Source organism: Ensifer sp. Root127 (assembly GCF_001425225.1).
Classification (GTDB): Bacteria; Pseudomonadota; Alphaproteobacteria; order Rhizobiales; family Rhizobiaceae; genus Ensifer; species Ensifer canadensis.
This window is the reverse complement of sequence record NZ_LMDX01000034.1, coordinates 55,075-169,762: the sequence shown is the minus strand read 5'-3', so window position 1 is coordinate 169,762 and position 114,688 is coordinate 55,075. Positions and strand designations below refer to the sequence as shown.

At 63.2% G+C, this 114,688-nt stretch carries 101 protein-coding genes, 1 other RNA gene and 1 riboswitch (2 of these 103 running past the window's edge); of the genes, 48 read left to right on the top strand and 54 right to left on the bottom strand.

Going from position 1 to position 114,688, the window contains the following annotated elements; translation table 11 throughout:
* The 7 genes from rsmH to ASD03_RS28270 all read right to left on the bottom strand — a co-directional run.
* Window positions 1–823 carry the 5' portion of a 16S rRNA (cytosine(1402)-N(4))-methyltransferase RsmH gene (gene rsmH, locus ASD03_RS28295; protein WP_025427735.1) on the bottom strand. The gene continues 203 nt to the left of window position 1, outside the view, so 823 of the gene's 1,026 nt are visible here — the first part of the coding sequence; its start codon is at window positions 821–823; the stop codon falls past the left edge of the window.
* Between the two features lie 14 nt (window positions 824–837).
* Complete coding sequence (gene mraZ, locus ASD03_RS28290) at window positions 838–1,278, bottom strand: division/cell wall cluster transcriptional repressor MraZ (RefSeq protein WP_025427736.1); 441 nt, start codon at window positions 1,276–1,278, stop codon at window positions 838–840.
* 588 nt (window positions 1,279–1,866) lie between these two features.
* Window positions 1,867–2,266, bottom strand: an RNA gene (gene rnpB / locus ASD03_RS29075) — RNase P RNA component class A.
* 97 nt (window positions 2,267–2,363) lie between these two features.
* Window positions 2,364–3,554 (bottom strand): FAD-binding oxidoreductase, encoded by a 1,191-nt coding sequence (locus ASD03_RS28285; RefSeq protein ID WP_057217691.1) that lies wholly within the window; start codon window positions 3,552–3,554, stop codon window positions 2,364–2,366.
* A gap of 330 nt (window positions 3,555–3,884) precedes the next feature.
* Window positions 3,885–4,412 carry a transglycosylase SLT domain-containing protein gene (locus tag ASD03_RS28280; protein ID WP_025427738.1) on the bottom strand — a complete coding sequence of 176 codons (528 nt, stop codon included), beginning with the start codon at window positions 4,410–4,412 and terminating at the stop codon, window positions 3,885–3,887.
* 228 nt (window positions 4,413–4,640) lie between these two features.
* Window positions 4,641–5,405 (bottom strand): N-acetylmuramoyl-L-alanine amidase, encoded by a 765-nt coding sequence (locus ASD03_RS28275; protein WP_025427739.1) that lies wholly within the window; start codon window positions 5,403–5,405, stop codon window positions 4,641–4,643.
* Window positions 5,402–6,109, bottom strand: coding sequence for a DnaJ family molecular chaperone (locus ASD03_RS28270; protein WP_025427740.1), 708 nt, complete (start codon window positions 6,107–6,109; stop codon window positions 5,402–5,404). The genes ASD03_RS28275 and ASD03_RS28270 overlap by 4 nt, the downstream gene beginning before the upstream one ends.
* Window positions 6,110–6,515: 406 nt before the next feature.
* Here ASD03_RS28270 and ASD03_RS28265 point away from each other — a divergent pair, with 406 nt between their 5' ends.
* The 3 genes from ASD03_RS28265 to ASD03_RS28255 all read left to right on the top strand — a co-directional run bounded on the left by ASD03_RS28265 (window position 6,516) and on the right by ASD03_RS28255 (window position 9,569).
* Window positions 6,516–7,730: a pyrophosphate--fructose-6-phosphate 1-phosphotransferase gene (locus tag ASD03_RS28265; RefSeq protein ID WP_025427741.1), complete on the top strand. Its 1,215-nt coding sequence runs from the start codon at window positions 6,516–6,518 to the stop codon at window positions 7,728–7,730.
* Window positions 7,731–7,824: 94 nt separating this feature from the next.
* Window positions 7,825–8,460 carry a LysE family translocator gene (locus ASD03_RS28260; RefSeq protein WP_057217689.1) on the top strand — a complete coding sequence of 212 codons (636 nt, stop codon included), beginning with the start codon at window positions 7,825–7,827 and terminating at the stop codon, window positions 8,458–8,460.
* A gap of 116 nt (window positions 8,461–8,576) precedes the next feature.
* Window positions 8,577–9,569: a lytic transglycosylase domain-containing protein gene (locus ASD03_RS28255; protein WP_057217687.1), complete on the top strand. Its 993-nt coding sequence runs from the start codon at window positions 8,577–8,579 to the stop codon at window positions 9,567–9,569.
* 38 nt (window positions 9,570–9,607) lie between these two features.
* Here ASD03_RS28255 and ASD03_RS28250 read toward each other — a convergent pair whose 3' ends face one another.
* Window positions 9,608–10,963: a serine hydrolase gene (locus ASD03_RS28250; RefSeq protein WP_057211116.1), complete on the bottom strand. Its 1,356-nt coding sequence runs from the start codon at window positions 10,961–10,963 to the stop codon at window positions 9,608–9,610.
* A 64-nt stretch (window positions 10,964–11,027) separates the two neighbouring features.
* The gene (locus tag ASD03_RS28245) at window positions 11,028–12,590 is read right to left on the bottom strand and encodes an EAL domain-containing protein (RefSeq protein WP_057211114.1); all 1,563 of its coding nucleotides are present in this window, start codon (window positions 12,588–12,590) and stop codon (window positions 11,028–11,030) included.
* Window positions 12,591–12,767: 177 nt separating this feature from the next.
* Here ASD03_RS28245 and ASD03_RS28240 point away from each other — a divergent pair, with 177 nt between their 5' ends.
* The 5 genes from ASD03_RS28240 (at window position 12,768) to ASD03_RS28220 (ending at window position 18,353) form a co-directional block, all read left to right on the top strand.
* Window positions 12,768–14,018, top strand: coding sequence for a DUF3419 family protein (locus ASD03_RS28240; RefSeq protein WP_025427745.1), 1,251 nt, complete (start codon window positions 12,768–12,770; stop codon window positions 14,016–14,018).
* Complete coding sequence (locus tag ASD03_RS28235; protein ID WP_082557428.1) at window positions 14,015–14,749, top strand: class I SAM-dependent methyltransferase; 735 nt, start codon at window positions 14,015–14,017, stop codon at window positions 14,747–14,749. The genes ASD03_RS28240 and ASD03_RS28235 overlap by 4 nt, the downstream gene beginning before the upstream one ends.
* Before the next feature lie 120 nt (window positions 14,750–14,869).
* Window positions 14,870–15,655, top strand: coding sequence for a glycoside hydrolase family 25 protein (locus ASD03_RS28230; protein WP_025427747.1), 786 nt, complete (start codon window positions 14,870–14,872; stop codon window positions 15,653–15,655).
* 153 nt (window positions 15,656–15,808) lie between these two features.
* Window positions 15,809–17,002: a lytic murein transglycosylase gene (locus ASD03_RS28225; RefSeq protein ID WP_025427748.1), complete on the top strand. Its 1,194-nt coding sequence runs from the start codon at window positions 15,809–15,811 to the stop codon at window positions 17,000–17,002.
* Between the two features lie 412 nt (window positions 17,003–17,414).
* Complete coding sequence (locus ASD03_RS28220; RefSeq protein WP_057217685.1) at window positions 17,415–18,353, top strand: DMT family transporter; 939 nt, start codon at window positions 17,415–17,417, stop codon at window positions 18,351–18,353.
* Between the two features lie 512 nt (window positions 18,354–18,865).
* Here the strand turns inward: ASD03_RS28220 and metF are convergent.
* The 4 genes from metF to ASD03_RS28200 all read right to left on the bottom strand — a co-directional run bounded on the left by metF (window position 18,866) and on the right by ASD03_RS28200 (window position 24,004).
* The gene (gene metF, locus ASD03_RS28215; RefSeq protein WP_025427750.1) at window positions 18,866–19,807 is read right to left on the bottom strand and encodes a methylenetetrahydrofolate reductase [NAD(P)H]; all 942 of its coding nucleotides are present in this window, start codon (window positions 19,805–19,807) and stop codon (window positions 18,866–18,868) included.
* A 2-nt stretch (window positions 19,808–19,809) separates the two neighbouring features.
* The gene (locus ASD03_RS28210; RefSeq protein ID WP_057211113.1) at window positions 19,810–20,829 is read right to left on the bottom strand and encodes a metalloregulator ArsR/SmtB family transcription factor; all 1,020 of its coding nucleotides are present in this window, start codon (window positions 20,827–20,829) and stop codon (window positions 19,810–19,812) included.
* Window positions 20,830–21,489: 660 nt separating this feature from the next.
* Window positions 21,490–23,139 (bottom strand): energy-dependent translational throttle protein EttA, encoded by a 1,650-nt coding sequence (ettA, locus tag ASD03_RS28205; RefSeq protein WP_025427752.1) that lies wholly within the window; start codon window positions 23,137–23,139, stop codon window positions 21,490–21,492.
* Between the two features lie 118 nt (window positions 23,140–23,257).
* Window positions 23,258–24,004 carry a ribonuclease gene (locus ASD03_RS28200; RefSeq protein WP_081788876.1) on the bottom strand — a complete coding sequence of 249 codons (747 nt, stop codon included), beginning with the start codon at window positions 24,002–24,004 and terminating at the stop codon, window positions 23,258–23,260.
* A gap of 217 nt (window positions 24,005–24,221) precedes the next feature.
* Between ASD03_RS28200 and ASD03_RS28195 the strand changes: the two genes are divergently transcribed.
* The 3 genes from ASD03_RS28195 to ASD03_RS28185 are packed head-to-tail and all read left to right on the top strand — an operon-like array spanning window position 24,222 to window position 27,863.
* Window positions 24,222–25,205 (top strand): alpha/beta hydrolase, encoded by a 984-nt coding sequence (locus ASD03_RS28195; protein ID WP_025427754.1) that lies wholly within the window; start codon window positions 24,222–24,224, stop codon window positions 25,203–25,205.
* A 12-nt stretch (window positions 25,206–25,217) separates the two neighbouring features.
* A complete protein-coding gene (locus tag ASD03_RS28190; RefSeq protein ID WP_025427755.1) occupies window positions 25,218–26,171 on the top strand; it encodes a DMT family transporter in 954 nt (317 codons plus the stop codon).
* Between the two features lie 45 nt (window positions 26,172–26,216).
* Window positions 26,217–27,863 (top strand): thiamine pyrophosphate-binding protein, encoded by a 1,647-nt coding sequence (locus ASD03_RS28185; RefSeq protein ID WP_025427756.1) that lies wholly within the window; start codon window positions 26,217–26,219, stop codon window positions 27,861–27,863.
* A 276-nt stretch (window positions 27,864–28,139) separates the two neighbouring features.
* Here ASD03_RS28185 and ASD03_RS28180 read toward each other — a convergent pair whose 3' ends face one another.
* The 3 genes from ASD03_RS28180 to ASD03_RS28170 form a co-directional block, all read right to left on the bottom strand.
* A complete protein-coding gene (locus tag ASD03_RS28180) occupies window positions 28,140–28,490 on the bottom strand; it encodes a cupin domain-containing protein (protein ID WP_025427757.1) in 351 nt (116 codons plus the stop codon).
* A 157-nt stretch (window positions 28,491–28,647) separates the two neighbouring features.
* Window positions 28,648–28,986 carry a TIGR01244 family sulfur transferase gene (locus ASD03_RS28175; protein ID WP_025427758.1) on the bottom strand — a complete coding sequence of 113 codons (339 nt, stop codon included), beginning with the start codon at window positions 28,984–28,986 and terminating at the stop codon, window positions 28,648–28,650.
* Between the two features lie 77 nt (window positions 28,987–29,063).
* Window positions 29,064–29,909, bottom strand: coding sequence for a DUF4432 family protein (locus tag ASD03_RS28170; RefSeq protein WP_025427759.1), 846 nt, complete (start codon window positions 29,907–29,909; stop codon window positions 29,064–29,066).
* A gap of 166 nt (window positions 29,910–30,075) precedes the next feature.
* Here ASD03_RS28170 and ASD03_RS28165 point away from each other — a divergent pair, with 166 nt between their 5' ends.
* Window positions 30,076–31,503, top strand: a complete 1,428-nt coding sequence (locus ASD03_RS28165) for a L,D-transpeptidase (RefSeq protein ID WP_025427760.1) — start codon at window positions 30,076–30,078, stop codon at window positions 31,501–31,503.
* A gap of 490 nt (window positions 31,504–31,993) precedes the next feature.
* The gene (locus ASD03_RS28160; protein ID WP_057217683.1) at window positions 31,994–33,283 is read left to right on the top strand and encodes an FAD-binding oxidoreductase; all 1,290 of its coding nucleotides are present in this window, start codon (window positions 31,994–31,996) and stop codon (window positions 33,281–33,283) included.
* 430 nt (window positions 33,284–33,713) lie between these two features.
* On the opposite strand, the gene ASD03_RS28155 is transcribed toward ASD03_RS28160, so the two are convergent.
* The 7 genes from ASD03_RS28155 to ASD03_RS28125 all read right to left on the bottom strand — a co-directional run bounded on the left by ASD03_RS28155 (window position 33,714) and on the right by ASD03_RS28125 (window position 42,987).
* Window positions 33,714–35,234, bottom strand: a complete 1,521-nt coding sequence (locus ASD03_RS28155) for a globin-coupled sensor protein (protein WP_025427762.1) — start codon at window positions 35,232–35,234, stop codon at window positions 33,714–33,716.
* A 289-nt stretch (window positions 35,235–35,523) separates the two neighbouring features.
* Entirely contained in the window at window positions 35,524–36,243 is a 720-nt protein-coding gene (locus ASD03_RS28150) for a ParA family protein (protein ID WP_025427763.1), read from the bottom strand.
* Window positions 36,244–36,477: 234 nt separating this feature from the next.
* On the bottom strand, window positions 36,478–37,626 hold the full coding sequence (locus tag ASD03_RS28145) for an iron-containing alcohol dehydrogenase (RefSeq protein WP_025427764.1): 1,149 nt from the start codon (window positions 37,624–37,626) through the stop codon (window positions 36,478–36,480).
* On the bottom strand, window positions 37,623–39,008 hold the full coding sequence (locus ASD03_RS28140) for an aldehyde dehydrogenase family protein (RefSeq protein WP_025427765.1): 1,386 nt from the start codon (window positions 39,006–39,008) through the stop codon (window positions 37,623–37,625). Before ASD03_RS28140 ends, ASD03_RS28145 begins: the two co-directional genes overlap by 4 nt.
* 86 nt (window positions 39,009–39,094) lie before the next feature.
* Window positions 39,095–40,459 carry a glutamine synthetase family protein gene (locus ASD03_RS28135; RefSeq protein WP_025427766.1) on the bottom strand — a complete coding sequence of 455 codons (1,365 nt, stop codon included), beginning with the start codon at window positions 40,457–40,459 and terminating at the stop codon, window positions 39,095–39,097.
* 95 nt (window positions 40,460–40,554) lie between these two features.
* Window positions 40,555–42,102 (bottom strand): amino acid permease, encoded by a 1,548-nt coding sequence (locus ASD03_RS28130; protein ID WP_025427767.1) that lies wholly within the window; start codon window positions 42,100–42,102, stop codon window positions 40,555–40,557.
* 111 nt (window positions 42,103–42,213) lie between these two features.
* Window positions 42,214–42,987 carry an N-formylglutamate amidohydrolase gene (locus ASD03_RS28125; protein WP_025427768.1) on the bottom strand — a complete coding sequence of 258 codons (774 nt, stop codon included), beginning with the start codon at window positions 42,985–42,987 and terminating at the stop codon, window positions 42,214–42,216.
* Between the two features lie 173 nt (window positions 42,988–43,160).
* Here ASD03_RS28125 and ASD03_RS28120 point away from each other — a divergent pair, with 173 nt between their 5' ends.
* From ASD03_RS28120 to ASD03_RS28090, 7 genes are all read left to right on the top strand, one after another.
* A complete protein-coding gene (locus tag ASD03_RS28120; RefSeq protein ID WP_025427769.1) occupies window positions 43,161–44,039 on the top strand; it encodes a MurR/RpiR family transcriptional regulator in 879 nt (292 codons plus the stop codon).
* Between the two features lie 187 nt (window positions 44,040–44,226).
* Window positions 44,227–45,330, top strand: a complete 1,104-nt coding sequence (locus ASD03_RS28115) for an ABC transporter substrate-binding protein (RefSeq protein WP_025427770.1) — start codon at window positions 44,227–44,229, stop codon at window positions 45,328–45,330.
* Between the two features lie 282 nt (window positions 45,331–45,612).
* The gene (locus tag ASD03_RS28110) at window positions 45,613–46,488 is read left to right on the top strand and encodes an ABC transporter permease subunit (RefSeq protein WP_025427771.1); all 876 of its coding nucleotides are present in this window, start codon (window positions 45,613–45,615) and stop codon (window positions 46,486–46,488) included.
* Entirely contained in the window at window positions 46,485–47,273 is a 789-nt protein-coding gene (locus ASD03_RS28105; RefSeq protein ID WP_025427772.1) for an ABC transporter permease, read from the top strand. Before ASD03_RS28110 ends, ASD03_RS28105 begins: the two co-directional genes overlap by 4 nt.
* Window positions 47,274–47,277: 4 nt before the next feature.
* Window positions 47,278–48,339, top strand: coding sequence for an ABC transporter ATP-binding protein (locus tag ASD03_RS28100; protein ID WP_025427773.1), 1,062 nt, complete (start codon window positions 47,278–47,280; stop codon window positions 48,337–48,339).
* 194 nt (window positions 48,340–48,533) lie between these two features.
* A complete protein-coding gene (locus ASD03_RS28095; protein ID WP_057217681.1) occupies window positions 48,534–48,887 on the top strand; it encodes a TfoX/Sxy family protein in 354 nt (117 codons plus the stop codon).
* A 166-nt stretch (window positions 48,888–49,053) separates the two neighbouring features.
* Window positions 49,054–49,203: riboswitch (FMN riboswitch) on the top strand.
* 91 nt (window positions 49,204–49,294) lie between these two features.
* Window positions 49,295–49,768: a 6,7-dimethyl-8-ribityllumazine synthase gene (locus ASD03_RS28090; RefSeq protein WP_025427775.1), complete on the top strand. Its 474-nt coding sequence runs from the start codon at window positions 49,295–49,297 to the stop codon at window positions 49,766–49,768.
* A gap of 240 nt (window positions 49,769–50,008) precedes the next feature.
* Here ASD03_RS28090 and ASD03_RS28085 read toward each other — a convergent pair whose 3' ends face one another.
* The 17 genes from ASD03_RS28085 to ASD03_RS28005 form a co-directional block, all read right to left on the bottom strand.
* A complete protein-coding gene (locus ASD03_RS28085) occupies window positions 50,009–51,286 on the bottom strand; it encodes a low temperature requirement protein A (protein ID WP_025427776.1) in 1,278 nt (425 codons plus the stop codon).
* Between the two features lie 357 nt (window positions 51,287–51,643).
* On the bottom strand, window positions 51,644–52,081 hold the full coding sequence (locus ASD03_RS28080) for an RpiB/LacA/LacB family sugar-phosphate isomerase (protein WP_025427777.1): 438 nt from the start codon (window positions 52,079–52,081) through the stop codon (window positions 51,644–51,646).
* 42 nt (window positions 52,082–52,123) lie between these two features.
* Window positions 52,124–52,891 (bottom strand): triose-phosphate isomerase, encoded by a 768-nt coding sequence (locus ASD03_RS28075; protein ID WP_025427778.1) that lies wholly within the window; start codon window positions 52,889–52,891, stop codon window positions 52,124–52,126.
* A complete protein-coding gene (locus ASD03_RS28070) occupies window positions 52,888–53,673 on the bottom strand; it encodes a DeoR/GlpR family DNA-binding transcription regulator (protein ID WP_025427779.1) in 786 nt (261 codons plus the stop codon). Before ASD03_RS28070 ends, ASD03_RS28075 begins: the two co-directional genes overlap by 4 nt.
* 104 nt (window positions 53,674–53,777) lie before the next feature.
* A complete protein-coding gene (locus ASD03_RS28065; RefSeq protein ID WP_025427780.1) occupies window positions 53,778–54,716 on the bottom strand; it encodes a TIM barrel protein in 939 nt (312 codons plus the stop codon).
* A gap of 14 nt (window positions 54,717–54,730) precedes the next feature.
* Window positions 54,731–55,570, bottom strand: coding sequence for a TIGR01459 family HAD-type hydrolase (locus ASD03_RS28060; protein WP_025427781.1), 840 nt, complete (start codon window positions 55,568–55,570; stop codon window positions 54,731–54,733).
* Window positions 55,567–56,853: an FGGY-family carbohydrate kinase gene (locus ASD03_RS28055; protein WP_025427782.1), complete on the bottom strand. Its 1,287-nt coding sequence runs from the start codon at window positions 56,851–56,853 to the stop codon at window positions 55,567–55,569. The genes ASD03_RS28060 and ASD03_RS28055 overlap by 4 nt, the downstream gene beginning before the upstream one ends.
* A complete protein-coding gene (locus ASD03_RS28050; RefSeq protein WP_025427783.1) occupies window positions 56,850–57,902 on the bottom strand; it encodes a class II aldolase/adducin family protein in 1,053 nt (350 codons plus the stop codon). The genes ASD03_RS28055 and ASD03_RS28050 overlap by 4 nt, the downstream gene beginning before the upstream one ends.
* Window positions 57,903–57,914: 12 nt before the next feature.
* Window positions 57,915–59,447, bottom strand: a complete 1,533-nt coding sequence (locus ASD03_RS28045) for a glycerol-3-phosphate dehydrogenase (protein ID WP_038576262.1) — start codon at window positions 59,445–59,447, stop codon at window positions 57,915–57,917.
* Window positions 59,447–60,484: a 2-hydroxyacid dehydrogenase gene (locus ASD03_RS28040; RefSeq protein ID WP_025427785.1), complete on the bottom strand. Its 1,038-nt coding sequence runs from the start codon at window positions 60,482–60,484 to the stop codon at window positions 59,447–59,449. The genes ASD03_RS28045 and ASD03_RS28040 overlap by 1 nt, the downstream gene beginning before the upstream one ends.
* Window positions 60,481–62,058 carry an FGGY-family carbohydrate kinase gene (locus ASD03_RS28035; RefSeq protein ID WP_025427786.1) on the bottom strand — a complete coding sequence of 526 codons (1,578 nt, stop codon included), beginning with the start codon at window positions 62,056–62,058 and terminating at the stop codon, window positions 60,481–60,483. Before ASD03_RS28035 ends, ASD03_RS28040 begins: the two co-directional genes overlap by 4 nt.
* On the bottom strand, window positions 62,058–63,182 hold the full coding sequence (locus ASD03_RS28030) for an ABC transporter ATP-binding protein (protein ID WP_057211106.1): 1,125 nt from the start codon (window positions 63,180–63,182) through the stop codon (window positions 62,058–62,060). Before ASD03_RS28030 ends, ASD03_RS28035 begins: the two co-directional genes overlap by 1 nt.
* Complete coding sequence (locus ASD03_RS28025; RefSeq protein WP_057211104.1) at window positions 63,179–64,297, bottom strand: ABC transporter ATP-binding protein; 1,119 nt, start codon at window positions 64,295–64,297, stop codon at window positions 63,179–63,181. Before ASD03_RS28025 ends, ASD03_RS28030 begins: the two co-directional genes overlap by 4 nt.
* 3 nt (window positions 64,298–64,300) lie before the next feature.
* Entirely contained in the window at window positions 64,301–65,158 is an 858-nt protein-coding gene (locus ASD03_RS28020) for a carbohydrate ABC transporter permease (protein ID WP_025427789.1), read from the bottom strand.
* A gap of 10 nt (window positions 65,159–65,168) precedes the next feature.
* Entirely contained in the window at window positions 65,169–66,092 is a 924-nt protein-coding gene (locus ASD03_RS28015) for a sugar ABC transporter permease (RefSeq protein WP_025427790.1), read from the bottom strand.
* A gap of 157 nt (window positions 66,093–66,249) precedes the next feature.
* A complete protein-coding gene (locus tag ASD03_RS28010; RefSeq protein ID WP_025427791.1) occupies window positions 66,250–67,692 on the bottom strand; it encodes an extracellular solute-binding protein in 1,443 nt (480 codons plus the stop codon).
* Between the two features lie 126 nt (window positions 67,693–67,818).
* Window positions 67,819–68,787, bottom strand: coding sequence for a sugar-binding transcriptional regulator (locus ASD03_RS28005; protein ID WP_025427792.1), 969 nt, complete (start codon window positions 68,785–68,787; stop codon window positions 67,819–67,821).
* A 32-nt stretch (window positions 68,788–68,819) separates the two neighbouring features.
* On the opposite strand from ASD03_RS28005, the gene ASD03_RS28000 reads away from it, so the two are divergent.
* Window positions 68,820–69,116: a hypothetical protein gene (locus tag ASD03_RS28000; protein WP_057211102.1), complete on the top strand. Its 297-nt coding sequence runs from the start codon at window positions 68,820–68,822 to the stop codon at window positions 69,114–69,116.
* Window positions 69,117–69,455: 339 nt separating this feature from the next.
* Here the strand turns inward: ASD03_RS28000 and ASD03_RS27995 are convergent, their stop codons facing one another.
* On the bottom strand, window positions 69,456–70,259 hold the full coding sequence (locus ASD03_RS27995) for a LuxR C-terminal-related transcriptional regulator (protein ID WP_025427794.1): 804 nt from the start codon (window positions 70,257–70,259) through the stop codon (window positions 69,456–69,458).
* A 186-nt stretch (window positions 70,260–70,445) separates the two neighbouring features.
* Between ASD03_RS27995 and ASD03_RS27990 the strand changes: the two genes are divergently transcribed.
* From ASD03_RS27990 to ASD03_RS27970, 5 genes are all read left to right on the top strand, one after another.
* Window positions 70,446–71,534 (top strand): ABC transporter ATP-binding protein, encoded by a 1,089-nt coding sequence (locus ASD03_RS27990; protein ID WP_025427795.1) that lies wholly within the window; start codon window positions 70,446–70,448, stop codon window positions 71,532–71,534.
* A gap of 71 nt (window positions 71,535–71,605) precedes the next feature.
* Window positions 71,606–72,766: a spermidine/putrescine ABC transporter substrate-binding protein gene (locus tag ASD03_RS27985; RefSeq protein WP_057211169.1), complete on the top strand. Its 1,161-nt coding sequence runs from the start codon at window positions 71,606–71,608 to the stop codon at window positions 72,764–72,766.
* A gap of 78 nt (window positions 72,767–72,844) precedes the next feature.
* A complete protein-coding gene (locus tag ASD03_RS27980) occupies window positions 72,845–73,711 on the top strand; it encodes an ABC transporter permease (protein WP_025427797.1) in 867 nt (288 codons plus the stop codon).
* The gene (locus ASD03_RS27975) at window positions 73,711–74,529 is read left to right on the top strand and encodes an ABC transporter permease (RefSeq protein WP_057217679.1); all 819 of its coding nucleotides are present in this window, start codon (window positions 73,711–73,713) and stop codon (window positions 74,527–74,529) included. The genes ASD03_RS27980 and ASD03_RS27975 overlap by 1 nt, the downstream gene beginning before the upstream one ends.
* Before the next feature lie 4 nt (window positions 74,530–74,533).
* Window positions 74,534–75,295 (top strand): SDR family oxidoreductase, encoded by a 762-nt coding sequence (locus ASD03_RS27970; RefSeq protein WP_025427799.1) that lies wholly within the window; start codon window positions 74,534–74,536, stop codon window positions 75,293–75,295.
* A gap of 296 nt (window positions 75,296–75,591) precedes the next feature.
* Here the strand turns inward: ASD03_RS27970 and ASD03_RS27965 are convergent, their stop codons facing one another.
* From ASD03_RS27965 to ASD03_RS27935, 7 genes are all read right to left on the bottom strand, one after another.
* On the bottom strand, window positions 75,592–76,398 hold the full coding sequence (locus ASD03_RS27965; protein WP_057217720.1) for a class I SAM-dependent methyltransferase: 807 nt from the start codon (window positions 76,396–76,398) through the stop codon (window positions 75,592–75,594).
* Window positions 76,399–76,591: 193 nt separating this feature from the next.
* Window positions 76,592–78,253 (bottom strand): urocanate hydratase, encoded by a 1,662-nt coding sequence (locus ASD03_RS27960; protein WP_025427801.1) that lies wholly within the window; start codon window positions 78,251–78,253, stop codon window positions 76,592–76,594.
* Between the two features lie 311 nt (window positions 78,254–78,564).
* On the bottom strand, window positions 78,565–78,894 hold the full coding sequence (locus ASD03_RS27955; protein WP_025427802.1) for a TfoX/Sxy family protein: 330 nt from the start codon (window positions 78,892–78,894) through the stop codon (window positions 78,565–78,567).
* A 111-nt stretch (window positions 78,895–79,005) separates the two neighbouring features.
* Entirely contained in the window at window positions 79,006–80,103 is a 1,098-nt protein-coding gene (locus tag ASD03_RS27950; RefSeq protein ID WP_025427803.1) for a DUF917 domain-containing protein, read from the bottom strand.
* Window position 80,104: 1 nt separating this feature from the next.
* Window positions 80,105–81,364 (bottom strand): Zn-dependent hydrolase, encoded by a 1,260-nt coding sequence (locus tag ASD03_RS27945; RefSeq protein WP_025427804.1) that lies wholly within the window; start codon window positions 81,362–81,364, stop codon window positions 80,105–80,107.
* Between the two features lie 8 nt (window positions 81,365–81,372).
* Complete coding sequence (locus ASD03_RS27940) at window positions 81,373–82,752, bottom strand: amidohydrolase family protein (RefSeq protein WP_057211100.1); 1,380 nt, start codon at window positions 82,750–82,752, stop codon at window positions 81,373–81,375.
* A 42-nt stretch (window positions 82,753–82,794) separates the two neighbouring features.
* The gene (locus ASD03_RS27935) at window positions 82,795–84,333 is read right to left on the bottom strand and encodes an aromatic amino acid lyase (protein WP_025427806.1); all 1,539 of its coding nucleotides are present in this window, start codon (window positions 84,331–84,333) and stop codon (window positions 82,795–82,797) included.
* 209 nt (window positions 84,334–84,542) lie between these two features.
* Here ASD03_RS27935 and ASD03_RS27930 point away from each other — a divergent pair, with 209 nt between their 5' ends.
* Complete coding sequence (locus tag ASD03_RS27930; RefSeq protein ID WP_025427807.1) at window positions 84,543–85,739, top strand: LysR family transcriptional regulator; 1,197 nt, start codon at window positions 84,543–84,545, stop codon at window positions 85,737–85,739.
* Between the two features lie 232 nt (window positions 85,740–85,971).
* On the opposite strand, the gene ASD03_RS27925 is transcribed toward ASD03_RS27930, so the two are convergent.
* Window positions 85,972–87,009, bottom strand: a complete 1,038-nt coding sequence (locus ASD03_RS27925) for a GlxA family transcriptional regulator (protein WP_025427808.1) — start codon at window positions 87,007–87,009, stop codon at window positions 85,972–85,974.
* A gap of 108 nt (window positions 87,010–87,117) precedes the next feature.
* On the opposite strand from ASD03_RS27925, the gene ASD03_RS27920 reads away from it, so the two are divergent.
* From ASD03_RS27920 to ASD03_RS27880, 9 genes are all read left to right on the top strand, one after another.
* Window positions 87,118–88,020 (top strand): 3-keto-5-aminohexanoate cleavage protein, encoded by a 903-nt coding sequence (locus ASD03_RS27920; RefSeq protein ID WP_025427809.1) that lies wholly within the window; start codon window positions 87,118–87,120, stop codon window positions 88,018–88,020.
* Window positions 88,021–88,031: 11 nt separating this feature from the next.
* Entirely contained in the window at window positions 88,032–89,522 is a 1,491-nt protein-coding gene (locus ASD03_RS27915; protein WP_025427810.1) for a carnitine 3-dehydrogenase, read from the top strand.
* 277 nt (window positions 89,523–89,799) lie between these two features.
* The gene (locus ASD03_RS27910) at window positions 89,800–90,960 is read left to right on the top strand and encodes an acyl-CoA dehydrogenase family protein (RefSeq protein WP_025427811.1); all 1,161 of its coding nucleotides are present in this window, start codon (window positions 89,800–89,802) and stop codon (window positions 90,958–90,960) included.
* A 230-nt stretch (window positions 90,961–91,190) separates the two neighbouring features.
* Window positions 91,191–93,257 carry an acetate--CoA ligase family protein gene (locus ASD03_RS27905; RefSeq protein WP_025427812.1) on the top strand — a complete coding sequence of 689 codons (2,067 nt, stop codon included), beginning with the start codon at window positions 91,191–91,193 and terminating at the stop codon, window positions 93,255–93,257.
* A gap of 4 nt (window positions 93,258–93,261) precedes the next feature.
* Complete coding sequence (locus tag ASD03_RS27900) at window positions 93,262–94,044, top strand: carnitinyl-CoA dehydratase (RefSeq protein ID WP_025427813.1); 783 nt, start codon at window positions 93,262–93,264, stop codon at window positions 94,042–94,044.
* Window positions 94,045–94,384: 340 nt separating this feature from the next.
* Window positions 94,385–95,974 carry an ABC transporter substrate-binding protein gene (locus tag ASD03_RS27895; RefSeq protein ID WP_025427814.1) on the top strand — a complete coding sequence of 530 codons (1,590 nt, stop codon included), beginning with the start codon at window positions 94,385–94,387 and terminating at the stop codon, window positions 95,972–95,974.
* Window positions 95,974–97,089 (top strand): ABC transporter permease, encoded by a 1,116-nt coding sequence (locus ASD03_RS27890; protein WP_025427815.1) that lies wholly within the window; start codon window positions 95,974–95,976, stop codon window positions 97,087–97,089. The genes ASD03_RS27895 and ASD03_RS27890 overlap by 1 nt, the downstream gene beginning before the upstream one ends.
* The gene (locus ASD03_RS27885; RefSeq protein ID WP_025427816.1) at window positions 97,086–97,913 is read left to right on the top strand and encodes an ABC transporter permease; all 828 of its coding nucleotides are present in this window, start codon (window positions 97,086–97,088) and stop codon (window positions 97,911–97,913) included. The genes ASD03_RS27890 and ASD03_RS27885 overlap by 4 nt, the downstream gene beginning before the upstream one ends.
* Complete coding sequence (locus ASD03_RS27880; RefSeq protein WP_025427817.1) at window positions 97,906–99,558, top strand: ABC transporter ATP-binding protein; 1,653 nt, start codon at window positions 97,906–97,908, stop codon at window positions 99,556–99,558. Before ASD03_RS27885 ends, ASD03_RS27880 begins: the two co-directional genes overlap by 8 nt.
* 81 nt (window positions 99,559–99,639) lie before the next feature.
* Here the strand turns inward: ASD03_RS27880 and ASD03_RS27875 are convergent, their stop codons facing one another.
* Together ASD03_RS27875 and ASD03_RS27870 are read right to left on the bottom strand one after the other, a co-directional pair.
* Window positions 99,640–99,981 (bottom strand): PAAR domain-containing protein, encoded by a 342-nt coding sequence (locus ASD03_RS27875; protein ID WP_057211096.1) that lies wholly within the window; start codon window positions 99,979–99,981, stop codon window positions 99,640–99,642.
* A 173-nt stretch (window positions 99,982–100,154) separates the two neighbouring features.
* Window positions 100,155–100,949, bottom strand: coding sequence for a helix-turn-helix transcriptional regulator (locus ASD03_RS27870; RefSeq protein WP_057211094.1), 795 nt, complete (start codon window positions 100,947–100,949; stop codon window positions 100,155–100,157).
* Window positions 100,950–101,077: 128 nt separating this feature from the next.
* Between ASD03_RS27870 and ASD03_RS27865 the strand changes: the two genes are divergently transcribed.
* The 4 genes from ASD03_RS27865 (at window position 101,078) to ASD03_RS41375 (ending at window position 105,683) form a co-directional block, all read left to right on the top strand.
* Window positions 101,078–102,667 (top strand): ABC transporter substrate-binding protein, encoded by a 1,590-nt coding sequence (locus ASD03_RS27865; protein WP_025427820.1) that lies wholly within the window; start codon window positions 101,078–101,080, stop codon window positions 102,665–102,667.
* Window positions 102,668–102,789: 122 nt separating this feature from the next.
* A complete protein-coding gene (locus ASD03_RS27860) occupies window positions 102,790–104,784 on the top strand; it encodes a CocE/NonD family hydrolase (protein WP_057211091.1) in 1,995 nt (664 codons plus the stop codon).
* A 66-nt stretch (window positions 104,785–104,850) separates the two neighbouring features.
* The gene (locus ASD03_RS27855; RefSeq protein WP_057211088.1) at window positions 104,851–105,345 is read left to right on the top strand and encodes an HPP family protein; all 495 of its coding nucleotides are present in this window, start codon (window positions 104,851–104,853) and stop codon (window positions 105,343–105,345) included.
* Window positions 105,342–105,683: a helix-turn-helix domain-containing protein gene (locus ASD03_RS41375; protein WP_348523285.1), complete on the top strand. Its 342-nt coding sequence runs from the start codon at window positions 105,342–105,344 to the stop codon at window positions 105,681–105,683. The genes ASD03_RS27855 and ASD03_RS41375 overlap by 4 nt, the downstream gene beginning before the upstream one ends.
* Here ASD03_RS41375 and ASD03_RS41370 read toward each other — a convergent pair.
* A complete protein-coding gene (locus ASD03_RS41370; RefSeq protein WP_348523284.1) occupies window positions 105,658–105,912 on the bottom strand; it encodes a hypothetical protein in 255 nt (84 codons plus the stop codon). The two genes, ASD03_RS41375 and ASD03_RS41370, sit on opposite strands and share 26 nt — an antisense overlap.
* 136 nt (window positions 105,913–106,048) lie before the next feature.
* Between ASD03_RS41370 and ASD03_RS27845 the strand changes: the two genes are divergently transcribed.
* The 3 genes from ASD03_RS27845 (at window position 106,049) to ASD03_RS27835 (ending at window position 108,642) form a co-directional block, all read left to right on the top strand.
* Window positions 106,049–106,510: an SRPBCC domain-containing protein gene (locus ASD03_RS27845; RefSeq protein ID WP_025427823.1), complete on the top strand. Its 462-nt coding sequence runs from the start codon at window positions 106,049–106,051 to the stop codon at window positions 106,508–106,510.
* On the top strand, window positions 106,503–108,098 hold the full coding sequence (locus tag ASD03_RS27840; RefSeq protein WP_234907748.1) for an MFS transporter: 1,596 nt from the start codon (window positions 106,503–106,505) through the stop codon (window positions 108,096–108,098). Before ASD03_RS27845 ends, ASD03_RS27840 begins: the two co-directional genes overlap by 8 nt.
* A gap of 124 nt (window positions 108,099–108,222) precedes the next feature.
* A complete protein-coding gene (locus tag ASD03_RS27835) occupies window positions 108,223–108,642 on the top strand; it encodes a GFA family protein (protein WP_025427825.1) in 420 nt (139 codons plus the stop codon).
* Window positions 108,643–108,654: 12 nt separating this feature from the next.
* On the opposite strand, the gene ASD03_RS27830 is transcribed toward ASD03_RS27835, so the two are convergent.
* A complete protein-coding gene (locus ASD03_RS27830) occupies window positions 108,655–109,056 on the bottom strand; it encodes an ACT domain-containing protein (RefSeq protein WP_025427826.1) in 402 nt (133 codons plus the stop codon).
* A 231-nt stretch (window positions 109,057–109,287) separates the two neighbouring features.
* On the opposite strand from ASD03_RS27830, the gene msrA reads away from it, so the two are divergent.
* Window positions 109,288–109,965: a peptide-methionine (S)-S-oxide reductase MsrA gene (gene msrA / locus ASD03_RS27825; RefSeq protein WP_038577286.1), complete on the top strand. Its 678-nt coding sequence runs from the start codon at window positions 109,288–109,290 to the stop codon at window positions 109,963–109,965.
* Window positions 109,966–110,008: 43 nt separating this feature from the next.
* Here msrA and ASD03_RS27820 read toward each other — a convergent pair whose 3' ends face one another.
* Entirely contained in the window at window positions 110,009–110,932 is a 924-nt protein-coding gene (locus tag ASD03_RS27820) for an alpha/beta hydrolase (protein WP_025427828.1), read from the bottom strand.
* A gap of 160 nt (window positions 110,933–111,092) precedes the next feature.
* Here ASD03_RS27820 and ASD03_RS27815 point away from each other — a divergent pair, with 160 nt between their 5' ends.
* From ASD03_RS27815 to ASD03_RS27800, 4 genes are all read left to right on the top strand, one after another.
* Window positions 111,093–112,001, top strand: a complete 909-nt coding sequence (locus ASD03_RS27815) for a LysR family transcriptional regulator (protein ID WP_025427829.1) — start codon at window positions 111,093–111,095, stop codon at window positions 111,999–112,001.
* A 205-nt stretch (window positions 112,002–112,206) separates the two neighbouring features.
* Window positions 112,207–113,367 carry an ABC transporter substrate-binding protein gene (locus tag ASD03_RS27810; RefSeq protein WP_025427830.1) on the top strand — a complete coding sequence of 387 codons (1,161 nt, stop codon included), beginning with the start codon at window positions 112,207–112,209 and terminating at the stop codon, window positions 113,365–113,367.
* A 190-nt stretch (window positions 113,368–113,557) separates the two neighbouring features.
* Window positions 113,558–114,556 carry an ABC transporter ATP-binding protein gene (locus tag ASD03_RS27805; RefSeq protein ID WP_025427831.1) on the top strand — a complete coding sequence of 333 codons (999 nt, stop codon included), beginning with the start codon at window positions 113,558–113,560 and terminating at the stop codon, window positions 114,554–114,556.
* On the top strand, window positions 114,553–114,688 hold the 5' end (the start) of the coding sequence (locus tag ASD03_RS27800) for an ABC transporter permease (protein ID WP_025427832.1). 815 nt of this gene lie beyond the right edge of the window; the window shows 136 of its 951 coding nt (coding positions 1–136); it begins with the start codon at window positions 114,553–114,555; its stop codon lies off the right edge, out of view. Before ASD03_RS27805 ends, ASD03_RS27800 begins: the two co-directional genes overlap by 4 nt.

Here is a 114,688-nt window from a genome sequence, read left to right as displayed (position 1 = left end):
GCAGATGGCGCGAACCCGCAGCCTTGCCCGAGCGATCCTGGAAGAAAGCCTTGACGATCCGGTCTTCGAGCGAATGGAAGGTGACGACCACGAGACGGCCGCCCGGCTTCAGCGCCCGCTCGGCGGCAAAAAGCGCCTGGGCGAGTTCGCCGAGTTCATCGTTGACGAAGATGCGCAGCGCCTGGAAGACGCGGGTTGCCGGATGGATCTTGTCCTTGGCCTTGCGCGGAGTGACGATTTCGATCAACCCGGCGAGATCGCGGGTGGTTTCGAACGGCGTTTCGGCCCGGCGCTTTTCGATGGCGCGGGCGATGCGGCCCGACTGCTTTTCCTCGCCGAGGAAACCGAAGATGCGGATGAGATCGGAAACCTTGGCCCGGTTGACGACGTCGGCGGCAGAAACGCCGGCTGCCGACATGCGCATGTCGAGCGGGCCCTTCTTCTGGAAGGAGAAGCCGCGCTCGGCCTCGTCGATCTGCATCGACGACACGCCGATATCGAGCACCACGCCGTCGAGACTGCCGGCGGGCGCATGCTCGGCGAGCTGCGAAAAACGGGAGTGAATGAGCTTGAGCTTACCACCCGCGGCCGCAGCCATCGACTGGCCCGCGGCGATCGCCGTCGGATCGCGATCGAGCGCGATCACATCGGCGCCAGCATCGAGGATGGCGGATGCATAACCGCCGGCACCAAACGTGCCGTCGAGAATGACCTTGCCGGGGGCCGGATCGAGCGCCGCGAGAACCTCGCTCAGGAGGACGGGAATGTGACGGACCGGTCCGCCATCGGCTTCAGAAGTTCCTCCGCCTTGTTCCGTCACCATTCCGCCTCTCCATTCTATTCCGGACGCAACCCCCGTGATTTGCGCCCTTCCCGGGCCGCCGCTTGCGCCTTTGCAAAGGCCTGCGGCTCCCAGAGCTGAAAATAATCGCCCCGCCCGACGAACATCACGTCGGTCGAGATACCGGTGAAGTCGCGGATGAAATCCGTCACCATCAACCGACCTTCCGGATCGAGCTTGACGAAGACCCCGCCCCCGTGAACGAGCAGCGACATCTCGTTGGCCGCCGGAGAAAAAGGATCCTCGGCCGCCATCTGCCTCTCGAACCGATCCAGGAGCTCCGGCCCACCGACGCTGATCGCCGGAAAGACGAAATCCTGGAAGCAGTATAGCTCTCGAACGCCTCCATCCGACAGCACGGAACGAAACGCCGAAGGCACGGACACCCGCCCCTTTGCATCGATCCGATTGGTAGCATTTGACAAGAAGCGGTTCATGACGCGAAACGGCCGCCCAAGACTGACGGGCCATTATCATCGACCCGCGGGAACACTCGACCACACCCACAAAACGCCCCCGCCGGACACCAACATGTCCGCCCATCTCCCGAAGCCGGGAGACACTGGAATTTTGCGATGACGGGCCACGACGCGGCCCTTGCGCAGTACCATTATGGGATATCATGGGACCATATGGGCGTCAATGGGATTGGCTCTTGAACAGCTGGGTAGCTGATCAAATATTGATAGGTTGTTAAGTTTAACGAAGGGTTACGAAAGCACCCCCGATGCCTCGCAATGCGACGGCCAAACGGCTTCAAATCGTTGGGAAATCGGAATATCAGCAAGATTGCAGCCAAGCGGGCGGACGGCGCTGCGGCCATGGTTTTCGCGTCCTAGCTGGCACAAAGAGCAAAGGACGTCAGCCGAACTTGCGCTGCCCAAAGCCTCGCTGCTGCTAAGAGCATCGCCGTCTACTGCATGTATCCTTAAATCGTATTCGATTTAAGGATACATGCAGCAATTCGAAGTGCTACCGCGACCTTTGCGCGTCTAACAAGACGCGCGGCGCTATAGAAGGAAGAAATCGCCAGTTGGCCTGTAAGCCGGGTTCTGTATGGCCCCATTGCCCGAAGACAACGGAACGTGGCAGCCATTCATCTGGGACTACGTTTGCACGCAGCCTCTTGCAACCCACCCGGATGACTGGCCCGGAAACAGGCTGGACGCTTGCGCGCCCGCGTCATCCCTATTCGGTCTTGCTCCCGGTGGGGTTTGCCGTGCCGTCCATGTCGCCATGTCCGCGGTGGGCTCTTACCCCACCCTTTCACCCTTACTCCGCAAGCGGAGCGGTTTGCTTTCTGTGGCACTTTCCCTGAGGTCGCCCTCGCCGGACGTTATCCGGCACCGTATTTCCGTGGAGCCCGGACTTTCCTCCCCCCGCGGCCTTTCGGCACTTGCGGAGCGCGGCTGCCCGGCCAACTGGCAGGCGGTCCTTAACCGACCGGGAAGCCGAGCGCCAGAGAAAAACGGCGATCTCGACGTTTCGGCTTTGGCACGCCGCCACACTTTTACTTCAGTGCTTAGCGGAACGAGACGGCGAAATCCGTTTCATAGGCCGGATCGTCGATCCGACCATCCATCACCAGCTTGGCGCCAAGCCGACCGATCTCGTCGGAGCTTTTCGCCGCCTGGCCGTTACCACCCGTGACGACGGCAATACGATCGCCGCCGGCAAAGCCGATATAGGGAAAGCCGTGGCGGGTGAACGACGTCACGCAGGGGCGGAAATGCGTCGAAGCGGGCTTGAAGCCGGGCATCACCTCGGCGAGCAATCCGCCCATGTGTTCCGCTGCTCCGGCGCCGGCGCTGCCCCGGAACCACGCCCGCACCTCGGGCTCGCTCTTGAGAATGCGGTCGGTCGGATCGCCGCCGATCTTGATGTAATGCTTGCCGTCGGCATAGGCGACCGGCGGCAGCAGGTAGTAGCTCTTCGCCTGCTCCGGCGACGCACCGATCAGCGATGGCATATGGTCATAGGTTGGCAGATCGTCAGCCGCGACCTCCGCGAAGAACACGGTGCGCGCCTTGACGACGAGGTCGATCGGTCGGTGAAGAAGCGTGTCGGAAAGGGAAAACCCGCCGGCGGCAACGATCACGCGTCCCGCAGTGAGTGTTGCGCCCTCTGTCGTCGTGACGACGACGCGGTCGCCGGCCTCGGATACGGACGCCACTTCGCTGCGGACAATCCGGGCGCCGGCCTTTTCCGCACAGATCGTCTGCGCCAGAACGAGCGCACGTGGATTGATGTAGCCGGCCCCTTGCGCCTCGTGGATGCCGGCAAAGCCCTGGGGGAAACGGAACCAGGCAAAGCGTTCGGACAGTGCATCTTCGTCCAGAAGCGGCGCCTCGACGCCGAGCGCGTCGCGAGCCTTGGCGACCTTCTCGATATAGTCGTAGCTTCCGCCCGGCGCCGGGCCGGCGATCAGGCAGCCGACTTCCGCATAGAAATCGATGCCGCTTTGCCCGGCGATCTCTCTGTAACGGTCGATGGAACGCTTGGCGAGACGCGCCCAGACGGGATCGTCGTCGATCGTGCGGGTGATTCGGGCATTGTCGTAATGGCTGGAAAAGACGCCGCCGTGATTGGCCCAGTCGCTGGGCTCGTCCGGCCCGACCAAGGCCACCCGTGCGCCGGAAAGCGCCAGGTACCGTGCTGCGGCCGCCCCCATCATGCCCTTGCCGACAATGATGAAATCAAAGCTTTCCGACATGTCCGTCCCCATCATCTCGATCAGGCGGAGATAGCATGTCAGTGCAGTTATGACACTGCGGGGGCATCACATTTCGAAGATCGCCGGAACGCGAGACCTGTCCGGCTGGAGCATCTGCCACCGCTCAAGGACGGTCAGCGGATGATGCTCGGTATTCGATAGAAACAATGCCCCTTACTGCATAATTCCTTAAATCGGATCCGATTAAGGACGAAATTATGCAGCAAGTTTAAAGTGCTACAGCGACCTTTGCGCGTCTAATAAGACGCGCGGCGCTGTAAAACATGCTTTGCGCGCACGACCTGGTGCGCGCCATACGGACGGCATCACTTAGTCGATGATGCTCTGGACCTTGCCGCAGTAACGCTTGGAGACCGGGTTCATGCGCTTGGCAGCGTGGCCGGCATTGTACTTCAGGATGGTGCCGCAGGTGGTGCCGCCGGAAAGCTCATGCGCCACAGCAAGATACTTCATGCCGAACTTGATGTTCGTTTCGGGATCGTAGAGACCCTTGGAGGAGCCGGAATAGCCCATCATGCGCGCCGTCGCCGGCTTGATCTGCATCAGGCCGATTTCGCCGGCACTGCCGCGCGCCATGGCATTGAAATTGCTTTCGACCTTGACCACCGCATGGGCCAGGTCCGCCGGAACGCCGTACTGCTTGGCGTAGGACTGGATCAGGATTGTGTACTGCGTGCCTTCTAAGATTTCCGGTTTCGGGTAACCTGTCGTCCGTGTAACTGACTTGAGGGATGAGGTCTTGATGGTCTTGTCGATATTCCCCGCATACGACGTACCAATCCCGGCGAAGAACATGCCAAAGCATGCCGCCACCGCAGCAACAGACGATATTCTCATGTAGTTTGAAGTCTCCGGTCTGGGGAATGGGCGGCACGGCGCACCCCGCCGTTCAAGCCTCACTTCCCGATCGTTTCATTGACAGGAAATGAGCGTTGCGCCCTGACGTTCCCTGCAGTTCCAATGAGCGGCAAATGAATGCCGCATCATGGTAAACATGTGGCAACGCAGCAAATTTGTGCGACAAAAGACCGGGAAAGCTAATTTAGCACGCAAAAATTTTGCGCGTCAGGCACCAAACTGCGGTAGTCCCGCAAGCAGACGGTGCAACGTATCGAGGGTCGAGATATCGGCGATGCCGTCGACCCTTTCCTGGCGAAAATGCCGTTGGAAGGCGGCGACGGCGCCCTCGGTTTTTTCGCAGAATTCGCCAGTGACTTCAATGCCGTAACCATAGAGCGACAGCATGGACTGGATCGCCTCGACCGGTTGGCCGTGATCGCCGCGCTGAAAAAAGCGACCGCCGCCGATCGGCGCCGGCTCCACCCAGTGCCCGACGCCCTCGCGATGCAGGCGATCCCACGGAAATTTTTCACCCGGATCGACCTTGCGAATTGGCGCAATATCGCTGTGTGCGAGGACCCGTTCCGGGGCAATCGACCACCGTTCGCCACAGTCCCGACACAATTCGACGACCGCAGCGATCTGTTTTTCGGGAAAATCCGGTAGCCCGCCGGGGTGACCGGCGTTGGCGATCTCGATGCCGATCGAGCAGGAATTGATGTCCGTCTCGCCCTTCCAGAAGCTTTTGCCCGCATGCCAGGCCCGCAGCGTCTCCGGCACGAGCTGGTCGACGCGACCGTCCTCGTGGACGAAATAGTGGCTCGAAACCTGGCTTTCCTGGCGGCACAGCCATTCGAGCGCAGATTTCGCCGTCGGCATCCCAGTGTAGTGAAGCACGATCATATCGGGCACCCGCGCATCCGCACGGTCGCCGAAGTTGGGCGACGGCATGAAACGTGCACCCGAGTAGTCGCAGTATTTCGACGTCATGCGGCGCGGCGTTCTCTCTCGATCGCCTCATAGGCGGCGTTCAGCGCGGCCATGCGGTCATTGGCGATCGCATGGAACTCTTGCGGCACGCCACGCGCAACCAGCATGTCCGGATGGTTCTCGGACACCAGCACGCGGTAGTGCTTGCGGATCTTAGCAAAGTCGTCCTTGGGCGAAACGCCGAGCACCTGATAGGGATCGCGGCCGTCGCTGTGCACGTGGCGCGCCATGATCCGTTCGAAATGCGCTTCGTCCATGTGGAAGATCTCGGCGACCCGCATCAGGAAGGCCAGTTCCTTTTCATGCACCGCGCCGTCGGACTTGGCGATGTGGAACAACCCGTCGATGATGTCTTCCAGGATCGGGCAATTGCTCTCGCAGGACGAGCAGAGCGACGCCATCTTCTCGGCATAGGCTTCGAAACCGGCGACGTCCTGGCGCGCGAGGTTATAGAGACGGGCAACATTCTGGGCCTGATCGGCGGGAAACTCGAAGATATCGCGAAAGGCCGAGACCTCCGCCTCGGTCACGACGCCGTCGGCCTTCGCCATCTTGGCCGAAAGCGCGATCATCGCCACGGAGAAAGCCACCTTGCGCCGGGTTTCCGGGTCGCCTTCGAACAGTGTGCGCACGGCCTCGACCACACCGGCAAGTGCGTTGCCGGTGGCGGTGACGATTTTGAGGAGGCTATCCCAGAATGACATGCACGATTTTCCTGTCTCTCCAGCCTATAGCATGGACTATTGTGGTGGCAAATTGCAAGCGGTGGCCTGCGGCGAACCACGGGAATGACGAATTTGTGATGGCCCCTCACTATTGTCAATCCGTTGCGGTAACGTTGCGCCAGCGCGAGGGTTCCCACCTGTTCCCTGGGGAACAGGTCAGCACCTTCGGGAAGAGGCTCAACCCCCTGCCCCACAGCGGGTTGGCGCCGAGCCTGCCTCTTGCCGCCGCGGTTTGCGCGGCATCATGTCCACGGTCGTTTTCGAGACCGAGGCGACAAAACCCAAGCACTTGCCGACCGGACATCCACAGACCTGTCATTTAACTTCCATCGGATTTACGCTAGAGAGGCCCCACCAATTGCATGCCGAATCCCGAGGAGGAAACATGGCCAAGAAGAAAGTCGCAATGCTGACGGCCGGCGGGCTGGCGCCTTGCCTGTCATCCGCCGTTGGTGGCCTGATCGAACGCTACACCGACATCGCGCCCGACTACGAGCTGGTGGCCTACCGCTCCGGCTACCAGGGCGTGCTGCTTGGCGACCGCATCGAGATCACCAGGGACATGCGCGAAAATGCGCATATCCTGCACCGCCACGGCGGCTCACCGATCGGCAACAGCCGCGTCAAGCTCACCAACGCTGCCGACTGCGTCAAGCGCGGCCTGGTCAAGGAGGGTGAAAACCCGCTGCGCGTCGCTGCCGAGCGCCTCGCCTCCGACGGCATCGGCATCCTGCACACGATCGGTGGCGACGACACCAACACCACCGCCGCCGACCTTGCCGCCTATCTCGGCGCCAATGGCTACGACCTGACGGTCGTCGGCCTGCCGAAGACGGTCGACAACGACGTGGTGCCGATCCGCCAGTCACTCGGCGCCTGGACGGCCGCCGAACATGGCGCCCGCTTCTTCGATCATGTCAGCAACGAACAGAGCGCTGCCCCGCGCACGCTCGTCGTCCATGAAGTCATGGGCCGTCACTGCGGCTGGCTGACGGCGGCAACCGCCCGCTCCTATGTCCAGATGACTGAGGACAAGCAGTTCGTCGACGGCTTCATGATGAACAAGCAGCTGAAGAACATCGACGGCCTCTACCTGCCCGAGATCAAGTTCGACCTCGAGGCCGAGGCCGAGCGGCTGCGCGCCGTCATGAACCACTCGGGCTTCGTCACGCTGTTCGTCAGCGAAGGCGCCTGCCTCGACGCGATCGTCGCTGAGCGGGAAGCTGCCGGCGAAACCGTCAAGCGCGACGCCTTCGGCCACGTGAAGATCGACACCATCAATGTCGGCAACTGGTTCTCCAAGCAGTTCGCGGCCCTTCTCGGCGCCGAGCGGTCGATGGTGCAGAAGTCGGGCTACTACGCCCGCTCCGCGCCGGCAAACGTCGACGATCTCCGCCTGATCCAGAGCATGGTCGACCTGGCGGTCGAAAGCGCGCTTAACAAGGTCTCCGGCGTCACCGGCCACGACGAGGATCAGGGCGGCAAGCTGCGCACCATCGAGTTCCCGCGCATCAAGGGCGGCAAGCACTTCGACACCTCGACGAAGTGGTTCGGCAACGTCATGGACGTCATTGGCCAGAAGTGGCAGGCGGAAGACTGATCAGAGATCTCTGATTAACAGTTGACGGCTCCGCGCCTTGGTGGCTCCCTCCCGAGATCAGTCTCGGAAAGCCCTCAAGCGCGGAGCCTTTTTCATGTCGTTCGAACACTGGTTTGCCTTTGCCGCTGCCTCTGCAGTGCTGCTCGCCATTCCCGGCCCGACCATATTGCTCGTCATTTCCTATGCGCTCGGCCATGGCCGCAAGACGGCGGGCGCGACGGTTGCCGGCGTGGCGCTCGGTGATTTCACCGCCATGACCGCATCGATGCTCGGGCTCGGCGCACTGCTCGCCACCTCCGCTGCGGTCTTCACCGTGTTGAAATGGGTGGGGGCCGCCTATCTCGTCTGGCTCGGCATCCAGCTCTGGCGGGCACCGGTTGCCGGAAGCGAAGGTACCGGTGAGCATGCGCCCGCCAAGGAACGGCCGCTGCGCATCTTTTTCCATGCCTATGCCGTCACCGCACTCAACCCGAAGAGCATCGTCTTCTTCGTCGCCTTCCTGCCGCAGTTCCTCGATCTGTCGCAGCCGCTCTTTACCCAGATGGCGATTTTCGAGGTAACGTTCCTGACGCTCGCCATCCTCAACGCAAGCCTCTATGCAGCGCTTGCGACCGCCGCCAAAAGCACGATTTCGAAGCCGAATATCAGGCGGATCGTCAACCGCACGGGCGGCTCGCTGCTCATCGGCGCCGGGCTTCTGACGGCAACCATGAAGCGGGCGTCGGCCTGAAATTCGCTCGTGCGCTTGCTGCGCGACGCCCCATGGGTTAATGGAGATTCACGCATGGCGGCTAATCGCCGTTGATTTGCCGGGGCTGCGGGGCCCAGAAGCACGAAAGTGACAGCATGCCGAAATTCCGTATTTCCCTTTCAAAACAGACGTTTGGCGTGGCAGCTATTCTGTCGGCGACACTCGTCTCCGGGTGCTCGACTGTCGAGCATACCTCGGTGGAAGAGCTTACGGCCGTGCAGACGGTCACCCCGCTTGCAAAACCCGGCACCGAAATGACGGCCTATGCCCTTCCGACACCGGATGGCGCGGCAACCGCGGCATCCGCTGCCCTGTCGGCACAAACGGCCGGCATGGCAACCACCTTTCCCGTCGGCACTGATCTCGCGCAGGCCGCCGGTCCGGCACCGACGGTCGTCGCCGTTCCCGGCGGCAAGCCGGGCGCAGCGCAGGCCGTCGCCATGGCGACGCCGGTAGCAGCTTCTGCCAATGCCGCTGCCCTGCCGGAAACCGCATCCGCCCTCGTCTCGCCGAAGACGAGCCGCGTCCAGGATCTTCCCGTTTCGACGCTTGCCGTTGCTGCCGCGATGGAATCGGACTTCGACACCGGCGAGCCCGTCGGCCTCGAAACGCTCGTCGCCAACCGCATGATCGTGCCCACCGAAAAGCCGACGATGGGCGTGATCGGTTCGAGCGTCGCCGCCGTTGCCAGCGTCATTCCCGATTCGATGAAGCTGACCAAGGCGCCGACCAGCTCGCGCCCGGAACTCGACAAGCTCATCAAGCATTACGCCGACCTCAACGGCATTCCCGTCGAGCTCGTGCACCGCGTCGTCAAGCGCGAGAGCAACTACAACCCGCGCGCCTACAGCAAGGGCAATTACGGTCTGATGCAGATCCGCTACAACACCGCCAAGGGGCTCGGCTACGAAGGCCCGGCCGAAGGCCTGTTCGATGCGGAAACCAACCTGATGTATGCGACCAAGTACCTGCACGGCGCCTGGATGGTTGCCGACAACAAGCACGACGGCGCGGTCAAGCTCTATGCCAGCGGCTATTACTACCACGCCAAGCGCAAGGGCCTGCTCGAAGAACTCGGCATGAAATAACGACGCCGGATCGTTTTGGTGAACGTTTCAGGAGGCGCTCAATCGAGCGCCTCTATTATTTTGGCGTTGAGCTGCTGCACGTCGTAACCACCGCGTGACGGCGTCAGCCCCAGGCGCACGACCGCAAGGCGAAGCGAAGGCACCAGCAAGATCGCCTGCCCGTCATGCCCGAGCATCCAGAAGGCATCGGCAGGAAAGACGCCTGTGCCGGCGCGAACCCCATTCTCCTGCAGCCACACCTGGCCCGCGCCATATTCGCCGCCGGATGCCTTGGTCGGCGTCCGCATGAAAGCGACATAATCCCTAGGCAACAGCCCCCTACCCTTCCAGTTGCCGTCCTGAAGCAGGAATTGCGCAAAACGCGCCCAGTCGCGCGCCGTTGCATACATGTAGGACGATCCGACAAAGGTGCCGCTGGCATCGGTCTCGAGCACCGCACTCGTCATCCCGAGCGGCAGGAACAGGGCATCGCGCGGATAGGCAAGCGCTGCGGCGGGGTCGTCGAAGCTTTGCATCCAGAGCCGCGACAACAGCGTGCTCGTGCCGCTGGAATAGCTGAAGGTCGAGCCCGGCTTCGATGTCGCCGGCTTGGCTGCGGCGAAGCCCGCCATGTCCCTTTCGAGATAGAGCATGCGCGTCACATCGCTGACATTGCCATAGCCCTCGTTGAACTCGAGGCCGCTCTCCATGCCCATGAGGTCGGCAAGCCTGATCTTGGCGCGCGCGTCGCCGCTCCATTCCGGCAGCAGGCCGGCGCGCGTCACGTCCATGTGCCCTTCGGCGACGCGCATGCCGATCAGCGCTGATGTCACCGATTTGGTCATCGACCAGCCGAGAAGCGGCGTCGAGCGATTAAAGCCCGCGCCGTAGGTCTCGGCAATCAGATGTCCGTCGCGCACCACCGAGATCGCGCGCATGCCAGGACCGGCAAGGTTGCCATCCTCGATCAATGCCTGAACGGCCGGATCGATATCCGCCTTGTCGCCGTCCGGCCAGGAGACATCGGCCGATCGGGCGATGTCAGGCGTCGACGGCTCCACCGCTGGAGCCAGGGCAGCGAGATCGTCGTCGGAAACGTTGGCGCAGCCGAGCCCTGGGCGATAGACCGCATGGGCCGGGGCGGCAAAGCCGAAGATGCGGGCAGACACCAGCCGCTTCTCCCGGTCGACCGAGACGCTGATGAATTTCAACAACGGATGGCCCGGCGCCTGGACGTCGTCGGCAAGCACCGCCTGCCCGTCACGCCCGGCGATGAAGACATTCGAGCAGACGATCTTGGCGGCGTAGCCATCGCCGACCTTCAGCAGCCCCGGCGGCGCCACGGCCAGCCACCCACCGACGCAGGCAATGGCCACGACAACAGCAGCCCCGACAGTTTTCAATACGCGTGCCATCGCATTCTCCCGTCTGACGCGAGAGAGAGAAGCAGCATTTGAACGAAAGGAAAAGCCCTTGCCTTTATGCGAGCCGACGGGCGTCTTCGCCGTCCCTATCGCGCAACAGGGCTGAGAGGTCGCGCGCGGGCAATGCCGGGGATATCCATGGCCCCCAGGCTTCTACAGCGCCTGCGGTGCGGGCGCAGTCCATTTCGCTTTCCCTGGCGATGCCGCGCACCGCCATCGGCAGCCGCAGCACCTGCCCTGTCTTGACGAGGCAGGCGAGCAGCGCGACGCTGCGCTCGCTGCCATGCGACCTGCGGATCGCCGGCAAATCCACAGTCAGTTGGTCCGGCTTAAGCTCCCCGACAAGGTTGAGCGGCAGCGAGGCAGCAGCGCCACCGCTCAGCGCGATGCGCACGCCGAGCGCACGCAGACCGTGCAGATTTTCACTGATCAGCCCCATATCGCCGGTCGAGGACGCTTCTGCCACCTCGATCGTCAGCCGGCCGGGCGCCAGTCCCGCCTCGTCCAGGCACGCCTTGATATGGCCGAGGAAATCGCGATCCCGCAGTTGCAGCGCGAGGGGTGCCACCGTCAGGCCGACCGGCGATGGCCAGCTCGCCGCCTGCCTGCAGGCCTGCCGAAGGGCCCAGTTGCCGACCGAGAGTGCCAGTGCTCCCTGTTCGAGCGGCTCAACAAAAGCCTCCATGTCGATGACGCCGCGGACCGGGTGCAGCCAGCGCAGCAATGCTTCGAAGCCGCGGATGGCGCCGCTCGCTGCACCGGCGATCGGCATGTATTCCAGAAAGAATTCCCGCTGGGCGACCGCGCGGGCAAGGTCGCGCTCGGCCTCGGCGCGCATTTCCGCGGCTCGCGCAAGGTGCGGCGCGTAGATGACATGGCTGTTACCGCGCATTTCCTTGGCTTCGTAGAGCGCCAGGTCCGCCCGCTTCAACACGGAGCCGGTCGACAGGTCGCCTGGTTCCAGGAACGTAACGCCGATGCTGCAGCCGGATGCCACTTGGCCGTCCGAAAGATCGAACGGCGCGTCGAACAGCGCCTTCACCCGGCCGGCAAGCGCCGCGACCTCGGCATCCGACGGAGAACCCGGACCAAGCAGCACGAATTCGTCGCCACCGAGCCGATAGACCGTCGCCTCGCCGGAAAACGCCCGCCGCAGCCGAGTGCCGATGCCGCTCAGCAACCGGTCACCGGCATCATGGCCCATCGTGTCGTTGACCGCCTTGAACCGGTCGAGGTCGATGAGCAGCAGCGGCCTGCGCTCGAATGCCGTGCCATCGGAGCGAAGCGCGCGAAGCACATCGGCCTCCAGCGCCGAGCGGTTTTCAAGCCCGGTCAACCGGTCGCGGTGAACCTCGTTGCGCAGCCGCCGCTCGGCGCGGCGCGCGGCGCGCAACTCGCGCTCCAGCCGTCGTGAATAGGACCAGCGGTAGAAAGAGGCACCGGCGACGAAGGGCATGACGCCCGCCGCAAGTGCTCCGGAAAAATTCCAATGTGTAAAGGATCCATCCGTGAACAACGTTTCCGTGGTCAGCCAGATCGCTGGAAACAGTGCCCCCAGTGCCGTGCCGGCAGCTGCAAATCGCTGCTCGGGCTTCGGCAGAAACGTTCTTAACATCATGTCGACGCCCCCCGAATATAGGGAGGAGCTAGCACGCCAGGGTTTAATGAATTCTTATGGGTGAAAAATCGTAGTCGGCATTTTTTGTGCGGCGCAGCAGCTGTGAAAAAACCCGTCATCAAAGTGTAGCCGAGTCACTTTAGAAGCGGCTAAGTTTCAACTGGATGAGCGGCAGAGATGACCGAACTTGCCCCTGACGTCGGCTTTGGCAGAAAAAATCCCAAGCTAAAAAACGCCCTCCTGCAACACAAGACCCTTTCGCTTGCCGGCCTGTCCGAGCGCCTGTTTGGCCTGCTCTTCTCCGGCCTCGTCTATCCGCAGATCTGGGAAGACCCAATCGTCGACATGGAAGCAATGCAGCTTCGCCCTGGACACCGCATCGTCACCATCGGTTCCGGCGGCTGCAACATGCTGACCTACCTGTCCGCCGGCCCTGGTCGCATCGACGTGGTCGATCTCAATCCGCACCACATCGCGCTCAACCGGCTGAAGCTTGCCGCCTTCCGCCATCTGCCTGCTCACAAGGACGTTATCCGGTTCCTGGCAACGCAGGGCACGCCATCGAACGTGCAGGCCTTCGACCTGTTCATCGCCCCGAAGGTCGATCAGGCCACCCGCAGCTACTGGAACGGCCGCAGCGTCACCGGGCGCCGGCGCATCGGCGTCTTCGGCCGCAACATCTATCGCACCGGCCTGCTTGGCCGCTTCATCGCCGCAAGCCACATCCTGGCGCGACTGCATGGCGTCAATCCGGAAGAGTTCGTCCAGGCCAGCTCCATGCGCGAGCAGCGCCAGTTCTTCGACACGCGACTGGCGCCGCTGTTCGAGCGCCCGTTCATTCGCTGGATCACCAGCCAGAAGAGCTCGCTGTTCGGCCTCGGCATCCCGCCGCAGCAGTTCGACGAGCTGGCGAGCCTGAGCAACGACAAGTCGCTTGCCTCCGTGCTTCGCCACCGCCTGGAAAAGCTGACCTGTCATTTCCCGCTCAAGGAAAACTACTTCGCCTGGCAGGCCTTCGCACGCCGCTATCCCCTGCCGCACGAAGGCGAGCTTCCGGCCTACCTGCATGCCGGCAACTACGAGACGGTCCGCGATCGTGCCGAATGCGTCGAGGTCCACCACGCCAATTTCACCGAGCTTCTGGCGAAGAAGCCGGCAGGATCGGTCGACCGCTACGTGCTGCTCGACGCCCAGGACTGGATGAACGACCAGCAGTTGAACGATCTCTGGACCGAGATCACCCGCACCGCAGACGCAGCCGCGACAGTGATCTTCCGCACGGCCGCTGAAGAGAGCATCCTTCCCGGCCGCCTCTCCACGGCTTTGATGGAGCAGTGGCACTATGATGCCGAGACATCGCTGAAGCTCGGCAACGCCGATCGCTCGGCCATCTATGGCGGCTTCCACATCTACCGGAAGAAAGCATGAGCGGGGTGGAGCACGCCGAGATCAGCCACCAGCGGCGCATGGACCAAATGTATCGCTATCAAAGGCACGTCTACGATCTGACGCGGAAGTATTATCTCTTCGGCCGCGACACGCTGATCCGCGAGCTGAACGCGGGCGCGGGCGCCTCCGTGCTCGAAGTCGGGTGCGGCACGGGGCGCAACCTCGCGCTCATCGGAACGTGCTTTCCCAAGGCCCGGCTCTTCGGCCTCGACATCTCCGCGGAGATGCTGGCCTCGGCGGAAACCAAGCTCAGCCGCCGCGGCAGTTCGGCGGCCACGCTGCGCATCGCCGACGCCACCAGCTTCCAGCCCCAGCTTTTCGGCGAAACCGGTTTCGACCGGATTGTCATCTCCTACTCCCTGTCAATGATACCGAACTGGCAGGGCGCGATCGAAGCGGCGATCGACGCGCTGAACCCCGGCGGCTCGCTGCATATTGCCGATTTCGGCCAGCAGGAGCGGCTGCCGGCAAGCTTCCGCCGCCTGCTGCGCGGCTGGCTGACGCGCTTCCATGTGACCCCGCGCGAAACACTGTTCGAGGTGCTGGGAGAGCGGGCAAGACGCGACGGCGCACAGCTCGAGCGCCGGGCCATCGGCCGGGGTTATGCCTGGCTTGCGGTCTACCACCGCCCGGCCGTAACAGCGGCGTCAGTGACAAATCCGGCCGCTGCACGGCTTGGCGACCGAAGTGCTGCCGCAATTCCCGCTTGAGCTAACTCAATTTTTACGATGATATGGTGAAAATGAGGTTCACGCCTCACTGGGGGACATCACCATCATGAAAGCCATCGTGTGAGGCAGGATCGTCGTTCGTTTCGAAACAGGACCTCCATGCGCCGGCTTCTTCTGGCACTGCTGCCCATTGCCACTCTCCTTTCCGCCTGTTCGTCGACCGACTACGATCTGTTGCAGACCGCATCGATCCCGCCGCGCTTCAGCGATACCGACCCGCAGGATTTCGGTGGCCGCACGCCGCACCACCACAACATCCACGGCATCGACATCTCCAAATGGAACGGCGATATCGACTGGATGAAGGTGAAGAATTCCGGCGTCTCGTTCGCCTTCATCAAGGCGACGGAAGGCAAGGACAGGGTGGATACGCGCTTCAACGAATATTGGCAGCGCGCTCGCGCCGCCGGCATTCCCTATGCGCCCTATCACTTCTACTATTTCTGCTCGACCGCGGATGCCCAGGCCAACTGGTTCATCGCCAATGTGCCGAAGAGCGCCGTCTACCTGCCACCGGTCCTCGACGTCGAGTGGAACGGCGAATCCAAGACCTGCCGCCACCGCCCATCGCCGGACGAGGTCCGCGTCGAGATGAAGCGCTTCATGGACCGGCTGGAGGCCCATTACGGCAAGCGGCCGATCATCTATACCTCTGTGGATTTCCACCGCGACAATCTCGTCGACCAGTTCAAGGAGCACCACTTCTGGGTTCGCTCCGTCGCCAAGCATCCGGGCGAAGTCTATGTCGAGCGCCGCTGGGCATTCTGGCAATATACCAGCACCGGTGTGATACCGGGCATTGACGGCACCACCGATATCAACGTCTTTGCCGGCTCGGCCAAGAACTGGAAGAATTGGGTCGCCGCCGTTTCCAAGCCGGGATGACGACAGCCACGGTTCTGTGCAGAAGCGCGGCAAACCGACCCATTTTCTTCTTTCCGTCATAATGCTCTGAGAGAGCAGCAGCAGATTGCATCTTTGGTACATTGACCGCCAGCGGCGGCGCTTCGCGCCCTGCGGCGACAGAAAGGAATTATGATGATCCTCAAAGCCCGGCATGCTCTTGCATCCGTCGCGCTCCTCGCGCTGACAGCCTCCCCCGTTCTCGCGCAAGCGCCGGCATGCGGCGGCGATCTTGGCGCCTTCCTGCAAGGCGTCAAGGCGGAGGCGGTCGCCAAGGGCGTTCCGGCCGACGTCGTCGACCGTGCGCTCGCCGGTGCCGCCATCGACCAGAAAGTGCTGAGCCGCGACCGCGCCCAGGGCGTGTTCAAGCAGACCTTCACCGAATTCTCCAAACGCACCGTCAGCAAGTCGCGGCTCGATATCGGCGCGCAGAAGATGAAGGAATATGCCGACGTCTTCGCCCGTGCCGAAAAGGAATACGGCGTGCCGGCCCCCGTCATCACCGCCTTCTGGGCGATGGAGACGGACTTCGGCGCCGTTCAGGGCGACTTTAACACCCGCAATGCGCTGGTGACCCTTGCCCATGACTGCCGCCGGCCGGAAATGTTCCGCCCGCAGCTCATCGCCGCCATCGAGATGGTTCAGCACGGCGACCTCGACCCGGCAACGACGACAGGCGCCTGGGCCGGCGAAATCGGCCAGGTGCAGATGCTGCCCGAAGATATCATCGCCTATGGCGTCGATGGCGATCGCGACGGCCACGTCAATCTCAAGAAGAGCTCGCCGGACGCAATCCTGACCGCCGCAAAGTTCATCCAGAGCCTTGGCTTCAAGGCCGGCCAGCCGGCGATCCAGGAAGTCAGCGTTCCCGAGCAGTTGCCTTGGGAAAAGACCGGCCTGCAGCCGGGCATGAAGGCGAGCGACTGGTTCGCGCTCGGCGTCAAGCCGCGCAACGGTGACACCGCCTTCGGCAATCTCGAAGCCTCTCTGGTGCTGCCGCAGGGCCGCAAGGGCGTCGCCTTCCTCACCTACCCCAACTTCAACGTCTATCTCGAGTGGAACCAGTCGTTCATCTACACGACTTCGGCTGCCTATTTCGCGACCCGCCTTGGCGGCGCCCCGACCTATGAGGGCGGCAATCCGGAACCGGGCCTCGACGACACCGGCATGAAGGCGCTGCAGGCCAAGCTGCAGACCCTTGGCCACGACGTCGGCAAGGTCGACGGCATCCTCGGCTCGGGCACCCGCGCAGCATTGCAGAAGGAACAGCTGCGTCTCGGCCGTCCCGCCGACGGCTGGGCAACCCTGGAACTGCTGAACTCGCTGTAAACGCGATCTTCCGGCCGGATTTTGGCCGGGCGACCATTCGTCTGTCCGCTTCGATCGAAACCGGCCGAAGTGGACAGACGTTCTCCCTTATCGAACGATCCTACAGCGCCGCGCGTCTTATTGGACGCGCAAAGGTCGCTGTAGCACTTTGAATGGCTGCATGTCTTTATCCTTAAATCGAATAGGATTTAAGGAAACATGCAGTAGACATCGATGCTTGGCGCTTTCGCGCACCGCGGATGGCAAGAAGTGGGTGGTGCACTTCAACGCGCCGCGCTAGATCTGTGTGACGCCTTTTCATGCAGCCTTTCAGACGCCGGAGGCATGCAGCGGAGAAAGCGCCCAATTCGATTGCGCATCCCGACTGGTCGATTTGACCGACAGCGGCCGCGCAGAAAGCGCGAGCAGACCCATGAACGCACTAGGACAGACCGGCAGCCAGCAGATGACGATGCGGACCTGGGCGCTTCTCGCCCTGCTTGGGCTCATCTGGGGCGGATCGTTCTTCTTTGCCCGTGTCGCCGTCGCGCACGTGCCGCCGTTCACCCTGGTGTTCCTGAGGCTCGGCCTCGCCGCCCTGGCGCTGCATCTCTACATCCGCAGGCGTTTCGGCATCTATCAGGCGCTCGCCAACCGCTGGCGCGAATTCCTGCTGATGGGCCTGATCAACAACGCCATCCCACATGCCTTCATCTTTCTCGGGCAAACCCAGATCGGCGCCGGCTTGGCGGCGATCCTGAATGCAACCACGCCGGTCTGGACCGTGATCATCGCCAACATGGCGACCGACGACGAGAAACTCAGCTCCGCCAAGATCGGCGGCTGTTTGCTCGGCCTCGCCGGCACCATCGTGCTCATCGGGCCAAGCGCCATCGCCGGGCTTTTCGGCAACGCCAGCAGCGTGCCGCTCTGGGCGCTGATGCTGCCGGTGCTTGCCGCCGTCAGCTATGGCCTGGCGGCAACCTATGGCAAGCGCTTTCGCGGCCTTGCCCCGCCGGTCACCGCGGCCGGCCAGTTGACCGCCTCGACGCTGATGATGCTGCCGGTCGCAGCCCTCGTCGATACGCCCTGGGCCCTGCCGATGCCGCCGCTTGACGCGACGCTTGCCATCCTGGCGCTGGCGCTCGTCTCCACCGCCTATGGCTACATCCTGTTCTTCCGCATCATGGGCGAAGCCGGCGCCACCAACGCCTCGCTGGTCACGCTTCTCGTCCCGCCAAGCGCAATCCTGCTCGGCTATCTCTTTCTGGGTGAGACGCTGCAGCCAGCGGATGTGGGCGGTATGGCGCTGATTGCCGCCGGCCTTGCCGTTTTGGACGGCAGGATCTTGCGGATGAAGCGCGCCGCATAAGAGGAATCGAACAAGCCGGATACGGCAGAAAGCGTGCCCTTTAGAAGCACTCACGCACGGTTACAAGCGTTTACATTAACCTTCCGGCAGTGATTGTGAAAAAAATGTGGCGGCATAAAATGCGATTTAATTTCAAAACATTAGCCCTGTTGACAAGGCAATTGTGATCACGCGTTTTCGCACTGCAGCACAAGTTTCCCTTTCAAGCGCCGTTAATTCGCCCTATGTTTTAACCGTCAGCGCAAGGAGGGTCTTCGATGGGACTTACACATTCGTTGAATGTCCTCATGATTAGTGCAGCGTTCGTATTCGTGGCCACAATGCTCTTCATCTGAAGTCAGGCCGCTGAGAGTCCAAACCGAAATAGGGACTTTAATTTTCCGGAAATCCAATTTGCGGCAGAAATTTTTGGGCTAGATCGACAAGAGCAATCTGCCCCGACGCTGCAGGAAAAAAGAAAGCGCATGAAGGACACCTTCATGCGCTTTCGCTTTTTCGGATTGTTTTGCGTTCTACGCCGCCGCACCGGCAAACGCCTTCAGCGAGATATCCTCGCCCCGCGACGCCTCGTCCGCACGCTCGAACCCGACGAGATCGCAGACGGCCGTGATCAGCGGCGAACGGTTCATCGTATAGAGGTGGAAGTCCCTGACGCCGCGGCGGGCAAGATCGACGATCTGCTCGGCAGCAATATGCGTCGCCTCCTTGAAGCGCTCGGCCGGCTGGCCTTCCAGATGCGAAAGGCGGGTGACGATCACCTCCGGCACGCTGGCGCCGCAAAGACCGGCGAACTTCTGCACCTGACCGAGATTGTTGATCGGCAGGATGCCGGGCACGATCGGGATCTCGATGCCGGTCCGGCGGACGCGCTCGAGGTAGCGCTCGAAATCGTCGTTGTCGAAGAAGAACTGGGTAAGCGCCCGCGTCGCGCCCGCATCCACCTTGCGCTTCAGCATGTCGATGTCAGCCGCCACATCAGGGCTTTCCGGGTGCTTTTCCGGATAGGACGACACAGAGATTTCGACGTCACCACGATCGCGAAGCGCCCGCACGAGGTCGGAGCTGCTCTCGTAACCACCGGGAAAGGGCTGATAGGTGCTGCCGATGCCGCCCTGCGGATCGCCGCGCAATGCGACGAAGTGCCGAACGCCGAAAGCGAGAAATTCGTCGATAACAGTGTCCACCTCGGCCTTCGGCGCGCCGACGCAGGTCAGGTGCGCGGCCGTGTTGGCAAAGCCCTTCTCCTCGATCATCCGTCTGACTGTTGTCAGAGACCGCGCCTTGGTCGAACCGCCGGCCCCATAGGTGACAGTGACGAAGGCGGGACAAAAGACCGAGAGATCTTCCGCAGTCTGAAAGAGCTGTGCTTCCATCTCGTCGGTCTTGGGGGGGAAATATTCGAAGGAAAGCCGCAGATTGCCGCGCTCGGCGGGATAAAGCGTCTGTGCCGTCATTCTCAAATTCCCCCTGCTTGCATGCGCTGATGTGGCGCTTCGCTCTCCTCGACGGCCCGCTGATCGCGCGCAAGCCAGATCGTCACCGTCAGTTTTCCTCCGTCCGTGCCTTCCGGCGACAGATCGGTCGTCTTTTCCAGGGCGAGCCCGGCCTTTGCCAGCCAGTCGGTCATCGCCTGATGCGAGAAGCCAAGCCGCGCATGGGCATGCTCGTCGCGTAAGTGCTCCAGCCCGTGCGGCGCAAAATCGATGATCACCAACCGCCCGCCCGGCGTCAGCATGCGTGCCGCCTCAGCGATCGCCGCTTCCGGCTGATCGAGGAAATGCAGCACCTGGTGGATGGTGACGAGATCGAAGAACTGGCCATCAAGCGGCAAGTTGAAGATATCGCCGTGGCGGATCGACGCCTTGGTGATGCCGGCGCGGTCGAGATTGGAGCGGGCAACGGCCAGCATGTCGCGACTGGCATCGATGCCGATGCCGCGCCGATAGAGCCCTTCGAACAGTTGCAGGATGCGCCCTGTGCCGGTGCCAAGATCCAGCAGGCTCTCGACCGGCTCGTCGCCAACCATGTCGCGCAGTGCCGTCTCCACATCCCGCTCGCTGACATGCAGGCGCCGAAGCTCGTCCCAGCCGGCCGCGTTGCGGCTGAAATAGGCCTGCGCCTTTTCGGCCCGCGCTTTCTTCAAGGTGACGAGCCGGGATGCATCGCGCGACAGAACTGCGTCGTCTCCGGTGGCGGATGCAAGCATCGCCCTGACCAGCGACACGCGGGCGCCCTCCTGGCGAAGGCGGAAATAGGCCCAGGCGCCTTCCTGATAGCGGTCGACGAGTTCGACCTCGGCCAGGAGCTTCAGGTGCCTCGAAATGCGGGGCTGCGATTGTCCGAGAATTTCGGTAAGATCAGTGACGGTGAGATCCCCAGCGGCAAGCAGCGCGAGAAGGCGCATGCGGGTCGGCTCACCCGCAGCCTTCAGCACATCCACCAGCGCGTCGAGACCAAGCTCTCTCTGATCCGCCATATCATTCCCCATCAACACATAAAGATATGTTTATGTGATTTGCGGATGTAGCGCAAGCGGATTTGCGCGAAGAGACCAAACTATGCCGCTCCAGGAACAGGATTTTCCACCGTTTCGACACGCAAACGGGCGAAGCTTGCGCTCCGCCCGTTGACGATGCCTTTGCGGCGTGGCGTGCCACTGACCCTGCCCTGCGCTCTCCGCCTCGCGGCCCGCTCCCGCCCTTGACCGCGGATGCCCACAGTCTCAACGCAGCGCAATGTGGACGACGCATCCAAAGAAGCGGTTTCAACGAGAGGGCCAGCGGCAAGGGTCACGCACCGCAGCGTCCATGACGCATTCTATGGAATGGTTGGCGGGAGAGCGTATCGCCCGAACCAGCCATCGGTTCGGGATACGACATATGCAAGCAGGCGGCTGAGACTGGCGCGAAACGAGACGGGGCAGGATGCCGCAACGTCAAAGCTGTGGCATGCCTTCTCCCTTAAATCGTTTCCGAGCCAGGGCTGAAAGCACGTCACCCAAAGGTGCGCTGCGGTTTTGCGATAACGAAATGTGCAAAACCAGAGCTTACGGCGCAGCAAGCGAATCCTGGAAATCGCTACGCTTTGAGCGGGGCGCACGTCGCGCAAGCCGAGGCTCACGCGACGTGCCAGAGTGTTAGCGCGTCAGGCGCTTGTAGGTGACGCGCTTCGGGTTGACCGAATCCGGGCCGAGGCGACGGATCTTGTCCTTCTCGTAGTCTTCGAAGTTGCCTTCGAACCATTCGACCTGGCTGTCTCCTTCGAAGGAGAGGATGTGGGTCGCCAGACGGTCGAGGAACATGCGATCGTGGCTGATGATAACGGCGCAACCGGCGAAGTTTTCCAGCGCGATTTCAAGTGCCGCCAGCGTCTCGGTGTCGAGGTCGTTGGTCGGTTCGTCGAGCAGCAGCACGTTGCCGCCGTTCTTCAGCATCTTGGCGAGGTGAACGCGGTTGCGCTGACCACCCGAAAGATTGCCGACCTTCTGCTGCTGGTCGCCGCCCTTGAAGTTGAAGGTCGAGCAATAGGCGCGCGAGTTCATCTCGTATTTGCCGAGCTTGATGACTTCGGCACCACCGGAGATTTCTTCCCAGACGGTCTTGTTGCCGTCGAGCGCGTCGCGGCTCTGGTCGACATAGCCGAGGTGCACGGTTTCGCCGATACGGATCGAGCCGCTGTCGGGCTGTTCCTGGCCGGTGATCATGCGGAAGAGCGTCGTCTTACCGGCACCGTTCGGGCCGATGATGCCGACGATGCCGCCCGGCGGCAGCTTCAGCGACAGGCCGTCGATGAGTAGGCGGTCGCCGTACCCCTTGGTGACGCCGTCCATTTCAATGACCACCTGGCCGAGACGCTCGCCGACCGGGATGATGATCTGCGCGTCGCCCGGACGCTGGTTTTCAGCGGCGTTGACCAGTTCGTCGTAGGAGCGGATACGCGCCTTGGACTTGGCCTGACGGGCCTTCGGGCTGGATGCGATCCATTCCTGCTCGCGGGCGATCGCCTTCTGGCGGGAAGCCTCTTCGCGGCCTTCCTGCTGCATGCGCTTGGCCTTGGCGATGAGGTAGGCCGAATAGTTGCCCTCGTAGGGAATGCTGCGGCCGCGGTCGAGTTCGAGGATCCAGCCGGTGACGTTGTCGAGGAAGTAGCGGTCGTGGGTGATCATCAGCACGGCGCCGGGATATTCGCGCAGGTGCTTTTCGAGCCAGGCGATCGTCTCGGCGTCGAGGTGGTTGGTCGGTTCGTCGAGCAGCAGCAGGTCCGGCTGCGACAGAAGCAGCTTGCAGAGCGCAATACGGCGCTTTTCACCGCCCGAAAGACTTGTGACGTCTGCATCACCCGGCGGGCAGCGCAGCGCTTCCATGGCCATTTCGACCTGGCTCTCGAGATCCCACAGGTTCTGGCTGTCGATGATGTCCTGAAGCTTTGCGCCCTCTTCCGCCGTCTCGTCGGAATAGTTCATCATCAGCTCGTTGTAGCGCTCGACGATCGCCGTCTTGGCGGCAACGCCTTCCATGGCGTTTTCGAGCACGGTCTTGGTCGGGTCGAGCTGCGGCTCCTGCGGCAGGTAGCCGATGGTCGCACCTTCGGCGATCCAGGCCTCGCCGGTATATTCCTTGTCGAGGCCGGCCATGATGCGCAGCACCGTCGACTTACCGGCACCATTCGGGCCGAGGATACCGATCTTCGCGTCCGGATAGAACGACAGATGAACGTTCTCCAGGACCTTCTTCGCGCCATAGGCCTTATTGAGCCCGGCCATATGATAGATGAACTGACGTGCCATAAAAGAATGCTCCGCATGGGAAGGAAATTTGCCCGCTATGTAGGCGAATTAGTGCAAAGGGGCAATCGCCAAAGGCGTTTGCCCCCGCCTATCCCATGCCGGAGCGCCTTGTCAGCCGCTATCCGCGGCCTGCCGCGTCAGCAATGCCCTTGGCACATTTGAACTCCGTCGGCCCCGCCGCCTGGATCAGCGGCGCGAGGCTGGATTTGCCCGAAACGTCTCCCGTCAAGCCGATCGTCAGGCCGGTGATGACGCTGCGTCCCGCGACCGTCTGGCAGCGCATGCGCACCCGGTCGCCGGCCCCTGCGCCGAAGCTCTGGTCGAAAGCCTGCTTGATCGCCTTCTCATCGAGTTCCGAGCCGATACGCGCCCGAAAGAGCGCGCCGACGGCGGACCGGTTGAGCTCGTCGAGCATATGCAGTTGCGTGGCGAAATAGTCGTCGACCGGTGCCGTCTGGCAGGTGCCGCTGCGCAACCATTGGTGACGATCGAGGCCGGATTGAACGCCCGGCATGGCGACCAGCAGCCGCGCCGCCGTATCATCGGCCATGGCGAGCTTCGGCAGATCGAGCCAGTCGCCCTTGCGGTCCTGGGTGCGCATCTCGGCCGCCACCCCGCAATAGCTCTTGCGCAAGGGCCAGAGCCCGTGCAGCGACAGGTTCGTGGCATCGAAACGTTCGGCCGTCTGGTTGGCGAATTCCTTGCGTTGCGGCCGCGTCTCGCAGAAGCCCGGCTGCCAGCTGACGGCAAGCACATATTCCGTGCGGCCCGAGGCGCCTTCCGCCGCGGCATCAACCTTCTCTTGCGCCAAGGCAAACGAGGATGGAGCAAGCAGCATTGCCAGCGCCATCGCAACAATTGTCATTGGACTTGATACCGCTTTACTCCAACATGCCATGACACTCTCCCGATAAAACAAAACGGGAACAAATATCGCTCAAAACGGGAAAATTGGAACTGTTAATTACGGGTCCGCGAAATCGCTTGTGACCTCATGCGTAACGATCAACAAGCAGCGATTGCCTTTCCCCTGTAAATCGATTTGATATCGGCAGAGTCTGACGATTGGTCCGGGAGAAGGCATGTTCGGGCAGGTGAGGACGCATCAGAGCCCGACAGGCGCTATCTTGAACTGGCGCCATTTTCCGGCAGCTGCCGACGCGCGTGGCATTCTTCTTGTCAGCCATGGCCTTGCCGAACATTCCGGCCGCTATGCCCGTTTTGCCGAGGCGATGGCCGGCCACGGCTTTCACGTCTATGCCCACGACCATCGCGGACATGGCGCGACGCGCGCGCCGGATGCGCCGCTGGCCATGTTCTCGAACAGCTCAGGTCTCGACAAGGTGTTTGCCGACATCAGGGCCATGCGCACGCTCGCCACCGCCGCCCATCCGGGCGGCCTGCCGGTCATCCTCTTCGGTCACTCGATGGGCGGGCTGATCGCGCTCAACGCCGCCGAGACCGATCCAGGTCTCTACGATGCACTCGCCGTCTGGAACTCGAATTTCCGCCCTGGTATCGCCGGGCGCGGCGGCCAGTTGATCCTGAAGATCGAAAAGGCGCTCAAGGGCTCGGATGTGCCGAGCCCGCTGTTGTCGAAGCTCACTTTTGGCGCCTGGGGTCAGGCGATCAAGGATCGCAAGACCGATTCCGACTGGCTGTCGCGCGACGAGGCGGAGGTGGCCAAATATATCGCCGATCCGCTGTGCGGCTTCGACGCGACGGTGTCGCTCTGGCTGGATCTGATGCGGCTCGCCTTTGCCGGCGCACGGGCCGACCGGCTGGCGCGCCTGCCCGCCGGCCTGCCTGTTCATCTCGTCGGCGGCAGCGCCGATCCCTCGACCGAAAACGGCGGTGCCGTCCGCTGGCTCGGCGAGCGCATGAAGGCGCGCGGAATGACGGATGTATCGGTAACGATCCATGAGGGCATGCGCCACGAGACGCTCAACGAAATCGGCCGTGAGAAGGCAACAGCGGAGTTTGCGGCCTGGTGCCAATCGGCCGTCGGCAAATCTTCTGTCGGCCATTCTGTTGCCGCCAAGGCTGTGGCCGGCAAGAGGACCTGACCCGACATCATCATGGCAGACATGTCCCTCCCCAAGACCTCCAACGCCAATGACCGCATCTCCTTCGGCCTGACGCTGATGGTCCTTTCGGTGCTGTTGTCGCCGCTGATCGACATCTTCGCCAAGCTCGCGATCTCGACAGTACCGTCGGCACAGATCACCGCCGTGCGCTTCATCCTGCAGGTCGTCTTCATCCTGCCGATCGTGCTCGTGCGCGGCAGCCTGTTCGACCTCACCTGGCGCAAGACCGGGCTGCACGCGCTGCGCGGCGGCCTGCTTGTCGTCACCATGCTGTCCTTCATCACCACGCTGAAGGTAATGGAGGTGGCCGACGCCATCGCCATCTTCTTCGTCGAGCCGATCATCCTCACCATCCTCGGCAGCATCTTCCTCAAGGAGACGATCGGCTGGCGGCGCTACACCGCCTGTGCCGTCGGTTTCCTCGGCGCGCTCCTTGTCATCCAGCCAAGCATGCAGGAGGTGGGCCTGATCGCGCTGCTGCCGATCGTCGCCGCCTTCGGCCTGGCGGTGTTCCTGCTGGTGACGCGCATGGTGGCGCAGAATGAGGACCCGTGGTCGATGCAGTTCCATGCCGGCATCTGGGGCGGTCTCTTCTGTCTCGTACTGCTCTGGCTCGGCGAAGGCAGCGGATCTGGTATCTTCGACCCGGTCTGGCCCGAGGGCAACACCTGGTTCTATCTGCTCGGCGTCGGCGTCACCGCCACTATCTCCGGCGTGCTTGGGGTCTATGCCTATCGCTCCGCCCCCGCCTCGGTGCTGGCGCCGCTGCAATATCTCGAAATCGTCTCGGCGACGATCTTCGGCTGGCTCGTCTTCGGCGACCTGCCCGACGCGCTGAAATGGCTGGGCATTTCCATCATCATCGGCTCCGGCCTCTACATCATCTGGCGGGAACGCCGGGTCGACAAGACCGCGAGCATCGCTCCGGTTTCGCCGGCGATCTGAAAACAAGTGATCTGAAAACAAAAGAATGACTATCGGGAGGAAAGCATGAAAACTGGAGGTCAGCTCGTCGTCGACGCGCTCGTCGCCAATGGCGTCAAACGCATCGCCTGCGTACCGGGGGAAAGCTATCTGGCGGTGCTGGATGCGCTCTACGACACCGACATCGATGTCGTCGTCTGCCGCCAGGAGGGGGGCGCTGCAATGATGGCCGATGCCTGGGGGCGGCTCAGCGGCGAGCCCGGCATCTGCATGGTAACGCGCGGCCCCGGCGCCACCAATGCGTCGGCCGGCCTGCATGTGGCCCGGCAGGATTCGATCCCGATGATCCTGTTCATCGGCCAGGTCCAGAGCGAGGCTCGCGAGCGCGAAGCCTTCCAGGAGATCGAATATCGCCGCGCCTTCACCGAGGTCGCGAAATGGGTCGGCGAGATCGACGATCCCGCCCGCATTCCCGAATTCGTCACCCGCGCCTTCGCGGTCGCGACCTCAGGCCGGCCGGGCCCGGTCGTGCTGACGCTTCCCGAGGACATGCTTACGCGCAGCGCCGAGGCGCCAGCGGCAAAGCCCTACCAGCCGGTCGAGGGCCATCCGGGTCCGTCCCAGATCAAGCAGCTCGGCGCGCTGCTCGAAGGCGCCAAGCGCCCGATCGCCATCCTCGGCGGCACGCGCTGGACGGCTGACAGCGTCGCCGAATTCCAGCGCTTTGCCGAACGCTGGAGCCTGCCTGTCGGCTGCTCCTTCCGCCGCCAGATGCTGTTCGACCACCTGCACCCCAACTATGCCGGCGATGTCGGCATCGGCATCAACCCGGCGCTGGCAAAAGAGATCAAGGAAGCTGATCTGGTGCTTCTGGTCGGAGGGCGCTTCTCCGAAATGCCGTCGTCCGGCTATACGCTGATGGATGCGCCCTATCCGCGCCAGACGCTTGTCCATGTCCACCCCGATGCATCCGAACTCGGCCGCGTCTATCGGCCGGAACTGCCGATCGCCGCCAGCCCCCGCGATTTCGTCACAGCACTCGAAGGGCTCGCGCCAGCGGCCGAGCCGGTGTGGTCGGCACGCACCAGGGCGATGCATGAAGGTTACCTCAAGTGGTCGACACCGCCGGAAACCGGCCCCGGCGACGTGCGCATGGGCCCGATCATGAACTGGATCGAGGCGAACACACCGGAAGACACCATCTTCACCAACGGCGCCGGCAACTACGCCACCTGGGTGCATCGCTTCCACCGCTTCCGCAGATACGCAACACAGGCAGCCCCCGCCTCCGGCTCCATGGGTTACGGCCTGCCGGCAGCCGTTGCCGCCAAGCATCTGCACCCGGATCGCGAAGTCATCTGCTTTGCCGGCGACGGCTGTTTCCTGATGCACGGTCAGGAATTCGCAACTGCCGTGCGTTACCGCCTGCCGATCATCACTGTGGTTGTCAACAACGGCATCTACGGCACGATCCGCATGCACCAGGAGCGGGATTATCCCGGCCGCGTCAGCGCCACGGACCTGACCAATCCTGACTTTGCCGCCCTTGCCCGCGCCTATGGCGGCCACGGCGAGACGGTGGAAAAGACTGAGGAGTTTGCCGATGCATTCCTGCGCGCCCGCGCCAGCGGCAAGCCGGCGATCATCGAGATCAAGCTCGATCCGGAAGCCATCACCCCGACGCGCACGCTGAGCGAAATAAGGAAAGGCTGAGCGGAACGGGCAGGTTTTCCTTCGAGCACGCTTCAATCACGGCGCCGACGCGCCGTGGCTGGATTCCTGTGACAAGCACAGGAATGAGGGCATGGAACTGTTGCGGCCAACCGAGCCCGTTTCCGACGTGATCGCACATCTCCGCAAACGCGGCATGCGCGCTGCGACACCTCCTAGCGCTCCCTCATTCCTGTGCTTGTCACAGGAATCCAGCTGCGTCGTGTCGACGACGCAGGGAGGTGGTGTCCTCCTCTATACTGAGTTGCCGCTTCTTGCTTATTCCAGCCACTCCGTCGCAAACGCACCGGTCACATGCAGGTCGGTGGTTTCCAGGCGCCCAGGTCCGAGGTTTTCGAACTTGTGCGGCACGTTGGCCGGCGCCACGACGATCTGCCCGGCTTCTGCCTCGATCTTGCGATCGCCGACGGTAAACAGCGCGCGGCCGGTGCGGATGATGAAGGTCTCGGGATAGGGATGACGGTGCAGCTTCGGCCCGCCGCCAACCTTGTCGGTGGTATAAAACATCACCGAAACGTCGGCGCCATAGGAGCCGCCCTGGAACTCGCCCTGCCAGACATCGGGCTTTTCAGCCCACTGCTCGCGTTCGATCAAATGTATTCCCGTCATGCCATATCCTCCGCCGTTCGTGTATCCGAACCGCGGTCGAGCCGGCGCGTCAGGTGCGCATTCCCTGGGGCATGCATCCCTTGGGGGCTATGTGGACCCGAGGACACATCGTCGCAAAGGGCGCACGAAGTGCGCCCTTATGCTGCGGTAGGCCGGCTCAGCCGCGAATATGCTGTGTCTGCTGGAAGACCGCCGTCGAGCGAGCGCCGGAGCGGCAATAGCCGAGCATCGGGCGCTGGAATTCGTCAAGCGCGTCGACCATCTTTTGGACCGCATCCGCCGTCACGCCCATCGGGCCGACCGGGATGTGCATGGTCTCGATGCCCAGCTCCTGCGCGCGCGCTGCGATGGAATCGAAGGTCGGCTGGTCCGGCGCCTCGAAATCGGGGCGGTGGCAGACGATGGACTTGAAGCCAAGCGCCTTGATCTGGTCGAGGTCTTCGACCGTGATCTGGCCGGAAACCGAGTATTCATCGTTGATCGGGCGGATGTCCATGGTCGCTTAATCCCTGCAAAAAACCTTGGCCACTGATGTAGGCGCGGTGCCCGCCGGCGTCAATTCCAATCGCTCAGTCAGGAGACACCGAAGGCAAGCGCATAGGTCTGTGTCTGCCCGGGCTCGAGCAGTTGCAGCTCACCGGCAGCAGCAAGCTCCGGCCGCTTGGCGAGGCGATGCGACGCAGGCTCGATGCTGATGACATCGGCCGCACCACGCTGACAGCGCCACATCTGCAAGTAAGGCAGCGTGTCGGCGCGAAAGCGCACCGCCAAGCACTTCCCGCCCGCACCGACCAGCGGCGAAAGCGCCACTTCGGACCAGCCGTCGGCCCCGACGCTGGCCGGGATGCAGAAATGCGCGCTCTCGCCCTCGCCGAAGCGCCAGGCCCGTTCACCCTCGGCAAAAGAGGGACTGGTTATGCGGGTCGCGTCGCCGACCAGTCGGCCGGCAATATTGAGGTGGTACATCATCATCGGCGGAAAGGCGCCGGCGCCGGTGTTGGTGAGCCGGTCTTCCAGCATCACCTCATGTCGGTCCGCATCCACATGCCAGCGCCGTTCCAGGAGCGCGTGGCCGCCATCGGCAAGATTGACCTCGACGGTGGCGATGCAAAGCGTGGTGTCGGCGGACATGTGCGTGTGCTTGACCGGCGTGCCGGCAAGCGAACCGTGCAAGGGATAGCGCGTGCCTTCCCCGCGGCCGGCAATCGGTTCGGGATGGCGGATGTGGTCTGGTCCGCAGGTAAAGAGAAAACCGGCGAGTGCCCGGTCGATGCGCGGGTCGCCATCGGAGGGGATCGCGGTACCCGGCGAAAGATCGACGCCATCAACGACGAAGGCGGCGATATCGAGTGCCGACAGACGGTCGAACAGCAGATGATTCTCCTGTTCGTTATCGGGTGCATCAAATCTCGTTCGCATGCACCAGCCTCCAGTCCAACTCACGGGAATCACAGCGATCACAAAGACATGATAGCCGACAGGGGCTGTTTTTCATCGGTTGAAAGCTGCTAAGGGTGCGCCTAGATAGAATTTAACCGCTTATTCATGATGAATTCACTTTTTTCACATTAACGTCGAAATCCAAATGTACCGCGCCACATCAACCACCATGAGAACAGGTTTTATCGTGACGTCAGCGACCCGCACCGGCCTCTCGCTCCTCGCCGCAGCCGGCTTCCTCGCCGTGGATCTTGCATCCGCCTTTGCTCAGGAAGGTTACGGCCGCAATCGCCGCGGCAATGGCGACGTGATGCTGGTGACGCCGGAAGGCGAAATTCTCGACTATATGCCGGGCCCCGATGAAGTGCGCACCATGCGTGACCGTCGCGGCCGCACCGTGCTGGTCGACAACTGGGGCAACGTGGTCGCAACCGTAGTACCGTCCGACGGCTATCGCGCCTATCGCCGCCAGGGCGACGTCGATGTCTATTCCAACCGCCGCAACGGCGACCGCGGCTACGGCTATTCCGAGCCGGGCGATGTCACCGGATCCATTCAAGACTATCGCGATCCGGCCTATCGCGACGTGGTGCCGCCCTCGGTCGAGCGCAACGACCTGCCCAACAGCCTGCCCGGCCTGATCGACGGCAGCGAAGAGGCGGCGATCGATCCGCAATATGAGCAGCCATTGCGGCAGTCCATGCCGCCGGCCATATCGGTCAAGTCCAAGTCGCGCGCCGAAATCACCGCGCTGCAGGTCTTCCTCGACCGCGAAGGTTTCTCGCCCGGCGTCATCGACGGCAAGATGGGCTCGAACGTCACCAAGGCGATCGAGGCCTGGCAGCAGTCAACCGGCGAAACGCTCGATCCGAACAACACCGAAGATATCCTCGAGCGCCTGCGCATGAACGGCGGCCTGCCGATCACCAGCTATACGATCACGGCCGCCGATGCCGCAGGCCCCTATGTCGCCTCGATCCCCGACGACTACGCCCACAAGGCGATGCTGCCGCACATGTCCTTCACCGCGACGACCGAAATGCTCGGCGAGAAGTTCCACATGGACGAGACCTATCTGCGCGAGCTCAACCCAGGCGTGGACTTCACCATTCCGGGCACGATCATCAAGGTCATCAATCCCGGAGAAAACCGCAAGGAAAAGGTCGCGCGCATCGTTGCCGACAAGGCCCGCAAGCAGGTTCTGGCCTATGATGCCGCCGACAAGCTCGTCGCCGCCTACCCGGCAACGATCGGCTCGTCCGACACGCCCTCGCCGTCAGGCATCGTCAATGTCGAGCGCATCGCGCTCAATCCCGGCTACACCTACAACCCGAAGATCAACTTCAAGCAGGGCAACAACGACAAGATCCTGACGCTGCAGCCGGGGCCGAACGGCCCGGTCGGCACGGTCTGGATCGCGCTCTCGAAGCCGACCTACGGCATTCATGGCACGCCGGAGCCCTCCAAGATCGGCAAGACCCAGAGCCACGGCTGCGTTCGCCTGACCAACTGGGACGCAACGGAACTTGCCAAGATGGTGAGTGTCGGCGTCACGGTCGAATTCGCAGACTGAGGCATCAGCCGCTCGATACATCCCGCAGAAAACGATCAAAGCCCGGGTACCACCCGGGCTTTCTTCTTTGCCGACCGTGGCAAGCGTTGCCGCGTAGGAACCCCGGTGGAATTGACTGAAATCGCAGCTTTTTTCGCATCCCGTCCCCCAATTGGGGGAGTGACAGCGACATGTCTCCGTTGAAAATGAGCTTGCCTGATCGATGACGTCATCGGTCAGGTTATTTTCATCGGAACCCATAGGGCCGGTGCGGCGGACCGCCGACCCGGCAAAGACATTTACACCCGACTACTCCACCGACACGACCCAGACCGCGGCCGCCCACGAACCGGCTGCGGTCATTTTTTTGCGGACGCCCCACAGTCAACCTTCATGACCTCATGAAACCCCTCATGACCTCATGAAACATTGTCATGAGAATTTTCGAGGCGATGGCCCTATCACTTAGCCACCTCTAAATTTCAGGCCCTTGACCGAAGGAATGTCCGCGATGGCGACCGAGCGCACCTTGCCCAACCTCTGGCATGCGACGGCACCGGCAGCGCCGGACACGCGCCCGCTTGCCCGCGACCTGACGACAGATGTCGCCATCATCGGCGGCGGCTTCACCGGTCTTTCGGCTGCACTTCATCTCGCGGAAAAAGGCGTCAAGGCCACGGCGATCGAGGCGAAGATGATCGGCTTCGGCGGCTCCGGCCGCAATGTCGGCCTCGTCAATGCCGGCATGTGGGTCAAGCCCGACGATCTGATCGCGACGCTGGGGCTCGAGGCCGGCAACCGCCTGCTCGGCGAACTCGGCGACGGCCCGGCAATGGTCTATGCCCTGGTCGAGAAGCACGGCATCTCCTGCGAAGCCGTCCGCAACGGCACCCTGCACATGGCCGTCGGCGCCGAAGGCTTGAAGGATATCAGCGACCGCGAGACCCAATGGAAGAAGCGCGGAGCGCCGGTCGAGGTTCTCTCGGCCGAGCGATCGAGCGCGCTCTCGGGCGCTGAAGGTTTCTCCGGTGCGCTTCTCGATCGTCGCGCCGGCACGATCCAGCCGCTTGCCTATGCCCGCGGCCTTGCCCGTGCGGCCCTTGCCGCCGGTGCCGAGATCTATACCGACACTGCGCTCGTCGGCGCCGAACGCAAGGGCGAAACCTGGGTGCTGAGAGCCGGCCAGAACATCGTCAGGGCCAAGCAGGTGATCCTCGCCACCAATGCCTATGGCGGCATGTTTGCCGAGACCCCGTGGCAGGAACACACGCAGGAACTGACGATCCTGCCCTACTTCCAATTCGCCACCAATCCGCTGCCGGAAAAGGTCGCAAGCCGCATCCTGCCGGAGCGCCAGGGCACATGGGATACGGGCCTTGTCATGACCTCGTTCCGCATGGACCAGCAGAACCGCCTGATCTTCGGTTCGATCGGCCGGCTCGATGCGATGGCCGAGGGCACGCACCGCGCCTTCGCCGCCCGCTCCGTGCGCAAGCTCTTCCCCTATATCGGCGATTTCCGCTTCGAATACTGGTGGGACGGCCGCATCGGCATGACGACCAACAACCTGCCGGCCATGCATGCGCTGGCGCCGAACGTCGTCTCCGTCAGCGGCTACAACGGCCGCGGCATCGCACCCGGCACCGTCTTCGGCAAGGCGCTCGCCGACCACGTCACCGGCCAGACCTCCGCGATCCCGCTTGCCGAAACGCCTGTGACGCCCGACACCTGGCGCAGCGTCAAGTCCGCCTTCTACCATGCGGGCGCACAGGCCAAGCATCTGGTCGACCGCCGGTTCTGAGCGGTTTCGTCAACGCGCGACGAGACATCCCTTGCAGACATCGAAGATGGTGAACTCCGTCTGAGACGGGCGCCATGTCGACGCACGTTCATGCGCAGGTGGCACCCCATCCTCCGTCTTCCTCGGGCTTGACCCGAGGATCCAGGGCCTGCCACGCGAAATTGGCATGTGCTTTCGTGGAACTGCAGAACGGGATCCTCGGGTCAAGCCCGAGGATGACGACCGGAGAAGTGAAGCCCGGGGACGGAACGTCACGAAGACAAGCTCGGGGCTGACTGAGTGGTCAAAACTTACCATGATCACAGCGGACGCCGAAATTCCTACGAACTTCGCGGCGATCCAAGTGCGCTCATAAAACTCTGGCTATAATAGACAGCGCCCCGGACCGGGATGATCCGAGGCGCTATTGCCCATACTGCGATACGTGGGCTCAGGCCGCGCGGCGATAACCGGACGCGGTGCCGACGTGAACCTGGGTAGACGTCTGGAACGCCTTCAGCTTCAGCGCGATCTGTTCTGATTCCACCGTCAGCGCCTGGCTCGCGGCATTGGCTTCTTCAACCATGGCAGCATTCTGCTGGGTGATCTGATCCATCTGGCCGATCGCCGTATTGACCGCCTGCAGGCCGGTGGCCTGTTCCGCCGTGCTGGCGCGGATGTTGCCGAAGACCGAGCTGACTTCGACCACCTGCGAGACGATCTGCTGCAGCGACTGGGCGACCTGGTTGACCGAGCTGACGCCATCATCCACCTGGCCGCGCGACTTGGCGATCAGGCCCTGGATGTCCTTGGCCGCATCGGCGCAGCGCTGGGCGAGCGCCCGCACTTCCGAAGCGACAACCGCAAAGCCCCTGCCCGCCTCGCCGGCACGCGCCGCCTCGATGCCGGCGTTGAGCGCAAGCAGGTTGGTCTGGAAGGCAATCTCGTCAATGACGTCGACGATGCGGGCGATGCTCGCAGACGAGGTCTGGATTTCCTGCATCACCTCAATCGCGTGGCTGACCACCTCGCCGCTCCGCTCGGCATTGGCGCGGGCGGCAATCACCGTCGAGTTCGCCTGATCGGCGCCTTCGGCCGTCTGCTTGACGGTGCGCGTCACCTGTTCGACGGCAGCGGCCGTCTCCTCGAGGTTTGCCGCCTGGCGTTCGGTGCGCTTGGCGAGATCGTTGGCTGCTGCCGCAATTTCCTTGGCGCTCAGATGGATCTGGCTGGCGCCGGCCTCGATGCCGCCGATCGCGCGGGCAAGCTCGCTGATCGCATGGTTGAAGTTCTCGCCGAGTTCCTCGTAGGCAACCGGCAAATCGGCGGCGATGCGCGCCGTCAGGTCACCGTCGGAGATCTTCTTCAGGGCAACGCCGAAGGTCTGGCTGACGAGCTTGCGTTCGGTCGCCAGTACCTCTTCCTGCACCGCGCGCTGCTTCGTGACGTCGGAGGCGTCCATATAGACCGAGATCGACAGGTCCATGTCGAGGAACATGCCCTTGACGAGGCTCGAAAGCATCGCGCTCATCTCTTCCGCCGAGGTCGTCTGGCGCGAAAACAGACCGCCCTTTGGCCAATTCGCTTTGACGATCTCCGTGATCAGATGTTCGGCGATCAGCGCGTAGCCGCCGATATACCAGCGCGGCTCCAGCCCGATACGGGCGTGCACCTGGCCGATGGTGCGGACCTTCGCGCCATATTCGTCGTTGAAATTGGCGTCGGCGATGTTGGCCCAGTGGCCGACCTGCGCGCCCTTGGCGCGGTTGATGTGCGCATCCGACGAGAAGAAGCGGTTCGTCTCCGGCGTCTTTTTGACCCGGGCGTAAAACTTGTCGAGCGCCGGCGCCAGCTCCTTTTCGAGGATCGGCTTCAGGGCCTTCAGGCTCGCCTTGGCGGCATCGTCAAGCGCCATGAAATTGAGACGACCGGCAATGTCTTCCTTGCCGGCAGCGACGTGTTCCGTTTTCATGCGCGATTTCCCTGCATGCTCTTGCTGGATCATGGAAGCTGGACGGGAGACCAAGCGAGAAAGGTCGAATCCACAATCCTTGCCGCAATCATGGCGGCTACCTGCACCCTCGCAAACCGCCATAAGGTGCAATCGCTTTCCACCAGCACTGGTATAAGCCCATGGTAAAGGAAGCCTTACGGGCAACAGCCTTTTCGGGTGGTCGCAACGCGATTCAACCGGAATTGACGAACATCAATTCCGGTTATGGCAGTCTTCAAAGCGGCTAACTTCGTATGCCGATCCCTGATCAGGCCGCGCGCCGCGTCGCCCAGGATGGTGCACGCGAAGCCCAGGAGCGGCGCGCCCTCACCGGCGTCAGAGCCTGCACTTCCTTGGCAAGCGCAGCTGCATTTTCGCGGGCCTTGTCGAGGTTGCTGACGCGGGTATCATCCATCGACTGAAGCGTGCCGCCGCAGTCGAAAATCTCGCGATAGGCAACGCGCTCGACGATCGGCGTGTCGAGCACGGAGACGCCGCGCGAAGCAAGCAAAGTCTTGATGGTCTGCAGCGCCCGCGTCGTCACCAGAGAATTGACCCGGGTGAGAACGACGGAATGGTTGATGCGCACACGCGACCTGTCCTCGATCTGGCGGATGAGCTCGAGGATCTGCACGGCACCGCGCGCATCCATCGCGCAGCCCTGCACCGGGATCAGCACCTGGTCGGAAAGAGCGAGAGCCAAAGCGACGATCTGATCCTTGGCGCCGGCGAGGTCGATGATGATGTAGTCGGCTTCGTCCTTCATTTCCCGGATATGACATTCCAGCGATGCCGGCGTGATATGCGAGATGACGGAGAGATTGGCGATCTGGCCGGAGTTTTCCGCCCAGCTGGTGATCCAACGCTGCGGATCGGCATCGAGGACCACAACACGGTGTCCCTGTCTCGCCAGTTCCGTCGACAGGATCAGCGCCGCCGTCGTCTTGCCCGCGCCGCCCTTTGCATTGGCGAATGTGATGACCGCCATCTTCTTCCTCATTCTGTCCTGTGTTCCGTGGCCTGCCCAACCGATGCTTCGCCGGGCAATGCCGCTTAATAGAACCTTTCAGAACATGGTTAACGAATTGGAAATTTTCGTTGGCGAAGATTAACCCCCGCCCTGCCCAATCCGCAGGCAGGGCGCGAAAAAGCCCGGAAAACCAATGGTTTCCCGGGCCGAAGAAAATTAACGGTCAGTTACTTTAGAGCGACTTGCCGGCGGTCAAATGCACTCCCTGAACAGCTTCTTGGCCGCATCGAGCGTCAGTTCAACCGGGTTGCCGCCGGCGGTCGGATCGACGATCGCCATTTCCGACATCTCGTCGATACGGTCGGTGCCGACGCCGAGTGCGGAAAGCTTGTCGGGAACGCCGAGTTCCTCGCGCAGCTTCAGCACGTAGTCGTAGAAACCGTCGAAGCCACCGGAAATGCCGAGATAGGCGGCCGCCCTGACGATCCTGTCCTCGATCGCGCTGCGGTTGAAGCGCAGCACCGGCGGCATCACCACGGCATTGGTCATGCCGTGATGGGTGTTGTAGATCGCACCGACCGGATGCGACAGCGAATGGATCGCGCCGAGCCCCTTCTGGAAGGCGACGGCACCCATGGCGGCCGCGCTCATCAGGTTGGCGCGTGCTTCGATATCGGTGCCGTCCTTGTACGCGCGCGGCAGGTATTCCTTGACCAGGCGCATGCCTTCAAGCGCGATACCGGCCGACATCGGATGGTAGAACGGCGAAGAATAGGCTTCCAGGCAATGGGCAAAGGCGTCCATGCCGGTGCCGGCGGTAATCACTTTCGGCATGCCGACCGTCAGTTCCGGGTCGCAGATGGTGACGGCTGGCAGGAACTTCGGGTGGAAGATCACCTTCTTCACATGGCTGGCGGAGTTGGTGATGACGCTGGCGCGGCCAACCTCTGAGCCGGTGCCCGCTGTCGTCGGCACCGCGACGATCGGCGCGATGCCTTCGACGCTCGCACGTGTCCACCAGTCGCCGACATCCTCGAAGTCCCAGACCGGGCGGCGGCTCTGGCCGGCCATGAAGGCCACGCACTTGCCGAGATCGAGGCCGGAACCGCCGCCGAAGGCGACGACGCCATCATGGCCGCCGTCCTTGAACGCCTTGACGCCGGCGGCGAGGTTGACGTCATTCGGGTTCGGATCGACGTCGGCGAAGATCGCCCGGCCAAGGCCGTTGGCCTCGAGGATATCGAGCGCATTCTGCGTGATCGGCATCGGCGCCAGGCCACGGTCGGTGATCAACAGCGGCTTCTTCATGCCGACAGCCTTGCAATGTTCGGCAAGCTCCTTGATCCGGCCGGCGCCAAACTTGATGGCGGTCGGGTAGCTCCAGTTCGCGGTGATCGTCATGCTGTGACTTTCTTCAGATGGTAGGATTTCGGACGGGTAAGGTTCTGGAAGCCGATGACCGAAAGCGAGCCGCCGCGGCCGGTTTCCTTGACGCCGGTCCAGCACAAGGCCGGATCGAGATAGTCGGCGCGGTTCATGAAAACGGTGCCGGTTTCAAGGTCGCGGCCGATGCGCGAGGCGCGGTCCGCATCCTGGGTCCACAGCGACACGGTCAGACCGTACTGGCAATCGTTCATCAGCTCGATCGCCTGGCTGTCGCTCTTCACCTTCATGATGCCGACCGCCGGACCGAAGGTTTCTTCGCGCATGAAGGCCATCGAGTGATCGACATCAACAAGCACCTGCGGCGCGAGATAGGCGCCGCCATCATCCTGCGGGAATAGTTTCGGATCGACCAGCGCCTTGGCGCCCTTGGCGATCGCATCGGCGATCTGCTCGCGCACAGTTGCGGCGAAGCGCTTGTGCGCCATCGGGCCAAGCGTCGTTTCCGGATCGAGCGGGTTGCCGAGCTTGTAGTTCGACACCCAGGCAACCGACTTCTCGACGAAGGCGTCATAGAGCGATTCATGCACATAGATGCGCTCGATGCCGCAGCAGCACTGGCCGGAATTGAAGGTAGCGCCATCCATCAGCGTGTCGACGGCCGCATCGAGATCGGCGTCTTCCATGACATAGCCCGGATCCTTGCCGCCGAGTTCGAGGCCGAGACCGGTGAACGTTCCGGCGGCCGCGCGCTCGATCGACCGGCCGCCTTCGACCGAGCCGGTGAAGTTGATGAAGTCGAAGCTTTTCGCCGCGATCAGCGCCGCCGTCGTCTCATGGTCGAGGAAAACGTTCTGGAACACGTCGGCCGGAACGCCGGCCTCGACGAAGGCGCGCACCATGCGTTCGCCGACGAGGATCGTCTGGCTGGCATGCTTGATGACCACCGTGTTGCCGGCCATCAGCGCCGGCGCGACCGTGTTGATCGCGGTCATGTAGGGGTAGTTCCACGGCGCGATGACGAAGACCACGCCATGCGGCTCGCGCTCGATACGACGGCCAAAGCGGTCGCTCTCTTCGACGAGGATCGGCTTCAGCGCGTCGGCAGCAATCGAAGCGACATAGTTCGAGCGCTCGTTGAAACCCTTGAACTCGCCGCCGTGGCGCACCGGCCGGCCCATCTGCCAGGCCAGTTCCGGCACGACCTCGTCGACCATCTCGTTGAGACGGGCAACGCCTGATAGTACCAGGTTGACGCGCTCGTCCAGCGGACGGCGGGCCCAGCTCTTCTGCGCCTGGCGCGCGTGGGCGACGGCCTGCTTGGCCATTTCCAGCGGCAGCGCCGGGCGCTCGGCATAAACCTCTCCGTTCACCGGAGAAATACACTTGATCATGCTCATGATCGTCTTCCTGCTTCCATTTCGAATGACGGCGTAGCCGGCCCTTGGTACCGGACCGGCCACTGAGATCTAAGTTTCCGGCCTTGTCAGGCCCGCTCGAAGCCGCGCGCCACTTCCCAGTCGGTGACGCGACGGTCGTATTCTTCCTGCTCCCACTCGGCCGCGCGGACATAGTGGTCGATGACGTCGTCGCCGAAGGCGGCACGCAGCATCTTGGACCCCGTCAGCGCCTCGGTGGCGGCGCGCAGGGTGCGCGGGATCTCGCGCACGTTCTTGCCGCCGTAGGCATCGCCGACGAAGGGCGCTTCCAGTTCCATCTTGCCTTCGATACCGGAAATGCCGGCCGCGAGCAAAGCCGCGAAGGCGAGATAAGGGTTGAGATCGGAGCCGCCGACGCGGCACTCGATGCGGATCGCCTTGGTGTCTTCACCGCAGAGGCGGTAGCCGGCCGTGCGGTTGTCCTTGCTCCACACCGCCTTGGTCGGCGCGAAGGTGCCGGCCATGAAGCGCTTGTAGGAGTTGATGTAGGGCGCGAGGAAATAGGTGATCTCGCTGGCGTGGCTGAGCAGGCCGGCCACATATTGGCGCATCTGCTCCGACATGCCGTATTTGCCGTCCTTGTCGAAGAATTTCGGCGTCTTGCCGTCAGGGCTCCACAGCGACTGGTGGATATGCGAGGAGGAGCCCGCGGCCGAATAGTTCCACTTGGCGAGGAAGGTGATCGCCTTGCCGCGCGACCAGGCAATCTCCTTGCAGCCGTTCTTGATGATCGCATGCCGGTCGGCCATCGTCAGCGCGTCGGCATAGCGCACGTTGATCTCTTCCTGGCCGGCGGACGCCTCGCCCTTGGAATTCTCGACCGGGATATCCGCGCCCTGCAGGCCGTTGCGGATCGCCCGCATTACATCCTCTTCCTTGGTGGTCTGGAAGATGTGGTAGTCCTCGTTGTAGCCGCTGACCAGCTGCAGGTCGCGATAGCCGGACTGGCGCGCGTCGTCATAGGTCTGATCGAACAGGAAGAATTCGAGCTCGCTCGCCATGAACGCCTTGAGGCCCATCGCCTCCAGCCGCGCGATCTGCTTCTTCAGGATGGCGCGCGGTGAATGCGGCACTTCGGCATGGGTGTGATGATCGAGCATGTCGCACAGCACGAGTGCGGTGCCTTCGAGCCACGGAATGCGCCGCAGCGTCGAAAGGTCCGGCTTCATCGTGTAGTCGCCATAGCCCTTCTCCCAGCTCGTCGCCTTGTAGCCGGAGACGGTCTCCATCTCCATGTCGGTCGCCAGCAGGTAGTTGCAGCTATGCGTTTCCTGCCAGGCGCTGTCGACGAAATACTGCGCGTGGAAGCGCTTGCCCATCAGCCGGCCCTGCATGTCGACTTGGCAGGCGAGAACCGTATCGATGCGGCCGGCGGCGACATCCTCTTTCAATTGCTCGAACGAATAGCTCATCAAATTTCATCCCATGTTTCGGCAAGCGGCCGTTCCCGTGGCCGCAAAAAGAAAGGCGGAAGCTGCAGATGCGCTCCCGCCCATTTTATTATTGGTTAGACTTGGCCGACCGCCTTTTCGGCAGCGGCGATTTCCGCCTGGCGGCGAGCCACTTCATCGCCGATCGGCGGACCGCGGAACCGGCGGTTTTCCAGGCCGAACCAGATGATCGCAGTCAGCGCCAAGAAGCCGACGGTGATGTAGAGCGCCCAGTCGTTTGGCGGCTGGATGCCGAGAACGAAGATCAGCACCATGGCGATGATCGAGAGCACCGCGAAGAGCTTGAACATGCCCTCGCCCAGGTTCCACGGACCCATCTTGTCCCACTTCGACGTACCCCAGGCGAACAGACCGAGCGTGATCGGGATCGCGAAGGAGAAGAACAGGAAGATGACGGTGCACGATACGACGATCGTATAGACCGGCGTTTCGCCGATCGAGACCAGCGACGAGCCCCAGACGAAGAGCACGGAGAGGATCGAACCGGTCCAGATCGCAGCCACCGGCGTGCGGTAGCTCGGGCTGACCTTGGCCAGAGCCTTGGACGCCGGCAGGCCGCCGTCACGCGAGAAGGCGAAGATCATGCGCGAGACCGACGTGACGGTTGCCAGGCCGCACAGCCACTGGCTGACGAGGATGGCGAGGTAGAGCACGTCCTTGATCACAGGGTGAACCTGCGCGTCCATTGCCCAGAAGAACACGTTCCAGCCCTGCTTGGCGGCTTCGTCCATGTTCGGCAGCATCAGCACGAAGGAGCAAAGCATGATGTAGCCGAACAGCGCCGACCACAGCACCGACGAGACCATGCCGCGCGGCACGGATTCTGCCGCCTTTACGGTTTCTTCCGAGGTGTGCGCGGAGGCGTCGTAGCCGGTGATCGTGTAGATCGGCAGCAACAGGCCGAGCAGGAACACCCAGGTGCCCGAGGTCGCCGGCCATACGTTTCCACCCGTCTCGCCGGAATAGTTGGAGAAGGTGAAGAGGCGGGCGATGTCGTAGCTGTCGGCGACGGCAAGGCACACGAGCGCAAGCAGGATCGCCGTTGCGAAGATCAGGTAACCCGAGAAGTCGGTGAGCTTGGCCGTAAGCCCGATGCCCATGTGGTTTACCAGCGCCTGAGCGCCCGTGATGACCGCAAGGAAGATGATGCGGGTGAGCGTCGTATCCGCAAGACCGAAATACGGCGTGCCGAACGAGCCCATGAAGAAGTAATAGGTGCCGACGTTGATGGCGCCGAGAACGGTGACGAGACCGAGCAGGTTGAACCAGGCGGTTACCCAGCCGGTGAAGCGGTTGCCGAGGATCGAGCCCCAGTGATAAAGGCCGCCGGCCGTCGGATAGGCCGAGCTGATCTGCGCCATGGCGACGGCAAAGACGAGCGAAATGAAGCAGCCAAGCGGCCAGCCGATGCCGATTGCGGCCCCACCCGCACCCGACGTCGCCTGCGCCAGCGAGTTGATGCCGCCGGAGAGAATGCAGATGATGGAGAATGAGACCGCGAAGTTCGAGAACTGGCTCATTCGCCGCTCGAGCTCCTGGGCATAGCCCATCGAATGCAGGACCTGCATGTCCTGCTTTTTGTCGAGATCACTGTAGTCTGACATTTTTCTTCCCCTGATTTCTTCAGACCCGACCGCCCCATTGCAGCAGGGTCCCATCACCACCTGCCCCGGCAAGCCGGAACAGGACCGCGGCAAAGCCGCTCCCCAGGGTCTTTATTTTGCTGAAAGCGCTGCCACGCCTTTGCTGAGCAGCCCTTCCAGATAATCGGCCATGACCCTCTGGCCGATCTCGTTTCGAATGAGATCGTTGCGGATCTCGATCATCACATTCGGCAGCCCGTTGTGGACGCCGTATTCGATCAGACTGTGCGTAACGCCGTCGGCCGGCCCGTAAGGCTCGTTGCGGCGGATATCGTAGGCGACCTTGCCCCTGGTTGCGAAGGTCAGCATCTGATCGGCGAGCCGGCTGTCGGCATCATGCAGGATGCCCACTTCGACGGAACGCGGCTTGCCGAAATAGACGGGCGTGAACGAATGCATCGTGACGACCACCGGCGGTCGGCCTTTGGCCTTGCGCTCGGTCACGAACTGGCTGATGGCGTCGTGAAACGGCAGGTAGATCTCGTCGACCCGTGCCCGGCGCTCCTCCTCCGCCATGTCGCGGTTGCCCGGAACCTCATAGACTTCGCTGACGGCAGGCATGGCGCCGTCGGCCTCCGGCGGGCGGTTGCAATCATAGGCAAGGCGCGAAAAGCGCTGGTAGATCAGGACCGCGTCGAGCTTGCGCGACAGAAACTCTGCAACCGCGAGCGCGCCCGGGTCCCAGGCAATGTGGCTTTCGAGCGCCTGCGGCGAAAGGCCGAGCGAACCGAGACGCTCCGGCACCCGGCGCGACGCATGTTCGCAAACGAGAACGATATCGCCTCTCCCGGCCGCGTTCTCGATCGCAACCGGATCGCCATCTGTATCGGTCAAAAGTCGCGTCAACACCGGCATCCCCTCTTGCCCCGTTAGACGTTCGTTAATGAAAAGATTTGTTCAGAGATTAGCGAGTGTCAATCGAAATCTGAAACGATCTCTTCAAAATTGCGATTGACTCCAATTGTGACAGCGATGTTTAATCTGTCACAAACTGGCGTTAGACCAGTTCAGGGGAGACTATGACTAGCAAGGCGACACCCACGACGGTGTCGGATGTGATCAACGCCCACTTCGCCGCGCTGACCCGCGCGGAAAGACAGTTGGCAGAGACACTTCTCGACAACTATCCCGTATCGGGACTCGGTTCGATCACCACGGTCGCCGAGAACGCCGGCGTATCGACTCCGACCGTCGCCCGCATGGTGCAAAAGCTTGGTTTCAAAGGCTTTCCCGATTTCCAGTCGCGGCTGCACCAGGAGCTGGAAGCCACGATTTCCAACCCGATCACCAAGCATGACCGCTGGGCCGCAAGCGCGCCGGGCACCCACACGCTCAATCGCTTTGCCGATGCCGCCATGAACAACATGCGCGAGACGCTGGCGCAGATCGAGCCGCGCGAATTCGACGAGGCGGTCGCCCTTATCGCCGACCGCAAGCGCAACGTCTATCTGCTTGGCGGCCGCATCACCCGCGCCGTTGCCGATTATCTCTTCACCCATCTGCAGGTGATCCGCCCTGGTGTCACCGAAATCGCGTCGAATGCCAGCGCATGGCCACACTACGTGCTCGACATGCGCCACGGCGACGTGCTGATTCTCTTCGACATCCGCCGTTACGAGCAGGAAATGGAGACGCTGGCGAAATCGGCGCGCGAACGCGGCGTCGAGATCGTCCTCTTCACCGATCGCTGGAGCTCGCCGGTGGCAAAATCCGCCTCCAAGGTCTTCCGCTCGCAGATCGAGGTGCCCTCGGCCTGGGACAGTTCAGTGGTGATCCTGTTTCTGGTCGAGGCCCTGATCGAGGCCGTCCAGAGCACCAACTGGGACGCAACCCGCGACCGGATGAAGACGCTAGAGGGATTGTTCGATTCGACCCGCATCTTTCGCAAACCGGTTTAGGAGGAGTGGCCGGCACGTTCACGGAATTTTATGCACGTGTGTTTCAGTGAAGGCGCCGTGTCGAAAAAAGAATTGTTCTTCCAACGACATGCGCGGCGCGAACAGACAGATCGCTGTCACACAAGTTTCATCGCATCTCTTTAACAGCATCGCCGAAATTGACTGAAAACCCATAAGGAGAACGCCAGTGATTTCAACGACTCAACGCCTGCTCTCGCTTTCCACCGCCATGCTTCTGGCAACGACGGCCATCGCCGCTGCCGAGCCGAGCGAAGAGCTCATCGCCGCCGCCAAAAAGGAAGGCTCGCTGACCACCATCGCACTTCCGCACAACTGGTGCGGCTATGGCGACGTCATCGCAGGCTTCAAGGCCAAGTATGGCCTGGAAGTCAACGAGCTGAACCCGGATGCCGGTTCGGGCGACGAAATCGAAGCCATCAAGGCCAACAAGGGCAACACCGGCCCGCAGGCGCCTGACGTCATCGACGTCGGTCTCTCCTTCGGTCCGTCGGCCAAGGCCGAAGGCCTGATCCAGCCCTACAAGGTCTCCACTTGGGATTCGATCCCGGATTCGGCCAAGGACGCCGAAGGTTACTGGTACGGCGACTACTACGGCGTTCTCTCCTTCGTGGTGAACACCGACATCGTCAAGGACGTGCCGAAGGACTGGGCCGACCTGAAGAAGTCGGACTACGCCAACTCGGTCGCCATGGCCGGCGACCCGCGCGCCTCCAACCAGGCGGTTCAGGCCGTCTACGCCGCCGGCCTCGCCGCTGGCGAAACCGATGCCGTCAAGGCTGGTGAAACGGGCCTCGGCTTCTTCGCCGAAGTCAACAAGGCCGGCAACTTCGTTCCGGTTATCGGCAAGTCCGCCTCGCTCGCGCAGGGCTCGACCCCGGTCGTGATCGCCTGGGACTACAACGGCCTTTCCTGGCGCGACAGCCTCAACGGCAACCCGCCGGTTGAAGTCGTCGTTCCGGCTTCGGGCGTCGTCGCCGGCGTCTACGTCCAGGCGATCTCGGCCTACGCGCCGCACCCGAACGCGGCAAAGCTGTGGATGGAGTATCTTTATTCCGACGAAGGTCAGCTCGGCTGGCTGAAGGGCTATTGCCACCCGATCCGCTTCAACGACCTCGCCAAGAACGGCAAGATCCCGCAGGAACTGCTCGACAAGCTGCCGCCGGCAGCAGCCTACGAAAAGGCTGTCTTCCCGACGCTCGAAGAGCAGGCCAAGGGCAAGGAAGCGATTACCACCAAGTGGGATAGCGTCGTCGGCGCAAACGTGCAGTAATATCCATGACTTCCGCCTCTCCGCGCCTCGGCGCGGGGAGGTTTCCCTAAAGCGCGTCACGATCACCAGGATTCGCTTGCTGCGCTTTAAGGTCTTGTTTTTGCGCATGTCGTTGTCGCAAACCGCAACACGCTTTTGCGCGACATGGTTTAATCTCGTGCACAATTCCTTAGCTCGGTATCGATCTAAGGAATTTTGCAGCAAATCAAAGCGCTAAGGCGATCTTTGTGCGTTCATGCGGACGCGCAAAGGTCACTGCAAGCCTCGGGACAGAAAGCCTATATGAGCACCGCTTCACCGACCTTGATCAGCAAGCGAGCCGTCATCGACTGGCTCGGCATTGCCCCCTTCATGCTTTTCGCGCTGCTGTTCCTGATCATCCCGACGCTTTATCTCGTCACCGGCGCGTTCCTGACGCCCGATGGCAGCTTTACCTTCAAGAACATCGGCGATCTGTTCACGCCCTCGATCCTCAGCGCCTACTGGATCTCGATCCGGATCTCGATCGCGTCCTCGATCGGCGGCGCGCTGATCGGCTTCTTCCTCGCCTGGGCAATCGTGCTCGGCGGCGTGCCGACCTGGATCCGCTCGGGCCTCCTGACCTTTTCGGGCGTCGCCTCGAACTTCGCCGGCGTGCCGCTCGCCTTCGCCTTCCTCGCGACCCTCGGGCGCACCGGCCTCGTCACCGTCTTCCTGCGCGAATGGTTCGGCTTCAATCTCTATTCGACCGGCTTCAACCTGCTGTCGTTTTTCGGATTGACCATCACCTACATGTATTTCCAGATCCCGCTGATGGTGCTGATCCTGACGCCGGCGCTCGATGGTCTGAAGAAAGAATGGCGCGAAGCCTCTGAAATCCTTGGCGCCTCGACCTGGCAGTACTGGCGCATGGTGGCGCTGCCGATCCTGTGGCCGAGCCTGCTCGGCACCACGCTCCTACTGTTTGCCAACGCCTTCGGCGCGATCGCCACGGCCTATGCCTTGACCGGGTCCTCGCTCAACATCGTGCCGATCCTGCTCTATGCGCAGATCCGCGGCGACGTGCTGCACAATCCGAACCTCGGCTATGCGCTGGCGCTCGGCATGATCGTCATCACCGGCATCTCGAACGTTCTCTATATCTGGCTGCGTATGCGCGCCGAACGGTGGCAGAAATGAAAGCACAACGTCTCGGCGCCTGGATCGCCATCGCCATCGGTGCAAGCTACTTCATCATCCCGCTGCTGGGCACGCTGGAATTCTCGCTGCGCATGCGCCGCGGCGAATACTCGTTCGACGCCTATCGCTCGGTCTTCTCCGACCTGCAGTTCCGCGAGACCTTCGGCTATTCGATGATGATGGCCGTGTTGACCATCGTCTTCGGCATGCTGCTGGTGGTGCCGACCGCCTATTGGGTCCGCCTTCGCCTGCCGCAGGTGCGCCCGATCATCGAATTCATCACCCTTCTGCCGCTGGTCATCCCGGCGATCGTCATCGTCTTCGGCTATCTGCGCCTCTACAACTCCTCGTCGTGGATCCCGCTGACCGGCTCGATCTCCGGCACCAATGCGCTGTTGATGTTCTCCTACATGACGCTGTCCCTGCCCTACATGTACCGGGCGGTCGATACCGCGATGCGGGCGATCGACGTCCGCACGCTGACGGAAGCCGCCGAAAGCCTCGGCGCCAAATGGCCGACGATCCTGTTTCGCTGCATCTTCCCCAACGTCATGAGTGGCGTGCTCTCCGGCGCCTTCATCACCTTTGCGATCGTCATGGGCGAATTCACCATGGCCGCGCTGCTCAACCGCCCGGCCTTCGGTCCGTACCTGCAGCTCGTCGGCGCCAACAAGGCCTATGAGCCTTCGGCGCTCGCGGTCATCGCATTCGCCATCACCTGGCTCAGCATGGGTCTGATCCAGCTCGTTTCCCGCATCCAGAAATCCGCTCCGGCCAAGGCTTGATCACATGGCATTCCTGACACTGAACAATATCCAGAAGTCCTTCGGCCCGGTTCAGGTCGTGCACAACTTCAACATGGTCATCGACAAGGGCGAGTTCGTTTCGTTCCTAGGCCCGTCAGGCTGCGGCAAGACGACGATCCTGCGCATGATCGCCGGCTTCGAGACGCCGTCGGGCGGCACGATCACCATCGACAGCAAGGACCAGGGAACGCTGAAGCCCAACCAGCGCAACATCGGCATGGTGTTCCAGGCCTATGCGCTGTTTCCCAACATGAACGTCAACGACAACGTCGCCTTCGGCCTGAAAGTCGCCGGGGCGCAGAAGTCGGAGATCGATACACGCGTCAAGCAGATGCTGAGCCTGATCAAGCTCGAGCACCTGGCCGACCGCTTCCCCTACCAGCTTTCCGGCGGCCAGCAGCAGCGCGTGGCGCTCGCGCGCGCCCTCGCCGTCAAGCCGCAGGTGCTGCTGCTCGACGAGCCGCTGTCGGCGCTCGACGCCAAGATCCGCGTGTCGCTGCGCGAGGAAATCCGCCAGATCCAGCAGCAGCTCGGCATCACCACTGTCTTCGTCACCCATGACCAGGAAGAAGCCCTGTCGATCTCCGACCGCATCGTCGTCATGAATTCCGGGCGAGCCGACCAGATCGGCACGCCGTTCGAGATCTACAACACCCCTGCGACCCGATTCGTCGCCTCCTTCGTCGGCACGCTCAACATCATCGAAGCCAAGGTCGCCGACCCGGCCGCCGGTGCTGTCACCATCGGCAACCAGCAGGTGTCGCTGAAGGAGCCGATCGCCGGCATGAAGGGTGGCGACAACATTTCGCTGGCGCTGCGCCCGGAGGCAGGCTCGATCGCCGACAGCGCCAGGGGCGACACCGCGCTGACCGGCGAGGTGGTTTCGACCAGCTTCCTCGGCTCGGTCATCCGCACCAAGCTGCGCATCGGCGGCGACGTCATCTCCTTCGACATGTTCAACGACCCCGGCCTGACGCCGCCGGCCTTCGGCTCGAACGTCACGCTCCGCTTTGCCGCCAAGGACCTGCTCGTCATCCGCGAGTAGATCTCCAGCGTCCCCCTACAGCGCGTGCGTCTTGTTACGCGCAAAGGTCGCTGTAGCGCTTTGAAGTGCTGCATGTTTTTATCCCTAAATCGAATAGGATTTAAGGAAACATGCAGTAGCTGCCTTGCACATGCCGTGGAGAGATTGCCTGAACCGTCGAATGAAAAACAGCGCATTTTGCACCGGCGGCCGCCATGACTAAAGCGCAGCCGAGTGCGTTCGTCACCCATATCCACGAAGAACTCGCGGATATCGGTCCCGTTGACATAGGCCGCTTCTTCGGCGGTTGGGCCTATCTTGTCGCTGATCGCCAGTTCGCCATCAGCATCAAGGATCGCCTCTATTTCAGGGTTGATCAGCCCCTGAGAGATGCGCTTCTCAGCGAAGGATGTCAGCCGTTCACCTACAACAAGGGCGGCAAACCGGTGGTCGTGCACCGCTACTACGAAGCACCGGTCACTTGCCTTGATGACACGCAGGCGCTGCTCCATTGGTCCGCACGCGCGATCGCCGCCGAAGACGAAGCCCCGCGTCGCGTCCGCAGATAAATGTCTCGTGGCGGCGACGCGGCACGCGGCCGAGGTCAGACTACGGCGGCTCCCGACGGGAACAGATTTGTCCGGGAGCGATACGGCACGGAAAAAATCTGTCGCGATTTCCCGGATTTTCGTCGCGTCAGGCGTTTGACCAGGCACGGCCGATCTATATAGTCGCTCTTGTTCTCAGGGCGGGGTGAAACTCCCCACCGGCGGTAGCGATCGAAAGATCGAAGCCCGCGAGCGCTTCGGAGGTCTACTTCGGAGGTCAGCAGATCCGGTCAGATTCCGGAGCCGACGGTCACAGTCCGGATGGAAGAGAGCAAGCAGGAACGTGGACCCCACACCGGGGTTTCGCGCGCGTGCATGTTCGCCCGACGGGAAAATTGGAAACGCCAAACCCTGGAAGGCTTGAGACCATGACTATTCTTTCCCACCCCACCGCCAAGATTGCGATTGTCCGTGCCCGCTGGCACGCCGACATCGTCGACCGCTGTGTCGATGCCTTCGTCGCCCAATGGACGAAGTTCGGCGGCAGTGCCGCCGACGTCGAGATCTTCGACGTGCCAGGCGCGCTGGAAATCCCGCTGCACGCGCAGAAGCTTGCCAGGACCGGCCGTTACGCCGCGATCCTCGGCACCGCCTTCGTCGTCGATGGCGGCATCTACCGCCATGACTTCGTCGCTGGCACGGTGCTCGACGGTATGATGCGCGTCCAGCTCGATACCGACGTGCCGGTGCTGTCGGCCGTGCTGACGCCGCACAATTTCCAGGAAAGCGCGCCGCTGATCGCCTTCTTCCGCGAACACTTCGTCGCCAAGGGCGAAGAAGCCGCCAATGCCTGCGCCCAGATCCTCGACGCCCGCGCCAAGCTGGCGCTGCTCAACGCCTGATCTGCTGGCGGGCCGCAAGCCCGCGCCGTATCCGGCCGCCACCCCTCATCCGGCCTGCCGGCCACCTTCTCCCCGCCTGCGGGGAGAAGGCTAGGGTGAGGGGCAAGGCTCGCTCAGCGCTCCGATGCGCAACCATCGAGCCGCTTCGCGGCGCCTGCTTGAATCAACCTCTGAACCACCTGAATCAAGCCGCCAGCAACAGCCGGCAAACCGCTGTTTCGAATAGCCAATTCCCGGCGTTCAATGCACCGGCTCTGCCTCATCAAGGCACCGTTCCAGCGCCGCCATCCGGTGGCGATGACCGACCGCCTCGAAACCGACGACGGTCACGAACGGCGCAAACATCAGAATGATCAGGCAGATCGCCATGTCGACGCCCGCCATCGCGGCCGCGATCGACGCCGCAAGCAGCAGCATCGTGCCGGCGAGCAGCCAGGCATGAAGCGGTTCCGACTGCCGCAGCAGATAGGCATACATGCCGTAGACCAGAGCGATATAGGCCGCGACCGGGACCGCCACCGTCAACACGGTCGCAAGCGACCCGATATGCGCCTTGTGCTCGATGTAATAGGCGGCGACATGCAGGCCCGCACCGGTCGCAACGATCGCGGCGAAAATGAACATGTGACCATAGCCCCAGACGAAGGAGCGTCTGCGGTGCACGTGCAGGACCTCGGCACTCGGCAACAGGAAATAGATCCACCACATGCCGAAGGTAAGCCCGGTGCCCGCAAGGCAGACGAGCGCCACGTCGAGGTTCCAGCCCTCCCCATCCACCACCGCCGTGATCGAGGCGACCGTGCCGACGACGCCTTCTCCGAGCGCGATGATTGCCAGAAGGCCGTAGCGTTCCGCAATATGGTGGGCATGCCAGGGCGTGCCGCCATGCCGCGTCTCGGCGATATAGGGCCCGAGCATCTCGATGACGGTGAGCGCCACGACCATGGCGAAGGTGACAACGATCGAGAAGTCGACGAAGATCTGCACGACCCAGCCGAGTTGCGCAACCGTGATCGCTACCACATAGGTCATGCAGGCCTGCCGTCGTGCCGGATCTTGGCCGGCGGCGCGCAGCCACTGGAAGATCATCGCCACCCGCATGACGACGTATCCGAGCACCATCACGCCATTGTCGAGATGGGCACCCTCGTCGACCGAGCGGAACATGGCGGGAAGGCCGATCGCCAGGATCAGCACGCCGACCATCTGCACCATGGTCACGCACCGGAACACCCAGTCGTCGGTGTCATAGGCGGAAGCAAACCAGGTGAAATTGATCCAGGCCCAGCAGATGGCGAAGCTGGCGAAGAAGAAGCCGATCAGCCCCGCCTTGAAATGTCCTTCGGCCATCAGATGCGCAAGCTGCGATGCCGCAAGGCTGAAGGCGATGACGAAGGTCAGGTCGAACAGAAGCTCGAGCGTCGTGGCTGTGCGGTGGTGTTCGTGCGTGTCGCGGCCGCTCATGCGCGCCAGGCGGTGGCTTCCGGCATGCGGCGGTGTCGTTGGGGCGTCGGGCATGGGGCGGCATTCCTCGCTGACGTGACGATATGCAAGCATGTTCAAATATTTACAGAAGCTTCGTCAAGCCGGCAGTGCCCCGGCGGTCTGCCAAAACACCCGACAGCGCCGCGCCTCAAACATGACGCGCAAACGACGCTGAAACGAATTAGGCAGTGGCAAATCAGGAAAAGACGCCCGGCATCTCTGCCGGGCGTCTCGCCGCGATGCGCGAGGGAGGATCAACGTGCATTGCGGTATTAGAGCATTTCCAGGAAAAGTGCGAATCGGCTTTCCGCCAGGAAATGCGTAAAAACAAAGAGATAGAGCGGGTCTGTGGCTCCGTTTAAACCGGAAACGCTCTAGCAGTTGGCTCGCTTACTTCGCCGCGTCGAGACGATCGATCGCGTCGACATTGCCGGCCGACGGGCCGTTCGCGTCGAATTCGGAGGCGAGCCAGGTATCAACGATCGACTTCGCCAGCTCCGGCCCGATGACGCGCGCGCCCATGGTGATGATCTGTGCGTTGTTCGACTTTGCCGCCCGCTCAGCGGAATAGGTGTCGTGGGTCAGCGCGGCGCGGATGCCCGGCACCTTGTTGGCCGAGATGCAGACGCCGATACCGGTGCCGCAGAACAGGATGCCGCGCTCGTTGTCGCCATCGACGATGGTCTGCGCCAGCTTCTGCGACAGGTCGGCGTAGAAACCGGACTGGCTGAGGTCGCTGACTTCGAGGTCGGCCTTGCCCTTGAGATGGGCGGCGATGACGTCGAGCAAGGGCTTGCCGGCGCTGTCTGCTCCGATTGCGATCTTCATGATTGTTCCTTTCCGTCTTGTTGATCTGCGGGGTACGAGGGCTCAGATCGCCTTCGAGACGCGCTGCAGAATGTCGAGATAGCCATTGACGTCCCAGGCGGAGCGGCCGATGAACAGGCCGTCGATGTGCCCCTGGGTGATCAGTTCTTCGCAATTGCCGGGATTGACGCTGCCGCCGTAGAGGACGGGAACGCGCACGCCGAGCGCGCCTTGCGCCACGTCGGCGATCCGCTTATGGCGCTCGTCGGCATAGTCTGATGTTGCCGGAATGCCGTTGACGCCGATGGCCCAGACCGGCTCGTAGGCGAGCAGGATCGTCGCCTTGCGCGCGTCGCCTTCCAGCAGTTCCAGCGCGCCTTCAACCTGCCGCTTCAGGACGGCATCCGCCTCGCCCGCCTCGCGCTCGGCGAGCGTCTCGCCAATGCAGATCAGCGGCACCAGGCCGTGGCGCACCGCCGCTGCCGTCTTCAGGCCCACGGTACGGTCGGTCTCGCCGAAGTGCTCGCGCCGTTCGCTATGGCCAAGCTCGACCACATCGAGGTTGCAGTCCCTCAGCATCACCGGCGAAACCTCGCCGGTCCAGGCGCCGGCGTCGTCCCAATGCATGTTCTGCGCACCGACCTTGACGCCCGTTTGCACGAGCCGTTCCTTGACCTGTCTGACGGCGGTAAAGGGTGGAATGACGAAACGCTGGATGCGCTCGTCGCGCGCTCCGTCCGCTGCGGCCAGCCTCTCGGCAAAGACCATGGCCTCCGCCAGCGTCTTGTTCATCTTCCAGCTTGTGCCCACCCAGAGCTGCGGCTTGTTCATGCTTTCTCCGATGCTTTTCGATTGTCGACCGTCACCAGGGGGATTCCGGCCTCGCGGAGCGTCGCGGCATGCTCATCCGCCACCTCGGCGCCGGTCAGCACCGCATCGAAGGCGTCGAGCCCTGTCAGGAAATGCAGGGCGGAACGCCCGAACTTGTCGTGATCGACCATGAGATATTTGCGCGCCGCCGACTTCACCATCAGCCGCTTGGCCTGCACGACCTCCTGGTCCTGGTGGAAGGCTGCCGTTCCCGCGACTGCGGAGCTGGAGAGGAAGGCGATATCGACGCGCAGCGAGCGCAGCGCCTCTTCGGTGACGATGCCGAAAAAGCCGTTGAACTTCTTGCTGTACTGGCCGCCGAGCGCGATGACGTTGATGCCGGGCGCACCGGACAGACCGGTGATGACGCCGAGGTTGTTGGTGATGACGGTCAGCGGCCTGATGTCCCTGATGCAGCCGGCAATCGCGCCGGCCGTCGAACTGTCGTCGATGAGGATGCTCTGCCCCGGCTCGATCAGGCTCGCCGCATATTCGGCAATGCGGTTCTTCTCGGCGGCGGCAATCTTCTCGCGGTAGCGGAAATCGCTTTCGAACTGCGGGCTCGACTGGATCGAAGCGCCGCCATGCACCTTGCGCAACAGGCCAGCCTGTTCGAGATCGTCGAGGTCGCGATGCACCGTCATCTTGCTGACGCCGAAACGGAGTGACAGATCCTCGACGGACGCCGTGCCGGCCTCCATCAAAACATCCATGATCGCCTGTCGCCTGTCTTCCGGCTTCATCGTCATCCGCCTCGATCCCGATGCCGCGAGAGCGCGACATCACACCTGAGAAGATAACACCTTTATGTTATATTTCAATCTAGCTAATGATACTTTGTGATATTTCAGTGTGATTTTGATGATCGGTTGAACCCGGTATCGATGTAGGGCTCCCAGAACTCCACGGATTCGCGGATCATCTCCACAACGTTGTGGTCGGTCGGTTCCCGCTCGCGGAAGGACAGCTCCAGGCAGATCTCGTTGTCGGTGCCGCCGCCGGCCTTGACCGCATCGATCAGCTTCTCCGGCGTGATGCGGCCATCCCGGTTGTAGGCAGCGGTAAACGGCCAGTGCCCGCCCTTGTTCATCGACGACTGCTTGATGTGGATGATCGGCGAGCGCTCGGGAAATGCGCCCGCCCAGGCATAGGGGTCGATGTCATCGGGGTCGTCGGAGGTGACGTCGCCATGGTCGATATCGACCATCATCTTCATTGGGAGCGGCAACTCCGCCTCGGCGAGCCGCCGGTCGAGCGAGCGGCACTCGGCGATCGTGTGGCCGAACTCGCGCCCGACCGACATCGGTTCCCAGAACACATAGGAAAGACCGGCCGCCTTGCCGTGTTCCGCCACGTCGCGCCAGCAGTCGATGGCGATCTTCATCATCTCCTCGCGCCGGGCCGGGTCGTCATAGTCCCTCAGCGTGAAGATCGCAAACTGCGTGCCCATGCCGGATGCGCCAAGCTCGGCGGAGATATCGGCAAAGGTCTTGAACCAGTCGACATAGTAGCGTCGCACATCCGGGTCGGGGTGGCCGAAGTGGTTGAGCCTGCCATAGGGCCCGGTCATGCCCGAGGTGATCCTGACGCCGGTGCGGCTAAGCGCTGCCCTGAACTGACGGATGGTCTTGGAGATCGTTGCCGCCGGCCAGCCCGGATTGACGAACTCATGCGTCAGCTGCACGTAGCCGATGCGGATCTGCTCCCCGATTGTCTCGATCAGATCATCAGGCTCGGCAAAACGATTGACCAGCGGATTGGTGTTGAGCGACAGCGTGAAAGCCAAGACCGTACTCCTGACTACCAGAGAAATTTCGGGAGGATGAAATCGGGCGTGGCGCCATGCTCGGCAAAGAGTTTTTGCCGCTCCTTGTCGGAGGCATGCTCCAGTATCCCGGTGGTCACCAGCGCCGACTCAAGGCCGGCACTTGCCGCCCCGGCGATATCGTGTTCGATGCTGTCGCCGATTGCGCAGACGCGCGACGGATCGGGATGACCGAGAAAGTCGAGGGCAAAATCGTAGATGTCGGCGAATGGTTTTCCGATCCAGCGCACCGTGCCGCCGAGTTCCTCGTAAAGCTCCGCAATCCGCCCAGCCCCGAAAGCCATTCCGCTCTTGGTCAGCATCACCTTGTCGGGGTTGGTGCAGAGGCACGGCACGCCGCGCCGTGCCGCAGGCGCCAGCAGCGCCTCATAGTGCGACAGCGGCAGGACATCGCCTTCGCTCGCAGCCAGAAGCACGAAGTCCGCATCCGCGCCATCTTCGGTGCGCTCGAGGTCGAGCCCGGTGAGCGGCGACAGATCGCCGTCGCGGCTGACCAGCAGGCACTTTTTCGGAGGCCCGCTTGCCTGCCCGCCTTCCTTTTTCAGGATCTGCCACGCCACTTCGCCCGAGGTCAGGAACCAGTCCCAGCTGCCGGCGACGAAGCCGAGATCGACGAGACGGCGGTCGTTTTCCGCCGAGCGCTTGCCGGAATTCGAGAGAATGATGATGCGCTTGCCCTGATTCTTCAGCCGCACCAGCGTTTCGGCAGCACCAGGATAGGGCCTGCGGCCGTCGCGCAGCACGCCGAACTGGTCGATCAGAAAGGCGTCATAACGATCGGCGATATCGCCGAGGCCTGAGATGACAGTACTCATAACACACCTGCCTGTCTTGCACCGGCAAGCGCCAGCCGCGCCGTGCCGGCTGCGGCCTCTTCCGAACGTACCGTCAGGAACGGCACGCCGAGCTTGCGCGCGCGGATTGCCGACCACGCCGCATTTCTTGCACCGCCACCGACGGTGCGTATGGAACCGAGCTTGGGTCCGCCGAACGATGTCAGCCTGTGATAAGCAAGGCTTTCGATACCGGCGATGCCTTCGAAGATTGCCTTCAGAAACATCGCGTCATCCTCGGGTCGCGGCGTCAGGCGTGGCTCAAGATTCGGATCGGCGATGGGGAAGCGCTCGCCGGGCTTCGTCAGCGGGTAATAGTCGAGCCCGCTATCGACAGCCGGATCGATGCGGGCGGAAAGCTCATCGATGCGCTCTGCGGAAAAATACTCGGCCAGAACAACGCCTCCCGTATTCGATGCGCCGCCCGCCAGCCACATGTCGCCGATCCGGTGGCTGTAGAGGCCATATTCCGGGGCAAACAGCGCCCGGTCGGAAAGCACCTTCACCGTCAACGTCGTGCCGAGTGCGCTGACGCCATCGCCCGGACGATCGGCACCGGTCGCCAGAAACGAGGCACAGCCATCGGTCGTGCCGGCGACTAAAATGACATCCGGCGTCAGGCCGAAGGCTTCGGCTGCGGCCGCCGATATCGTCGCAACCGGCGCACCGGCCGGCAGCACCTCCGGCAGGAGATCGATGCGCGCGCCAGTTCGTGAGATCCACTCCGGCCAGCACCGCGCCACCGGATCGTAGCCGGTCTTCAAGGCATTGTTCTCGTCGGAAACGTCGTAGAGCCCGGTAAAATGCCCGGCGAGCCAATCGGCCTGATGGATGACACGGAAGACATCCGGCACCGATTGGAACAGCAGCACCTTGGCAAGACCGGAGGTTGCCCCGTGGGCGGCACTTTCCTTCGGTGCATGGGCGGCAATTGCGTCCAGCATCGTCCGGTCGGAAACCGGATCGTTGTACATCATCGGCGTGGCAAGCGGCGCACCGTCGGCGGAAACGGGCAGCATCGTGCCCGAGGTTCCGTCGATGCTGATGGCGCGGATCCGTCGACGATCGACCGCCTCGAGCACCTCGCCAAGCGCCGCCCGCACCGCCTTCCACCAGCCGACCGGATCGCGGTGGTCATCGGAAAAAGCGGCGAGCTTGGCCGCACCAGAGGCGACGATCGTGCCGTCAGGCACCATCGCCACGGAGCGCGCGCCCGACGTGCCGATATCGATGCCGACAACAAGGGCGTTCTGATCTCCACTCATTGCAGCGCCTGCCCTGCCCGGTTGAGCTTCTGGCGATATTTCTCCGCGTCCCAGCCGAGCAGTTCGGCGTTCTCGGCATCGCTCAGATAGCGAAGACGCCCATTTGCGGGAATGCGGGCCGTCACGTCGGCAAGGCAGCGCGCCATGGCGAGCGCGCCTGCGGAAATGGTCTTCTCGACCAGTACCCCCTTGCCGGGAAACAGCAGAAGCGGCGGCAGGGTTTCGCCACGTTCATTCCTGGCGGTCTCGATCGAAACGGCGGTTTCGCCCGGCGCGGCGATGACGGACCCCTTGCCGAGGAAGATGACATGGTCGGGATAGAGGCTGCCGCCGGCAGCAATCCGGCAGCTTTCGAGGTCGGTTGCGACCGCATGCAGTCGTGCGTCGTCGGGCAGGCAATAGCCACTGTCGACCGCAAGGCGGGACAGTGCCGCGAGATCGGCTGATGGCGCCGCCCGTCGCTGCGTCGTCAACCGGCGGGAGACCTCGGTCAGAAGGATTGCCGCATCGGCGACGGTCTCGGCGGCAACTGCAAGGCCGTGATTGCCGAGGATCAGCACCGACGTCTTCTCCTGCAGCCGCTCGGCGATCGCCTTGGCAAGCGGCAGCCCCGGCCGCGCATAGGGTACGAAGACATGCGGGATACCCGTCAGGCGTTCGGCAGCGATGGCCGCACCGATCGTCTGCACGGCGGTCGCGATGGTTTCGACGCAATGGACATGGATCACCACCTTCTGCGGCATCAGCGCATGTACCGTCGTCTCGATCGACGGCCTGAGGCCGGAAGGGTTCATTTCGGAGATGACGAAGTCCTGGGCTTTCTCGGCCGCGGGATCCATGCGATCCAACGCTTCGAGCAATGGGTCGAGCGCCACCGGCACCATGACGTCGCGCTGGCGCGCATGGGCAAGCCAGAGGCCGGAGGCCTTGATCCAGAGCGTGCCGACCTCCTTGATCGACGTGTTTCCGCCCGCCCCCTGCACCAGCAGCGGGTCGGCGCCGACCCGCGCCGAGATATCAAGCAAGGCCTCCAATTCCAGACTGCGCATTCCCACTCTCCTTCAGGCCGCCACTTGCTGGCGTTCCAGCCAGCCGGCGAAAGCCAGCCTCTCGGCCTGTGTCATGTGCAGGCCGTGTTTCGTCCGCCGTTCCAGTAGGTCTTCAGCCGTCGACGCCCATTCGTTGTCGATCAGGAAGCGCGCCTCGCGCTCGCGAAACAGCGGGCTGAAGACAGCGCCGAGGTCTTCGAGCGATTTGGCATTGCCGATCAGATCGTGCGTGCGCGTGCCGTAGAGCCGCGCGTAATGCTTGGCGAGGTCGGCCGTCAGCCAGCGATAGCGCGCCTTGAGATCCCCAAGAAACTGCTCGAAATCGGCATTGGCCATGTCGCCACCCGGCAAATGCGCCTTGGCGGTCCAGGCCGCACCCATCTCAGGGAAGAACGGTTTCAGCCGCTCGAGCGCATGTTCCGACAGCTTGCGGAAGGTGGTGATCTTGCCGCCGAAGACGGAGAGAAGCGGCGCCTGGCCGTTGGCCGCATCGACCTCGAAGATATAGTCGCGCGTCACCGCCGACGGGTTTTCGGCATTGTCGTCATAGAGCGGACGCACGCCGGAGAAGGAGTGGACGATATCGTCTTCGGTCAGTTGCTGCTTGAAGTAGCGGTTCACCGATTTCAAGAGATAGGCGATCTCGTTGCCATCGGCGGATACGTCCTCGGGCCGCCCCTCATAGGGGATATCCGTCGTGCCGATCAGCGCCAGGTCGTTCTGGTAGGGGTTGATGAAGATCACCCGCTTGTCCGGGTTCTGCACCAGATAGGCCTGCCGCCCCTCCCAGAATTTCGGCACGACGATATGGCTGCCCTTGACCAGTCGCACACTGCGGCTGGAATTGAGCCCGGCGATCCGGCCGATGACATCGTTGACCCATGGCCCCGCTGTATTGACCACGCAGCGCGCCTTGACCTCGGATTTCACGCCGGTGCGCAGATCCGTCATCTCCACCTGCCAGAGGCCGTCGACGCGACGAATGGCGCTGCAGGCGGTTCGGGTCAAGACGCGCGCGCCCTTCTTCTGCGCATCGAGTGCATTGAGCACAACGAGCCGGGCGTCATCGACCCAACAGTCGGAATATTCGAAGGCCTTGCGATAGTCCCGCTTGATCGGCGCACCCTCAGGCGCAGTGCTGAGATCAAGGCTGCGGGTGCCTGGCAGACGCTTGCGGCCGCCGAGGTGGTCGTAGAGGAACAGTCCGAGCCGCACGAGCCAGGCGGGCCTGTCGGCCGGATTGTGCGGCAGCACGAACCGCATCGGCCAGATGATGTGCGGCGCGGATGAGAGCAGCACCTCGCGCTCGATCAACGCCTCGCGCACCAGCCGGAACTCGTAATATTCGAGATAGCGCAGCCCGCCATGCACCAGCTTGCCCGAGCGCGAGCTTGTGCCTTGCGCCAGATCGTCCTTCTCGCACAAGAGGACCGAGAGCCCTCGCCCGGCCGCATCGCGCGCGATCCCCGCACCGTTGACGCCGCCGCCGACGACAAAAAGATCATATATTCCGGTCTCGGAACCCACGTTCTTGCCTCCCGTCATCAGCACGGATTGACCGGCGGCAGGCCGGCGATGTAGCGGCGCACCTCTTCGGCAGCCATCTCGGCGGCGTAGGTGACGGTGCGAACAGAAGCGCCGGCGATATGCGGCGTCAGTGTCACGTTCGGAAGCTGGAGCAGTGGCCAGTCCTCCGGCACCGGTTCGACAGAGAAGGTCTCGAGCATGGCCGCCGACAGGTGGCCGCTCACAAGGTTCTCATAGAGCGCGTGGTAGTCGCAGAGCGGCCCGCGCGCCGTGTTGACGAAGATTGCACCGGGTTTCATGTTCGCGAAGGTCTCGGCATTCATCATGTTCCGGGTTTCCTCGGTGACGCGCGGGTGCAGCGTCACAAGGTCGGAGCGCGACAGGAGGTCGTCGAGCGCCACATGCTCGACGCCGGCGTTGAGATCGTCGGCGCTCAGCTGCACATAGGGGTCATGCACCAGAACCTTTGTGCCGAAGGCCCGCAGCAGCCGCACCACCTTGGTGCCGATGTTGCCGTAGCCGATGACGCCGACGGTCATTTCCGAAAGCTCACGGCCGGTGCGGTCGGCGCGGTAGAGGTCGCCGCGCCACTCGCCCTTGCGTAGCGCCTCGTGGCCGGTGCGGATCAACCGCGTCTCGGCGAGGATGGCGCCGAGCGTGAACTCGGCAACGGCGCTGGCATTGCGGCCGGGCGTATTGACGACGCTGATACCGGCGTCGCGTGCCGCCGACATGTCGATATTGACGGGCCCGCCACGCGAGACGGCAACGAGCTTCAGCCCGGGAAGCGACGTCAGCATGCCGCGCGAGAGCGGCGCAAGCTGCGTCACCAGGATTTCCGCGTCGCCGATGAATTCGACGATATCGTCCGCCTTCCCCAGATATTCCTTGAGACCGTCCATGCCTTCGACGGCGTAACCATGCTCCATCGGCACATCCGGCCAGGGCAGCTCGAGGGTGCGGATCTCATGGCCGTCGCCGCTTGCTTCGACGATCTTGTCGCGAAACACGTCCGGCAGCATGAACCGGTCGCCGATGATGGCTATCTTTTTCATTTCAGTTCTTCCTGTTGTGATCCCGAGGCAGCATCCTGGGAAAGTGCGTGCCACACGGGTCGAAGCGCGATGCGCGACTGCTGGTAGGAGGGGAAGAGGCCGTCGTAACGGCGCGCAAGCGCCGCGTCGGCGGGCTCGGCAGCGCGCTGATGCGGCGACACCCAGTCACGCACGCATTCTGCCATCGAGGGGTAGATACCGAGGGAGACGGCCGCGATCATGGCTGCTCCTGCCGCCCCCGCCTCCTCGCGCTCGCTGGTCTGGACACTGGCCCCGAGCGCACCACCAAGAATGCGCCGAAGCGAGGCGCTACGTGCGGCACCGCCGGTCAGCCGGATGCGGCCCGGAAGCGGCCCCATCTCGGCGTAGCAATCGCGCGCGGCCATGGCGAGCCCGTCGAACACCGCCTTCACCATGTCGCCGAAGCCGTGGGTGATCGAAAGCCCGACGAAGGAAGCGCGCGCCGAAGCGTCGACGAAGGGGCCGCGCTCGCCCGCATCCGAAATATAGGGCTGGAACAGGAGCGACGTATCCTTGGCCTCCGCCAACCAGCCGTCGACATGGGACAGAAGCTCGCCCTTGGTCTTTTCGACGCCCATGCCTTTCAAGAGGCCGCCGGCGACCGACAGGATCCAGTCGATGTTGAGCGTTGCCGCCATGTTCGACTGCATCTGCGCATAGGTGTCCGTGATCGGCATGCACATGGTGTAGCCGGTGAGATCACGGTTGAGCCGCACGTCGTCGGCGCTCGTGGCAAGGCGCATGTGCATGCCGGTCGAGCCGATGATCGAGCAGCCGGTGTCGGTGCCTGGATCGTAGAGCCCGGCGCCAAGTGCCGTGCAGACGACATCGACATAGCCGAGCACCACCGGTGTGCCCGTGGGAAGACCGGTGGCGCCGGCTGCCTCCGACGAAAGCAGGTGGTGCGACGTTGCCCCGTCGACGATCTCTGGCAGGAAATGCTTGAGCTTCTGAAGGCCGAGAAAACGGATGACGTCGTCGTTGTAGCTGCGGGTGCGGAAGTTGCCGAAGGTGAAGTTGGCTTCGGAGGGATCCGTGGCACGCATTTGCGTCAGCTTGAAGTAGAGCCAGTCCTTGCAGTGAAACGTGGTTGCAACACCGGACAGCATTTCCGGCGCGTTGTCGCTCATCCAGCGCAGCTGCGCGCCTTGCTGGCACGCGGCAAGCCCGGAGCCGGTGCTGGCGAAACGCTCGACATCGCCGCTGTCGCCACGTAGGCGCTCCACCGTGTCGCCAGCACGCGCGTCGAGCCAGAGCCAGCCTTTACCGATGGGATCGCCCGCTCTGTCGATCATCCAGGTGCCGTCGCCCTGCCCGGTCACCGCGATCGCCGCAACACGGCCAGCGAGGTTCTCGACCCTGGCCGAAAGCTCGGTCAAGGTGGTGACCGTGTCGGTCCAGGTGCGATTGAGGTCCTGCACGCTGCCGGTCCTGCCGACCGCCTCGTACGTGTTCGGCACCGATGCCATGGCAAGCTGCCGCCCACCAAGGTCGAAGGCCACCGACTTGATGACCGACGTTCCCGCATCGATGCCGATGAGGATGTCGCGCATCAGGCAAGCTCCACGCCGTGGCTGATCGCCTTGCCGCTGTCACCGTCGAACACATGCAGGCTCGACGGATCGAGGTGGATGCCGATCGGCTGGCCGACGGCAAGTTCGGTGCGGTCATGCTCGACCAGCACCATGGTGCCGCCGGCAAAGTCTGCCGCGATATGCGTCTGGTCACCGAGCCATTGGTTGACCGCCACACGTCCGGAAACTCCGTCGGCGCTGCGGCGCACCGCATATGGCCGGATCCCGAGCACCACCTTCTGCCGCTTCATCAGCGCGTCGCGCACGGCATGGGAGAAATCCGACGCCGGATATTCCAGCCGCACGCCGTCCCTGAGGCCGAAGGCGACCTTGGCGTCCGAACCGGTGACACTCGCCTCGAACACGTTCATCGGCGGCTCACCGACGAAGGTGCCGGTGAAGAGGTTCGCCGGACGCTCCTTGATCTTCTGCGGCGTATCGAACTGCTGCAGCACGCCGCCTTCCATCACCGCGATGCGATCGGCAAGGGCATTGGCTTCTGTCTGGTCGTGGGTGACGAGGATCGCCGTCAGTCCGCGTTCCTTGATGTAGTGCTTGATGCGGCCGCGCAGCACGGCGCGCAGCTGCGGCTCGAGCTGGCCCATCGGCTCGTCGAGCAGGTGCAGGTTGGCATCACGGATCAGCGCCCGCCCCAGCGAGGCGCGCTGCTGCTGGCCGCCGGAGATCGAGCTCGGATAACGCCCGAGAATATCCTCGATCTCGAGCAGCTTGGCGATACCAGCCACCTTCTCGTCGACGACGCTCTGCGACAGCTTGGACGCCTTGAGCGCAAAGGCGATGTTCTCGCGCACCGTCAGCGGCGGATAGAGCGAATAGCCCTCAAACGCCATGGCGACGTTGCGGCGCACCGGCGCAAACGTCTGGACTTCGCGTCCGCCAAGCGAGATCGTGCCGCGCGACACCGCCTCGAAACCGGCGATCATGCGCAGCGTCGAGGTCTTGCCGCAGCCGGACGAGCCAAGCAGCGCGATGATCTCGCCCTTCCGGACGTCCATGTTGAGCTTCTTGACGGCGTGGACGCCGTAATCGACCGGACCATAGAACTTATCGACGTCCCTGATCAAAAGAGCGGTGTCGTTCATGCCGCTTCTCCATTGCGCTTGGATGCGATGTCGGCGCGCGGCAGAAGCCGGCCGCTCGCCTTGTCGAAGAGGAAGGCGTGGGCACCGTTGACGGCGATATGGGCCGGTCCTGCCACCGGTCCAGGCGTTCCGGCCGGACGCGACACGAGGATTTCACGGCCGCGCGCGGTCATCGCCAGCGTCACGGTCTTCTCGTTGAGCGGCGTTTCCGCCTCCACCGTCACCGGGATGGCGCCCGGCGCCGATGCTTGGACAAAGACGATGCTTTCCGGGCGCAGACCGAGAACACAAGGTTTGCCCGAGACATCGCCGTCATAATCGGCAAGCCGCACCCGGACGTTGGAGAGTTCGACGAAGACACCGTCACCGCTCTTCTGCGGCGCCACGTCCAAAAGATTGATCGTCGGATCGCCGAAGAGCCGCGCGATCTCGATGTCGGCGGGTGCGTTGTAGATTTCCTGCGGCGTACCGATCTGGCGGATGCGCCCCTGCGACATCACCGCGATCCGGTCGCCGAGCGCCATCGCTTCCTTGTAGTCCTGGGTCACGTAGACGACGGTAGCACCTTCTGCTGCCAAAAGGCGCGGCAGTTCCAGCCGCATCTCGAAGCGGAGTTTCGCGTCGACATTGCGCAACGGGTCGTCGAGCAAAAGCAGCGGCGGCGAGCCGACCAGCGCGCGGGCCAATGCCGTGCGCTGCTTCTGGCCGTTGGAAAGCGCCTTCGGGTGATGGCTCAGTACATGGTCGATCTTCAGGAGCTTGGCGACCTTTTGCACGCCCGCGGTGATCGCATCCTTCGACGACCGCGTCGCCGTCAGCGGGCTGGCGATATTGTCGAAGGCGCTCATGTGGGGAAAGAGCGCGAAGTTCTGGAAGGCCATGCCGACACCGCGGTGTTCGGCATCGACATCGGTCATGTCCTCGCCGCCGATCAGCACCCTGCCCTCGTCGGGCTCGATGACGCCGGCGACAAGGCGCAGCAGCACCGTCTTGCCGGCGCCGGACGGGCCGAAGAGCACCAGGCGTTCGCCATTGGCGACATCGAGCGACAGGTCGTCGAGAACCGTCTGGCTCTTGTAGCGCTTGACGATGTTTTTTAGGTGAAGCGTCGTCATGTCTTACCCTTTCACCGCGCCAAGCGACAAACCTTCGACGAGGTAACGCTGGGCGTAGAGTGCGAGCGCGAGCGTCGGCGTGACCGAGAGAACGATGGCCGAGGCTATCTGCCCGTATTGGATGCCTGAGGATGTGACGAAGGCAAGTGCGCCCACGGTCACCGGCTGCTTGTCGGCGGAGGCCAGCACCAGCGCGAAGACGAAATTGTTCCAGGCGAAGATGAAGGCGAGCAGGCCGGCGGCAGCGATACCGGGACCGGCGAGCGGCAGGGCGATCTTGCGGAAGGTCGCAAACCAGGAATGGCCGGCGATGCGGTAGGCATATTCGACGTCGGCCGAGATATCCTCGAAGTAACCACGCACGATCCACAGGATCAGTGGCAGGCAGATCAGCTGGTAGACCCAGATCAGGCCGAAATAGGTGTTGGAAAGGCCGAGCCACTGGAAATATTGGGTCAGCGGCAGCAGCACCAGCAGCGGTGGCGCGAAGCGGAACGACAGCAGCGTGAACGCGATGTCTTCCGAACCCCTGAACTTGTGCCGGGCAAAGGCGTAGGCCGCGGGAACGCCGAGCACCAGCGCCACCGCAACGGAAGCGACCGACAGGAAGATCGAGTTGCCGAGGTTGCGCATGAAGGCGATGTCGAGCGTACCGGCGGCCGTCTGCAACTTGCCGGTGATCAGCGCCGCATAGTTGGATAGTGTCGGCGAGAACACGATCGATGGCGGAATGGTCAGGATCGTCTCGTTCGTCTGGAACGACATCAGGAAGATCCAGAAGATCGGGAACATGAAGAAGACAACGACGAGCGTCAGGGCGACAGCGCGCAGGACCCGTTCGATGGGAGACGTGGTTTCCATGTGAACCTCCTTACGCTTCGCCGCGGGCGCGTTCGCGCAGGCGCAGCCAGTTCTTGATGAAGACGTTGGAGAGCGTGTAGGTGATCGCCCACAGGATGATCAAAAGCGCTGCCGAACGGCCGACATTGGTCGACTGGAAGAAGTTGAGATAGGCCTCGACCTGAAAGACGGTCAGCGTGTTGCCGGGGCCGCCTTGCGTCATCGCATAGATGATGTCGAACTGCTGGATACTGTCGAGCAACCGGAACAGCGTCGCCGTCAGGATATAGGGCGTCAGCATCGGCAGGGTGATGCGGAAAAAGACGAAGCTTCGCGGCACGCCGTCAAGCGCCGCCGCCTCGAAAGGCTGGGTCGGCAGCGACCGAAGGCCGGCCAGAAGCAGGATCATGATGAAGGGCGTATAGACCCAGATATCGACGAGGATGACGGTCAGGAGTGCCGTGTCGGGCGAAGAGGCCCAGCGGAAGTCATGCAGGCCGATCAGGCTTGCGAGGTAGCTGAGGATGCCGAAACTCGGATTGGTCATCAGCTTCCACATCAAAGCGGCGAGCGCCGGCGCAATCATCAGCGGCAACAGCAGCATGATCGAGATGAAGTTGTTGATCGTTGAGCGGCGCTGCAGCAACAATGCGATGCCGAGACCGAGCAGCAGTTCCAGCGTCACGGTGATCCCGGCATAGAGCAGCGACACCTTCAGCGTGTTCCAGAAGGCCGGATCGGTGACGAAGTTCAGGTAGTTTTCGCCCCAGTTGAACTGACGCGCCCAGGGCTGGCTCAACCTATAACGCTGGAACGAATAGATAACCGCCGTGAAGAAGGGGATGAGAATGCCGATGCACACGAGCAGCGCCGGCAGGCTCAGCACATAGGGAAGCATCTTCCTGCTGATCCTGAAACCTGACGCCGGTTTGCGGAGTGTTGCTGTTGAAGCCATGTGGAGCTCCGTTCTCTAAAGTCTTGAAGAAAGCACGCGGCACGCGAGGTCGAGCCCCGCGCCAGTCCACCGGCATCTCAGGTTGGTTTGGGCGGCCTTAAGCCGATCTCGCGGGATGCCCGGCGCCGAATGCGCCGGGCATCGCTTGGGAGGCGTATCAGCCGAGACCAGCTTCCTTCAGCTGGCGATCGATGCTTTCGACGAGCTGGTCGAGACCTTCATCGACCGGTACCTGCTTGGCGACCATCTTCTGCAGCGTCGCCGCCCATTCGGTGGTGACGTCGAAGAACAGCGGCTGCGGCGTGAACTTGATCGAGGCGCCGGCGGCCGAAGCGTCGAACATTTCGACATAGCCCGGATACTTGCCGTTCAGCTTCTCGCGGAACATCTCGTCCTTCCAGATCGACTGGCGAACGGGATCGACGAAGTCCATCTTGGTGGCGCCGAACAGCGCGTGCTCCGGACCCGACGCCCACTGCAGGAAGTACCAGGTGGCGTCCTTGTCCTTGGAGAAATTGGACATGGCGAGCGACCAGATCCAGATGTTTGGCGTCGAGGCCGTGGCTTCCGGGTTGGCGGCAAAGGCGGCGTAGCCGAGCTTGCCGGCCATCTTGTTGTCGCCGCCGTTCATGAAGTAACCAAGGCAATCGGCGTCGAAGATCATCGCCGATGCGCCGGCACCGAGATCGGCGCCGACCTGATACCAGGTATAGGTCGACCAGTCCTTCGGGCCGCTTTCCTGGATCATCTGCACGAACTTGGTGTGATAGGCCTTGGACTCGGCCGTATTCATCGCTGCCGACAGCTTACCGTCGGCTGAAACGTTCAAGTCCTTCTGGTTGAAGTTGGCGTAACCGGACAGGAAGCCCGGATGGATCGTCGCCCAGGAGCGCGAACCTCTGACGCCGATGCCGTAGATGCCGCCGATGTCCTTCTGCAGCTTGGCCGCGACCGCGATCATGTCGTCGAGGTTCTTCGGCAGCTCGACGCCGGCCTTGTCGAACATCTCGCGGTTATAGGTGATGTTGTTCTGTTCGAACGCCCACGGAATGCACCATTGCTTGGCGTCTTCCGAACCGAGCGCCCCGCCCGGCTGACCGTTCCAGGCGCAGGAGTTCTTCACGCCGGCGAGGAAATCGTCCCAGTTGTAGTTCGGGTTGGTCTTGGTCGGATCCTTGATCCATTCGTTGAGGTCGGCGATCCAGCCGGCCGGACCATAGGTCCAGGTCATGTAGGCGCCGGTCATGAAGGCGTCGTATTCGGACGAGCCCGACGAAAGCGCTGCCGTCACCTTGTCGAAATAGACGTCCTCCGGGAACACGTCATAGGTGACTTCGATACCGGTCAGATCCTTGAAGGCCTGAAGGTTGGCAATCATCGCGTCAGCATAGGGATGCTTGTTCAGAAGCAGCTTCAACGACTTTCCGGAATGCGCCTTCCAGTCGAAATCGGCGGCCAGCGCCTGGGTCGACATCATGTTGAAGAGCGTGCCGGCCGAACCGGCCGCAATCCCGGCAGCGCCGAGACCCTTGAGCATGCCGCGACGATCTACCTCTCCGCGCAGAAACGCGCTGATGAGGTCTTTCTCCTTCTCGTACATAAGTCTTCTCCTCCGTTGCGGGTATGATTGCATCATGCGATCACCGGCTACCCGACCGGTATTCCTCCCCCGAGGCGTTAGAGCGACACCTCCTCGCCCTCGCCTCTCGACTTTGTCAGGCACTCCTCATTTTCCGTCGGCGGCCAGCGCCCGAGCGGTCTTTTCGTCGGTGATGAGGCCGCTCAGCAGGCCGCTGCCAAGCACGGCACGAATGGCAGGCGTCTTGATCTTGCCGCCGGCGACGGCCACCGTGCGCCGATCCTTCAGGTCGTCGCGGCTGAGCGTGAAGGTGCGGTTCGACAGCGTCGTCTCGATCGGGCGACCATCCTCGTCGAAGAAGTGGCCAAGCAACTCGCCCTTGCCCCCGCCCCTCTGAATTTCCTCGATCTCGCTCATCTCGATCATTCCGGTCGAAACCAGCGACGCCTCGCGCTCTGCCGTGCCGATGCCAACCAACAAGAGGTCGGCGGTCTTGGCGAGATCGAACACTTCGCGCACGCCGCGCTGGCTGAAGAGCACGTCGCGATCCTCGACGGTGTTGGCGAAGAACGGCACGGGCATGACATAGGCTTCCGCGCCGGTACGCTCGGCCAGCCGGTGGATCACGTCATGCGGGTTTGCCGAGAACTTGCGGGTGAGACCGCCGAGCAGCGAGACGAAACGGGTGTTATTGCTGGTGGTGCGCGGCAGATACTCGACACAAGCAGCAAGCGTGCGGCCATGACCGACGCCGACGAGCGCAGTTTCGCCGCGTTCGATCTCGCGCTTCAGGAACTGCGCGCCAGAAATGCCGAGCGCCTTCAGCGGCAGATCGTCGGCATCGAAGTCGGGAACGACCTCGCAGTAGTCAAGTCCGTAGCGCGCGGAAAGCTTCTGCTCCAGCTCGACGCATTCCGACACTTCGCCATCGATATAGACCTTCACCAGGCCTTCCTGGTTGGCCTTCATGATCAGGCGGTGGGCTTTCAGTGACGTCAGCCCCAGCCGCTTGGCAACCTCGGCCTGGGTCAGACCGCCGGCATAATGCAGCCACGCGGCGCGCGTCGCCATGCTGGTTTCGTCGTCGCGAAGGTTTGCACCACCGATGATCGCCATCGTCTCCACCCAGGTTCGTTATGTTGCAACGCATGATACCTTTTGCATTGCATGATATTTTTATCTCGTTGCTGAAAGAAATTTCATGCCGTGAAAAAAATGTCAAGCAAGTACGTGCGCGGTGCGTTCATGGTTTGTGGATCGCGGCGAATGACGAGGAGAAAGGACTGGCCGACGAGCGTGCAATGGGCCGAGAATCGATGGCGATGGGACTGCTGCCGCTGGCGGGCATAGGGAGGGCCGAGGGCGCATCGAGACGCCTCATCCCTGTGCCTGTCATAGGGATCCAGCCAACCCAAGGCCTTGGGCTGGAAGGTCTTCTGACCTGACAGACGTCAGGTCGCTGGATTCCGGCACAAGGCCGGAATGAGGGAGAATGGGATGCGCCGCACCTCCAACACAGCCATTCTCAGCCGACGCTTCACACTTTGGCAGTTCTCTGGGAACGCCAAGGGTGCAAAAACCTCCTCATCCCTGTGCCTGTCACAGGGATCCAGCCAGCCCAAGGCCTTGGGCTGGAAGGTCTTTTGACCCGACAGACGTCAGGTCGCTGGATTCCGGCACAGGGCCGGAATGAGGGGCGACGGGGATACGCCGCCCGTCAAGCAAGGGCGCGCTCTTAGAATTTCGCCAACACGCCCCCCGAAAGACTGGTGTGGCGCTGAACCCTACTGGCCGAGATTGCGCAGGTAGAGGGAAAGAAGCTGCGTCTGAGAGGAGATGCCGAGCTTACGGTAGACGTTGCGGCGGTGGACCTTGACCGTGCCGGTCGAGATCCCAAGCTTCAGGCCGATCGATTCCGACGAATGACCCTGCAGCACGAGTTCGATGATCGAGGCTTCGCGCTCGGTCAGATTCAGGTGCTGCCAGACGCCGTCCGCGGGAGGGTGCGCCGACTTTCTCCGGCTGCGGCCGGTCTTTGCCAGCGCCGTGTCGAACCGGCGCCCGAGGTCGGCCCAGTGGTGGCGCACAAGGGCGGAGACCAGCGGCTCGACCTTCTTCAGCAACGCGAATTCCGCCGTGCTGAACGGGCCTGTCGCCTCGCGCCGCATCAGCGAAAGCACGACGGTGATCTGCTCGCTGATCGGCACGAAGAAGCCGACCTCCTCCGCCAGTCCCGTCTGCACGTAATAGGTCCGATAGTATTCGCTGGAGAAGAACCGGTCCGGCGCCCGCTCCCGCATGCGCCAGACACCCGGCTTGCCCTCGCAGGCCGCGTGGTAGAACGGATCAAGCAGATAGGGCCCGGCCTGGTAGAGGCTGACGAATAGAACATGGTCCTTGGCATTGAAGGTACTGTAGAGGTCGATCGGCCGTTCCTTGCCGCGATAGGCGAAAACCACGACATAATCGAAGGTCATCAGCGTCGACATCAATTGCCGATAGGCCGCACCCACAGCCTCGTCGTCCATGGTCGCACCGTCGACCATGGGCGCCAAGACCTGAAATAATCCCTCGAGATCGATGCCCAAACCGCTCTCCCGCCGATCCGGCCCTGTTCCGGGGTATACTCCTCCCACAAGCCAATTCGCGTTGAAATACCTCTCTCGGGGTATATACCGGCACCGGGCGCTTTGACTAGGCTGCCTGTCAATGACGGTGGAGCGCGGGGGCATCAGAGCCTTGGCGGTATCCGACAACAACCGCAGGGAACAGACGTGACATCCGCTTCGACGAACGACATCGAATTCCGTTCGGTCGCCAAACGCTATGGCAGCGTGACCGCCGTTTCGGACATCAACTTCGCGGTGCCCCGGGGCGCCTTCATGGCGCTGCTCGGACCTTCCGGCTGCGGCAAGACCACCTGCCTGCGCATGATCGGCGGCTTCGAGCAGCCGAGCGAAGGCACCGTCTATATCAACGGCGAGGCGATGAACGGCGTTGCCGCCTATCGGCGCCCGGTCAACATGGTGTTCCAGCACTATGCGCTGTTCCCGCATCTCGACGTCGAGCAGAACGTCTCCTATGGCCTCAGGCAGATGCGGCCGCGCATCGCCAGTGCCGAGATTTCGCGCCGCGCCCAGGAGGCGCTGGAGATGGTCCGGCTCGGCGGCTTCGGCAAGCGCCGGATCCACGAAATGTCCGGCGGCCAGCAGCAGCGCGTCGCGCTCGCCCGCGCCATCGTCAACAAGCCGAGGGTGCTCCTGCTCGACGAGCCGCTGGCGGCACTCGACAAGAAGCTGCGTACCGCCATGCAGATCGAGCTGCAGACCCTGCAGCGCGAACTCGGCATCACCTTCGTGCTCGTCACCCACGACCAGGAGGAAGCGCTGTCGATGAGCGACTTCGTCTGCGTCATGAATGCCGGCCGCATCGTCCAGGTCGGGCCGCCGCAGGAAATCTACGATCGCCCTGCAAGCCTGTTCGTCGCCGATTTCGTCGGCAAGACCAACCGGATCGCTGCCACCGTCGACAATGGCGGCGCCTCCATCCTGTTTGCCAACGGCACGCGGTTTGCCGCCCCGGCCACCACGACACCGAGCGCCGGTGCTGCCATGGTCGCGTTGCGCCCCGAGGCGATCAGCCTGAAACGCAATGGTGCTGCCGCCACTGCCGCCCTCACCGGCACCGTCACGCACCGCATCTTCCTGGGATCATCGGTCGAATACTCCATCGATGTCGATGGCCTCGGCGATTTCCTCGTCACCGCCGACCGCCGGGCGCTCGGCGACAGCGATCTCGTCGAGCCCGGCGACAAGGTCGGCCTCGCCTTCGATCCGAATGCGCTTCACGTCTTTCCGGCCTGAAATGTGTTTCCGGCCCGACCCGGCCGCCCCCTGAGCCTTGCATGAACGTCAACGATAAAGGGAACAGCGTCATGACCAAATGGTACAGAGAAAATGCCCCGATCACCGCCGAGCAATTGGCCGACGAGCTGATGCGCCTGAAGCGCGGCTCGGTCACCCGCCGCCACTTCCTCGGCGTCACCGGCCTTGGCCTTGCAACGGCGGTTCTGGCGCGCCAGCCGGGCCTCTTCAATTCGACGGCCTTTGCCGGCGATCTCGGCACGCAGATGTCGATCGCCACCTGGCCTAATTATCATGATCCTGCCACCTTCGAGGCGTTCCAGACGGCAACCGGCGTTGCCGTCGAGGTCAACGTCTTCGGCTCGAACGAGGAAATGCTCGCCAAGCTCCAGGCCGGCGGCACCGGCTGGGACCTGTTCGTGCCCACCAACTACACCATCTCCACCTATGTGAAGCTCGGCCTGATCGACGAACTCGATCTCTCCAAGCTGCCGAACTACGACGCCTCGACCGAGACCGCGCGCTTCACCAACGAGGGTGTCGTCGACGGCAAGACCTATGCCGTGCCGAAGAACTGGGGCACCACGGGCATCGCGCTCAACTCCAGCAAGATCAAGACACCGGTGACCAGCTGGAAGGACTTCTTCGAGATCGCCATGACCGAGGCCGACGGCCGCGCCATGGTCCACGACTACCAGCTGACCACCATCGGCAATGCGCTCGTCTCGCTCGGCTATTCCTTCAATTCGACCAAGCCGGAAGGGCTCGCCAAGGCCGAGGAACTGCTGATCAAGGTCAAGCCGCACCTCTACGCCATCAACAGCGACTACCAGCCGTCGATGCGCGCCACCGACGCCTGGATGACGATGTGCTGGACCAATGACGGCGCGCAGCTCAACCGCGACATGCCGGAAATCCAGTTCGTGCTCGGCAAGGACGGCGGCGAAATCTGGTCGGACTTCTACGCCATCCCGAAGAGTGCGGCCAACAAGGCGGCCGGTTATGCGCTGCTCAACTACCTGATGGCACCGGAAAACGCCGTCAAGGAACATATCGCCAATGGCGCGCCGACCACCGACAGCCGCGTGATGAAGCTGCTGCCGGCCGACGTCACCGGCAACAAGATCGTCTATCCCGACGAGGCCTCGCTGACGCCGCTCGAATTCGGCGCCGCGGTAACCTTGACCGATCCGGGCCGCGCCGAGCTGATGGCGCGGTTCAAGTCAGCCTGATTGAAACTTTGACGTGACCGCCCCTCATCCTCGCGGTGAGGGGCCGAAATGCCAATGAAACTTGACGGATCAACTCACATGCCCGCGGCAACGAACACGAAGAGAAACCTGGTGACGGCAGCGCTGGTGGCGCCGGCGGCGGCATGGCTGATGATCTTTCTGGTCCTGCCGTTCATCGCCATGCTGGTCTTCGCCTTCGGCGAGCGCGCGCCCGAAGGCGGCTATCAGGCGGCGTTCACCTTCGCCCAGTTCGCCAGGCTCCCGACCCGGGCGGCCGCCTTCTGGAACACGATGGTGCTGGCGCCGGTCGGTGCGCTGCTCTGCCTGCTGGTCGCCTACCCCGTCGCCTATTATCTCGCCGTCAAGGCGGACCCGCGGTACCGCCTTATCCTCGTGTCGCTGGTGGTCGTACCCTTCTGGACGAGCCTGCTCGTTCGCACCTATGCCTGGATGTATATCCTCGGCTCGCGCGGCATTCCGAACCTGCTGTCGATGATCGGCCTTGAGGATGTGCGCCTGCTCAATACGCCGGGCGCCGTGCTGCTCGGCATCGTCTATGGCTACCTGCCGCTGATGATCATGCCGATCTATGTCAGCCTCGAAAAGCTCGATCGCCGGCTGCTCGAAGCCTCCGCCGATCTCGGCGCGAGACCCGTCTCGACCTTCTTCGGCGTCACCCTGCCGCTGTCACTGCCGGGCGTGATGACGGGCGTGGCGCTCGTCACCATCCTGCTGCTCGGCGAATACCTGATCCCGCAGCTTCTCGGTGGCGGCAAGGTGTTCTTCATCGGCAACGCGCTGGTCGATCTCTTCCTGCAATCTCGAAACTGGCCTTTCGGCTCGGCGATCGCCGTGACGCTGGTGGCCGTGGTCGTGGTCATCCTGATGGTGGCGATGCGCATCGCCTTCAGGGTCGCCGGCACAAGACAGGTGGATCTCGTCTGATGCGCGCCTTCATCTCCTCGGTCTATATCTTCCTCTACGCGCCGATCGCGCTGGTCGTCCTGTTTTCGTTCAATGCCAGCCGCAGCGCCAGCGAGTTCACCGGCTTTTCGACCGCATGGTACGGCAAGGCGCTCGGCAATACCTTCCTGGTCTCGGCGCTGCAGAACAGCCTGATGATCGCCTTTACCAGCGCCACCCTTGCCGCCATCTTCGGCACCATGGCCGCACTCGGCATGGAGCGGCTGGCGCCGCGCAACCGGGCGATCTTCGACGCGCTCTTTGCCGCGGCCATCGTCGTGCCCGGCGTCGTCATCGGCATCGCCACGCTTGTGGCGCTCGTCGCCGTCTTTTCCTTCGTCAATCCGGCGCTATCCGCCATCTGGCCGGGCGACCAGCCGCCACAGCTCGGGCTCGGCTATGGCTCGATCATCGCCGCGCACGGGCTGTTCTCGATGGCGCTCGTTACCATGATCGTGAAAGCTCGCATCGCCAGCCTCGGGCGCGATATCGTCGAGGCATCGAGCGATCTCTATGCGACGCCGCTCACCACCTTCCGCCTGATCGTGCTACCGCAGATCCTGCCGTCGATCCTGGCGGGTTTCCTGCTCGCCTTCACCTTCTCCTTCGACGATTTCATCATCGCCTTCTTCGTCGCCGGTTCGAAGACGACGCTGCCGATCTACGTCTTCGCTTCGATCCGCCGCGGCGTGACGCCGGAAATCAACGCGATCGCGACGCTGGTGCTCGTCGCCTCGCTGCTCCTGATCCTGACCGCCCGCATCCTGATGCGGGACAAAAAACCGAAATCCGGGGAGTGAACAGATGATCCTGAAAGACCGGGTCGCGATCGTGACCGGAGCGGGCTCCGGGATCGGTCAGGCGGGCGCTGCCATCATGGCGCGCGAGGGTGCGCATGTCGTCGTCGTCGACCGCAGCCCCGAGGCCGGCAGCCTGACCGTCGACACCATCCGCGCCATGGGCGGCAAGGCCGAGGCCGTCACCCTCGACGTTACCGACGATGCAGCGCTTGCCGACGGCATCGCCGATATCCTCTATCGCCACGGCCGCATCGATATCCTGCACAATCACGCCGGCGCGCAGGTTGCCGGCGATCTTGAAGAGGTCGAAGTCTCCGGCTTCGACCGCTCGTGGAACCTCAATGTGCGTGCGCATTTCATGGCCGCCCGCCTGGTCATGCCGTCGATGAAGGCCGCCGGCCGCGGCGTCATCGTCAACACCTCGTCATCGTCGGGCGTGCTCTACGACCGCGAGATGATCGCCTACACCACCACCAAGCATGCGGTTATCGCCATGACCAAGCAGATGGCCGGCGACTACGCCCGCCACGGCATCCGCGTCAACGCGCTCTGCCCCGGTTGGGTCGATACGCCCTTCAACGACCCCTTCATCGCCCAGATGGGCGGTCGCGGCGCGATCGAGGCCTACATCCGCGAAAAGGTACCGCTCGGCCGCTGGGCAAGCGTCGACGAAATCGCCGAGTCGATCCTGTTCCTGGTGTCCGACCGATCGTCCTACATGACCGGCCAAATCCTGGTGGTCGATGGCGGCGAGACGGTGGTGTGACGTCCGGACGCTGAGGTACCCACCAGGCCTCGTTGTGAAGGCGCCGCCGCCCCACTCGCCTCATTTCCGCGCTGGCTCGGAGCGTTTTCCTCGCGTCCCTGGTGTCTGTGGTGCGCGAAGCGCTTCCTCCTTTCCCTCATTTCTGTGCTTGTCACAGAAATCCAGCCACGGCGCGTCTGCGCCGTGAAGGACTTGTGCCAGACGCCGGAACGAAGGAGCCTCTGGCGCCGCCGACGCGGCGCCGCTGGATCTCTGTGACAAGCACAGAGATGAGGTCGGCAAATGTTGACGCCCTATCACACCTCCGGAACAATACCCCGGCATGCCCAGGCCACTGCCGCAAACGACCGGGGGCCGTCGGGTTGGCCAGCCTCATAGGCGGCCTTCACGGCTGCATCGATCTTCACCCGCTGGGCTGGCTCTAGTGCCGAGACGTATTTGCCGAGAGGTCCCTCACCCGCGGAGATCGGCTGCCAGAAATCTGCGAACGACTGATAGTCCATCCGGATCATAAGCGACGTCTGCTCGATATCCACGAGGCCATGCGCCGCGAAGCTCTGTATCATCTCTCCGGGCCGCATCATCGGCTGGAAACAATAGCGGGCGCGTACCTGATCGGCATTTTCATCGAGCATCGCCGCCGTATCGAGCACCATGCGCATGCCCGGCAGACCGCCGAAATGATCCCAGACCACGGCCGCAACCACGCCGCCCGGCCGCACCACCCGGCGCATTTCGGCGACGGCCTTTTCCGCTTTAGGTACGAAATGCAGGACCAGCAGCGCCAGCGCCCGGTCGAAATAATCATCGGCAAAGGGAAGCGCGCAGGCATCGGCCTGCTGGATCCTGATCCTCGGATCGGTGTTCGCCTTGATCGCCGCTTCGACGAAGACGGGCGAAAAGTCGATCGCCGTGATCTCACGGAGATCTGCCGCATGCGGCAGCGCAAAGGTCAGGCTTCCGGTACCACATCCGACGTCGAGGATCCGCTCGCCATCTGCAAGGCCTGAAAAGTTGATAAAAAGCGGCGCGAGCTGTTTGCTCCAACGCCCCATCAGTTGCTCATAGCCAGTCGCACTTTGAACATTGAAGCTTGATGTCATGATCGCCCCCAAGCAGCAAAGCCAGCATTCTACCGCGTTTCCATAAATCGTATTCGATTTAAGGAAACATGCGGCAATTCAAAGTGCTACAACGACCTTCGCGCGTACGCGCGGCGCTGTAGCTCGCGCACTGCTCGATACCAAGGCGTCGACGATCCTCTCGGAGAGACGGTGGCAAGACGCCGGCCCCTGGCTATGTCAGGGCAATGTGCCCGATGCCCTTGGCGGCGATCTCCTCAAAACTCTCGTCGTAGCCGGCATCGGCGTAGCGGATGACGCCGAGTGCGGTGTCGTTGGTGAGCGCATGGTCGAGCCGCTCGTCGGCAGCTTGCGTGCCGTCGGCCACCACCGTCACGCCGCAGCTCGTCATGTAGCCGGCATAGCCGCCGCCGCCCGAATGCACGACGACGAGATCCGCCATCGAGGAGCAGAGCAGCATGGCGTCGAGCAGCGGCCAGTCGGCGATCGCGTCCGATCCGTCCTTCATCCGCTCGGTCATGATGTTGGGATGCGCCATGGCGCCGGCATCGAGGTGGTCGCGCGAAAAGGCGACTGGTCCCTTCAATTCGCCCGACGCCACCAGTTCGTTGACGCGACGGGCCAGCGCTGTGCGCTCACCATGGCCGAGCCAGGCGATGCGCGCCGGCAGGCCCTCGAACGGGATGTGCTCGCGTGCAAGCCTGATCCAGTTGGTGACGATCTTGTTGTCCGGGAACATTTCGAGTAGCAGGTCGTCGATGCGCGCGATGTCGCTCTCCTCGCCGGACAGAGCCATCCAGCGGAAGGGGCCGATGGCGCGGGCAAAGAGTGGGCGCAAATAGGCCTCGGTGAAGATTGGAATGTCGAAGGCGTTGGTAACGCCGCCCTCGCGCGCCTGGGTGCGGATGAGGTTGCCGTTGTCGAAGACTTCCGCGCCCTTTTTCTGAAACTCGAGCATCGCCGTAACATGCTCGACGATCGAGGCGCGGCTTGCGGCCATCAGCTGGCCCTGGCCGTCGTCACGCAGCGATTTCACCTGATCGACCGTCATGCCCTTCGGCACGTAGCCGTAGACGAGGTCGTGCGCCGAGGTCTGGTCGGTAACCACGTCGGGCACGATGCCGCGCCGGGCGATTTCCGGGTAGACCTCGGCGGCGTTGCCGATGAGCCCGACGGAGAGCGCCCGCTTGTCCCGGACCGCCGCATCGATCATCGCAAGTGCCGTATCCAGATCCGGTGCGATCTCCTGGAGGTAGCCGATCTCCCGGCGCTTCTTCGCCCGCTCCGGGTCGATATCGACGCAGAGGATGGCGGCGCCCGCCATGCGGCCGGCAAGCGGCTGCGCGCCCCCCATGCCGCCGAGCCCGGCCGTCAGCACGAAGCGGCCGGAAAGATCGCCGCCGAACCGCCGCTCGGCAATGCGCATGAAGATCTCGTAGGTGCCCTGGATCACCCCCTGGCTGCCGATATATTGCCAGGCCCCGGCCGTCAGCCCGCCCCAGCAGATCAGCCCCTTGCGTTGCAGCTCGTAGAAGACTTCGGCCTTGGCCCATTGGCCGACGATGTTGCAGTTGGCCATGATCACCAGCGGCGCCTTGGCATGGGTCTTGAGCAGCCCGACCGGCTTGCCGGACTGGATGATCAGCGTCTGGTCCTCGTCCATCTCGATCAACGTCTTGACGATGGCGCGGTGCGCCGGCCAGTTGCGCGCGGCCTTGCCGAGCGCGGCATAGACGATGAGGTTGTCCGGATCCTCGCCGACAGAAAGCACGTTTTCGAGTAGCCGCAGCAAGGCCTCCTGCCGCCAGCCCTTGGCGCGCAGCACCAGTCCGCCGGGGATCGGAAAGTTCGGGTGACGGGGGTTGGCCTTGGGCATCGTCTCGTTCCTCTTCGTTGTCGCGAGGCAGCTCGCTGCCCCTCACCCTAACCCTCTCCCCGCAAGGGGAGAGGGGATTGTTCACAGCTTGCGGCGAACATCGCGTGCGAAGCCGCTATGGTCCATCGCCCACAGGCCGGGGGCGTAAACGGCTCCCCTGCTCGCTGCCAACGCGCCATCTCATCACAATCGTGCCTCTCCCCTTCTCGGCGAGAAGAATAACCACGGCTTGCCGCCCCGGGTCGCAACGACGTCGCCTCTCCCCGCCTACGGGGAGAGGTTAGGGTGAGGGGCAAAACCACTCTCTGCATTCACTTCGGCGGCAACGTTTCGACGAAGGCAGTCGCCGCATCGATGAGCCGCTTGCGCACGGCGTCGTCGCCATAAGCGTCTGCCCCGGCCCGCACCCAGCCATGCATCGCGCGGCCGTTCATCACCATCAGTTCGACATCGGACAGCGCCAGCGCCCAGCCGTCATTGCCCTTGCCGAGCCGCACCAGCATCGATCCTTCGCGCGCGCCGCAGAGCAGGTTGCCGTTGAGCAGAAACGCCCAGCCGCCGAACATCGCCTTTTCCGACAGCCCCGGCCGCCCGGCGATCTCGTCCTTGATCAGTTCCTCAAGTCCCGCATCCCGCGCCATGACCTCTCTCCCCTGGCGTTTCCTGTGCACACGAAATCTGGAAACGCTTTACCTCATTGTTCTCTTGCATTTCCGGACGGAAAACCGCTTCGCGCTTTTCCTGGACATGCTCTACGACCGCCCGGCCAGAGCGTAGCGGGCGAGCTCTATGCCCATCGCCTTTTCGACCGAGGGGTAGACCGTCGGGTCGAGCACGCTGGACGCAAGCGGGATCACCGACTTCGGCACATGCAGCACGAAGATCGTCATGCCGACCCGCAGTTGGCCGACGCTCAAGGGTTCGCCCTCTGATGACAACGTGGTGATGACGTCAGGGAAGGTGGCAAGCCTCCGGCCTTCCGCAGAGTCAACCGCCATGTATTCATTCATCACGTGCAATACCGTTGAGTCAGCCCCCTTCCCCAGCGTCACCGTGCCGATGTCGAAGGCCTCCTTGGTGTAGGTGACCGACTTGTCGGTGATCGTGCCTTCGGCAAGGATCGCGCCATTGGTCGTCTTGACGATCGCATCGATCACCGCGCTGCCGCCCTTGGCTTCCGCCGCGATGATCGCCTCGCCGAGCGCCAGCGCCAGCGAGATGCCGCCGAGCGCCGCATTCGCCTTGACGTAGGACGCGCGGACCGGATTGCGGCACGAGGCGATGAAACCGCCGGACATGTCGGAGGCGGTGCGCAGGATCGGCGAGACCTTGGCGGTCGCGCCGCGGACCACCAGCTCGATATAGCGGTTCTCGTCGCGATTTCCCCCGACGGCGGTCTGGATCATCTGTTCAGGCGACCCGGCAAGGCCGATCGAGCCCATGTCGCCGGTCGGGTGCGCCCGGATGTCGCCGACCGCATCGACCACCTTGGTCCCGAGGATCGCCGATGGCAGCCAGCCATTGAGCGTCGAGGACTTGCCGTTCTGGCCGATGATCAGGCCCGAAAGCTTCTCGCCGAGCGCCTCCTGCAGCAGTTGCACCGCCTTGACGTAGTCGACGCCGCGCATTTCCCAGGGGGTGGTCGAGGCCGGCGCGCCGATGGCGGCTGCTGTCGCCACCCAGTCGTCGGCATCAAGCTCGTCGACCGACACCAGTTCCGGTTTGCCGATCGAGACCGCGGCATAGCCGAGCATGCGGCCGTGATCGGCCCAGCCGCCGCCGCCGGCGGCATAGACGGAGCCGCCCTTGACCGCAGCTTCGACATCCTTCTCCGTCAATATCCGACCCATCTCAAACCTTCTCCTGCAATTGTTTGTCGAGCCTTCTGACGGCATCGAAGAGCACGGCAGTGCCTAGCGCGATATCGTCGTTCTCCGCCCACTCGTCCGGGGCGTGCGAACGACCGCCCCGGCACGGAATGAAGATCATCGCCGAGCGGGTGATGCGCCCCATCCACGCGGTGTCATGCCCGGCTCCGGAGGCCATGCGCCGGTGGCGGGCACCGATCTGGCCGCAGCTTTCCTCCAGCGTCGAAAGCAGCAGCGGATCGCCGGGTGTGGGATGATTGTCGGAGATAACATTGGCGGGCGCGATGGTCACGCCGGCCTCACCGGCAACGCGCGCGGCAAGCGCGCCCAGTTCGACGATGAATTTCTCCATCTGCGGCTGCAGTTCGGCACGTGCATCGATCAGCAACCGCGCCCGCGACGGCACGACATTGGCGGCGTTCGGTTCGATCGAGAACTCGCCGACGGTCGCGGTGAAGTGTCCCTCGCCCTTGGAGAATTCGGTTGCCAGCGCCTCGATTGCCAGCACCAACCGGGAGGCTGCGACAAGCGCATCGCGCCGGTGGTCCATCGGTGTCGTGCCGGCATGGTCGGCCTGCCCTTCGACGATGATCTCGATGCGGGTGATGCCGGAGATCGCTGTGACGACGCCGATATCCAGGCGCCCGGTCTCCAGCACCGGCCCCTGCTCGATATGCAGTTCCAGAAAGGCCTTGATGTCGGAACGCTTGAGCGCTGGCAGCCGCGACGGATCGCCGCCAACTTCGACGATGCCCTGCCGCAGGCTCAGTTCGCCCTGCACCCGGCTCAGCCAGCCATCCGGCAGGATGCCGGCCATGCCGCGGCTGCCGACGCAGGAAACGCCGAAGATCGACACTTCCTCGGCAAGGAAATCGACGATCTCCAGGTCGTGATCGAGTTCGATGCCGCCGTCGGAAAGCGCGCGCGCCACTTCAAGTGCCGCGGCGACGCCGGCAATGCCGTCGAAGCGACCGCCCTCCGGCACCGTGTCGGAGTGGGAACCAAGCATCAGCGTTCCGAGCGCGGACTTTCGCCCCTTGCGCCGGCCGATGAGATTGCCGGCCGCATCGATGCGCGTCTCCAGCCCCGCCGCACGAAAGCGGCGATCGAGGAAGGCGCGGCCCTCCAGAAACAGCGGCGTGAAAGCCCGGCGGGTATAGGGCCGATCCGGCTCCGTGATCCCCGCAAGCCCGTTGACGATGCCGGCGATCCGGCTGGCATCCACCGGCAGATTGGTCTTGATGCTCGTGCTCATCGGGCCTCCTGCAAAGGCAAAGTCTGCAGCGGGCGAACGAAGGCGCCGGTGCCAGGCTTGGCGACGACGGCGCGCCCGTCAAAGGCAAGCGACCCGCGCAGATAGGTGGCAGACACCCGCCAGGGCAGCCTGATGCCGTTATAGGGCGACCAGCCGACGACGTTGTGACCGCTTGTCGCCGCATCATAGGTATAGGGCTCGGGCGTCATGACGATGATATCGGCGTCCTTGCCGGCCTCCAGCGCGCCCTTCTGGTGGTCGAGCCGGAAATGCCGCGCCGGGTTCAGCGTCATCAGCTCGGCCGCCCGCGTCAGCGGGATGCCGCGCTCAAGCGCGCCCTTGACGAACAGCGGCACCATGACCTCCAGACCCGGCACGCCGGAGGCATTGGCGAGCATGTCCGGATTGGTCTTGCGATCCTCCGACCAGCTGACATGGTCGGTCGAAACCATCGTCACCGTGCCATCGGCCACATGCCGCCATAGCTTTTCCACCTCGGCACGCGGGCGGATCGGCGGATTGATCTTCGCCTTGCCGCCAAGCCGGCGAACGTCGTTCTCCTCGTCGAGCGTCAGATAATGGATGCAGCATTCGATCGTCGCCGCGTGGCCCTGGCGCCGGTAGGCGTCGGCAATCTCGTAGCCGCGCCCGAGCGAGCAGTGGACCACATGCGCCGGGCATCCGGTCGAAGCACCCGTTTCGTAGATCTGGTTGGTCGCCAAGAGCTCGGTGAGCGGCGGACGGGAAAGGCCATGGGCGCGATAATCGGTGATCCCAGCGGCCCTGACCTTTTCGATCGCGCCGCGCACCGCCTCGTCGTCCTCGTTGTGCACCCCGGCTGTAAGCCCCGTCGGCGCGATCGCGCGAAAGCAATCCTCGAGCAGCGCTGCGGGAATGCGCGGAAAGCGCTTGGGGTCGGTGCCGAAGGTGGAGAACTTGAAGGCGGCAACGCCGGCCTCGACCATTTCGAGGATGCGGGCCGGCCCCTCCTCGGGGTCGACCGTGCCGTAGAGGGCGAAGTCGACCCGCGCCTGCGGGCTCGCATGGGCGACCTTGCGCCCAACGGCCTCCGCCGAGCAGACGAGATTGCCTTCGTCATAGGGCATGTCGACGATCGTGGTCACACCGCCGGCCGCGGCCGAGCGCGTCGACCAGACGAAATCCTCCTGGTTCTTCTGCGACAGCGAATGCACCTGCGCGTCTATGGCGCCGGGAAGGATCATTGCGCGTCCGAGATCGTGGCGTTCACGGGCAGCCGGTGCCACCCCCTGCCCGACATGCACGACCTTGCCATCGCGCACGGCCACATGTCCGCCTTCGACGATCCGGTGCGGGAGAACGATGGTGCCTTTCAGGACAAGATCGAAATCGGACATCGTGTTCTCTCCATCGGATCAGCCTTGTTGGATCAGCCTGGATCACTTGCTCAGCGCAAAGAAGTCGTCGAACTCCGGCATCGGCGCCATGGTGACGAAGGTGCGCAGCAGGTCATGGCAGGTAAACGCGCCTTGCAACGCCTCGATTTCCTTCGATAGCGGCCGGTCCTTCAGATAGATCGGGCTGATCGAGCGGGTGCGCTCATGCGCGAGCTTGACGATGCCGTGTGGCGCATCGCCGACAAGATCGATCGCCTGCGACGACAGGATCGCCTCGATCGCCGCCAACTGCCGCAGATCGCGCACCTGGGTTTCCATGCGCTCGACGATCAAAGGCAGGAAGGTCGCCTCTTCCTCCAACCCGCCGGCAACGACGATCGACTGGGCCGAAAGCGGCACCGCCATCGACTGCACGCGCATGTAGAGCTCGACCGCAAGCTTCATCAGCGGGCCGAGGCCGGTGGCGATTTCGCCCGGCGCCACCAGATTGACCGGCAGGTTGCGGCGCCCGCCGTTCGACAGAAGGATGCAACGGTTGAGCACGTTGCGCGCCACATGGGAAAACGCGATTTGCGCCGTTTCGACATAGAGCGTCGTGGTCAAGGGCAGCGAAGCACCCGAGGCATGCACCTGGCCGCCGAGCACCACCGGATTGTCGTCGGAAAGATAGGTCGCCTCGACCAGACGGCCGGCGGCAACCAGCAGCGTATCGACAACGGCGCCGAACACCTGTGCGGTCATGCGCAGGCTCAATGGGTCATGGATCGCCGTCGGCAAGGGCCAGTCGGAAACGCCCGATTGGCCGTAGAGCCAGGAGCCGACCAGCGCCTCGCCCCGCGTCGACAGCGTCGCGGCCACCCGCCACGGATCAGCCGAAGCGCCAAGCGCCTGCGACGACATCACGCCGGTCACCAGCAGCACGCGGATGGCCGCTGCCGCCTCGCGCAGCACGTCGGCGGCCGCCGAATAGGCAATCGCATTGACGCTGAGTGCCGCAAGCGCGTCGCGCGGCCGCATCACCAAAGGCGTCAGCCCGGCATCGGCAAGCGCCGTTTCGGCCGGAACCAGCCGGCCGCGATGATAGGCTTCGCCGACCCCGGTCAGAACGGCCGCGATCTGCCCCATCAGGCCGATATCGGCGCAGCCCATCGAGCCGTGCCGACGCACTGCCGGGATGATGTCGTGCTCGATGAGTGCGAGGAAGGCGTGGATCAGCTCGGGGCTGCATCCGGTATGCCCGCGCATCGCGGTGTTGCAGCGAATGGCGATGGCCTTGCGCACGATCGGCACCGCAAAAAATTCGCCGGTGCCGAAATGATGGGCACGCACCAAGGAGGTATTGAACTCCGCCAGATCGTCCGCCGTCCAGAGCCGGTCCTTCATCGAGCCGACGCCGGTGTTGGACCCGTAGACCGGCAGGCCGAGCGCGATGCGATCGGCGATCACCTTGTGGGCAGCCGCCACCCGCTCCATGCCGCCCTCGTCCGCGACCGGTCGCGCCGCACCCGAGCCGATTTCCTCGAGCGTCGCGAAGTCGAGCGGTTTTCCGCAGAGAACGATGGACTTGACCTGTTGCAGCATGCCTCGAGAACCTTACCACGCGATCCGCCTCGACGCCGAAACGATGCGTGGATGCAAAGACTTGATGCGATCCCGCCTCTATGGGCGAGGGATCGTCTGCCAGCATGCTATGCGTTTTGTTCGCTCTCGTGATATATCCCAAATCCGGAACGGCCGATGCCAAATTCTGAACATGGTGGCACCGACGATGCCGGCGGAGAACTTACGCAATGGATATCGCCACGATCCTGCTCGTCGAGGCCGTCATGCGCGAAGGCGGCATAAGGCGCGCCGCCACCTTGAGCAGCCGTGCGCCGTCGAGCGTCAGCGCCGCCGTTCGCCGCTTCGAACAGGCCGTTTCGATCCCGCTTTTCCGTCGCGACGGCGGCCTCGTGGCCCTAACGCTGGAGGCCCGTGCACGCCAGGCCGATGTGACCGAAGCAAGCGCCACAATCCGGGCGCTGCTGACTACGGCTAGCGGCGAACCACCGACTGCGATCCCGCCTGTCGGCCTCGTCGCCCTCGACCGTTTCGTCCGGATCGCCCGGGCCGGCAGCATCCGGGCGGCCGCCCGCACCCTCGGCCTTGGCCAGCCGCAACTGACACGGCAGATCGCCGACCTCGAACGTCATCTGCAATGCCGGCTGCTCGGGCGGTCCCATGGCGGCATCGTCTGCACCCCGACAGCCCTCGGCATCATCCCTGAAGTCGAACGCCTGCTCGACATCTGGGCGCGGCTGACGCGCGCTTCGGCCGACCGGTTCCGCCGCGACGTCACCACCTGGCGCCTCGGCGCGGTCATGCCGCTCGGGCCGGAAAGCGAGATTGCCCGCATGCTGGCGGCGCTGACGGCCACTTGGCACCGCTCCCGCCCGCGGCAATCGCTGTTCATCTCCAGCACCACCGCCGACGAGCTTCTCGCCGGTCTCAAGAGCCGGCGCTTCGACGCCGCCCTGCTCGATATCGCCGGCATTCCACCAGATTTCGACGGCCGTCTCGTGTCCGAAACCGCACTGGTGCTCGCCGGTCCGGCACCGGCCCTTTCGGAAATGGGCGGCGATCTCCCCCGGCTGCTCGCCACCTGCCCGATCGCCGTTCCGAGCGTGCGAAGCGGCCTGCGCCGGGAGGTCACCCGCTTTCTCGATGACACGCTCACGGAGCATGAGCACCGCCGCGTGACACTGGTCGAGGTCGATTCCATCCCCGTCATCATCAACCTGGTCAGCCACCATGGCTATCTCTCGGTGCTGCCGGAAACCTCGCTGTCGCGGGTCCAGCGCCCACCCGCCATGATCCGGCTAGGGCCGCTCTACCGCCAGTCGCTGACGCTCATCTGGCCGCGCGGCGCCTTTTCCAGCGAGGTCGGCGACCTGATGATCGGCATGATGAAGACGGGTCCGCAGGCAGCGACAGCCTCGCCAGCGTAATCGGGATCGCCGGAATCAGTTCTTCACGATCTGCCGTCAAACAGCTGAAACGACTCAGGAATACCGCACCGTTGAATCAGCTCATGAGGTGCATCGTCGCCTCAAAGCCGGTGTCTCCACCTGAGCAGCTAAAGCGCGTCGCGATCTTTCGGATTCGCTTGCTGCGCTTTAAGCTCTTGTTTTTTCGCATGTCGTCATCGCAAAACCGCTGAACACTTTTGCGCGACGTGCCTTAGGGATGTCCAGTCGCCTTGGCCTTGCCGATCGCACCCTCCGGCGAACGGCCGCGATCCTCGGCTCCATGGCCAAGCTTCAGCCGACGACGCGTCTCGCTCGGGCTCTCGCGGTAATGGGCGCGGTAGCTGCGCGAGAAGGATGATGACGAATTGAAGCCGGTGATCGCGGCGATGTCGGCAAATTCCATGCGCGTCTCGATCACCTTACGCCGCGCCGCATTAAGGCGCAGCGCCAGGTAATGTTCGTGCGGCCCCACCCCCATCGTGTCGCGAAACAGGTCCCGCAGGTGCCGGGCACCGACGCCGATGCGGCGGGCGAGCCGCGCGAGCGTCAAAGGCGCCTCAACCGTTTCCTCCATCAGCTTGACCGCGGCGCCGACACGGGGGTCGAGGATGCGCATGTTGCCGATCGCCGGCATCTGCAGGAGGTCGCCGCGGGTGCGCTCCTGTTCGTAGATGAACAGGCGCGACACTTCGAGCGCCAGCGAATAGCCGTGCGCCCGGCGGATCAGCTCCAGCATCAGGTCGAGCGTCGGCAGGGAGCCGCCGGTGGTGATGCGCTTGCCGTCGATGACGAACCGTTCGCGCACCATCGTCACCTGCGGATAGGTGGCGGTAAAATCCTCGAAATCCTCCCAGTGGGTGGTGGCTTTGGAATTGTCGAGCAAGCTGGTTTCGGCAAGCAGCCAGGAGCCGGATTCGATGCCCGCCATCAGCTCGCGATGGCGCGCCGTCTGCGACAGCATCATCTTCAGCTGCGAGGTGGCGCTCCGCTGCCAATTGTAGCTCGACAGGATGAAGAGCGGCGCCGTTTCGCGCTGTGGTCGGAAAGCGCCTGCAACCGGAATGGGGATGCCGCTCTTGGTTTCGATCGGCTCGCCGTCAGGGCTGTAGAGCGTCCAGCTGTAGAGCGGCCGGCCGGCGATGCGGTTGGCAGCGCGCATCGGCTCGATCACCGAGGCAACGAGGATCAGGTTGGTCTCCGGCAACACCAGGATGTCGGCGTGCTGCACCTGCGAAACGCTCTGATCCATTCGCAAACTTCTCCTTATCGTTGCCGATAATGTACAAGATAGAACCGATTATGAAAAGCAGAGCCGCCGTTCTTGGCTCGTAATGGCTTTAATAAAAGGGAGACTGCAATGCCGCTCAGCATGAACCGCGAGGTATTCATCACCTGTGCCGTCACCGGCGCCGGAGACACCGTTTCAAAGTCCAGCCACGTTCCGATCACGCCAAAGCAGATTGCCGATGCGGCGATTGAAGCCGCCAAGGCGGGTGCTGCCGTGGCCCACTGCCACGTCCGCGATCCGGACACCGGCGCCCCTGCCCGCAGGCTCGATCTCTACCGCGAAGTCACCGACCGCATCCGCTCCGCCGATGTCGATGTCGTGCTCAACCTGACAGCCGGCATGGGCGGGGACCTGGTTTTCGGCAATGTCGAAAGCCCGTTCCCGGTCAACGAAAAAGGCACCGACATGGCCGGCGCCACCGAGCGCGTTGCCCATGTCGCCGACTGCCTGCCGGAAATCTGCACGCTCGACTGCGGCACCATGAACTTCTCGCTCGGCGACTATGTCATGACCAACACGCCGTCGATGCTGCGCGAAATGGCGCGGCAGATGACGGCGCTCGGTGTCCGCCCCGAGATCGAGGCCTTCGACACCGGCCACCTCTGGTTCGCCAAGCAGCTCGCCGAGGAAGGGCTGATCGAGGATCCGGTGCTGATCCAGCTCTGCATGGGCATTCCGTGGGGGGCGCCTGATGACCTCAACACCTTCATGGCCATGGTCAACAACGTGCCGGATAACTGGACCTTCTCTGCCTTCTCAATCGGCCGGAACGCGCTTGCCTACCCGGCAGCAGCAGTCCTTGCCGGCGGCAACGTCCGCGTCGGCCTCGAAGACAATCTCTATATCGGCAAGGGCCAGCTCGCGACCAACGGTCAGCTCGTCGAAAAGGCAGTCGGCCTCATCGAGGGCATGGGTGCCAAGATCATCGGGCCGGATGAGGTCCGCAAGAAACTGAAGCTGACGAAGCGCTGAGCGGGGATATCATGAGCCTTATAACGAAAGCAGCCTGCGTCGGTGGCGGCGTCATCGGCGGCGCCTGGGTAGCGCGGTTTGCGCTTGCCGGCATCGATGTGAAGATCTTCGACCCGCATCCGGAGGCAGAACGCATCATCGGCGAAGTCATGGCCAATGCCGAGCGCGCCTATGCGATGCTGACCATGGCGCCGCTGCCGCCGAAGGGAAAACTCACCTTCTGCAAAAGCATCGAGGAAACGGTCAAGGACGCTGATTGGATTCAGGAAAGCGTGCCCGAGCGGCTGGAGCTGAAGCGCGGCGTCATCACTCAGATCGATGCCGCCGCAAGACCTGACGCGCTGATCGGCTCCTCCACTTCGGGGCTGCTACCATCCGACCTGCAGGCCGAGATGAAGCACCCCGAGCGCATGTTCGTGGCGCACCCGTATAACCCCGTCTACCTGCTGCCGCTCGTCGAACTCGTCGGCGGCAAGAAGACGTCGAAGGCGACGATCGAGCGCGCCATGCAGGGCGTCGAACAGATCGGCATGAAGGGCGTCGTCATTGCCAAGGAGATCGAGGCCTTCGTCGGCGACCGTCTGCTGGAAGCGCTCTGGCGCGAGGCGCTGTGGCTGATCCAGGATGACATCTGCGATACCGAGACGCTCGACAATGTCATGCGTTACTCCTTCGGCATGCGCTGGGCGCAGATGGGTCTGTTCGAGACCTACCGCATCGCCGGCGGCGAAGCCGGCATGCGCCACTTCCTTGCCCAGTTCGGCCCCTGCCTGAAATGGCCCTGGACCAAGTTCACCGATGTCGTCGATCTCGACGATGCGCTGGTGGAGAAGATCGGTGCACAGTCGGACGCGCAGGCCGCCGGCCGCTCGATCCGCGAGCTCGAGCGCATCCGCGACGAAAACCTCGTCGGCATCATGCATGCGCTGAAATCGGGCAATGGCGGCGAAGGCTGGGGCGCCGGCAAGCTGCTTGCCGACTTCGAGGCGAAGCTCTGGGCCAACGCCAAGAAGCCTGAAGCCGATCTCGGCGACGTCAAGCCGCTGCACATTCTCGACACCAAGGTCAGCGCCGCCTGGGTCGACTATAACGGCCACATGACCGAGCACCGCTATCTCCAGGTGTTCGGCGATACCTCCGACGGCCTGCTGCGCCTGATCGGCGTCGACCTCGACTATGTCCGCGACGGCCACAGCTACTACACGGTCGAGACCCATATCCGGAACCTCGGCGAGGCCAAGCTCGGCGATGCGCTCTATTCGACCTGCCAGCTTCTGTCGTCGGACGAGAAGCGCCTGCATCTCTTCTCGACGATCTACAATGCCGAAACGAAGGAAGCCATCGCAACCGCCGAGCAGATGATGCTGCACGTCGACAGCAAGGCCGGCAAATCGGTCGCTGCCCCAGCCAAGGTCCTGGACAAGCTGAAGGCGATCACCGAGGCCCACGCCGGCCTGCCGACGCCCGAAGGTGCCGGACGGTTCGTCGGCCAGAAGCGCTAACGGACGGCTCCTTCGACGTGGAAGGGGCAGTCTTTGCGGGAAAAGTCGGGCGACGGCCGCCCCTCATCCCGCTGCCGCGACCTTGTCCCCGTCAACGGGCGAAGGAACATGCTGCAGCCGCTCGCCCCTGTCTTCGGCAGTAGGAGCGCAGCCGCAAAGCGTCCCCTCTCCCCGCCTGCGGGGAGAGGGTTAGGGTGAGGGGCAGGCAACCGCGCATGCCAGCGGCCGATGGGGAGATCGGCCAGAGGGCAGGCAGATAAATTGCGAGGGAGAACACATGAATTTCGCACTGACCGATGAACAGCAGATGATCGTCGACACGGTCCGCAGCTTCGTCGAGACCGAAATCTATCCGTATGAGGACGAGGTCGAGCGCACGGGTATCGTGCCGCCCGAACTGGGCCAGGATATTGCCCGCAAGTGCAAGGAAATCGGCTTCTTCGGCTGCAATTTCCCCGAAGAGGTGGGCGGCGCCGGTCTCGACCATACGTCCTTCACGCTGGTCGAACGCGAGCTCGGCCGCGGCTCGATGGGCCTCACCGTCTTCTTCGGCCGCCCTTCGGGCATCCTGATGGCCTGCAACGACGAGCAGCGCGAAAGATACCTGCTGCCGGCGGTCAAGGGCGACAAGTTCGACGCGCTCGCCATGACCGAGCCGGATGCCGGCTCCGACGTGCGCGGCATGAAGTGCTTTGCCCGCAAGGACGGCGACGACTGGATCGTCAACGGCACCAAGCATTTCATCAGCCATGCGGACATCGCCGATTTCGTCATCGTCTTCATCGCAACGGGTGAAGAGGACACACCGCGCGGGCCAAAAAAGAAGATCACCTGCTTCCTCGTCGACCGCGGCACGCCCGGCTTCGAGATCCGCAAGGGTTACAGCTCCGTCTCCCACCGCGGTTACAACAACTGCATCCTGACCTTCGACGACTGCCGCCTGCCCTCCGCCCAGATCCTCGGCGAAGTACACAAAGGCTTCGACGTCGCCAACGACTGGCTGTTCGCCACACGGCTGACGGTGGCTGCGACCTCGGTCGGCCGCGCGCGTCGCGCCTTCGATTACGCGCTGAACTACGCCGCCGAGCGCAAGCAGTTCGGCAAGCCGATCGGCGCCAACCAGGGCGTCTCCTTCAAGCTCGCCGACATGATCACCGAGATCGACGCCGCCGATCTGCTGACGCTTTCGGCCGCCTGGCGCCTCGACCAGGGCCTGCCCTCCAACCGCGAGATCGCCTCTGCCAAGGTCTACGCCACCGAAATGCTTGCCCGCGTCACCGACGAGGCGATCCAGATCTTCGGCGGCATGGGGCTGATGGACGACCTGCCGCTCGCCCGCTTCTGGCGCGACGCCCGCGTCGAGCGCATCTGGGACGGCACCTCCGAGATCCAGCGCCACATCATCAGCCGCGACCTGCTGCGGCCGCTCGGAGCGTAACGAATGATCGAGCGGCGCTCCTCCCCACCCCTCATTCCTGTGCCCGTCACAGGAATCCAGCAGCGGCACGTCCGTGCCGCGATTGACCCTTTGACGAACACCAGACCCGACACCGCCTCCAAGGCAGAAACACTCTTCACCGGCTTGCCGATGCAAGACGGCTGGATTCCTGTGACGAGCACAGGAATGAGGGCGTCGCGAAACACAGGAACGTGGGAGTGTCTGATTAGATGACCCAAACACCCCGTTCCCTCGACAGGCTGATCCGACCAAAATCCATCGCCGTCTTCGGCGGCAAGGAGGCGCGGCGGGTCATCGAACAATGCGACAAGATGGGCTTCGCCGGCGATATCTGGCCGGTGCATCCGAGGGAGGACCAGATCCTCGGACGCAGGTGCTACCGCTCGGTCGCCGACCTTCCCGGAGCACCGGACGCGTCCTTCGTCGGCGTCAATCGGCAGCTCACCATCGACATCATCGCGGCGCTTTCGGCGCGCGGTGCCGGCGGCGCCGTCTGCTATGCCTCGGGTTTTCGCGAGGCGGCAAGCGAACTCGATGACGGCAACGACATGCAGGAAGCGCTCGTTGCCGCTGCCGGCGACATGCCAATCGTCGGCCCGAATTGTTACGGCTTCATCAACATGCTCGACGGCGCCCTGCTCTGGCCCGACCAGCACGGTATGCAGCGCGTCGAAAGAGGCGTTGCCGTCCTGACGCAATCCTCCAACATCGCTTGCAACATCTCGATGCAGACGCGCGGCCTGCCGCTCGCCTATCTCATGACCGCCGGCAACCAGGCGCAGACCGGCCTGTCCGACATCGCCTGCGCCGTGCTGGAAGATCCGCGCGTCACTGCCGTCGGCCTGCATATCGAGGGTTTCGACAGCATTGCAGCGCTCGAGCGGCTGGCAACGCGCGCCCGTGAACTCGGCAAGCCGGTCGTGACTTTGAAGGTCGGCAAGTCGGAGGCAGCCCAGCTTGCCACGGTCTCGCACACGGCCTCGCTTGCCGGCAACGACCGGGTCTCCTCCGCACTTCTCGCCCGCCTCGGCATCGGCCGCGTCGACACGCTGCCGGCGCTGCTGGAAACGTTGAAGCTGCTGCATGTCGCCGGCCCGCTCGAAAGCAGCGAGATTTCCTCGATGAGCTGTTCGGGCGGCGAGGCCTCGCTGATGGCGGATGCCGGCGTGCGCTATCGCGTCAACTTCCGGGCACTGAAGGAAGAACAGCGACGCCCCCTGAAGGAAAGCCTCGGCGAGATGGTGACGATCGCCAACCCGCTCGACTACCACACCTTCGTCTGGGGCAACCGCGAGAAACAGACGACCGCCTTCAGCGCGATGATGAAGGGCGGCTATGCGCTCAACCTGATCGTGCTGGACTTCCCCCGCCAGGACCGCTGCGACGCGGCCGACTGGGTGACGACCTGCGACGCGGTGATCGATGCGGCAAACGCGACCAGCGCCCGCGCCGGTATCGTCGCCAGCCTCGGCGAAAACATGCCGGAACAGACGGCACTCTCTCTGATGGCTGCCGGTGTCATCCCCTTCTTTGGGATCGACGAGGCGTTGGCAGCCGTCGAGACCGCTGCCGGCATCGGCGCGGCCTGGGCCAGACCCGCACCGCCGAAGCTCCTGAACGGCGGCGTTTCAGGCGGTGGCAATGCCATCACCCTTAGCGAACATGAAGCCAAGACCGAGCTTGCGGCTTCGGGCCTTAAGGTTCCGCCGGGCACGACCGCATCGACGCCGCAAGAGGCCGCCACGGCAGCCGAAAGCCTCGGTTTCCCCGTCGTGCTCAAGGGGCTGGGCGTCGCCCACAAGACCGAGGCCGGGGCCGTCAAGCTGAACCTTGCAAGCAGTGCCGAGGTGCTTAGCGCCGCGGAAGGCATGGCTGCCGTGGCATCGGGTTATCTCATCGAGAAGATGGTGGCAAAACCCGTGGCCGAACTCATCATCGGCGCGATGCGCGATCCCGTCGCGGGCCCGGTGCTGACCATCGGCGCCGGCGGCATCCTCGTGGAACTGCTGGATGATTCCGCAATCCTGACGCTGCCGACGACGCCGGAGCTGATCCGCGAGGCGATCGACGGACTGAAGATCAGGAAGTTGCTCGACGGCTACCGCGGCGGACCGAAGGGCGATTTCGCGGCCCTTGCCGACGCTGTCGCCGCTGCGGCATCCTATGTCGTTTCAAACGCTTCAAACCTCGAAGAACTCGATATCAATCCTTTAATGGTGTTACCGGAAGGCCATGGAGCCATCGCCGCCGACGCCCTGATCCGCCGGAGGAACTGACGCCATGACCGGACCGATCCTTACCCGCCGCGAAGGCGGCATTCTCGAAGTCACGATCGACCGGCCGAAGGCGAACGCCATCGACCTGAAGACCAGCCGGGTGATGGGCGAGATCTTCCGCGACTTTCGCGACGACGACACGCTGCGCGTCGCCATCATCACCGGGGCCGGCGAAAAATTCTTCTGTCCGGGATGGGACCTGAAGGCGGCGGCGGCCGGCGATGCTGTCGATGGCGACTACGGCATCGGCGGCTTCGGCGGCATGCAGGAACTGCGCGATCTCAACAAGCCTGTGATATCAGCCGTCAACGGCATCTGCTGCGGTGGCGGCCTCGAAATCGCGCTTTCCACCGATCTGATCCTCGCAGCCGAGCACGCCACCTTCGCGCTGCCGGAAATCCGCTCCGGCACCGTCGCCGACGCCGCCTCGATCAAGCTGCCGAAGCGCATCCCCTATCACATCGCCATGGACATGCTCCTGACCGGCCGCTGGCTCGATGTCGTCGAAGCCAACCGCTGGGGCTTCGTCAACGAGATCCTGCCCGCCGACAAGCTGATGGCGCGCGCCTGGGAGCTCGCCCGCCTGCTCGAGAGCGGCCCGCCGCTCGTCTATGCCGCCATCAAGGAAGTGGTGCGCGCAGCCGAGGGCGAGACCTTCCAGGCGACGATGAACAAGATCACCCGCCGGCAGTTCAAGACTGTCGACATTCTTTATTCGAGCGAGGACCAGCTGGAGGGCGCAAAGGCGTTTGCCGAGAAGCGCGACCCGGTCTGGAAGGGGCGCTGACAGACGCTGCCACGGGCGGCGCAGGACTGACGACGGGCCGGTGAACCGGCAAAGCGACGTCACGGAACGTGTGGGGTCTCCCGCGCGCCGCCGAAGGCCTATCCATAAATGTAGCTTATGGAAATGAATTATAATTTAGGACGTTACAAGGTGCAATCGAGCGATTAGGCTTATCGATCTGAAGCCAAGAGCGTCCGCCCGAGAAAGGAGAAACGAGGCAAGCGAAGACAAAAAATGGGCCCAAACGGCCGATCCGAAAGCCATCCGCAAGGTGGCGGTACGCAGCAATCTCTACCAACCACAACGAACGGCGAATGCCGACACAGAAGGGAACAGGGGAATGAGCGATTACAAGGATTACCTCACACGACAGGTCATGCTCGGCAGGATGAACCGGCGTGAATTTCTCGGACGCGCGGCTGCAGCCGGCATCCTCGCATCGACGGCAGGAACACTGTTTGCCACCAGCGCCGCGGCCCAGGAGCCGAAGCGCGGCGGCCATCTGAAACTCGGCCTCGAAGGCGCTGCCGCGACCGACTCGAAAGATCCGGCCAAGGCACTCTCGCAGTTCATGTTCGTCGTCGGCCGCAACTGGGGCGACATGCTGGTCGAAAGCCATCCGACCACCGGCGCACCCGTGCCGGCGCTCGCCGAATCCTGGGAGCCATCTGCCGATGCCTCGACCTGGACCTTCGCCATCCGCAAGGGCGTGAAGTTCCACGACGGCAAGGAACTGACCATCGACGACGTCATCAAGACGCTGCAGCGCCACACCGACGAGAAGTCGGAGTCCGGCGCGCTCGGCGTGATGAAATCGATCGAGGAGATCAAGGCCGACGGCGACAAGCTGGTGCTGAAGCTGACGGAGGGCAATGCCGATCTGCCGCTGCTTCTGTCCGACTATCACCTGATCATCCAGCCGAATGGTGGCATCGACGCTCCCGACGCCATGATCGGCACCGGACCCTTCAAGGTGGCGAGCTTCGAGGCCGGCGTTCGCGCCACCTTCGAGCGAAACACCGACGACTGGCGGACGGATCGCGGCTTTGTCGATTCGGTCGAGCTGATTGCAATCAACGATGCCACCGCTCGCATCGCGGCCCTTTCCTCCGGTCAGGTCCACTTCATCAACCGCGTCGATCCGAAGACCGTCAATCTCCTGAAGAAGGCGCCGACCGTCGAGATCCTGAACACGTCCGGCCGCGGCCACTACGTCTTCATCATGCACTGCAACACTGCGCCGTTCGACAATATCGACCTGCGCATGGCGCTGAAATATGCGATGGACCGCGAGACCATGGTCGAGCGCATCCTCGGCGGTTACGGCAAGGTCGGCAACGACTTCCCGATCAACGACACCTACGCCCTCTTCCCCGAAGGCATCGAGCAGCGCGCCTATGACCCCGACAAGGCGGCCTTCCATTACAAGAAGTCCGGCCACAGTGGCTCGGTGCTGCTGCGCACCTCCGACGTCGCCTTCCCAGGCGCCGTCGATGCGGCCGTGCTCTACCAGGAAAGCGCGAAGAAGGCAGGCATCGAGATCGAGGTCAAGCGCGAACCGGGCGACGGCTACTGGACGAACGTCTGGAACGTCCAGCCGTTCTCCACATCCTACTGGGGCGGGCGCCCGACCCAGGACCAGATGTATTCGACAGCCTATCTGTCCACCGCCGACTGGAACGACACGCGCTTCCTGCGCCCCGACTTCGACAAGATCCTGCTCGAGGCACGCTCCGAACTGGACGAGACCAAGCGCAAGGACATGTATCGCACCATGGCGATGATGGTGCGCGACGAAGGCGGCCTGATCCTGCCGATGTTCAACGACTTCGTGAACGCCTCCACCAAGCAGGTGAAAGGCTACGTCCACGATATCGGCAACGACATGTCGAATGGCTACGTCGCGACCCGCGTCTGGCTCGACGCCTGATGATGGAAAGCGGACCGATGACTGGTCCGGTTCCGACGGATGGGACCGCGGATGGAGCACATCCGCGGTCTGCCGATCTTTCCGGTGTACCAGCAAAACCCAACCCCGCCGACGCCCAGGGCGAACTCGGTGGCACCTTCAGGCGGCGCTTTATCTTTCGCCGTCCTCTCGCGGCGCTGATCCTTCAGCGCCTCGGCCTGAGCGTCGGCCTGCTCTTTGCCGTGTCGCTGATGATCTTCGGCGGCATCGAGGCGCTTCCCGGCGACTTCGCCACCACCTATCTCGGCCAGTCGGCAACGCCGCAGGCGGTGGAAAACATCCGCAAGGACCTCGGCCTCGACAAGCCCTGGAGCGAGCGTTACCTCTCCTGGCTCGGCGGCGCCGTGCAAGGCGACTTCGGCACCTCCTGGGCCAGCAAGAACTCGGTCGGGGAACAGATCGGCAAGCGTCTCGGCAATTCGCTGTTCCTCGCTTTCTTCGCCGCGCTCGTCTCCGTGCCGCTTGCCGTCGGCTTGGGCATGCTGGCGGTGCAGTTCCGCAACCGGCTGCCGGACAAGATCATCAACGTCGTCTCACTGGCGGCCATCTCGCTGCCCGAGTTCTTCGTCGGCTATCTCCTGATCATGTTCTTCGCCGTCAAATTCGGCGTCGCCACCTTCCCGGCGACGGTCTATGACAGCATGACCTTCAGCGAGCGGCTTTCGGCGATCGCGCTTCCGGTCGCAACCCTCGTGCTCGTCGTTCTCGCCCACATGATGCGCATGACCCGAGCGGCGATCCTCAACGTCATGTCGTCGGCCTATGTCGAGACGGCCGAACTCAAAGGGCTTGGCATGTTCCGCATCATCGCCCGCCACGCCGCTCCCAATGCCGTGGCACCTGTTATCAACGTCATCGCGCTCAACCTTGCCTATCTCGTCGTCGGCGTCGTCGTGGTCGAGGTGGTGTTCGTCTATCCCGGCATGGGGCAATACATGGTGGATGCCGTGACCGTGCGCGACATGCCGGTCGTGCAGGCCTGCGGCCTGATCTTCGCGGCTTTCTACATCTTCCTCAACATGGCGGCCGACATTATCGCCATTCTCGCCAACCCGAGACTGAGGCATCCGCGATGAACCTGAGATCCATCCCCCTTAGCGCCTGGATCGGCATCGCCGGCATCGCCATTGCGATCTTCTGCGCCCTGTTCGCCCCTGTCATCGCCCCCTTCGGCGAACGCGAGGTCGTCGGCGACGTCTGGCTTCCTTCCGGTGGCGACTTCCTGCTCGGCACCGACAATCTCGGGCGCGACCTGCTGTCGCGCCTGATCTACGGCGCCCGCACCACCATCTTCGTGGCGCTGGCGGCAACCGTGCTGTCCTTCTCGCTCGGCATGATCCTCTCCTTCACCGCCGCGGTCATGGGCGGGTTCGTCGACCAGTTCTTCTCCCGCTTCAACGATCTGATGATGGCGATCCCGACGCTGATCTTCGCCCTCGTCGTGCTGGCGGTGCTGCCGCAGCATCTGTGGATCCTGATCCTGGTCATGGCCGTGCTCGATTCCACCCGCGTGTTCCGCATCGGCCGCGCGGTCGCGCTCGATGTCGCGGTCATGGAGTTCGTCGAGGCGGCCAGACTAAGAGGCGAAGGCAGCGTCTGGATCATCTTCCGCGAGATCCTGCCCAACACGTTGTCGCCGCTGCTTGCCGAGTTCGGCCTGCGCTTTGCCTTTTCCATCCTGTTTCTTTCCACCCTCTCCTTCCTCGGCCTCGGCATCCAGCCGCCGGCCGCCGACTGGGGCGGCATGGTCAAGGACAACAAGGATGGCATCATCTTCGGCATATCAGCTGCCCTGATCCCGGGTGCTGCGATCGCGACACTGGCGATCTGCGTCAACCTCGTGGTCGACTGGCTGATGAAGAGAACCTCCAGCCTGAAAGGAGGGCGTGGCGATGCCTGAGGCTTCACCTGACAAGAACACGCTTCTTTCCGTCAAGAACCTGAAGATCGAAGCGACCAGCTATCCCCCGGGCGAGCCACCGAAAACCGTGACCCTGGTCGAAGGCGTTTCCTTCGACCTCCAGAAGGGCAAGGTGCTTGGCCTGATCGGCGAATCCGGGGCCGGCAAGTCGACCATTGGCCTGTCGGCGCTCGCCTATGGCCGCGGTGGCGTGCGCATCACCGGGGGCCAGGTGCTGCTCGACGGCAAGGATATCCTGCCGCTCGACAAGAACGGCATCCGCTCGATCCGCGGCGCCCGCGTCTGCTACGTCGCACAGTCGGCGGCCGCCGCCTTCAACCCGGCGCACCGGCTCGGTGATCAGGTGATCGAGGCATCGCTTCGCCACGGCATCATGAACCGCGAGGAAGCAAAAAAGCGTGCGCTCTACCTGTTCCAGGTGCTCGGCTTGCCGAATCCGGAAAGCTTCGGCGAGCGTTATCCTCACCAGGTTTCCGGCGGTCAGTTGCAGCGGGCGATGACCGCTATGGCGCTCTGCCCCAACCCGGAGCTGATCGTCTTCGACGAGCCGACGACGGCGCTCGACGTGACGACCCAGATCGACGTGCTCGCCGCGATCAAGCACGCGATCGAGGAAACGCACACCGCAGCCCTCTACATCACCCATGACCTTGCCGTTGTCGCCCAGATCTCCGACGACATCATGGTGCTGCGCCACGGCAAGACGGTGGAGTACGGCACCACCAAACAGGTGATCGAGGCTCCGGCCGAAGACTATACCCGGGCACTGGTCAGCGTACGCCAGACCAAGCGCGAAGAAGCGCCGGACCAGACCGGCACGCAATTGAAGATCGAGCATATCAGCGCTGGCTATGCCAACGGCTTCAAGGTGCTGCACGACGTTTCCATGCATCTGCCCAAGGGCCAGACGTTGGCGATCGTTGGCGAAAGCGGTTCCGGCAAGTCGACGCTGGCGCGCGTCATCACCGGCCTCTTGCCGCCGACCGAAGGGCGCATCACCTTCGAAGGCAAGGAACTGCCGCGCGCCTTGAAGGGCCGCAGCAACGACGAACTGCGCCGCATCCAGATGATCTACCAGATGGCCGATACGGCGATGAACCCGCGCCAAACGGTGCGCGACATCGTCGGCCGACCGCTGTCCTTCTACTTCGGCATGCATGGCGCCAAGAAGACGGCGCGGGTCAAGGAACTGCTCGACCAGATCGAGATGGGAACGAAGTTCCTCGATCGCTATCCGGCCGAGCTTTCCGGCGGCCAGAAGCAGCGCGTCGCCATTGCCCGGGCGCTCGCCGCGGAGCCGGAACTCATCCTCTGCGACGAGCCAACCTCGGCCCTCGACCCGCTGGTGGCCGAAGGCATCCTGAATCTGCTTTTGAAGCTTCAGGAGGAAACCGCTGTTTCCTATGTCTTTATCACCCACGACATCGCCATCGTCCGGGCGATTGCCGACAGCGTCGCGGTGATGCATCGCGGCCGGCTGGTGCGTTTCGGCCCGAAGTCCAAGGTGCTGGCACCGCCCTTCGACGACTATACCGACCTGTTGCTAAAGTCCGTTCCCGAGATGGAAATCGGCTGGCTGGAGCGGGTGCTGACGACCCGCCGCATGGAAAGTGCGGGCAACTGAGGGCCAGCGCCGAAAGTGCCTACGTAGTCCCCTCTCCCCGCCTGCGGGGAGAGGGCTAGGTTGGTCAAGACGATCCAGCCGTCACTTCACCTTGCAATCGACATCGCCCAATCGTTGCGCCGCTTCGCCCTCAAAGGTCACCGACGGCTCCGCCTTGGCGGTGCAGTCGCCGGTGGCGCCACTGCCTGACCGGAAATGCACGACCGGCTGCCCTTCGATCATGATGCTCGGCACCACCTCGTAAAGCTCCGGCGGACAGTTGGCGACGTCGGAGAGCCGAAGCGCCGGCTGGCCGCCGATCATGACGCTGGTGGAGCCGGAAAGCGCGCAAGCCGGGATGGGCGGGCGCGCATCTTCGGCGGCAGACGGCATGGCCGAGACCGCGAGCAGAAGTCCAGACATGGCGATATCTGCAGATTTCATCAGCTTCTCCTTCGACGGTGCAGACGCGGAATGCAACGCAATCTAGAGCATGTCGCGCAAAAGTGCGCAGCGGTTTTGCGATAACGACATGCGTAGAAACAAGAACTTAAAGCGCAGCGAGCAAACCTGGAGATCGCGATGCGCTTTAAGTCGGCAACGCCGCGCACGCTATCTCAATAATCGGTCGGCACCGTCAGCACGTCGGCATCAGGCGTTTCGAGAAAGGCCCTGACCGTCGAGGGCATCTGCCGCGAGCCTGTGGCCAGCACGCCGCAGCGCGACAGCATCTGCCGGATATCCGGCTCCTGGCCGAGGGTGCGCCAGATCATCCGCGAGGCATAGGGCAGGTTTTCCTTGCGCCAGGAAACGCCCATGGTCGTGCCGCGCAGATAGACGCGCTGATGCACTTCGAACGGCATCAGGATCGTCTGCGACAGCATCGGCTGGCGCCCGACGCTGCGCTCGGCGATGAAGATGCGATTGCGCCAGAAGGTGACGAGGCCGACATATTTCGAAAACTGCTGGATTTCGTTGGCGGCATCGCGGATGCGCTCAATCGACTTCACCCGGATCGATCCGCTCTCCTCGTGAATGCGGGCGCAGGAACAGACGACGCGGCCGGGCCACGACGGCGAGAGATGGTAGGTCTGGTAATAGCCGATATGGCGGCGAAGCCCGGCCAGATCACCGGGAAATCCTTCAAGCAGCAGCCCGGCTTGCGAGCGGTCGCGATCGGGCCTGACCATGCGGGCTTCGAACAGTTTCGACGACAGGGAAAAGTCCTGCGCCTGCAGCCCGAAGAAGCTGGCGATGCGCGCGACATTATGCGCCGACGGCCGCGCCTCGCCACTGATGTAGCGGTTGAACTGCTGACGGTTGATGCCGATCTCGCGACAGATCTGCGAGATCGAGCGCCGCGTCGCGCAGGCGAAACGAAGATTGGCGGCAAAGTTGTCGGCGTCGTGCACGAGCGGCTCCCAGCGATCCGGAACAGATAGCGTAAAGTCGCGTAAATCAGCGTCAAGTCGCGAAATTGTGCAACCCGCCGCAGCCGTTAGGTTTTCCCTTGAAACAACACTTCAGAGGGAACCTGCATATGAGCGAATTCACCAAGCGTCCCGACGGCCTCATCGTGCCGACAGGCATCAACCGCCGCGGCTTCCTGGCGGGCACCGCGGCCCTCGGTCTGGCGGCAGGCTTGGGCGGCACGATGGTTGCGGGCGATGCACGCGCCGAGGAGCCCAAGCGCGGCGGTCACCTGAAACTGGGCCTGAAGGGCGGCGCCACCACCGATACGCTCGATCCCGCCGGCTATAGCGGCTCGGTGTCCTTCGTCATCGGCCACCTCTGGGGCGACACCCTGGTCGAATCCGATCCGAAGACCGGCGCGCCGCTGCCGGCACTGGCCGAATCCTGGGAGCCCTCGGCGGATGCGTCGCAATGGACCTTCAAGATCCGCAGCGACGTCAGCTTCCACGACGGCAGCAAGATGACCATCGCCGATGTCATCGCCACGCTGAAGCGGCATTCGGACGAAGGCTCGAAATCAGGTGCGCTCGGCTTGATGCGCTCGATCAAGAACATCGAGGAAAAGGCCGGCGCGCTGGTGCTGACACTGACCGAAGGCAATGCCGACCTGCCGCTGCTTCTGACCGACTATCACCTGATCATCCAGCCACGCGGCGGCGTCGACAATCCCGCCTCGCCCATCGGCACCGGCCCCTACAAGCTTGCAAGCTATGAAGCCGGCCTGCGCTCGACCTTCGAGAAGAACGCCAATGACTGGCGCCAGGACCGCGGCTTCGTCGACAGCGTCGAAATCATCGTGATGAACGACACGACCGCGCGCATCGCCGCGCTTTCCTCCGGCCAGGTGCATTTCATCAACAACATCGACCCGAAGACGGTGCCGCTCCTGAAGCGTGCGCCGCGCGTCGAGATTCTCCGGACCGCCGGCAAGGGCTTCTACAGCTTCCTGATGCATTGCGACACGGCGCCCTTCGACAACAACGACCTGAGGCTCGCACTCAAATATGCGGTCGACCGACAGGCGATTCTCGACCGCGTTGTCGGTGGTTTCGGCACGCTCGGCAACGACTATCCGGTCAACGAGAACTATGCGCTGGCGCCCGAGGGCATCGAGCAGCGCGCCTATGACCCCGACAAGGCCGCCTTCCACTTCAAGAAATCGGGCCACGACCGGCCGATCCTTCTGCGCACCTCGGATGCCGCCTTCCCCGGCGCCATCGACGCCGCGGTTCTGTTCCAGGAAAGCGCCAAGAAGGCCGGTATCGAGCTCGAAGTGCGCCGCGAGCCGGAGGATGGCTACTGGACCAATGTCTGGAACGTCCAGCCGTTCTGCGCCTCCTACTGGGGCGGCCGGCCGACGCAGGATTCACGCTACTCCACCTCCTATCTCTCCAGCGCCGAGTGGAACGACACGCGCTTCAAGCGCGAGGACTTCGACAAGCTCCTGCTTCAGGCCCGCTCGGAGCTCGACGATGCCAAGCGCAAGGAGATGTACCGTACGATGGCGATGACGGTGCGCGACGAGGGCGGCCTGATCCTGCCGGTGTTCAACGACTACGTGAACGCCGCTTCCGCATCGCTGAAGGGTTTCGTCCACGACATCGGCAACGACCTTTCGAACGGCTATGTTGCCAGCCGCGTCTGGTTCGACAGCTAAGAACACGGTTTCGCGTACGGAAGTGCGTAAAAACAATGCGTTAGAGCATTTCCAGCAGAAGTGTTTAGCGGTTTTGCGTCTGGAAACGCGTAAGAACAATGAGAGTGAGCGGAACAACCGATATGTCAGAGCGTGAATTCACCCTGATCGAGAACGAGTGGATCCGATTGAAGGACGGCACGCGGCTTGCCGCCCGCATCTGGATGCCGGATGGCGCCGACGCTGAGCCGGTGCCGGCCGTGCTCGAATACCTGCCCTACCGCAAGCGCGGCGGCACGAGTCTCCGCGATGAATCGACCTATCCGGTCTTTGCCGCCGCCGGCATTGCCGGCGTGCGCGTCGACATTCGCGGCTCGGGCGAATCCGATGGCGTCATCGATGGCGAATATACGCCGCGCGAGCTTTCCGACGGCTGCGAGATCATCGAATGGATCGCCGCCCAGCCGTGGTCGAATGGCAAGGTCGGGATGATGGGCATCTCCTGGGGCGGCTTCAACTGCCTGCAGGTGGCAGCCCTCAAGCCGCCGGCGCTGAAGGCGGTGATCTCGATCGCCTCGACCGTCGACCGCTACAACGACGACATCCATTACAAGAATGGGTGCCATCTCTCCGCCCAGCTTTCCTGGGCGGCGACCATGCTTGCCTATCAATCGCGCGCGCCCGACCCTGCGATCGTCGGCGACCGCTGGAAGGAGATGTGGCTGGAGCGCCTGGAGAACGAACCCTACTTCATGGAGGAATGGCTCGAGCATCAGCGCCGCGACGCCTTCTGGCAGCACGGCTCGATCTCGGAGGATTTCGGCGGCTTCGACACTCCCGCGCTCGTCATCGCCGGTTGGGCCGACGGTTATCGCAACACGCCGCTGAAAGCCGTCGAGGGCCTCGGCGCAAAGGCCAAGGCGCTGATCGGCCCCTGGGTGCACAAATATCCGCATTTCGCCTGGCCAAAGCCCCGCGCCGATTTTCACGGCGAGGCGATCCGCTGGTGGAACCGTTGGCTGCGCGACGAAAAGAACGGCGCCGAAGGCGGACCGCAGGTGCGCGCCTATATCCTCGACGGCCCGCGCCCGGCCGTCCGGCGCGACAACGACCCTGGCCGCTGGGTCGCCAAGGACGTCTGGCAAAAGCCGGAGATGCAGGTTCTCGGCATCACGCTCGACGGCAGGCTTTCCACCGACGCCAAAGATATGGGCACCGGCGAGGTCTATCTGAAATCACCGCTCGATACCGGCACGGCTTCCGGCGAATATTTCACCCTGAAACCCGATGCCGAAATGGCCGGTGACCAGCGCATCGACGATGCCGGAGCGCTGACCTTCGAAACGCGGCCGCTGCTGGAGGCTGAAGACTATCTCGGCCAGCCAAGCCTCTCGGTCGATGTCACCTGCCCGGCCGACACGGCCAACCTTGTCGCCCGCATCGTCGACGTGCACCCGGATGGTACCGCCACCCGCATCGCCTTCGGCGTGCTCAATCTGGCGCATCGCGACGGCAATGCCGAACCGCGGGCAATGGAAAAGGGTCGCCGCACGCGGATCACACTGGTGCTCGACGCCTGCGGCTATCGCGTGCGCGCCGGCCACCGCATCCGGCTGTCGCTGTCGACGTCCTACTGGCCGATGATTTTGCCGCCGCCTGATGATCCCGGCCTCACCATCGACACAGCGAGCCTGACGCTTGCCCTTCCGCTGCTCGGCCAGCACAACGAGGTCGTCGTGCCGGAGCCGGAAAATCCGGATCCGCTGCCGAAATACATCGAGCGGACGGCCGGCAGCACCAGCCGCACCGTCGAACGCGACATGACCAACGGCGTCACCCACTATCGCATCTACGAGGATGGGGGCTTGAGCGAGCATCCGGATACCGGGCTCGCGACGCAGGACATCCGCGACGAGACCTGGTCCATCGCTCCCGACAATCCGCATTCGATGATCGGCACCTCGACCTGGACCTGCATTTCCAAACGCGAGGGCTGGTCGGTGCGCACGGTCTCGACCTCGGTTCTCACCTGCGATGCCGACGACTGGATCACCGAAGCCAAGATCGTCGCCTATGAAAACGACGCGCCCATCTTCGAGAAGAGCTTTGCCAAGCGGGTCGCACGCGACCTGATGTAACACCGTCTTGGCTCCAAAAGCGTATGACTGCACCAATCGGTAAACATTTTACTGATAGTTACAGTCGTGCGCCATTTCTTCAATTGCCACCAACCTGCCGTCCATATCGGCCGCGGCCTCGTTGCCGGCATGGGTGGCCTCGTGGCCATCGCCGCCGTCGGCGCGCTCACCAATATCGTCGGCGAACCGCTTCTGATGGCGCCGTTTGGCGCCAGCTGCGTGCTGATCTTCTCGGTCGCCGGCAGCCCGCTCTCCCAGCCCGCCAATGTCGTCGGTGGACATTTCATCGCGACGCTGGTCGGCCTCGTCATGCGCGCAGTCTTCCCCAATGAGTGGTGGGCGGTCGGCCTTGCGGTCGGTGCTGCGATCGCGCTGATGGCAGCGCTGCGCATCACCCATCCGCCGGCGGGCGCCACTCCGCTCGTGGTCTTTGCCAGCGACCCCGGCCTCGACTTCCTGCTTTTCCCCGTTCTGACCGGCTCATTGGTGCTGGTTGCGGTTGGAACGCTGTTTCATCGTTTTGGCAAGGTCGAGTATCCGCTGCCGAGGAAACCCGCATGAGCCGCGTCGTCGCCGAGCGCCAGGACGTCATCGCCACGCTCGCGGAGGTCTTTCGCGAACACGGCTATGATGGCGCGAGCTTCAACCTGATCACCGAGAAGACCGGGCTCGGCAAGGGCAGCCTCTATCACTTCTTCCCTGGTGGGAAGGAGGAGATGGCCGAGGCGGTGCTTGGCGACATCGCCCTATGGTTCCAGACCAACATATTCGACCTGCTGCGCAACAGCGAAAGGCCGGCGGCTGCGATCGACGACATGTTTGCCTCCGTCGACAGCTACTTTCGCCGGGGACGCCGCCTCTGCCTGATGGGCGTCATTGCCCGCCAGCGGCGCCCATGATCGCTTCTCCGTCGAGCTCACCCGATACTTTGCCGATTGGCGGACTGCCCTCGCCGAGGCGCTCGGCCGCCAGGGTATCGCCGAGAACGAGCGGCAGGCGCTGGCCGAAGAAGTGATCGGCGGCATCCAGGGGGCACTCATTCTTGCCCGCAGCCTTGGTGACGCCGAAGCTTTCGGCCGCGTGCCCCTCCGCCTTAAGGGCCGATGCACCCTGTCGCATAACTGACAAAAATCAGATCTCAGGCCTCGGCCGCCTTGACAATTCCCCGCGCGCCCAGTTATTAACCATTAAGTTAAATAACTTTCAGGTTAAAGAACGGCCGCGCCAAGCGACAGCGCTGGCTGCGGGAGGAATTGTTATGGCAATGACCAGTGAAAACGCATCGCGCGAACACAGACTGAGCCTCGAAATCACCAGGATCTTCGATGCGCCGCGCAGCCTGGTGTTTAGGGTATGGTCAACGCCCGAGCATGCCTTGCGCTGGTGGGGACCGCGCGATTTCAGCCCGCACTCGCTGACGATGGATTTCCGCCCCGGCGGCGCCTGGCGCGCCTGCATCCGTTCGCCGGAAGGGCGCGACTATTGGATGGGCGGCGTCTATCGCGAGGTGATCGAGCCGGAGAAACTCATCTTCACCTTCGCCTGGGACGAAGAAGGCAAGCCGGGTGCCGACACGCTGATCACCGTTTCATTCGTCGATGTCGGCGGCAAGACCCGTCTGACCTTCCACCAGACCCCCTTCGACAGCGTCGACGAGCGCGACTCGCACCAGGAAGGCTGGGGCGAGTGCCTCGAAAGACTGGAGGAGTATCTTTCCGATGTCTGAGACAATGACCACCGCGGACAACACACCGGGCCCGAAGGCCACGCGGCGGGAGTGGATCGGCCTTGCCGTCCTCGCCTTGCCCTGCATGCTCTATTCGATGGACCTGACGGTCCTGAATCTCGCGGTGCCGCAACTGACCGAGCAGCTGAAGCCATCGGCCTCGCAGCTCCTGTGGATCGTCGATATCTACGGTTTCATGGTGGCGGGCTCTCTGATCACCATGGGCACGCTTGGCGACCGCATCGGCCGGCGCCGGCTCTTGATGATCGGCTCCATCGCCTTCGGCATCGCCTCGGTGCTGGCCGCCTTCGCCTGGAGCGCCGAAACGCTGATCCTCGCACGTGCTGTCCTCGGCGTCGCAGCAGCAACCTTGGCGCCCTCGACGCTGTCGCTGATCCGCAACATGTTCCTCGATGACAAGCAGCGCACGCTGGCGATCGGCATCTGGATCGCCAGCTTCTCCGCCGGCGGCGCCATCGGCCCTGTCGTCGGCGGGCTGATGCTGTCTCAGTTCTGGTGGGGTTCGGTGTTCCTGCTCGCGGTGCCTGTGATGATCCTGCTTCTGATCCTCGGTCCCATGCTGCTGCCGGAGTTCCGCGATCCGAATGCCGGCCGGCTCGATTTCATCAGTGCCGGACAGTCGCTGGTTGCCGTGCTGTCGGTAATCTATGGCATGAAGCGCATCGCCGAGGACGGTCTCGACGTCACCGCCGTGTTCTTCATCCTGCTCGGGCTGACCGTCGCCATCCTGTTTGCCCGGCGCCAGAGCCGGCTTGCCGATCCGTTGATCGACCTCGCCTTGTTCAGGACCCCGGCTTTCAGCGCCGCCCTCGGCGTTAATATTCTCGGCCTGTTCGTCGGCTTTGGCGCCTTCCTGTTCGTGGCGCAGTATCTGCAGCTCGTGCTCGGCCTGTCGCCCTTCGTCGCCGGTCTCTGGTCGGTGCCGACAGGGGTCGCCATGGTGCTCGGTTCGATCCTGGTTCCGTCGCTTGCCGCCCGCTATGCCGCCTCGAACCTGATTGCTGCCGGCTTCGTGCTGACCGCCATCGGCTTTGCGATCTGCACCCAGGTCGAAACGACGAGCAGTCCGCTGCTCGTCACGACGGGCCTCGTCGTTCTCTGCCTCGGCTTTGCGCCAGTGGGCACGCTGACGACGGACCTGATCGTCGGCTCCGCCCCGCCGGAGCGCGCCGGCGCTGCATCGGCGATCTCGGAGACGAGCTTCGAGTTCGGCGGTGCGCTCGGGATCGCCGTGCTCGGCAGCATGCTGACATCAGCCTATCGCACCCGCATGGACGCCGTGATCGTCACCGGCCTTCCGACTGAGACCGTGGAGGCCGCACGCCAGACGCTTGGCGGCGCCGTCGCCATCGCCGAGCAACTTCCGGGCGAGCAATCCGAACGGCTGCTCAATGCCGCCCGCGACGTGTTCACCAATTCGTTTGCCTTCACCGCATCGATCTGCGTGGCCCTGTCGCTGCTGACGGCACTGCTCGCCTTCCTGCTCTTGCGCAAGGCAACCGGTGACGGCGCCGACAGCGATCCGGCAATTGCCGACGAGGCGGAGGCCTCGGTCAAAGCCGGATAATAACCGGCGTCCGCACAACGGACGCCAACACATAAATCGCATCAACGTTCAACTCGCCAGCGTCGTTTCCCCGGTCGAAAGACCAGGGACAGCCGACGACTGTCCAAAGACAGGAGCCCGTCCGATGAAAAAGCGCTATCGCGGCAGCTGCCACTGCGGCACCGTTGAGTTCGAATGCCAGCTCGACCTTGCCGAAGGCATCCGCCGCTGCAATTGCAGTTTCTGCGCCAAGACGCGCATGCAGAAATCCTTCGCGCTGCGCGACGAGTTTGCCATCACCAGGGGCAAGGAGGCGTTGACGAGCTATCGGGCGGAGCCTTCGAACTGGCGGGAGGGCGACGTCGATCACTACTTCTGCAGCCGCTGCGGCATCCGGCCGTTTTCGCGCGGCTATCTCGAGGATTTCCTCGGCCATTTCTACGCCGTCAACGTCGCCTGCGTTGACGGCGTCAGCGACGAGGAACTCGGCACGGCACCGATCATCTACGAGAACGGTCGTCACGACGACTACGAAAACCCGCCGCGCGACATCCGCTTCATGTGATCGCCGAGGCGATCAGGCCGGGCTCAATGCCAGCAGCGCCTCGAGCGCACGCTCGGCATCGGCCTCCGGCACGAAGATGTGGTCATGATAATAGGCGGCCACGACGTTGGCACTGATGCCCTCCCGCGTCAGCGCCGTCGCCACCGCCGCCGTCAGCCCGACCGCCTCAAGCGCCGAATGCACATTGAGCGTGATGCGGCGAAGCAGCGGACCATAGGAAAGGCCGGCCGCATCGGCAGCATGACGCTCCAGGATCAGCGTCAGCCCCTCGTCCTCGCGATAGGTGGCAAGCGGCTCCACCGGCATGTAACGCTGCGCCTCGTCATGGGGCACGGTGCAATAGACATAGGTCTGCGGAAACAGAACCGGCGCCATCGTCGCCAGCAGCTTCGTCAAATCCGTTTCGCCAGCCATCACCCCTCCTCTAACCTTCCACAGTCCCCGCTATGCGGGATCAAGTCGCCAATGCAGTGGTAGCGGATCGTCACATTGCCGTGAAGCACGCTCTTGCGATTTGCATTCGGCCGGGTCCGCGAAAACATGGGTTCACACGGCCGCCGCCCGAACGCGGCAGAGGAAGCAACCATGTCTTCGACACGCAACATTCTGCCGTTCGCTCCGGCTATCAACCACCATCTCTGGCTGATGGCTCCGGCACTTGCCATCTGCGCCGCCCTTTCGATTGCGCCCTCAGCCCGCGCCGCCGAACCGGCCGTATCCATTCCCCCGCCGTCGCTGGATGAGAAAGCGGCCAGCGGTCCGGAAACGGCGGTATTTGCCGGCGGTTGTTTCTGGGGCGTCCAGGGCGTCTTCCAGCATGTGAAGGGCGTGACCAACGCTGTCTCGGGCTATGCCGGCGGCAGCCGCGACACGGCGTCCTATGAGGCGGTCAGCAATGGCGACACCGGCCACGCGGAATCGGTGGAAGTGACCTACGATCCGAGCCAGGTCAGCTACGGCAAGCTGTTGCAGATCTTCTTCTCCGTCGGCCACAACCCGACGCAGCTGAACTATCAGGGGCCGGATCACGGCACGCAGTATCGTTCGGCTCTGTTCGTTGCCACGCCGGAGCAGAAGAAGATCGCCGAGGCCTACGTCGCCGAGCTCGGAAAATCAGGCGTCTTTCCGACCGAGATCGTCACCGAGATCGCGCCGCTGAAGGGCTTCTATGTCGCGGAGGGCTACCATCAGGATTTCCTGACGCGCAACCCGACCTATCCCTACATCGTCTACAACGACATGCCGAAGATCGAGAGCCTGCGCAAACTGTTCCCGCAGAGCTTCCGCCCCAATCCGGTGCTGGTGTTCAAGGCGAAGAGCTAGCGCGTTTCCGCCCGCAATTGCGCTCCGGTGAAAACTGGAGCGTTCAGCCGGTTCCGACAAGCACCGCAATACCTTCGGCCAAGCGCCGAAAGCCTTCGCGCGCACCCTCACTCATGTGCCGTGCCCGCAGCCAGGCGTGGATCATCTGCGGCTCTTCGCGAAAGGTGACGTTGACGCCGGCCGTCGCAAGCCGCGCGGCATAGAGGCGCGCGTCATCGCGCAAGGGGTCGAAATAGGCACCAGCGATATAGGTCGGCGGTAAGCCGGAAAGATCCTTCTCCGCCAGCGGCACCGCAAACGGGTCGTCGGCCGGCGCCTGCAAAATCTTTCGGTAGTAGCTGGTATCGGCAGTCGTCAGTCCCGGCGCATCGGACATTTCGAGATAGGAACCGGAAGCCAGGTCACCGCCGAGGCCAGGATAGATCAGCGCCTGCCCGACGATACCAGACACCCCGTCCGCCCGGGCCTTCAACACGATGCCTGCGGTCAGGTTCCCGCCGGCACTGTCGCCGACGACCACCACCGGTCGGCCATCGGCCACCAGGAAATTCAAGACCGCGTAGCAATCCTCGAAGGCGGCTGGCCAGACGTGGTCGGGCGCCAGCCGATAATCAACCGACACCAGTTCTGCCCTTGCGAAATCGGCAAGCTCGGCGCAGATGGCGTCATGGCTGTCGAGCGAGCCGACGACCCAACCGCCGCCGTGAATGTAGTAGATTCGGGTGTCGGTCGAAACGCTCGCCGGCCGATAGCGCCGGATCGGGATCCGGCCGTCGACAAGCTCGTCCTCGCGCGTCAGCCCCGCCGGCGACGGCGCGTCGAACTCTGCGCAGAGCGCATCGTACCATTTGCGCTGCTGTTCGATCGACGCATCGACCGCATCGGCGGGATAGAATTCTTCGCAGCGCCGGTGAAAGGCGAGGATGCCCTCCTCCGTCGGCATCGGTTTCGATACAGCCTGATCCAAAGTCCGCCTCCCTGATCTCTCCGGCGGAAGTCTAGCAGCAGGCCGCCGGTCTTCTATCCGGAAACCGACATAACCGGACAAATCCCGCCGCAGTTGCGTTGTCGGGGACGATCTCTTGGCAGCGCTTGCAAGCGCGCCTCCACAACGATTAACTGCACGGATGGCCTTCACCTTCAGACAGTTGCAGTATTTCGTCGCCGTCGCCGAGCAAGGCTCGATCACGCGGGCGGCGCAGAACCTCTCGATCTCGCAATCCTCGATCACCGAGGCGATCAAGGAGCTTGAAGGGGACCTCGGCGTCGAGCTGTTCGACCGGCATCCGCGCGGTCTTTCGATCACCCACAACGGCCATCAGTTCCTGCGGCATGCGACCAAGATCCTCTCCGATGTCTCCGACGCCCGGCGCAGTTTTTCCGACAGCCGCGAGGAAACCGGCGGCAAGCTCAATCTCGGCGTCACCTCGCTGGTTGCCGGTTACGTCCTCTCCGACCTGCTCGCTCGCTATCGCCGCGCCTGTCCCGGCGTCGATGTCAGTGCCATCGAGGACAACGGCTCATATCTCGAACACCTGCTGATCGGCGGCGAACTCGACGTTGCCGTCATGGTCATTTCCAACCTGCGCGACCGCATGGCGCTGCAGGCTGAGATTCTCGAAACCTCGCCCTATCGCCTCTGGCTGCCGATCGGCCATCCGCTTGTCAGCGCCGACATCATCTCGATCAGCGATATCGCCAAGGAGCCGCTGATCATGCTGACGGTGGATGAAATCGAGGAGAACACCGGCAAGCTGCTGTCGGCGCTCGGCGCCCGCCCGCATGTCGCCTTCCGCACCCGCTCGGTCGAAGCGGTGCGCAGCCTGGTGGCGACTGGCGCCGGCATCGCGCTCCTGCCCGATCTCGTCTACCGCCCCTGGTCGCTTGAAGGCGACCGCATCGAGAGCCGCGACGTCTCCGGCGCCCTGCCCGTCGTCCAGGTCGGCATGGTCTGGCGCAAGGGCTCCAGCCTGCCGCAATCGGCCCGCGATTTCGTCGGCATAGCCGAAGCGCTTCGCAGCGCCCGGCCGCGCTAAAAATCCCGGTGCGATCCAGAACCACGAGTAAAATCATGTAGCTACTCGGCATTTGCCGGGCACGTTGGAGCCTTGACACGGCCCTGATATCGGTAAAACCGATAGCGGCATTCTGATTAATGAATTTGCGAATGCGGAGAAATCAAGGCACGTTTCAATCTGGGAACGAAGCCGTAAAATGCGGCTCAAAATTGGGAGAATTCAGATGAAGCAGATCCTGAAATCCTGCACCGCGCTGACGTTGTCGCTCGGCCTCGTGGCGCCCGCCTTGGCGCAGGAGCCGCTGAAGGAACTGGGCAAGGGCGAAGGCGAACTGTCGATCGTCGCCTGGGCTGGCTACATCGAGCGCGGCGAGACCGACAAGAACTACGACTGGGTCACCGATTTCGAAAAGCAGACCGGCTGCAAGGTCAGCGTCAAGACGGCCGCGACCTCCGACGAAATGGTGGCGCTGATGAACGAAGGCGGCTTCGACCTCGTCACCGCCTCGGGCGACGCCTCGATGCGGCTCGTCGCCGGCAAGCGCGTCCAGCCGATCAACACCGATCTCATCCCCAGCTGGAAGACGATCGACGAGCGCATGCAGAACGCGCCCTGGCACACGGTCAACGGCGTTCACTACGGCACTCCCTATGTCTGGGGTCCGAACGTGCTGATGTACAACAAGGATGCCTTCAAGGGCGAAGCGCCGAAGAGCTGGAACGTCGTCTTCGAGGAAATGAACCTGCCCGACGGCAAGTCCAACAAGGGCCGTGTCCAGGCCTATGACGGCCCGATCCATGTCGCCGACGCCGCCAACTACCTGATCAAGCACAAGCCCGAGCTCGGCATCAAGGATCCCTACGAACTCAACGAAGACCAGTACAAGGCAGCGCTCGATCTGCTGCGCACCCAGCGCACGCTCGTCGGCCGCTACTGGCACGATGCGATGATCCAGATCGACGACTTCAAGAACGAAGGCGTCGTCGCCTCCGGCTCCTGGCCGTTCCAGGTCAACCTGATGGAAGCCGAAAAGCTGCCGATCGCCTCAACCATCCCGGAAGAAGGGGTCACCGGATGGGCTGACACCACCATGCTGCACGCCGAAAGCGCCCATCCGAACTGCGCCTATATGTGGATGGAGCATTCGCTGTCGCCAAAGGTCCAGGGCGACGTCTCTGCCTGGTTCGGCGCCAACCCGTCCGTCGGCGCAGCCTGCAAGGGCAATGACCTTCTGACCGACGCCGGCTGCAAGACCAACGGCTACGAGGACTTCGACAAGGTCAAGTTCTGGAAGACGCCGGTGACGAAATGCGCAAGCCAGGGCGAATGTGTGCCTTACCACCGCTGGGTCTCCGACTACATCGGCGTTATCGGCGGTCGCTGAGCCGCCACGACCATATCGCAAGCATCGCCCCTCACCCTGACCCTCTCCCCGCACGCGGGGAGAGGGAACGCCCCCGGCAAACCCGCCGGGTGAGCTTTGGGCGAGACGCCAACCGCACGTTCCCTTCTCCCCCCGAGCGGGGAGAAGGTTGCGGCAGCGGGATGAGGGGCTGGAATCCTGGAGCAATTTGATGTCCACCGCCGTTCTTTTCGACAATGTTTCCCGCCACTTCGGCGCCGTACGCGCGGTCGATGGTGTGGACCTCGAAGTCGCCGAGGGCGAGTTCTTCGCCATGCTCGGCCCCTCGGGCTCGGGCAAGACCACCTGCCTGAGGCTGATGGCCGGCTTTGAACAGCCGACAGGCGGTCATATCGAAATCTTCGGCGAAACCGCGGAGGGCGTGCCGCCCTATCGCCGCAGCGTCAACACCGTGTTCCAGGACTATGCGCTGTTCCCGCATCTCTCGATCCTCGACAACGTTGCCTACGGGCTGATGGTCAAGGGCGTCGGCCGCGAGGAGCGCCGCAAGGCGGCGGCAGATGCGCTCGCCATGGTCAAGCTGCCGGACTATGGCAGCCGCCGCCCCGGCCAGCTCTCGGGTGGCCAGCGTCAGCGCGTGGCGCTCGCCCGCGCGCTGGTGAACAAGCCCAAGGTGCTTTTGCTCGACGAGCCGCTCGGCGCGCTCGACCTGAAGCTGCGCGAGCAGATGCAGGAGGAACTGAAGACCCTGCAAAAATCGCTCGGCATCACCTTCGTCTTCGTCACCCACGATCAGGGCGAAGCGCTGTCGATGGCCGACCGCATCGCCGTCTTCAACGACGGCCGCATCCAGCAGCTCGGCAGCCCAGAAGAAGTCTACAAGCAGCCGAAGACACGCTTCGTCGCCGATTTCGTCGGCTCGTCAAACGTCTTGCCGGCAAAGCTGTGCCAGAGGCTGGGCGTCAGATCCTCCTATGCCAGCCTTCGCCCCGAGGCGATCGCGCTGTCGGCCCCGCGCGAAGGCGCGCTCAGCCTCAACGGCACCGTGTCGGCCCATAGTTTCCTCGGCGCGGTCAACCGCGTCGTCGTCGACGTCGAAGGCGCGCGCATCGCGGTTGCAAGCCCCGCCTCGCTCGCCGTCCCGCAAATCGGCAGCCCCGTCACTATCAGCTTTGCCGCCGACGAACTGCACCCGATGGAGGACGCATGACCGCCGTCGCTGAAAATCTCGCAGTCCCGGATCGCCGCGGCCCGACCGGCCGGCTCTCGGACTTCTTCTGGAAGCACCCGCATGTGCTGCTTGTCGTCATGCTGGCGCCGCCGCTCTTATGGCTCGGCGTCG

What these genes read in the sequence shown, in the direction of transcription:
- ASD03_RS27930 (WP_025427807.1), top strand. Translation starts at nt 84,543, where the DNA reads ATGGATATCGCCACGATCCTGCTCGTCGAGGCCGTCATGCGCGAAGGC.
- msrA (WP_038577286.1), top strand. Translation starts at nt 109,288, where the DNA reads ATGGCTCCGGCACTTGCCATCTGCGCCGCCCTTTCGATTGCGCCCTCA.
- ASD03_RS28250 (WP_057211116.1), bottom strand. Translation starts at nt 10,963, where the DNA reads ATGGCACGCGTATTGAAAACTGTCGGGGCTGCTGTTGTCGTGGCCATT.
- ASD03_RS28010 (WP_025427791.1), bottom strand. Translation starts at nt 67,692, where the DNA reads ATGTACGAGAAGGAGAAAGACCTCATCAGCGCGTTTCTGCGCGGAGAG.
- ASD03_RS28200 (WP_081788876.1), bottom strand. Translation starts at nt 24,004, where the DNA reads ATGACAATTGTTGCGATGGCGCTGGCAATGCTGCTTGCTCCATCCTCG.
- ASD03_RS27810 (WP_025427830.1), top strand. Translation starts at nt 112,207, where the DNA reads ATGAAGCAGATCCTGAAATCCTGCACCGCGCTGACGTTGTCGCTCGGC.
- ASD03_RS28130 (WP_025427767.1), bottom strand. Translation starts at nt 42,102, where the DNA reads ATGTCAGACTACAGTGATCTCGACAAAAAGCAGGACATGCAGGTCCTG.
- ASD03_RS28230 (WP_025427747.1), top strand. Translation starts at nt 14,870, where the DNA reads ATGCGCCGGCTTCTTCTGGCACTGCTGCCCATTGCCACTCTCCTTTCC.
- ASD03_RS28035 (WP_025427786.1), bottom strand. Translation starts at nt 62,058, where the DNA reads ATGCGCGACATCCTCATCGGCATCGATGCGGGAACGTCGGTCATCAAG.
- ASD03_RS28180 (WP_025427757.1), bottom strand. Translation starts at nt 28,490, where the DNA reads ATGACGGGAATACATTTGATCGAACGCGAGCAGTGGGCTGAAAAGCCC.
- ASD03_RS27805 (WP_025427831.1), top strand. Translation starts at nt 113,558, where the DNA reads ATGTCCACCGCCGTTCTTTTCGACAATGTTTCCCGCCACTTCGGCGCC.
- ASD03_RS28045 (WP_038576262.1), bottom strand. Translation starts at nt 59,447, where the DNA reads ATGACGGGAGGCAAGAACGTGGGTTCCGAGACCGGAATATATGATCTT.
- ASD03_RS28020 (WP_025427789.1), bottom strand. Translation starts at nt 65,158, where the DNA reads ATGGAAACCACGTCTCCCATCGAACGGGTCCTGCGCGCTGTCGCCCTG.
- ASD03_RS28190 (WP_025427755.1), top strand. Translation starts at nt 25,218, where the DNA reads ATGGCAGACATGTCCCTCCCCAAGACCTCCAACGCCAATGACCGCATC.
- mraZ (WP_025427736.1), bottom strand. Translation starts at nt 1,278, where the DNA reads ATGAACCGCTTCTTGTCAAATGCTACCAATCGGATCGATGCAAAGGGG.
- ASD03_RS27950 (WP_025427803.1), bottom strand. Translation starts at nt 80,103, where the DNA reads ATGGGTCGGATATTGACGGAGAAGGATGTCGAAGCTGCGGTCAAGGGC.
- ASD03_RS28140 (WP_025427765.1), bottom strand. Translation starts at nt 39,008, where the DNA reads ATGAGCATGATCAAGTGTATTTCTCCGGTGAACGGAGAGGTTTATGCC.
- ASD03_RS28000 (WP_057211102.1), top strand. Translation starts at nt 68,820, where the DNA reads ATGATACCTTTTGCATTGCATGATATTTTTATCTCGTTGCTGAAAGAA.
- ASD03_RS27975 (WP_057217679.1), top strand. Translation starts at nt 73,711, where the DNA reads ATGCGCGCCTTCATCTCCTCGGTCTATATCTTCCTCTACGCGCCGATC.
- ASD03_RS27970 (WP_025427799.1), top strand. Translation starts at nt 74,534, where the DNA reads ATGATCCTGAAAGACCGGGTCGCGATCGTGACCGGAGCGGGCTCCGGG.
- ASD03_RS27875 (WP_057211096.1), bottom strand. Translation starts at nt 99,981, where the DNA reads ATGAAATCTGCAGATATCGCCATGTCTGGACTTCTGCTCGCGGTCTCG.
- ASD03_RS28060 (WP_025427781.1), bottom strand. Translation starts at nt 55,570, where the DNA reads ATGAGTACTGTCATCTCAGGCCTCGGCGATATCGCCGATCGTTATGAC.
- ASD03_RS27915 (WP_025427810.1), top strand. Translation starts at nt 88,032, where the DNA reads ATGAGCCTTATAACGAAAGCAGCCTGCGTCGGTGGCGGCGTCATCGGC.
- ASD03_RS28150 (WP_025427763.1), bottom strand. Translation starts at nt 36,243, where the DNA reads ATGGCGGTCATCACATTCGCCAATGCAAAGGGCGGCGCGGGCAAGACG.
- ASD03_RS27920 (WP_025427809.1), top strand. Translation starts at nt 87,118, where the DNA reads ATGCCGCTCAGCATGAACCGCGAGGTATTCATCACCTGTGCCGTCACC.
- ASD03_RS27830 (WP_025427826.1), bottom strand. Translation starts at nt 109,056, where the DNA reads ATGGCTGGCGAAACGGATTTGACGAAGCTGCTGGCGACGATGGCGCCG.
- ASD03_RS28195 (WP_025427754.1), top strand. Translation starts at nt 24,222, where the DNA reads ATGTTCGGGCAGGTGAGGACGCATCAGAGCCCGACAGGCGCTATCTTG.
- ASD03_RS28220 (WP_057217685.1), top strand. Translation starts at nt 17,415, where the DNA reads ATGAACGCACTAGGACAGACCGGCAGCCAGCAGATGACGATGCGGACC.
- ASD03_RS27960 (WP_025427801.1), bottom strand. Translation starts at nt 78,253, where the DNA reads ATGCCCAAGGCCAACCCCCGTCACCCGAACTTTCCGATCCCCGGCGGA.
- ASD03_RS28155 (WP_025427762.1), bottom strand. Translation starts at nt 35,234, where the DNA reads ATGAAAACGGAACACGTCGCTGCCGGCAAGGAAGACATTGCCGGTCGT.
- ASD03_RS28090 (WP_025427775.1), top strand. Translation starts at nt 49,295, where the DNA reads ATGACTATTCTTTCCCACCCCACCGCCAAGATTGCGATTGTCCGTGCC.
- ASD03_RS28030 (WP_057211106.1), bottom strand. Translation starts at nt 63,182, where the DNA reads ATGAACGACACCGCTCTTTTGATCAGGGACGTCGATAAGTTCTATGGT.
- ASD03_RS27880 (WP_025427817.1), top strand. Translation starts at nt 97,906, where the DNA reads ATGCCTGAGGCTTCACCTGACAAGAACACGCTTCTTTCCGTCAAGAAC.
- ASD03_RS28275 (WP_025427739.1), bottom strand. Translation starts at nt 5,405, where the DNA reads ATGACGTCGAAATACTGCGACTACTCGGGTGCACGTTTCATGCCGTCG.
- ASD03_RS28085 (WP_025427776.1), bottom strand. Translation starts at nt 51,286, where the DNA reads ATGCCCGACGCCCCAACGACACCGCCGCATGCCGGAAGCCACCGCCTG.
- ASD03_RS27865 (WP_025427820.1), top strand. Translation starts at nt 101,078, where the DNA reads ATGAGCGAATTCACCAAGCGTCCCGACGGCCTCATCGTGCCGACAGGC.
- ASD03_RS28100 (WP_025427773.1), top strand. Translation starts at nt 47,278, where the DNA reads ATGGCATTCCTGACACTGAACAATATCCAGAAGTCCTTCGGCCCGGTT.
- ASD03_RS28025 (WP_057211104.1), bottom strand. Translation starts at nt 64,297, where the DNA reads ATGACGACGCTTCACCTAAAAAACATCGTCAAGCGCTACAAGAGCCAG.
- ASD03_RS28120 (WP_025427769.1), top strand. Translation starts at nt 43,161, where the DNA reads ATGACTAGCAAGGCGACACCCACGACGGTGTCGGATGTGATCAACGCC.
- ASD03_RS28240 (WP_025427745.1), top strand. Translation starts at nt 12,768, where the DNA reads ATGACCGAACTTGCCCCTGACGTCGGCTTTGGCAGAAAAAATCCCAAG.
- ASD03_RS27845 (WP_025427823.1), top strand. Translation starts at nt 106,049, where the DNA reads ATGACCAGTGAAAACGCATCGCGCGAACACAGACTGAGCCTCGAAATC.
- ASD03_RS28080 (WP_025427777.1), bottom strand. Translation starts at nt 52,081, where the DNA reads ATGAAGATCGCAATCGGAGCAGACAGCGCCGGCAAGCCCTTGCTCGAC.
- ASD03_RS28280 (WP_025427738.1), bottom strand. Translation starts at nt 4,412, where the DNA reads ATGAGAATATCGTCTGTTGCTGCGGTGGCGGCATGCTTTGGCATGTTC.
- ASD03_RS28285 (WP_057217691.1), bottom strand. Translation starts at nt 3,554, where the DNA reads ATGTCGGAAAGCTTTGATTTCATCATTGTCGGCAAGGGCATGATGGGG.
- ASD03_RS41375 (WP_348523285.1), top strand. Translation starts at nt 105,342, where the DNA reads ATGAGCCGCGTCGTCGCCGAGCGCCAGGACGTCATCGCCACGCTCGCG.
- ASD03_RS27935 (WP_025427806.1), bottom strand. Translation starts at nt 84,333, where the DNA reads ATGCTGCAACAGGTCAAGTCCATCGTTCTCTGCGGAAAACCGCTCGAC.
- ASD03_RS27900 (WP_025427813.1), top strand. Translation starts at nt 93,262, where the DNA reads ATGACCGGACCGATCCTTACCCGCCGCGAAGGCGGCATTCTCGAAGTC.
- ASD03_RS28070 (WP_025427779.1), bottom strand. Translation starts at nt 53,673, where the DNA reads ATGAAGCCGGAAGACAGGCGACAGGCGATCATGGATGTTTTGATGGAG.
- ASD03_RS28185 (WP_025427756.1), top strand. Translation starts at nt 26,217, where the DNA reads ATGAAAACTGGAGGTCAGCTCGTCGTCGACGCGCTCGTCGCCAATGGC.
- ASD03_RS28165 (WP_025427760.1), top strand. Translation starts at nt 30,076, where the DNA reads ATGTACCGCGCCACATCAACCACCATGAGAACAGGTTTTATCGTGACG.
- ASD03_RS28265 (WP_025427741.1), top strand. Translation starts at nt 6,516, where the DNA reads ATGGCCAAGAAGAAAGTCGCAATGCTGACGGCCGGCGGGCTGGCGCCT.
- ASD03_RS27885 (WP_025427816.1), top strand. Translation starts at nt 97,086, where the DNA reads ATGAACCTGAGATCCATCCCCCTTAGCGCCTGGATCGGCATCGCCGGC.
- ASD03_RS27895 (WP_025427814.1), top strand. Translation starts at nt 94,385, where the DNA reads ATGAGCGATTACAAGGATTACCTCACACGACAGGTCATGCTCGGCAGG.
- ASD03_RS27925 (WP_025427808.1), bottom strand. Translation starts at nt 87,009, where the DNA reads ATGGATCAGAGCGTTTCGCAGGTGCAGCACGCCGACATCCTGGTGTTG.
- ASD03_RS28055 (WP_025427782.1), bottom strand. Translation starts at nt 56,853, where the DNA reads ATGAGTGGAGATCAGAACGCCCTTGTTGTCGGCATCGATATCGGCACG.
- ASD03_RS28160 (WP_057217683.1), top strand. Translation starts at nt 31,994, where the DNA reads ATGGCGACCGAGCGCACCTTGCCCAACCTCTGGCATGCGACGGCACCG.
- ASD03_RS28260 (WP_057217689.1), top strand. Translation starts at nt 7,825, where the DNA reads ATGTCGTTCGAACACTGGTTTGCCTTTGCCGCTGCCTCTGCAGTGCTG.
- ASD03_RS27890 (WP_025427815.1), top strand. Translation starts at nt 95,974, where the DNA reads ATGATGGAAAGCGGACCGATGACTGGTCCGGTTCCGACGGATGGGACC.
- ASD03_RS27835 (WP_025427825.1), top strand. Translation starts at nt 108,223, where the DNA reads ATGAAAAAGCGCTATCGCGGCAGCTGCCACTGCGGCACCGTTGAGTTC.
- ASD03_RS28015 (WP_025427790.1), bottom strand. Translation starts at nt 66,092, where the DNA reads ATGGCTTCAACAGCAACACTCCGCAAACCGGCGTCAGGTTTCAGGATC.
- ASD03_RS28075 (WP_025427778.1), bottom strand. Translation starts at nt 52,891, where the DNA reads ATGAACAAGCCGCAGCTCTGGGTGGGCACAAGCTGGAAGATGAACAAG.
- ASD03_RS28095 (WP_057217681.1), top strand. Translation starts at nt 48,534, where the DNA reads ATGACTAAAGCGCAGCCGAGTGCGTTCGTCACCCATATCCACGAAGAA.
- ASD03_RS27905 (WP_025427812.1), top strand. Translation starts at nt 91,191, where the DNA reads ATGACCCAAACACCCCGTTCCCTCGACAGGCTGATCCGACCAAAATCC.
- ASD03_RS28255 (WP_057217687.1), top strand. Translation starts at nt 8,577, where the DNA reads ATGCCGAAATTCCGTATTTCCCTTTCAAAACAGACGTTTGGCGTGGCA.
- ASD03_RS28145 (WP_025427764.1), bottom strand. Translation starts at nt 37,626, where the DNA reads ATGACGATCACCGCGAACTGGAGCTACCCGACCGCCATCAAGTTTGGC.
- ASD03_RS28135 (WP_025427766.1), bottom strand. Translation starts at nt 40,459, where the DNA reads ATGAGCTATTCGTTCGAGCAATTGAAAGAGGATGTCGCCGCCGGCCGC.
- ASD03_RS27955 (WP_025427802.1), bottom strand. Translation starts at nt 78,894, where the DNA reads ATGGCGCGGGATGCGGGACTTGAGGAACTGATCAAGGACGAGATCGCC.
- ASD03_RS27965 (WP_057217720.1), bottom strand. Translation starts at nt 76,398, where the DNA reads ATGACATCAAGCTTCAATGTTCAAAGTGCGACTGGCTATGAGCAACTG.
- ASD03_RS28225 (WP_025427748.1), top strand. Translation starts at nt 15,809, where the DNA reads ATGATCCTCAAAGCCCGGCATGCTCTTGCATCCGTCGCGCTCCTCGCG.
- ASD03_RS28005 (WP_025427792.1), bottom strand. Translation starts at nt 68,787, where the DNA reads ATGGCGATCATCGGTGGTGCAAACCTTCGCGACGACGAAACCAGCATG.
- ASD03_RS28210 (WP_057211113.1), bottom strand. Translation starts at nt 20,829, where the DNA reads ATGGCGGATCAGAGAGAGCTTGGTCTCGACGCGCTGGTGGATGTGCTG.
- ASD03_RS28105 (WP_025427772.1), top strand. Translation starts at nt 46,485, where the DNA reads ATGAAAGCACAACGTCTCGGCGCCTGGATCGCCATCGCCATCGGTGCA.
- ASD03_RS27940 (WP_057211100.1), bottom strand. Translation starts at nt 82,752, where the DNA reads ATGTCCGATTTCGATCTTGTCCTGAAAGGCACCATCGTTCTCCCGCAC.
- ASD03_RS27860 (WP_057211091.1), top strand. Translation starts at nt 102,790, where the DNA reads ATGTCAGAGCGTGAATTCACCCTGATCGAGAACGAGTGGATCCGATTG.
- ASD03_RS28040 (WP_025427785.1), bottom strand. Translation starts at nt 60,484, where the DNA reads ATGAAAAAGATAGCCATCATCGGCGACCGGTTCATGCTGCCGGACGTG.
- ASD03_RS27815 (WP_025427829.1), top strand. Translation starts at nt 111,093, where the DNA reads ATGGCCTTCACCTTCAGACAGTTGCAGTATTTCGTCGCCGTCGCCGAG.
- ettA (WP_025427752.1), bottom strand. Translation starts at nt 23,139, where the DNA reads ATGGCACGTCAGTTCATCTATCATATGGCCGGGCTCAATAAGGCCTAT.
- ASD03_RS28110 (WP_025427771.1), top strand. Translation starts at nt 45,613, where the DNA reads ATGAGCACCGCTTCACCGACCTTGATCAGCAAGCGAGCCGTCATCGAC.
- ASD03_RS28175 (WP_025427758.1), bottom strand. Translation starts at nt 28,986, where the DNA reads ATGGACATCCGCCCGATCAACGATGAATACTCGGTTTCCGGCCAGATC.
- metF (WP_025427750.1), bottom strand. Translation starts at nt 19,807, where the DNA reads ATGACGGCACAGACGCTTTATCCCGCCGAGCGCGGCAATCTGCGGCTT.
- ASD03_RS27910 (WP_025427811.1), top strand. Translation starts at nt 89,800, where the DNA reads ATGAATTTCGCACTGACCGATGAACAGCAGATGATCGTCGACACGGTC.
- ASD03_RS28170 (WP_025427759.1), bottom strand. Translation starts at nt 29,909, where the DNA reads ATGCGAACGAGATTTGATGCACCCGATAACGAACAGGAGAATCATCTG.
- ASD03_RS28050 (WP_025427783.1), bottom strand. Translation starts at nt 57,902, where the DNA reads ATGCGCAGTCTGGAATTGGAGGCCTTGCTTGATATCTCGGCGCGGGTC.
- ASD03_RS27980 (WP_025427797.1), top strand. Translation starts at nt 72,845, where the DNA reads ATGCCCGCGGCAACGAACACGAAGAGAAACCTGGTGACGGCAGCGCTG.
- ASD03_RS28245 (WP_057211114.1), bottom strand. Translation starts at nt 12,590, where the DNA reads ATGATGTTAAGAACGTTTCTGCCGAAGCCCGAGCAGCGATTTGCAGCT.
- ASD03_RS27985 (WP_057211169.1), top strand. Translation starts at nt 71,606, where the DNA reads ATGACCAAATGGTACAGAGAAAATGCCCCGATCACCGCCGAGCAATTG.
- ASD03_RS28270 (WP_025427740.1), bottom strand. Translation starts at nt 6,109, where the DNA reads ATGTCATTCTGGGATAGCCTCCTCAAAATCGTCACCGCCACCGGCAAC.
- ASD03_RS28235 (WP_082557428.1), top strand. Translation starts at nt 14,015, where the DNA reads ATGAGCGGGGTGGAGCACGCCGAGATCAGCCACCAGCGGCGCATGGAC.
- ASD03_RS27840 (WP_234907748.1), top strand. Translation starts at nt 106,503, where the DNA reads ATGTCTGAGACAATGACCACCGCGGACAACACACCGGGCCCGAAGGCC.